The 115343-nt window shown below is 59.2% G+C and carries 90 protein-coding genes, 1 pseudogene and 1 riboswitch (2 of these 92 only partly in view); of the genes and pseudogenes, 46 read left to right on the forward strand and 45 right to left on the reverse strand.

Annotated elements, in window-relative coordinates:
- Together LGH74_RS02880 and LGH74_RS02885 are read right to left on the reverse strand one after the other, a co-directional pair.
- Positions 1–495, reverse strand: partial view of an oligosaccharide flippase family protein gene (locus LGH74_RS02880; RefSeq protein WP_226171642.1) — the 5' end (the start) only. Its footprint begins 1005 nt before the window's first position; only the first 495 of its 1500 coding nucleotides appear in the window; its start codon is at positions 493–495; its stop codon lies off the left edge, out of view.
- An 82-nt stretch (positions 496–577) separates the two neighbouring features.
- Positions 578–1366: an enoyl-CoA hydratase/isomerase family protein gene (locus tag LGH74_RS02885; RefSeq protein WP_226171644.1), complete on the reverse strand. Its 789-nt coding sequence runs from the start codon at positions 1364–1366 to the stop codon at positions 578–580.
- 222 nt (positions 1367–1588) lie between these two features.
- On the opposite strand from LGH74_RS02885, the gene mscL reads away from it, so the two are divergent.
- From mscL to LGH74_RS02905, 4 genes are all read left to right on the forward strand, one after another.
- Positions 1589–2011 carry a large conductance mechanosensitive channel protein MscL gene (gene mscL / locus LGH74_RS02890; protein WP_226171646.1) on the forward strand — a complete coding sequence of 141 codons (423 nt, stop codon included), beginning with the start codon at positions 1589–1591 and terminating at the stop codon, positions 2009–2011.
- A gap of 78 nt (positions 2012–2089) precedes the next feature.
- A complete protein-coding gene (locus LGH74_RS02895) occupies positions 2090–3070 on the forward strand; it encodes a DUF3078 domain-containing protein (RefSeq protein ID WP_226171648.1) in 981 nt (326 codons plus the stop codon).
- 107 nt (positions 3071–3177) lie between these two features.
- Complete coding sequence (locus tag LGH74_RS02900; protein ID WP_226171650.1) at positions 3178–3591, forward strand: hypothetical protein; 414 nt, start codon at positions 3178–3180, stop codon at positions 3589–3591.
- A 338-nt stretch (positions 3592–3929) separates the two neighbouring features.
- Positions 3930–4778 (forward strand): heme-binding protein, encoded by an 849-nt coding sequence (locus tag LGH74_RS02905; RefSeq protein WP_226171652.1) that lies wholly within the window; start codon positions 3930–3932, stop codon positions 4776–4778.
- A 78-nt stretch (positions 4779–4856) separates the two neighbouring features.
- On the opposite strand, the gene LGH74_RS02910 is transcribed toward LGH74_RS02905, so the two are convergent.
- The 6 genes from LGH74_RS02910 to LGH74_RS02935 all read right to left on the reverse strand — a co-directional run bounded on the left by LGH74_RS02910 (position 4857) and on the right by LGH74_RS02935 (position 18833).
- The gene (locus tag LGH74_RS02910; RefSeq protein ID WP_226171655.1) at positions 4857–5666 is read right to left on the reverse strand and encodes a hypothetical protein; all 810 of its coding nucleotides are present in this window, start codon (positions 5664–5666) and stop codon (positions 4857–4859) included.
- A 372-nt stretch (positions 5667–6038) separates the two neighbouring features.
- Complete coding sequence (gene infB / locus LGH74_RS02915) at positions 6039–9164, reverse strand: translation initiation factor IF-2 (protein WP_226171658.1); 3126 nt, start codon at positions 9162–9164, stop codon at positions 6039–6041.
- A 121-nt stretch (positions 9165–9285) separates the two neighbouring features.
- The gene (nusA, locus tag LGH74_RS02920) at positions 9286–10581 is read right to left on the reverse strand and encodes a transcription termination factor NusA (RefSeq protein WP_226171661.1); all 1296 of its coding nucleotides are present in this window, start codon (positions 10579–10581) and stop codon (positions 9286–9288) included.
- 123 nt (positions 10582–10704) lie between these two features.
- A complete protein-coding gene (gene rimP, locus LGH74_RS02925; RefSeq protein ID WP_226171664.1) occupies positions 10705–11175 on the reverse strand; it encodes a ribosome maturation factor RimP in 471 nt (156 codons plus the stop codon).
- A gap of 203 nt (positions 11176–11378) precedes the next feature.
- The gene (locus LGH74_RS02930) at positions 11379–15305 is read right to left on the reverse strand and encodes a DUF7948 domain-containing protein (RefSeq protein ID WP_226171667.1); all 3927 of its coding nucleotides are present in this window, start codon (positions 15303–15305) and stop codon (positions 11379–11381) included.
- Between the two features lie 57 nt (positions 15306–15362).
- Positions 15363–18833 carry a DUF7948 domain-containing protein gene (locus LGH74_RS02935; RefSeq protein WP_226171671.1) on the reverse strand — a complete coding sequence of 1157 codons (3471 nt, stop codon included), beginning with the start codon at positions 18831–18833 and terminating at the stop codon, positions 15363–15365.
- A gap of 122 nt (positions 18834–18955) precedes the next feature.
- Between LGH74_RS02935 and LGH74_RS02940 the strand changes: the two genes are divergently transcribed.
- The 3 genes from LGH74_RS02940 to LGH74_RS02950 all read left to right on the forward strand — a co-directional run bounded on the left by LGH74_RS02940 (position 18956) and on the right by LGH74_RS02950 (position 22869).
- Positions 18956–20101, forward strand: a complete 1146-nt coding sequence (locus LGH74_RS02940) for an endonuclease/exonuclease/phosphatase family protein (protein WP_226171674.1) — start codon at positions 18956–18958, stop codon at positions 20099–20101.
- Positions 20102–20336: 235 nt separating this feature from the next.
- Positions 20337–21851, forward strand: a complete 1515-nt coding sequence (gene cysS, locus LGH74_RS02945) for a cysteine--tRNA ligase (protein ID WP_226171677.1) — start codon at positions 20337–20339, stop codon at positions 21849–21851.
- On the forward strand, positions 21841–22869 hold the full coding sequence (locus tag LGH74_RS02950; RefSeq protein WP_226171680.1) for a M28 family peptidase: 1029 nt from the start codon (positions 21841–21843) through the stop codon (positions 22867–22869). The genes cysS and LGH74_RS02950 overlap by 11 nt, the downstream gene beginning before the upstream one ends.
- A 177-nt stretch (positions 22870–23046) precedes the next feature.
- Here the strand turns inward: LGH74_RS02950 and LGH74_RS02955 are convergent, their stop codons facing one another.
- Together LGH74_RS02955 and LGH74_RS02960 are read right to left on the reverse strand one after the other, a co-directional pair.
- Positions 23047–23568: a GNAT family N-acetyltransferase gene (locus LGH74_RS02955; RefSeq protein WP_226171682.1), complete on the reverse strand. Its 522-nt coding sequence runs from the start codon at positions 23566–23568 to the stop codon at positions 23047–23049.
- 13 nt (positions 23569–23581) lie between these two features.
- The gene (locus tag LGH74_RS02960; RefSeq protein WP_226171685.1) at positions 23582–24484 is read right to left on the reverse strand and encodes a S66 peptidase family protein; all 903 of its coding nucleotides are present in this window, start codon (positions 24482–24484) and stop codon (positions 23582–23584) included.
- Between the two features lie 182 nt (positions 24485–24666).
- Between LGH74_RS02960 and LGH74_RS02965 the strand changes: the two genes are divergently transcribed.
- On the forward strand, positions 24667–25899 hold the full coding sequence (locus LGH74_RS02965) for an alpha/beta hydrolase fold domain-containing protein (RefSeq protein WP_226171689.1): 1233 nt from the start codon (positions 24667–24669) through the stop codon (positions 25897–25899).
- Positions 25900–26224: 325 nt separating this feature from the next.
- Here the strand turns inward: LGH74_RS02965 and LGH74_RS02970 are convergent, their stop codons facing one another.
- From LGH74_RS02970 to LGH74_RS02985, 4 genes are all read right to left on the reverse strand, one after another.
- Complete coding sequence (locus tag LGH74_RS02970) at positions 26225–27514, reverse strand: homoserine dehydrogenase (RefSeq protein ID WP_226171692.1); 1290 nt, start codon at positions 27512–27514, stop codon at positions 26225–26227.
- Positions 27492–28520: a homoserine O-acetyltransferase family protein gene (locus tag LGH74_RS02975; protein ID WP_226171694.1), complete on the reverse strand. Its 1029-nt coding sequence runs from the start codon at positions 28518–28520 to the stop codon at positions 27492–27494. Before LGH74_RS02975 ends, LGH74_RS02970 begins: the two co-directional genes overlap by 23 nt.
- A 271-nt stretch (positions 28521–28791) precedes the next feature.
- A complete protein-coding gene (locus LGH74_RS02980; protein ID WP_226171696.1) occupies positions 28792–30180 on the reverse strand; it encodes an O-acetylhomoserine aminocarboxypropyltransferase/cysteine synthase family protein in 1389 nt (462 codons plus the stop codon).
- A gap of 388 nt (positions 30181–30568) precedes the next feature.
- Positions 30569–30681: riboswitch (SAM riboswitch) on the reverse strand.
- Between the two features lie 177 nt (positions 30682–30858).
- Positions 30859–31158 (reverse strand): LysM peptidoglycan-binding domain-containing protein, encoded by a 300-nt coding sequence (locus LGH74_RS02985; RefSeq protein WP_226171698.1) that lies wholly within the window; start codon positions 31156–31158, stop codon positions 30859–30861.
- Between the two features lie 218 nt (positions 31159–31376).
- Between LGH74_RS02985 and LGH74_RS02990 the strand changes: the two genes are divergently transcribed.
- The gene (locus LGH74_RS02990) at positions 31377–31793 is read left to right on the forward strand and encodes a hypothetical protein (RefSeq protein WP_226171700.1); all 417 of its coding nucleotides are present in this window, start codon (positions 31377–31379) and stop codon (positions 31791–31793) included.
- A gap of 86 nt (positions 31794–31879) precedes the next feature.
- On the opposite strand, the gene LGH74_RS02995 is transcribed toward LGH74_RS02990, so the two are convergent.
- Positions 31880–32956, reverse strand: coding sequence for a lysylphosphatidylglycerol synthase transmembrane domain-containing protein (locus LGH74_RS02995; protein WP_226171702.1), 1077 nt, complete (start codon positions 32954–32956; stop codon positions 31880–31882).
- A gap of 248 nt (positions 32957–33204) precedes the next feature.
- Between LGH74_RS02995 and LGH74_RS03000 the strand changes: the two genes are divergently transcribed.
- From LGH74_RS03000 to LGH74_RS03020, 5 genes are all read left to right on the forward strand, one after another.
- The gene (locus tag LGH74_RS03000; protein WP_226171704.1) at positions 33205–33765 is read left to right on the forward strand and encodes a hypothetical protein; all 561 of its coding nucleotides are present in this window, start codon (positions 33205–33207) and stop codon (positions 33763–33765) included.
- An 85-nt stretch (positions 33766–33850) separates the two neighbouring features.
- Positions 33851–34411, forward strand: a complete 561-nt coding sequence (locus LGH74_RS03005; protein WP_226171706.1) for a hypothetical protein — start codon at positions 33851–33853, stop codon at positions 34409–34411.
- A 231-nt stretch (positions 34412–34642) separates the two neighbouring features.
- Positions 34643–36583 carry a 1-deoxy-D-xylulose-5-phosphate synthase gene (gene dxs / locus LGH74_RS03010; protein WP_226171708.1) on the forward strand — a complete coding sequence of 647 codons (1941 nt, stop codon included), beginning with the start codon at positions 34643–34645 and terminating at the stop codon, positions 36581–36583.
- Positions 36584–36811: 228 nt separating this feature from the next.
- Positions 36812–38860, forward strand: coding sequence for an NHL repeat-containing protein (locus tag LGH74_RS03015; protein ID WP_226171713.1), 2049 nt, complete (start codon positions 36812–36814; stop codon positions 38858–38860).
- A gap of 255 nt (positions 38861–39115) precedes the next feature.
- Positions 39116–39655, forward strand: coding sequence for a YceI family protein (locus tag LGH74_RS03020; RefSeq protein ID WP_226171726.1), 540 nt, complete (start codon positions 39116–39118; stop codon positions 39653–39655).
- 46 nt (positions 39656–39701) lie between these two features.
- On the opposite strand, the gene LGH74_RS03025 is transcribed toward LGH74_RS03020, so the two are convergent.
- Entirely contained in the window at positions 39702–40718 is a 1017-nt protein-coding gene (locus LGH74_RS03025) for an SRPBCC family protein (protein WP_226171729.1), read from the reverse strand.
- Positions 40719–40810: 92 nt separating this feature from the next.
- Between LGH74_RS03025 and LGH74_RS03030 the strand changes: the two genes are divergently transcribed.
- Positions 40811–41569 carry an alpha/beta fold hydrolase gene (locus tag LGH74_RS03030; protein WP_226171732.1) on the forward strand — a complete coding sequence of 253 codons (759 nt, stop codon included), beginning with the start codon at positions 40811–40813 and terminating at the stop codon, positions 41567–41569.
- A 65-nt stretch (positions 41570–41634) separates the two neighbouring features.
- Here LGH74_RS03030 and LGH74_RS03035 read toward each other — a convergent pair whose 3' ends face one another.
- Together LGH74_RS03035 and LGH74_RS03040 are read right to left on the reverse strand one after the other, a co-directional pair.
- Positions 41635–41994 (reverse strand): energy transducer TonB, encoded by a 360-nt coding sequence (locus LGH74_RS03035; RefSeq protein ID WP_226171734.1) that lies wholly within the window; start codon positions 41992–41994, stop codon positions 41635–41637.
- A gap of 182 nt (positions 41995–42176) precedes the next feature.
- Positions 42177–43175: an aspartate-semialdehyde dehydrogenase gene (locus LGH74_RS03040; protein WP_226171745.1), complete on the reverse strand. Its 999-nt coding sequence runs from the start codon at positions 43173–43175 to the stop codon at positions 42177–42179.
- Between the two features lie 174 nt (positions 43176–43349).
- On the opposite strand from LGH74_RS03040, the gene LGH74_RS03045 reads away from it, so the two are divergent.
- The 5 genes from LGH74_RS03045 (at position 43350) to LGH74_RS03065 (ending at position 51387) form a co-directional block, all read left to right on the forward strand.
- A complete protein-coding gene (locus tag LGH74_RS03045) occupies positions 43350–46766 on the forward strand; it encodes a lamin tail domain-containing protein (RefSeq protein WP_226171747.1) in 3417 nt (1138 codons plus the stop codon).
- 249 nt (positions 46767–47015) lie between these two features.
- Positions 47016–48473: a DUF1800 domain-containing protein gene (locus tag LGH74_RS03050; protein ID WP_226171749.1), complete on the forward strand. Its 1458-nt coding sequence runs from the start codon at positions 47016–47018 to the stop codon at positions 48471–48473.
- Positions 48474–48497: 24 nt separating this feature from the next.
- The gene (locus tag LGH74_RS03055) at positions 48498–49709 is read left to right on the forward strand and encodes a DUF1501 domain-containing protein (protein WP_226171752.1); all 1212 of its coding nucleotides are present in this window, start codon (positions 48498–48500) and stop codon (positions 49707–49709) included.
- Positions 49710–50085: 376 nt separating this feature from the next.
- Positions 50086–50796, forward strand: a complete 711-nt coding sequence (locus tag LGH74_RS03060; protein ID WP_226171754.1) for a GAF domain-containing protein — start codon at positions 50086–50088, stop codon at positions 50794–50796.
- Positions 50797–50988: 192 nt separating this feature from the next.
- The gene (locus LGH74_RS03065; RefSeq protein ID WP_226171756.1) at positions 50989–51387 is read left to right on the forward strand and encodes an SPW repeat domain-containing protein; all 399 of its coding nucleotides are present in this window, start codon (positions 50989–50991) and stop codon (positions 51385–51387) included.
- A gap of 75 nt (positions 51388–51462) precedes the next feature.
- Here the strand turns inward: LGH74_RS03065 and LGH74_RS03070 are convergent, their stop codons facing one another.
- The 3 genes from LGH74_RS03070 to LGH74_RS03080 all read right to left on the reverse strand — a co-directional run bounded on the left by LGH74_RS03070 (position 51463) and on the right by LGH74_RS03080 (position 56133).
- A complete protein-coding gene (locus LGH74_RS03070; protein WP_226171758.1) occupies positions 51463–52302 on the reverse strand; it encodes a transporter in 840 nt (279 codons plus the stop codon).
- A 94-nt stretch (positions 52303–52396) separates the two neighbouring features.
- Entirely contained in the window at positions 52397–54655 is a 2259-nt protein-coding gene (locus tag LGH74_RS03075; RefSeq protein ID WP_226171760.1) for a TonB-dependent receptor, read from the reverse strand.
- 110 nt (positions 54656–54765) lie between these two features.
- Positions 54766–56133, reverse strand: coding sequence for an Nramp family divalent metal transporter (locus LGH74_RS03080; RefSeq protein WP_226171762.1), 1368 nt, complete (start codon positions 56131–56133; stop codon positions 54766–54768).
- 170 nt (positions 56134–56303) lie between these two features.
- Between LGH74_RS03080 and LGH74_RS03085 the strand changes: the two genes are divergently transcribed.
- Complete coding sequence (locus LGH74_RS03085; protein ID WP_226171765.1) at positions 56304–57290, forward strand: cation diffusion facilitator family transporter; 987 nt, start codon at positions 56304–56306, stop codon at positions 57288–57290.
- 89 nt (positions 57291–57379) lie between these two features.
- Here the strand turns inward: LGH74_RS03085 and LGH74_RS03090 are convergent, their stop codons facing one another.
- Positions 57380–59947 (reverse strand): T9SS type B sorting domain-containing protein, encoded by a 2568-nt coding sequence (locus LGH74_RS03090; protein WP_226171768.1) that lies wholly within the window; start codon positions 59945–59947, stop codon positions 57380–57382.
- Positions 59948–60254: 307 nt separating this feature from the next.
- Between LGH74_RS03090 and LGH74_RS03095 the strand changes: the two genes are divergently transcribed.
- A complete protein-coding gene (locus tag LGH74_RS03095; protein ID WP_489146032.1) occupies positions 60255–65465 on the forward strand; it encodes a fibronectin type III domain-containing protein in 5211 nt (1736 codons plus the stop codon).
- 80 nt (positions 65466–65545) lie between these two features.
- Here the strand turns inward: LGH74_RS03095 and LGH74_RS03100 are convergent, their stop codons facing one another.
- Complete coding sequence (locus tag LGH74_RS03100; RefSeq protein ID WP_226171772.1) at positions 65546–66925, reverse strand: PQQ-dependent sugar dehydrogenase; 1380 nt, start codon at positions 66923–66925, stop codon at positions 65546–65548.
- 159 nt (positions 66926–67084) lie between these two features.
- Between LGH74_RS03100 and LGH74_RS03105 the strand changes: the two genes are divergently transcribed.
- The 4 genes from LGH74_RS03105 (at position 67085) to LGH74_RS03120 (ending at position 71995) form a co-directional block, all read left to right on the forward strand.
- Positions 67085–67549: a GNAT family N-acetyltransferase gene (locus LGH74_RS03105; protein ID WP_226171774.1), complete on the forward strand. Its 465-nt coding sequence runs from the start codon at positions 67085–67087 to the stop codon at positions 67547–67549.
- Between the two features lie 65 nt (positions 67550–67614).
- A complete protein-coding gene (locus LGH74_RS03110; protein WP_226171776.1) occupies positions 67615–68265 on the forward strand; it encodes an HD domain-containing protein in 651 nt (216 codons plus the stop codon).
- 105 nt (positions 68266–68370) lie between these two features.
- Positions 68371–70833, forward strand: coding sequence for a S9 family peptidase (locus LGH74_RS03115; protein WP_226171778.1), 2463 nt, complete (start codon positions 68371–68373; stop codon positions 70831–70833).
- A gap of 256 nt (positions 70834–71089) precedes the next feature.
- Positions 71090–71995 (forward strand): hypothetical protein, encoded by a 906-nt coding sequence (locus LGH74_RS03120; protein WP_226171780.1) that lies wholly within the window; start codon positions 71090–71092, stop codon positions 71993–71995.
- Positions 71996–72088: 93 nt separating this feature from the next.
- Here LGH74_RS03120 and LGH74_RS03125 read toward each other — a convergent pair whose 3' ends face one another.
- Both LGH74_RS03125 and LGH74_RS03130 read right to left on the reverse strand, forming a co-directional pair.
- Positions 72089–72322, reverse strand: a complete 234-nt coding sequence (locus tag LGH74_RS03125) for a helix-turn-helix domain-containing protein (protein WP_226171782.1) — start codon at positions 72320–72322, stop codon at positions 72089–72091.
- 1 nt (position 72323) lies between these two features.
- Positions 72324–73022 carry a DUF2975 domain-containing protein gene (locus tag LGH74_RS03130; RefSeq protein WP_226171784.1) on the reverse strand — a complete coding sequence of 233 codons (699 nt, stop codon included), beginning with the start codon at positions 73020–73022 and terminating at the stop codon, positions 72324–72326.
- A 221-nt stretch (positions 73023–73243) separates the two neighbouring features.
- Between LGH74_RS03130 and LGH74_RS03135 the strand changes: the two genes are divergently transcribed.
- Together LGH74_RS03135 and metK are read left to right on the forward strand one after the other, a co-directional pair.
- Entirely contained in the window at positions 73244–74449 is a 1206-nt protein-coding gene (locus tag LGH74_RS03135) for a family 1 glycosylhydrolase (RefSeq protein WP_226171788.1), read from the forward strand.
- 199 nt (positions 74450–74648) lie between these two features.
- The gene (gene metK, locus LGH74_RS03140) at positions 74649–75911 is read left to right on the forward strand and encodes a methionine adenosyltransferase (RefSeq protein ID WP_226171791.1); all 1263 of its coding nucleotides are present in this window, start codon (positions 74649–74651) and stop codon (positions 75909–75911) included.
- Between the two features lie 77 nt (positions 75912–75988).
- Here metK and hpf read toward each other — a convergent pair whose 3' ends face one another.
- The 4 genes from hpf to LGH74_RS03160 form a co-directional block, all read right to left on the reverse strand.
- Entirely contained in the window at positions 75989–76288 is a 300-nt protein-coding gene (gene hpf, locus LGH74_RS03145; RefSeq protein ID WP_226171793.1) for a ribosome hibernation-promoting factor, HPF/YfiA family, read from the reverse strand.
- A 39-nt stretch (positions 76289–76327) separates the two neighbouring features.
- Entirely contained in the window at positions 76328–77215 is an 888-nt protein-coding gene (locus LGH74_RS03150; RefSeq protein WP_226171795.1) for a tyrosine-type recombinase/integrase, read from the reverse strand.
- Positions 77216–77353: 138 nt separating this feature from the next.
- Positions 77354–77548 carry a 30S ribosomal protein S21 gene (gene rpsU, locus LGH74_RS03155; protein ID WP_100337199.1) on the reverse strand — a complete coding sequence of 65 codons (195 nt, stop codon included), beginning with the start codon at positions 77546–77548 and terminating at the stop codon, positions 77354–77356.
- A 91-nt stretch (positions 77549–77639) separates the two neighbouring features.
- Positions 77640–78779 carry an acyl-CoA dehydrogenase family protein gene (locus LGH74_RS03160; RefSeq protein WP_226171801.1) on the reverse strand — a complete coding sequence of 380 codons (1140 nt, stop codon included), beginning with the start codon at positions 78777–78779 and terminating at the stop codon, positions 77640–77642.
- 233 nt (positions 78780–79012) lie between these two features.
- On the opposite strand from LGH74_RS03160, the gene LGH74_RS03165 reads away from it, so the two are divergent.
- The 11 genes from LGH74_RS03165 (at position 79013) to LGH74_RS03215 (ending at position 91404) form a co-directional block, all read left to right on the forward strand.
- Positions 79013–79966: a polysaccharide biosynthesis/export family protein gene (locus tag LGH74_RS03165; protein WP_226171804.1), complete on the forward strand. Its 954-nt coding sequence runs from the start codon at positions 79013–79015 to the stop codon at positions 79964–79966.
- Positions 79967–80041: 75 nt separating this feature from the next.
- On the forward strand, positions 80042–82507 hold the full coding sequence (locus LGH74_RS03170) for a GumC family protein (protein WP_226171806.1): 2466 nt from the start codon (positions 80042–80044) through the stop codon (positions 82505–82507).
- 20 nt (positions 82508–82527) lie between these two features.
- The gene (locus tag LGH74_RS03175; protein WP_226171808.1) at positions 82528–83295 is read left to right on the forward strand and encodes a tyrosine-protein phosphatase; all 768 of its coding nucleotides are present in this window, start codon (positions 82528–82530) and stop codon (positions 83293–83295) included.
- 54 nt (positions 83296–83349) lie between these two features.
- Positions 83350–84369 (forward strand): NAD-dependent epimerase/dehydratase family protein, encoded by a 1020-nt coding sequence (locus LGH74_RS03180; protein WP_226171810.1) that lies wholly within the window; start codon positions 83350–83352, stop codon positions 84367–84369.
- Positions 84370–84459: 90 nt separating this feature from the next.
- The gene (locus tag LGH74_RS03185; protein ID WP_226171812.1) at positions 84460–85857 is read left to right on the forward strand and encodes a tetratricopeptide repeat protein; all 1398 of its coding nucleotides are present in this window, start codon (positions 84460–84462) and stop codon (positions 85855–85857) included.
- A 207-nt stretch (positions 85858–86064) separates the two neighbouring features.
- Entirely contained in the window at positions 86065–86895 is an 831-nt protein-coding gene (locus LGH74_RS03190) for a phosphosulfolactate synthase (protein WP_226171814.1), read from the forward strand.
- 139 nt (positions 86896–87034) lie between these two features.
- Positions 87035–87469: a hypothetical protein gene (locus LGH74_RS03195; protein ID WP_226171830.1), complete on the forward strand. Its 435-nt coding sequence runs from the start codon at positions 87035–87037 to the stop codon at positions 87467–87469.
- A gap of 130 nt (positions 87470–87599) precedes the next feature.
- Positions 87600–88943 carry a PQQ-dependent sugar dehydrogenase gene (locus LGH74_RS03200; RefSeq protein ID WP_226171833.1) on the forward strand — a complete coding sequence of 448 codons (1344 nt, stop codon included), beginning with the start codon at positions 87600–87602 and terminating at the stop codon, positions 88941–88943.
- 153 nt (positions 88944–89096) lie between these two features.
- Positions 89097–89747: a hypothetical protein gene (locus tag LGH74_RS03205; protein ID WP_226171836.1), complete on the forward strand. Its 651-nt coding sequence runs from the start codon at positions 89097–89099 to the stop codon at positions 89745–89747.
- 142 nt (positions 89748–89889) lie between these two features.
- The gene (locus LGH74_RS03210; protein ID WP_226171840.1) at positions 89890–90564 is read left to right on the forward strand and encodes a DedA family protein; all 675 of its coding nucleotides are present in this window, start codon (positions 89890–89892) and stop codon (positions 90562–90564) included.
- 96 nt (positions 90565–90660) lie between these two features.
- Positions 90661–91404 carry a shikimate dehydrogenase family protein gene (locus LGH74_RS03215; RefSeq protein ID WP_226171843.1) on the forward strand — a complete coding sequence of 248 codons (744 nt, stop codon included), beginning with the start codon at positions 90661–90663 and terminating at the stop codon, positions 91402–91404.
- Between the two features lie 279 nt (positions 91405–91683).
- On the opposite strand, the gene LGH74_RS03220 is transcribed toward LGH74_RS03215, so the two are convergent.
- A complete protein-coding gene (locus LGH74_RS03220; protein WP_226171846.1) occupies positions 91684–94227 on the reverse strand; it encodes a TonB-dependent receptor in 2544 nt (847 codons plus the stop codon).
- Between the two features lie 733 nt (positions 94228–94960).
- Here LGH74_RS03220 and LGH74_RS03225 point away from each other — a divergent pair.
- The 5 genes from LGH74_RS03225 (at position 94961) to LGH74_RS03245 (ending at position 100495) form a co-directional block, all read left to right on the forward strand.
- Positions 94961–95611, forward strand: coding sequence for an RNA polymerase sigma factor (locus LGH74_RS03225; RefSeq protein ID WP_226171849.1), 651 nt, complete (start codon positions 94961–94963; stop codon positions 95609–95611).
- Entirely contained in the window at positions 95592–97274 is a 1683-nt protein-coding gene (locus tag LGH74_RS03230) for a hypothetical protein (RefSeq protein WP_226171852.1), read from the forward strand. The genes LGH74_RS03225 and LGH74_RS03230 overlap by 20 nt, the downstream gene beginning before the upstream one ends.
- A 52-nt stretch (positions 97275–97326) precedes the next feature.
- Positions 97327–97719, forward strand: a complete 393-nt coding sequence (locus LGH74_RS03235) for a DUF6970 domain-containing protein (protein WP_226171855.1) — start codon at positions 97327–97329, stop codon at positions 97717–97719.
- Positions 97720–97845: 126 nt separating this feature from the next.
- Positions 97846–99879 carry an excinuclease ABC subunit UvrB gene (uvrB, locus tag LGH74_RS03240; protein WP_226171858.1) on the forward strand — a complete coding sequence of 678 codons (2034 nt, stop codon included), beginning with the start codon at positions 97846–97848 and terminating at the stop codon, positions 99877–99879.
- A gap of 94 nt (positions 99880–99973) precedes the next feature.
- The gene (locus tag LGH74_RS03245; RefSeq protein ID WP_226173782.1) at positions 99974–100495 is read left to right on the forward strand and encodes a hypothetical protein; all 522 of its coding nucleotides are present in this window, start codon (positions 99974–99976) and stop codon (positions 100493–100495) included.
- Positions 100496–100636: 141 nt separating this feature from the next.
- Here the strand turns inward: LGH74_RS03245 and LGH74_RS25180 are convergent.
- The 4 genes and pseudogenes from LGH74_RS25180 to LGH74_RS03265 all read right to left on the reverse strand — a co-directional run.
- A pseudogene (locus LGH74_RS25180) lies at positions 100637–100816 on the reverse strand (YetF domain-containing protein); the annotation flags it as partial.
- Positions 100817–101085: 269 nt separating this feature from the next.
- Positions 101086–101412 (reverse strand): hypothetical protein, encoded by a 327-nt coding sequence (locus tag LGH74_RS03255; protein ID WP_226171861.1) that lies wholly within the window; start codon positions 101410–101412, stop codon positions 101086–101088.
- Between the two features lie 40 nt (positions 101413–101452).
- Positions 101453–102079 carry a hypothetical protein gene (locus LGH74_RS03260; RefSeq protein ID WP_226171864.1) on the reverse strand — a complete coding sequence of 209 codons (627 nt, stop codon included), beginning with the start codon at positions 102077–102079 and terminating at the stop codon, positions 101453–101455.
- Between the two features lie 39 nt (positions 102080–102118).
- Positions 102119–104575, reverse strand: a complete 2457-nt coding sequence (locus LGH74_RS03265; protein ID WP_226171867.1) for a hypothetical protein — start codon at positions 104573–104575, stop codon at positions 102119–102121.
- 653 nt (positions 104576–105228) lie between these two features.
- Here LGH74_RS03265 and LGH74_RS03270 point away from each other — a divergent pair.
- The gene (locus LGH74_RS03270; RefSeq protein ID WP_226173734.1) at positions 105229–105462 is read left to right on the forward strand and encodes a helix-turn-helix domain-containing protein; all 234 of its coding nucleotides are present in this window, start codon (positions 105229–105231) and stop codon (positions 105460–105462) included.
- Positions 105463–105548: 86 nt separating this feature from the next.
- Here LGH74_RS03270 and hemF read toward each other — a convergent pair whose 3' ends face one another.
- From hemF to ccoN, 9 genes are all read right to left on the reverse strand, one after another.
- Complete coding sequence (hemF, locus tag LGH74_RS03275) at positions 105549–106472, reverse strand: oxygen-dependent coproporphyrinogen oxidase (RefSeq protein ID WP_226171869.1); 924 nt, start codon at positions 106470–106472, stop codon at positions 105549–105551.
- 45 nt (positions 106473–106517) lie between these two features.
- Complete coding sequence (locus LGH74_RS03280; RefSeq protein WP_226171871.1) at positions 106518–107438, reverse strand: universal stress protein; 921 nt, start codon at positions 107436–107438, stop codon at positions 106518–106520.
- Between the two features lie 51 nt (positions 107439–107489).
- Entirely contained in the window at positions 107490–108221 is a 732-nt protein-coding gene (locus tag LGH74_RS03285) for a sulfite exporter TauE/SafE family protein (RefSeq protein WP_226171873.1), read from the reverse strand.
- A gap of 74 nt (positions 108222–108295) precedes the next feature.
- Positions 108296–108766 (reverse strand): FixH family protein, encoded by a 471-nt coding sequence (locus LGH74_RS03290; protein WP_226171875.1) that lies wholly within the window; start codon positions 108764–108766, stop codon positions 108296–108298.
- A 145-nt stretch (positions 108767–108911) separates the two neighbouring features.
- Positions 108912–110321, reverse strand: a complete 1410-nt coding sequence (gene ccoG, locus LGH74_RS03295; RefSeq protein ID WP_226171877.1) for a cytochrome c oxidase accessory protein CcoG — start codon at positions 110319–110321, stop codon at positions 108912–108914.
- Between the two features lie 164 nt (positions 110322–110485).
- A complete protein-coding gene (locus LGH74_RS03300) occupies positions 110486–111391 on the reverse strand; it encodes a cbb3-type cytochrome c oxidase N-terminal domain-containing protein (protein WP_226171879.1) in 906 nt (301 codons plus the stop codon).
- On the reverse strand, positions 111388–111684 hold the full coding sequence (locus tag LGH74_RS03305) for a hypothetical protein (RefSeq protein ID WP_226171881.1): 297 nt from the start codon (positions 111682–111684) through the stop codon (positions 111388–111390). Before LGH74_RS03305 ends, LGH74_RS03300 begins: the two co-directional genes overlap by 4 nt.
- Positions 111678–111887, reverse strand: a complete 210-nt coding sequence (locus LGH74_RS03310) for a hypothetical protein (RefSeq protein ID WP_226171884.1) — start codon at positions 111885–111887, stop codon at positions 111678–111680. Before LGH74_RS03310 ends, LGH74_RS03305 begins: the two co-directional genes overlap by 7 nt.
- A gap of 23 nt (positions 111888–111910) precedes the next feature.
- Positions 111911–114121: a cytochrome-c oxidase, cbb3-type subunit I gene (gene ccoN, locus LGH74_RS03315; RefSeq protein WP_226171888.1), complete on the reverse strand. Its 2211-nt coding sequence runs from the start codon at positions 114119–114121 to the stop codon at positions 111911–111913.
- A 212-nt stretch (positions 114122–114333) separates the two neighbouring features.
- Here ccoN and LGH74_RS03320 point away from each other — a divergent pair, with 212 nt between their 5' ends.
- Positions 114334–114930 (forward strand): TlpA family protein disulfide reductase, encoded by a 597-nt coding sequence (locus LGH74_RS03320; protein ID WP_226171892.1) that lies wholly within the window; start codon positions 114334–114336, stop codon positions 114928–114930.
- A gap of 106 nt (positions 114931–115036) precedes the next feature.
- Here the strand turns inward: LGH74_RS03320 and ccoS are convergent, their stop codons facing one another.
- Together ccoS and LGH74_RS03330 are read right to left on the reverse strand one after the other, a co-directional pair.
- Positions 115037–115186: a cbb3-type cytochrome oxidase assembly protein CcoS gene (gene ccoS, locus LGH74_RS03325; protein ID WP_226171910.1), complete on the reverse strand. Its 150-nt coding sequence runs from the start codon at positions 115184–115186 to the stop codon at positions 115037–115039.
- 18 nt (positions 115187–115204) lie between these two features.
- On the reverse strand, positions 115205–115343 hold the 3' portion of the coding sequence (locus LGH74_RS03330) for a heavy metal translocating P-type ATPase (RefSeq protein WP_226171913.1). It continues 2297 nt past the right edge of the window; 139 of the gene's 2436 nt are visible here — the last part of the coding sequence; the start codon falls outside the window, past its right edge; it ends in the stop codon at positions 115205–115207.

Below are 115343 nucleotides of genomic sequence, written 5' to 3' on the forward strand. Positions count from 1 at the left end.
AAACAGCGACAGTCCCACGTTCAGCAATATGTTGGTGAAGCGCACCACGGCTACCTTGCGGGCCTGGTTTTCGAGCCGTAGCCGGGCAAAGGCAATGGCCGTTATGGCATCGAGGCCCATCACCAGGGCCAGCCAGACAAAGTATTTCTCGCGGCCGGGGTAGTTGAGCAGACTGGCCAGGGCCGGCGAGGCCAGCACCAGCAGCCCGCTTAAGGCCACACTGCTAACGAGTATCAGGCTCAGTACCTTATCGTAGAGCAGGCGCTGGTCGGTGCCTTCGCGGTTGGCGAAACGGAAAAAGGCCGTTTCCATCCCGTAGGTGAACAGAATGTTCAGGAAAGCTACGTAGGCGTACAACTCCGTTACAATGCCGTATTCGGCGGCCACAAACCGGCCGGTATACAGCGACACCAGCAGAAACGACAACGCCCGCCCCGCAATGCTGCTGATACCGTACACGGCCGTTTGCCCAACCAGTTTTTTTGCTACGCTCATGTAGTCACTTACGCATGTAAGAGGGCGGAAGAATTGCGCCCGTGGCCTCAATTCTTCCGCCCTCTTTCGTTCTTACAACAACCTACTTGCCGGTGAATACGGCCGGGCGCTTCTCTAGGAACGCCGCCGTGCCTTCGCGGAAATCCTCGGAGGCGAAGCTGTGGCCGAAGGAGTTGGCCTCAGTTTGGTAGCCGTTCATTTCCTTGTCGTAGTAGGCATTCACGCAGTCGATAACCAAGCCTACGGCCAGCGGGGCCTTGCCCAGAATCTTGCCCATGAGCTGCTCGCAGAAAGGGAGCAGCTCGGCCTGGGGCACTACGTGGTTTACGAGGCCCAGGCGGTGAGCTTCGTCGGCTTTGATCTGGTCACCGGTCAGCAGCAGCTCCAGGGCTTTGCCTTTGCCTACCAGCTGCGTGAGGCGCTGCGTGCCGCCGTAGCCCGGAATCAGGCCCAGGTTGACTTCGGGCTGACCAAAGCGAGCATTTTCGGAGGCTACGCGCATGTGGCAGGCCATAGCCAGCTCGCAGCCGCCGCCCAGGGCAAACCCATTGACGGCCGCAATGACGGGCTTGGTACTTTCCTCCAGCATGCAGAAAGCTTCCTGGCCCCGCTCGGCGGCCCGCCGGCCGCTGATGTCGTTGAGGGCGGCCAGCTCCGAAATGTCGGCTCCGGCCACGAAAGCTTTTTCGCCGCTGCCCGTCAGGATGATACCCCGTACCTGCTCATCGTCGAGGGCCTGTTGGGTGGCTTCGCGGATTTCCTCAATGGTAGCCGCGTTCAGGGCGTTCAGCTTGCTGGGCCGGTTCAGGGTGATGGTCAGGATACCGGTGGCAGTATCGAGCGAGTAGAGCAGGTTTTCGAAAGTAGCCATGCGAAGGGTAGGAGAGGAAAAGGACAGACGAAGGAGTGCAAAGATAGAGTAAAAGCCGTGCCTTGGCGGCTGAGCCGCACTGTATAGTAATTACCGCCCTGTCGCTAGTGTTGAGTTCCGTGCATTGGTAAGCCAAAGTATAGATATAGTGCAGTATCGTAGAAATTTCATATTTAGCAGTGTCATTTGCCTCACTTTCACTTCTAAACCCCTTGTACGCGTATGGGCTTTGTATCCGAATTTAAGGAATTCATTTCCAAGGGAAATGTGCTGGACTTGGCCGTGGGTGTCATCATCGGCGCTGCTTTCGGTAAGATCGTGAATTCGCTTACTGATGATGTCATTATGCCCATCATCGGGTTGGCCATCGGTGGTATCGACCTGAAGGAATGGTACCTGCCGCTGGATGGAAAGAGCTACGCCAACTTTGAAGCCGCCAAGGCCGCCAAGGCGGCCACCATTAACTATGGTCTGTTTCTGAATGCCATTATCTACTTCTTCATCATTGCTTTCTGCGTTTTCCTGATCGTCAAGTTTGCTAACCGCTTCAAGAAGCCGCAGGTAGTGGTGGCCGTAGCCGACCCCGGCCCTACCAAGGACCAGCAGCTGCTGATGGAAATCCGGGATTCGCTCCGGAATCGGTAGCGTCCAGTCTGAAGTTATAGCCGGCCTTTTTCTGTAGCAGGAAAAGGCCGGTTCCTTTTCACCTTTTACCTCTACGCTATGCGTCTTGCTCTACTGCTGTCTGCCCGGGCCCGCCGGGGCCTTTTTCTGTTGCTGTTCGGGCTCACGGTGCCGGCCGCGGCGTGGGCCCAAACCTCGGAGAACAGCGCGGCCGCCCCCGACACGGTGCAGGGCTGGCGGCGCGGGGGCGTGGGCACGCTCAACTTCAGCCAGGTGAGTCTTAGCAACTGGGCCCCCGGTGGACAAAGCTCCCTGTCGTTGCTGGCCATCGGCAACACGTTTCTGCACTACCGCCGCGGCCTCAATACCTTCGATACGTCCCTGGATATTGTGTACGGCAGCCTGAAAGCGGGCAAAAGCAAGGTTCGTAAGAGCGACGACCGGCTGGAATTCAATGCTAAGTACGGCCACCAGTTTACCAAAGTGCTCTACTACGCCGTGCAGGCCAACGTCAAAACCCAGCTCACACCCACCAAGTCCATCGAGCGGCCCGATTCGCTGCTGTCCCGGTTTTTTGCGCCGGCCTTCATCCTGGCCTCCATCGGCATCGACTACAAGCCCAACGACCAGCTGTCGGTGTTTCTGTCGCCCATCACGGGCAAGTTCACGGTGGTAGCCGACCAGACGCTGGCCGATGCCGGGGCCTTCGGAGTAGATGCGGCCGAGCGGGACGCGGCGGGCCGGCCGGTGGCCGGTACCGGGCAGCAGTTACGCTCGGAGCTGGGCGCCTACCTGAATGTGAAATATCGGCGGCCAGTCTGGGAAAATGTTACATTTCAAAGTAAGTTGGATCTGTTCAGCAACTACCTGCACAACCCTGCCAATGTGGATGTGAACTGGGAAACTCTGGTCAGCCTCAAAGTCAACAAGTTTATCAGCAGCAGTATTGCTACTACGCTGGTCTACGACGACGATGTTTTGGTGCCCGTTGACCGGAATGATGATGGCGTGCCCGACAGCCGGGGCCGCCGGAATCAGTTCAAGGAAATCCTGGGTATCGGCCTGACTTATAGGTTTTAACGAAATTGAACTATATTTGTGGCCCGTCGGTTTTTCGGGCTGCACAATCGTAGTGCTGCCATTGCCGTATACGCGTCGTCCGACTGTTTCTCCCTCTTTCTCTCTGCATGAAAAAGCTGATTGCCGCTGTGCTCCTGGCCGGCACTACCTTGGTTGCTTTCGAGGCTCACGCTCAGTCAGCCGAGCCGCGGCCGGCCCGCAAATCGTCCCGGAAAGCTTCCGGCGAGGATATTGCCCGGATGCAGCGCCGCATGAGCATGAATCCCGATGAGGTAAAGCGCGACCAGCAGGTAGAAATTCTGGAAGCCCGCTCGGGCGGCACGGCCAATACCAGCTTTGGCCGCGCCAGTGGCCCGGCCCGGCAGTACGACAAAGGCAGTTCGGGCTTTATGGTGCGTAAGTTCAAAGACAAGCGTGGCACCGCCCAGCAGCAGCGCGGCCAGAGCCGCAAGGCCCCCGGAATCGATCCTAAGGGCAAGCCGCTGAAGCACAAGAAAAAGCACCGCTTTCTGTTTTTCTAGTCGCTACCTCACGAAGTAGTAATCATAAAAAAGCCCCGCAGCAACGCTGCGGGGCTTTTTGCATCCTCAACTGCTACGGGGCCACCGTTCGCCCCCGCTGCTGCTGAGGAAGTCTCTATAGGCAGCATAGTGCCAAGTACTTGCCTGCTGTTTCGAAGGATTCAAGCTCAAGCGTAGTTTTCCTTGCTTTCTTTTACATACGATGTATCTTGGCAGAGGTAACAGTTAATTGCCAGCTACTCGCCCTATCCTATCCTTACGCGCTTTTTTCGGCTTACCCCGTCGCGCTTGTAAGCACATCTATTACCGGTTTTCCATTTTTACCCAATCCTATTCTCATGGCAGATTCAAATTTTGCGGGCACTACCGGCCTGCACGTAATGCGGCTTGGTGGTTCGGCCGAGCAAACTGAAAACATCTTTGGCCCCCTGGCTGGCCTTATCGGCAGCTGGATCGGTAACAAAGGCTGGAACCTGATAGCAGTGCCCAATCAGAAAGGCGGTTTCGTGCTGCTGGTCACGCCCTACATCGAGACGCTGACGATTAGCCCGCTGGCTACGCCCACGCCCAACCGGGGTACCAAGATTATTCAGGAAGTACCCACGCTGCTCTACGAACTGAAAATCAATAGCCTCATTGATGGCAGCCTGCTGCACGCCGAAAACGGTACCTGGCTGCTGCTGCCCGACTGCCCCAGCGAATTTGGCGTGGCTCGTCAGGCTTCTGTGCCCCACGGCGACTCGCTTCTCGCGCTGGGACAGGTGAAATCAACTAGCGGTGGCCCTTCCATTCCGGATATTTCCTCTATTCCGGATATCGGCGGCCAGAGACTGGGCTACCTGGATGTCTATTCACACCCGCCGGTGCCGGGCTTCAATAAGCTCAATCCGAATGATACGCTACGGCGCGACAATGCCGCCCAAACCATCGTCCGGACCACTACCATTGCTGTGAGTACCGACAACCAGGGCGGCATCCTGAATATTCCCTTCGTGGCCCGCAATGCCGACGCCAGTAAGTTTGAAGCTACTTTCTGGCTGGAAACCGTGGCCGACAAGCAAACCGGCCGTATGTTCCAGCAACTGCAGTATTCGCAGAACACCAGCATCGACTTCCTGCCCCGGCTTGATGGCAAAGGCCTGATTAAGTGGCCTCATATCAACATTAATACGTTGATCAAACAATAGCGCCGCCCTTTGAGATTACACTACTCGGGTAAAAAGGCCGGGCCAACCATAAACGGGTGGCCCGGCTTTTTTAATGGTTCAGAACTTCGCGGTGAGGCCTACTTTGAGGTATGACATGTCGTAGCCAAGCTCCCCAAATGCGCCGATGTTATTGGTGAAGAAGTAGCGGGCTCCAGCAAATATGCCGGAGTGGGCATAGGTGCTGCTGCTGTAGTAGTCTTCCGAGGAGTCATCGTTGTCGGAGTAGGAAAAGATGCGCACCCCCAGCGTAAGGCCGGCGTAGGTGTCAAGCTTGGCATTCTGGAGGATGTTGTAGTGGTAAGTGCCGCGCAAAGCCACGTAGGTGTTGCTCCAGGTGCCACGGTAGCCAGAATATTTCCAGGTATCGGAGCGGTAGCCTACCAGGCCGCCCACGCCAATCGTACCGGGCCCCACGCCTTCGATAAGGCCATGCTCAAAGGAGGCACTCATAACGGGCGTGGAGCTGTAGTTGCTGCCGCCCAGCACCGAGTATCCGTAGCCCACCCCCAGCAAGCCGATACCCAGGTTCACCGCGTTGGTTCCTTTGCGGAACAACTCACCCGAAGCCTCACCGCTGCCAGTGCTTTTCGCACTTGCCTTAGCCGTCTCTGGTGCTGGTGCGGCGACTGGTGCCGGTGCCGCCGCCTGTGGCGCTTCTTTAACCGTCGCCGCTGGTTTGGTGGCTGGCTTGGCTGCGGGTTTGGCCGCCGGTTTTGTAGTGGTAACCTTGGCCGTAGCTGGCTTAGCTGTCGGGGTTGCTACCTGGCTGGTAGGCTTCACCGTTTTGGCTGGGGCTTTGGTTTGGGCAACGGCTGGGGTTACGGCCAACACAGCTGCCAGGAAGAGGGTAGTGGTAAGTGCTTTCATAGGTAGTAAGGAGTTGAAGAGCAGATGTAGTGTTCAGCCTGTACAATTATTTCCTGAAGTGATACAAAATTAGCGCGTGGCTATACAGGGGGCAATAACATGATGATGTGAGGCGCTGTGCGACCTTTTCTGCTGAGCTACTTTCTGCCGCACAAAGGGTGAAAAAGATGAATGCTCACATCCGCTGAAGCGCTATGCCCGGCTGCCCGCTGTTCCGAATTATCAAAAGTGTTTGCCTGGTTGCCCCCGTCATTGTACCTTTTCTTGGATTGTATTCTTATTCTGCAAGGGCACTACCCACCGAACCGGCCAAACGCAAAACGCCCCGGCTGCTTCCAGCCGGGGCGTTTTGTATGTATTCGCTTTTGCTGCTTACAGCGTCCGCTTAACTTCTTTCTCTTCGAAGCCCTCAATGTTGTCGCCTTCGCGCAGATCATTGAAGCCTTTGATCGAAATACCGCACTCGTAGCCTTGACGTACTTCCGACACATCGTCTTTGTAACGCTTCAGCGCCGAGATGTCGCCAGAGTGTACCACGATACCGTCGCGCACTAAGCGCACCTTGGTGTTGCGGGTAAAGGAGCCTTCCGTTACCATACAGCCGGCAATCGTGCCCACCTTGGTAATGTTGAACACCTGCCGCACCTCGGCATTGGCTACCACTACTTCCTGCACCGTTGGGGCCAGCATGCCTTCCATAGCATCCTTCACCTCGTTGATGGCGTTGTAGATGATAGAGTAGAGGCGAATATCGATCTGCTCGTTGTCGGCCAGCTTGCGGGCACTCTGCGAGGGCCGAACTTGGAAACCAATGATGATGGCGTCGGAAGCCGAAGCCAGCAACACATCCGATTCGGAGATAGCACCCACGCCTTTCGAGAGGATATTCACCTTCACTTCCGGCGTCGAAAGCTTCAGCAGCGAGTCGGAAAGGGCTTCTACCGAGCCGTCCACGTCACCTTTTACAATAACGTTGAGCTCCTTGAACGAGCCGATTGCCAGACGGCGACCAATCTCATCCAGGGTAATGTGCTTCTTGGTGCGCATGCTCTGCTCACGCGAGAGCTGCTGACGCTGGGTAGCCAGTTCCCGGGCTTCCCGCTCGGTTTCCATCACCTGAATCTTGTCACCTGCCTGCGGAGCACCGGTCAAGCCAAGCACCTGTACCGGCGTGGCCGGACCAGCCTGCTTCATCTTTTTGCCGCGGTGGTCGGTCATGGCCTTCACGCGGCCGTAGTGCGGACCAGCCAGCACGATGTCACCGACCTTCAGCGTACCGGTTTGCACCAGCACGGTGGTTACGTAGCCGCGGCCTTTGTCCAGCATGGCTTCGATAACGGTACCTACCGCGTTGCGGTCCGGGTTGGCCGTCAGCTCGAGCAGTTCGGCTTCCAGCAATACCTTTTCCAGCAGGTCGTCGATACCTAGACCGGTTTTAGCCGATACTTCCTGCGACTGATACTTACCACCCCAGTCTTCGACCAGAATGTTCATCTGCGACAGTTCCTCCCGGATTTTCTCCGAGTTGGCACCGGGCTTATCAATCTTGTTCATCGCAATAACGATGGGTACACCCGCCGCTTGTGCGTGGTTAATGGCTTCCCGCGTCTGGGGCATTACCGAGTCGTCGGCAGCTACCACGATGATGGCAATGTCCGTTACCTTGGCACCCCGGGCACGCATAGCTGTAAAGGCTTCGTGACCCGGCGTATCGAGGAAGGTAACGCGCTTGCCCGATTTGGTCATTACGTCGTAGGCCCCGATGTGCTGCGTGATACCGCCGGCTTCGCCTTTGGCCACGCTGGCATTCCGGATATAGTCAAGCAGCGAGGTTTTGCCGTGGTCGACGTGGCCCATGATGGTCACGATAGGAGCACGCGGCAGCAGGTCCTCGGGGTTGTCTTCGAAAGTCGTGTCGCTTTCCTCTTCCTCCGCCGACAGGAACTCTACGTCGTAGCCGAATTCATCGGCTACAACCGTAATGGCTTCCGCGTCGAGGCGCTGGTTGATGGAAACGAACATGCCCATGTTCAGGCACACTTTGATTACCTCATTCACCGATACGTCCATCAGTGAAGCCAGGTCATTGGCGGAGATGAACTCGGTTACTTTGAGCGTCTTGGCGTCCAGTTCGTTCTGAGCGCGCTGGGCCTCACGGTCCTCTGCGCCACCGGCCCGCTTGTCGCGGCGGTACTTGGCCCGGTTGTTCTGGTTGCCACCACGGCCACCGCTGAGTTTAGCCAGCGTAGCCTTGATCTGCTCCTGAATCTGTTTGTCGTTCTGCTCGGGCGTGTTGGCCACAGCCGCCGGGCGCGGGGCATTCTGACCGGGGCCACCGGGGCGTTGACCAGGGCCACCGGGCCGCTGACCTGGACCACCGGGGCGCTGGCCGGGGCCACCCGCCGGGCGGTTGCCCTGGTAGCCGCCACCTTGGCCGGTATTGGTGCCTTGGCCGCCGGCAGTGCCGGTAGTAGGAGCACCGGGAGCCGGCATGCGGGCCCGCTTCTTTTTATTGTCGGTGCCGAGGCCACTCTTGCGCACATCGGACGAGGCTACCGGGCGGGCGTTACGACCACCACGGCGCGAAGAGTCAAGGGGCAGCTCAATCTTGCCGAGTACGGTCAGACCTTTGAGCTGGTCGGCTTTGGCAACGATGGTGCCGGCCTCTTCCGTTGGCTGCTCGGCTGCGGCTGGCTCCGCTGCGGGAGCAGCAGCAACCGGTGCGGGTTGTGCTACGGGAGCAGCGGGTGTTACCGGGGCTGCTGCCACAGGCTCTAGAGCAGCAACCGGAGGTGCTGGCGTTGGAGCAGGCTGGGGTGCAGGAGCCGCTTCCACTTTGGGCTCCGGTTTGGCTTCGGCAACCGGGGCAGGCTGGGGAGCCGGGGCCGCGGGCTTCACTTCCACTACTGGAGCAGGCTCGGGGGCAGCGGGAGCAACCGGAGCTGCTGCCGGTGTAGGAGCAGGCTGTGGTGTTGCCGCAACAGGGCGCGCCGGCATTGGGCGGTTTTTCGAGTCCAGCTCGATTTTACCCAATACTTTCAGGCCGGGCACTTTGGGTGCTTCCGTTTCAGCGGGAGCGGCTGCCACTGGAGCCGGGGCCGAAACTGGAGCAACAGGCTTCACCTCAGCAACCGGAACGGGCTGAGGTGCTGGCGCGGGAGCAGCAGGCTTGGCTTCCTCAGCGGGCTTGGGCGCCGGGGCCGGAGTGGGCACGGCGGGGCTCGCCGCCTTGGGCACCACAGGTTCGGGCCGGGGAGCTGGCGCGGCTTCCTGCTCGGTCTGGCGCTTGGCCTGACTGAGCTTGGTAGCCTCCATTTTGTCTTGCGCCGAGGACGCAAACTCCTTCTCCAGCAAGCCTACCTGTTCGGCAGTCAGCTTCGTGGTAGGTTTATTTTCTACCTGATGTCCTTTCTTGGCCAAAGTCTCGACGACTGTGCCCATTCCAATATTCAGGTCTTTGGCTGCCTGCTGGAGCCGTTTAGGTGCTGCTTCCGCCATTCTATGCTCGCGAACGATACTCGTATTCAGATGCAAAGGTACTACATTAAATCTTGCCAGCCGACGTCAAATCAGCCAACTGGCTTGATTTAACGTCCTTGCTGTACCGGCCGCCGCGCATTCATTGCGCGTCGCCGGAGTTTGGTGCTTCTTCTTCTGTTTCGGTCTGGTCTTCGTTGTCGTCGAATTCGTTGCGGATGATGCGGAAAACGTCCTCTACAGTTACATCTTCCAGCTCCGTGCGCCGCACGATATCTTCTTTACTAACGGCCAATACGGCCCGGCCGGTGTCGAGGCCGATTTTCTTAAGCTCATCGATAACCCAGCCTTCGATTTCGTCCTTGAACTCGTCGAGGGCAATATCTTCGTCATAATCACCGGCTTCCCGGAATACGTCGATTTCCATACCTACCAACCGCGAGGCCAGCTTGATGTTGGCGCCGCCCCGGCCGATGGCCAAACTAACTTGGTCCGGCTTCAAGAACACCGAAACCCGGCCGGTTTGTTCATTGATGCGCATTGAGCCAATCTTGGCCGGCGACAAGGCCCGCTGGATATACAGCTCAAGGTTATCGGTGTAGTTGATAACGTCGATGTTCTCGTTTTCCAGTTCCCGCACTACGGCGTGAATCCGCGAGCCTTTCATGCCCACGCAGGCACCCACGGGGTCAATCCGGTCGTCGTAGCTTTCGACGGCTACTTTGGCCCGCTCGCCGGGCTCACGCACAATGTTCTTGATGGTGATGAGGCCATCGTAGATTTCGGGCACTTCCAACTCGAACAACCGCTCCAGGAAAGCCGGGGCAGCGCGCGAAAGGATGATTTTGGGCGTCCCGTTGATGATTTCAACGCGGTGCACTACGGCCCGCACGGTGTCGCCCTTGCGGTAGCGGTCCTTCGGAATCTGCTCGCCTTTGGGCAGCACCAGTTCGTTTTCTTCCTTGTCCAGAATCAACGCCTCGCGGCTCCACACCTGGTACACTTCCCCGGTCACGATTTCGCCTACCTGATCTTTGTACTGCTGGTAGAGGTTGTCGCGCTCCAGGTCCTTCACGCGCTGAATCAGCGTTTGGCGGGCCATGAGCACGGCGCGACGGCCGAAATCCTCGAGCTTTACTTCTTCAGCTACCTGCTCACCTACTTCAAAGTCGGCCTCGATTTTCTGGGCCTCGGCCAGTGGAATCTTGTCGAAATCCCAGATGTCTTCGGAGTCATCATCCACGATTTCGCGGTTGCGCCAGATTTCCAGGTCGCCTTTGTCCACGTTGAGAATTACGTCGAAGTTCTCATCGGTGGTGTATTTCTTCCGGATCATCGTGCGAAACACGTCCTCGAGGATACTCATCATCGTGGGACGGTCGATGTTCTTGGAGCGGGCGAACTCGGCGAACGATTCTATCAGGACGTTGCTGTTCATGGGGTTGAGCTAGTAGCGGGTGGTGTTGCGGGTGAGGGTGGTCAGGGCCGGGAACGAACCGCTTACGGTTAAGATTAAATTCTGAACGAAAGTCAGCAGCCGAAGCCGGTGACTAACAGCTTATTATTTGAAAGAAATGACGACCCGGGCTTCCTTGATGTCGGTGAAGGGCACGAAGGCCACGGGCAATACTTTCTTTTTGTTTTTCTCCTTGATTTCTTCCGCCAGCTGAATGCCTTCAGCCTCCACGGCTTCAAACAGACCGGTTTTCTCGGTGCCATCCTGCAGCTTCAGGCTCAGGGTACGGCCCACGTGGCGGGTGTACTGGCGCTGGTCGACGAAGGGCTGGTCGGCCCCGGGCGAGGTAACTTCCAGGGTGTAGCTGGCTTCTTCGCCGTAGGTTTCATCCATACGACGGGCCAACCGCCGGCTTACCTTGGCGCACTCATCAATACCGAAGCCCTGCTCGCTGTCGAGAATGACCGTAATCTTGGGCCGGATGGCGTCGGAAACGGTCAGGGCGACGACGAACAGCTCGGGGCCGGGAAGGCTATCCTGGAGCATTTCGGCAATTTGGTCGCGGTCAAATTTCATCGGATGGACTGGGGGACAAAAGAAAGAGGGGACTGTGTGTCCCCTCTTCATAGTCAGTTTGCTGGTGCAAAGATACGGCGAAAAAATGCTGAAAGCAAGCCAGCCGCCGAGGTGTGCCGGGAGGGCGCGGGAAAACGCAAATTTCCGGACCAGGTACGACTGCGTCCCGCCAGGGCTGTGATAATCATGTATTTCAATGGGCATCAGCGGTTGATTTCCACCCAGCCTTTGATGATGACACCATCAGTCTGTTCCAGGCGGTAGTAATACACACCGTTGGGCAAGTTCTCGCCGCCCCAGTCGTTGCGGTAGCTGGCGGCTTCGTATACTTTGGTGCCCCAGCGCGAGAATATCTGGAGCCGGGCCGGACAGCCGTTGGTAGCCACGAAGTAGTCGTTTTTGTAGTCGGCGTTGGGCGTGATGATGTTGGGTATCTCGTGGCCGGGCTGCACCTCAATTTCCGGTAGGCTCAGTTGCACACTGCACAACCCGTTATTATAAGAGCGGATGATGCGGGGCGTGTAGCGGCCGGGCTGCTGGTAAACGTGGGTGGTGTTATTGCCCGTGCCCTGGCTACCATCGCCAAAGTCCCAACGGACGCCGGAGAAATTGTTGAGCGGATCGGCAAAACGGACGGTGAGCGGAGCCTGCCGGGTTTCGGCGCACAACTCGGCTGTCCAGGTAGCGGCATAGAGTGGAGCAGCAGCCACCGTTACCTGTCGGGTAGCAGTGCTGGTGCACGGGCCATTGACAACGGTATAGGTAAGCCGGGCCGAGCCGGTGAAATTGGCCGGCGGCGTAAATATGCCCGCACTGCTGACGTTGGGCCCCGACCAGACACCGCCGGCCGGAGAAGCCCGCAGCCGGAATGGCTGCGTCGAGCCCGGGCACAGCAGCGTATCGGCGGGCGTACTGATGGGAGCCGGCGCGGCGACGGTGACAGATACAGTGCCCGTAGCATCACAGAGGCCGTAACCGGTGCGGTAGTTGAGCAGGAATGTGCCGGCACCCGCCAAATAAGGAGTAAAAGTGTAGCTCTGGAAGCCTGACTGCACACCTGGGCCACTCCAAATGGCGCCGGTCGGCAGGGCAGTGGGCGTAGTGGTGCTGGTGCAGTAAGTGGGCAAAACGGGTGGGGTAAAAGTGTTGCCCTGCTGTACCGTAACGAACAGCGACGCGGTACTGGTGCACCCTTCCGCGCCCGTCACGGTATAAGTAATGAAGCGAGAGCCAACCAGTGCAGCTGTGGGGGTAAACACAAAACCCGCCGCCACCGACCCCGACACGCCAGGCCCACTCCAGGTGCCACCCGCCGGCAAGCCACCCTTGAGAGCGGTTGGCGCAGCATTAGAACAAGTAGTAAGGTTGCTACTGCCAGCCGAGGCCCGAATAACGGTTACCGTTCGGCTGGCCTGCAGGATACAGCCGCCGGTAACCACATTGTATACCAGCGTATGCGTGCCGGGGCCGGCCACGTTCGGATTGAAAAAATTGTTGATAACGCCCGGCCCCGAAAAGGTGCCCCCGGCCGGCGTAGCGGAGAGTGGAACCGTAGGAACTGAAGTAGTGCCCAAGCAGAAAGAAGACGGAACAGACGCGTTGAAAGTCGCTGGTGGCGGAGAAGTGACTACCGTGAGACGCAGCGTGGCCACGCCCCCGCAGGGCCCGGTGCCTGTTACGGTATAGGTCAGCGTATTCAGGCCGAGTAGGGCCTGAGTGGGGGTGAAAACAAAGCCCGTAGCTACGGAGCCCGATACGCCGGGGCCCGTCCAGACGCCCCCGGCCGGCGAGCCGGCGAGAGGCTGCGCCGCGGCGGCTACGCACACGACTTGGTCGTTGCCCGCTACCACGTTCACGGTTTCGAAGTTAAATTTGAAGGCCGCGTTGTTGCAGCCGGGTGCTATACCTATTCGGGTCGCGTACGTGTTGGCCCCGGGCGGTACCGGGAAGCCACCACTACCCATATAATTACAGGAGCAGACGGCTTGGTAGACGAAGCCGCGCGGATCGAAGCGGGACGTGCCGCCATCGACATGGTCGCCGAAGTCGCCACTCTGGCCAAAAAACGTGGCATAATCGAGGCGGGTGGCGTCGGGAGCCAGCTGCATCAGGTAGAAGTCGGCTCCGTCGGTGGTGCGCTGCACGGCATTGGCCGTGGTAGGCATATTAAAGGTGGTGCCATTGGTGAAAGGAAAGATGTTATTCTCCCCGCCGCCCCAGCCACTGAGGTAGATGCGGTTGCACTGATCAACCAGAAAGGCGGTGGGAGAAATGTCAATAGTGCCGCGGCTACTGCCGAATACCGTAGAAAACTCCGTGGCCGTCAGGTCGGCGTTGAGCTTGTGGATAAACTGCTTGCTGCCCGCATTCTGGTAGCGCCCGGCCGTGACGGGGTAGCTGCCCGCCGATTGGCCCAGCACATATACAGCCCCGCTGCCATCGAGCTGCAGAAAATAGGCTTGGTCGTAGAGGCTGGTGCCCAGGTAAGTGGCTTTCTGGAGCACGTTGCCGGCGCTGCTGAGGCGGGCCACGAAGCCATCGACCGAGCCCCGGGCCGTGGGGTGAAGGGCATCGGGCGTGGCCGGGAAGTTGGGACTGGTGGTGCCGCCGCTCACGTACACGCTGCCGTTGGCAGCGAGCTGCAAGGAGTAAGCCGCATCGGCCCCGGTGCCGCCCACAAAGCTGCTCCAGAGCAAGGAGCTGGCCGTGGCATCGAGCTTGCAAACCACTGCATCGTGGGTGCCGCCCCGGTAGGTGCCGCCCAATCCGTTGACGTTCGGAAAGTTGGTAGAAGTGGTATTGGAAGCCAGGTAAATATTATCGTCGGCATCCAGCAGAATATCTCCCCGGAAACCATCACCATAGTTATGCAGCAGTGGGCTGGCGCCTGCGGGCAGCATGCCATCATTGCCGCTGCCACCCAGATAGGTGGAGCCAACCAGCCGGCTGCCGTCGGCGGCCAGGCGCGTCACCACGATATCGGAGCCGGAAAGAAAGTTGGTTGGGCCGTAGCCAAACGGGTCGATGCCCGTGCCGCCGTTGTAGGTGCGGTCGTAGGCCAGGGCCGACGTTGGGTAGTCGACGGAGGAGGTAGTGCCCAGCAAGAACAGCTCGCCGCGGCTGCCTACGACTAAGCTGTGGGGAAAATCGGCCTGAGTACCGCCCAGGTAAGTAGCCCATACCCGGGCCGCCGGGCCGTTGGCTGAAGTCTTGTACTTGATGAGGCCAATATCGATGAGTCCCCCAATAGCGGCCGAAAATGCCCCCACGGTAGTAGGGTAGCCAGCCCCGTAGACAATGCCGCCGGAGTACATATTGCCTTCCGGGTCGTAGGTGGCCGTGAAGCCCCAGTTGTCGGCAGTAGAGCCGGTGTAGCTGGAAAAAACGACAGTCGGGTCAATAGTCAGCGGCCGGTGCTGGTCGTAGGAGCCCAGCCGGAACGATACCACATTGCCCTGCAGCACATAGGCGCAGGGTATGGGGCGGCGTTTGCCGTTAGCGTCGGTCTGCCAGGCCTGCGGTGCCAGCTCGCGCAGTACTCCCACCGAGGTGCGCACTTCCAGACTACCCTCGGCGGTCAGGGCCAGCGCGTCGGCGCCGTTGTAGCGCAGGACAATAGCCTCGGGCCGGGCTTCGGCGGCCAGCTCAAAATCGTATTCGAGCTGCTGCTGTTGGTTTTCGTAGAAGTGCGCCCCGATACCGGGCCAGATATCCGCGTAGCGCACCTCCCGGAAACCGGGCACGTTGCTGGCCCAGCCGCTGGGGTCGTTGCCGCGCAGGTAGTTGCGGACTTCGGCAGTTTGGGTCTCGGCCTTTAGCGCAGGCTGGAGGGAGCCGCCGGCAAACGAAACCCGCAGGCTATGGGCTTTGACGGCGCCAGTGGCGGACTGCTTATCGTTGGCGGCCGGCCGGTGATGCGGTATGCCGGCCAGCAGTGAGTAGGTGAGGCCGCCGGGCTCCAGAAACAGCCTGCCGCCCGGAATATCAGCCTGGTAGCGCACCGGGGCTGGCCACTGGCCGCGGTTTTCAACAAACTCCAGGCTGGCAAGATGTGTCGAAACCGATTGAGCGTAGCTACTCAAGGGGCAGGCACTGAAAAGGGCCGCCAGGCACAGTGATTTTTGCCACATAGAATGCGGAGTTGAACAATAAAGAAGTAAGGAATGTGAATAGCAGGCCGGGAAAGGCTACCGCTTTATTTCTACCCAGCCTTTGGCAGTGCGGCCAGCCTGGTCGCGCAGCAGGTAATAGTACACGCCGTCGGGTAGGTTTTCGCCGCGCCAATCGTTGCGGTAGGCGCTGGTTTCGTAGAGCTTGGCGCCCCAGCGGTTAAAAATCTGCAGGGAGGCGGGCTGGCAGCTGAAGCGCGGCACAAACCGTTCATTCAGGTGCCGGTCGTCGTCGTTGGGCGTAATGATGTTGGGAATGAACACGTCGCCAACGGAAACCGGGGCAAACTGCGTAACGACCACGCAGTCGGAATAGTAGGCGGTAAGCTGCACTTTATACTCGCCGGCCTTTTGGTACACGTGTGAGGGGTTGGCCTCGGTGGAGGTGGTACTGTCGCCGAAGCTCCACAGGTAGGCGCCGCCGGGCAAAATGGGCTCGAACGTGCAGGTGAAGGGGGCCAGGCCCGAGTACTGCGGCGCGGCCTCGCAGGCGGGCACGTTCAGCGAAACGTTGCTTTGGGGCGCGGGAGCCAGCACCACGGTACGGGTGGCGCTATTGACGCAACCATTGCTGGAAACCGAATACGTCAGGGTGAGAATAGCCCCGCGGTTGTTGGTATTGGGAGGCGTAAAGAGGCCGGTGGGCGTCACGCCGGGGCCGCTCCAGGTGCCACCAGCCGGGGTGGCCCCGGTAAGCTGTATCGGGTCCAGCTCGTAGGAGCACCGGGTGATGTTGGGGCCGGCACTTACCGGGGGCAGCTGATTGACAACTACCGTTTGGGTAATGGCGCCGCAGCGGATGGTGTCGTTGGGAAAGGAATAAGTGAGCGTGTGGGTGCCGACTTTTGCCACGGCCGGATTGAACGTAGTGCCGCTCACGCCCGGCCCGCTGAATGTGCCGCCCGCCGGCGCTGCCGTGAGCGAAACAGGTACGGTGCTGCTCACGCACTGTGCTGGAATGGGCGAAAAGAGGGGCGTAACTTCGGGCATCACGGTCATGCGTAGCGTGCGGGTACTGATGCACACGCCGGTAGAGGCCACCGAATACGTCAGGGTATTGACGCCGGTGAGGGCCGCGGAAGGCGTAAACTGGTAGCCGCCCGTACCTATAGCCGTAACGCCGGGGCCCGTCCAGATGCCGCCGCTGGGGTTGCCGCTGAGCACTACCGGCCCGGCGCTGGCGCACACGTAGCGGTTAGGTCCCACATCGGCTAGGCGCACCCCAAAGTCAATCTTGAATGCCGCGTTGTTGCAGTTGTCGTTGTTGTTGCTGGCCGAGAAGCGGCCGGTAGGCAGCGTAGGAAAGCCGGAAGTGCCGCCGCAGCCCCCGCAAACGGATTGGTATACCAGCCCGCGCTTGTCGAAGCGGGAGGTGCCGCCATCGACATGCTCGCCCCGGCCGCCCTTTTCGCCGAAAAACGTGGCATACTCCAGGGCCTTCATGCCGGGCGTAAACTGCGCAATGTAAAAGTCGGAGCCGTCGGTAGTGCCCTGAAGGCTGCCCGGCGTAACGGGCAGGCCCAAGGTTGTGCCCCCACTAAAGCCATTATTGGTGGCCCCACCCCAGCCGCAGATGTAGATCCGCTCACACTCATCAACCAGGAAAGCGGTGAGGGAAAGGTTGGAGTCGAAGTTGAAGCTGGTGCCGCCAAACTGAGTGGAATACAGGCTTTGCCTGAGCGTAGGGTCGAGTTTATGAATAAACTGCCGGCCCGCTACGGTGGCATACAGCCCCGTGGTGAGCGGATAGCTGCCATCGGTTTGCCCGAGCACATACACATTAGAAGCAGCATCAAGCTGCACGAAATAGGCTTGGTCATACACCGACGTGCCGAGGTAGGTTGCCTGTTCGAGCCGGGTGCCCGCGCTGTTGAGGTGTGCCACGAAGCCATCGGCGTCGCTGCTGCCGTGCTGGGTTTTGTAGCTGCCGGCCGTCACCGGAAAGTTGGTGCTGTTGGTGCCGCCGCTCACGTACACGTCGCGCCCCGGACCGAGCTGAATGGAGTAGGCGGCGTCGAAGCCCGTTCCGCCCAGATACGTACTCCAGATCACCGATTTCAGGTCGGCACTGAGCTTGCTCACCACGGCATCGGTAGCGCCGGCGTTGCGGTTCTGAATAATGGTGGTAGCGCCCAAGGGATAATTAGTGCTGCTCGTAACCGAAGCCAGGTACACGTCGCCACTGGCATCGGTGATGACGTCGCCGCGGAACTGGTCGCCGTAGTTGTGGGCCAATAAGCTGGGGGACGAGCCATTCAGCACCAGGCCATCGGTGCCGTTGCCGCCCAGAAAGGTAGAGGCCGTCAGGATGGTGCCATTGGCGTTGAGCTTGCTGATGAACAGGTCGCTGCCGTTGGAATAGCGCAGGCCGTTGACGTTGGAAATGCGGTTGCCGCCATTAAACGAGACGTCGTAGGCGCCCTGCGTGACGGGGTAGTTGCGGGAGCTGGTCGAGCCCATTATCACCAGCTCGCCGGCGGCATTCACCACCAAGCTGTGGGGCGCTTCGGTAGAGTCGCCGCCGAGGTAGGTAGCATACACGCGGGAGGCCGTGCCGGTCGTAGCCGTGTTGTATTTGATGATACCAATATCCCATAGGCCGTTGAAGGAAACATCGTAGGCGCCAGTGCTGGTAGGGTAGCCCATGCTTTTCACGATGCCACCGGAGTACATGTTGCCCTGCTGGTCGTAGGTGGCCGTGAAGCCCCAGTTGTCGGCCACCGAGCCGGTGAAGGTGGAAAACAGTACCGTGGGGTCAATAACCAGCGGCTGCTGCGGGTTGTACTTGCCCAGCCGAAACGACACCACATTGCCCTGCAGCACGTACTCGCAACTGATGGGTACGCGCTGGCCGCCCTGCTGCTGCCAGGCCTGGGGTGCCTGCTCGGTAATGCTACCCACCGAGGTCTGAATGCGGAGCTGCCCATCGTGCAAACTCAGCTTTTCGGCCCCGGTGTAGCGCAGCCGGATGCTGCCGGGCTTGGCGCCGGCGGCCAGCAGAAAGTCGTATTCAAGGTTGGCGCCCTGGTTTTCGTAGAGCTGGGCGCTGATGCCGGGGTAGATATTCTCGTAGCGCACCTGCCGAAAAGCCCGCACGTTGCTGGCCCAGTGGCGCGGGTCGTGGCCCAGAAAGTAATTGCGCCGGTCGGCAGTGGCCTCCGTAGCGGCAAAGCCGGGTTTGGCGCTGCCGCCCTCAAACGTAACCGAGTAGGCGTGCATCCGCAGCCGGCTGGGGGCGTTGGGCTCGTGCCGCTCCCGGGCCAGGGTTTTGGGGTCGGCAAAGGTGTAAGTGAAGCCCCGGTTTTCGAGGTAGAGGCGGCCGCCGGGCAGTTCGGCTTGGTAGCGCACCCGGCTGTTCCACTGGCCCTGGTTTTCCACGAACTCCAGGGTGCGGGCCGGACCCTCATTCACGGGGCGGGCCACACTCCGGCCGCTGATTGTAAGGGCCGCCAACAGCAGTATAGCGGGAAGAGTAGATAGTCGAAACATAGATAGAAATTGCATTCCGAAAGATACGCGCAAAAGCCAGTGCTTTTCCAGCTTTGGCGCAGCTTTCGTGCCAGTCTGGCCGTAAGCTATACCTTTGCTTTACCCGTTCAGGGTTTTCGATTGTGCGCCGTTCCTTTGCCTTCAAATGTACTCTGCTGGTTGTCGCGTGGCTGCTACTGGCCATTGCCTGCGTCCAGGTTCCATCCCGCGTGTTCTGGCCCGCGTCCTTTGCCGCCCTCACGCTGCCGGCAGCCCTGGCCCTGAATCTGGCGGCTGTAGGCTACTGGCTGCTGCGCAACTGGCGGGTGGCGGCGCTGCCTGCGCTGGTAGCTTTCCTGACTTGGCCGCACTTTCAGCGGGGACTGGCGGTGCATCCGTTGCACGTGTCGCCGACTGCCGCAGCCAGCGGACAGCCCGTGCGGCTGCTCAGTGCCAATGTGCGCATCTTCAACGTGTATCCGCAGCTGCGCGACCAAGACCTGGGCTCGTCGCGCAAATTCATTCAGTGGTTGGCCGAAAATCCGGCTGATATCGTGTGCCTGCAGGAGTTCTACAACGAGCCGGCTACCGCCAAAACTTCAGATGGCAAGGTGTTCCGGAGCGTCGAGCAGATTGGGCGGCAGGCCGGGCGCGAGGCTTTCGTGTCGAAAACCCTGACCAATCGGGCCGGCTCCGAGTTCGGTATGGCCATTTTCTCCCGCTTCCCCATCGTAAAGCGCGGCACTATTTCTTTCGACCGCCTCACCCAGAACCACGCCATGTTCGTGGATCTGCGCTTGCCCGCCGGCGACACGATTCGCGTGTATAATTTCCACCTGCAAAGTATGAGCATGGATGAGAAGGACATCGTGGACAGCTATTCGAGCAAGGAAGGGCTGAAGAAAAAGGGCCTGGGTTTGATGCGCCGCTTCAAGCGCGGCCTGGTGGCCCGCAGCGTGCAGGTCGATACGCTGGTGCAGCGCTTCGAACGATGCCGCTACCCCATGCTGCTCTGTGCCGACCTCAACGACGTGCCCTACAGCTACGCCTACGACCAGCTGGCCGACCGATTTCAGAACGGCTGGGCCACGGTGGGCACCGGCGTGGGTGCTACCTACAACGGCCGCCTGCCCTTCGTACGCATCGACAATCAGTTTGCTAGCCCACAGTGGCTCGTTGGTGATTTCCGGGTACACTACGAAATTCCTTACTCCGACCATTTCCCGACTTCAGCTACTTACTGGCTGAGCAGCGTGAAACCAGCAGCGGCTGCCAAAACTGCCAACTGAGTCTTGTACTGGAAATGGAACCCGTTGTACCGGCAGATGAACTTTTTGTACTGCCAAAGCGAGTTTATGTACTTGTCTTGTACTGAATCCGAGACTTATGGCGGATTATTGGCAGTTCTCAAATTCAGTGGCCAGACAAACAGATGCGCCGTCGTTTGTTTACTGGCCGGAATCAGCCCGATAATCACAGGTAATTCAACTCGGGCTGACCGCCAAAACTTTCTACTTTTGCCAGATGCAGCACCCGCTCTCCCTTTATAATACCCTTACCCGCCGCAAGGACCAGTTCGAGCCCGTCAATTCGCCCTTCGTGGGGGTATACCTCTGCGGCCCTACCGTGTATAGCGAGGCCCACCTGGGCAACGCCCGCGGCCCGGTGGTATTCGACGTGCTGACGCGCTACCTGCGCCACCTGGGCTACACCGTGCGCTACGTGCGCAACGTAACCGACGTGGGCCACCTAGAAAGTGACGCCGACGAAGGTGAGGACAAAATGGCCAAGGCCGCCCGCGCCCAGCGCCAGGAGCCCATGCAGATTGCCCAGCACTTCGTGAACCTCTACCGCCAGAATATGCTGGCCCTGGGCTGCCTGCCGCCCGATATTGAGCCCCAGGCCAGCGGCCACATCACCGAGCAGATCAGCATGATTGAGGAAATCATGGCCAATGGATTTGCGTACGAAGTGAATGGTAGCGTGTACTTCGACGTGCCCCGCTACAATGCCGAGCGGGAACGGTACGGCAAGCTCTCCAACCGCAGCATCGACGACCAGCTGGCTGGCACCCGCGACACGCTGGCCGGGCAGGATGAAAAGCGCAGTCCGCTGGATTTTGCCCTGTGGAAAAAGGCTTCGCCCGAGCACATCATGCGCTGGCCTTCGCCGTTTGGCGAGGCACCCGGCGAGGGTTTCCCGGGCTGGCACCTCGAGTGCTCGGCCATGAGCCGCAAGTACCTCGGCAACCTCTCCGACATTCACGGCGGCGGCCTGGACCTGATGTTTCCGCACCACGAGTGCGAAATAGCGCAGTGCCAGGGTAGCCACACCCACACCGATGAGTCGCGCTTCTGGGTGCACAACAACATGATAACCGTGGACGGCACCAAGATGAGCAAGAGCCTGGGCAACTTCGTGCTGCTCGGCGACATGTTCAAGGGACCCACCGCCACGCTCACCCAGGCCTACTCGCCGATGGTGGTGCGCTTTTTCCTGTTGCAGGCCCACTACCGTAGCCCCGTCGATGTATCGGATGAGGCTATGCAGGCGGCCCGCAAAGGCTACCGCAAGCTGATGAACGGCCTGCGTCTGCTGGAAAAGCTCCGGCTGCCCGAAGGCACTGAGCGCGCCGCCGACACCAGTGCCGCCGATGCCGAGCTGCGCAAGCTGGTGGCCGATATCTTCGTGGGCCTCAACGACGATTTGAACACGGCCCGCGCCATTGCCAGCCTATTTAATCTGGTGCGCAAGTTCAACGGCTTTTTTGCTAACCTCACCACCCTGAGTGCCGTGAGCGAAGCCGCGCTGGAGGAAGCTACCGAGGCCTACCGCACCGTGGTAACCCAAGTGCTGGGCCTCGTGGATGAGCCTCGGGCCAACGCTGAGCAGTTGCTGGAGCTCACGCTGAGCTTTTACCAGGAAGCCAAAACGGCCAAGGCTTACGACAAGGTCGACCAGATCCGGGCGGCGCTGAAAGGCCAGGGTATCGTAATCAAAGACTTAAAAACCGGTGTTGACTGGGCATATGAAGAATAACCGAATTGGACTGGCGCTGGCCGCGGCGGCCGGCTTGTTGGTAGCCAGCTGCACCCCGGACAACAACAAAGCCACCGAAACCACTACCGCCCCCGAAGCAACCAAAACCGTGGCCGCGCCCAGCTTCAACGCCGATTCGGCCTATGCATTCACGGCTAAGCAGGTGGCGTTTGGGCCGCGCGTACCCAACACTAAGGCCCACGTTGCCACCGGCGACTGGCTGGTGAAGCAGTTTAAAGCCTACGGCCTCACGGTAAAGGAGCAGCCGTTCGAGGCTATGGCTTTCGATGGCAAGATGCTGCGCTCCCGCAACATCATCGCGCAGTTCCAGCCCACGGCGGCCCGGCGCATTGCCGTGTTTGCCCACTGGGACACCCGCCCGTTTGCCGATAAGGACAAGGAAAAGAAGAACGCGCCGCTCGATGGGGCCAGCGACGGCGCCAGTGGCGTGGCTATTGCCCTGGAAATGGCGCGGGTGCTCAGCCAGCAGCCGGCCGCCCAGCAGCCCGGCGTCGGCGTCGACTTCATCCTCTTCGATTCCGAGGATTACGGCTACGACTCGTCCACGCAGGGTGACCTGAAAGACCAGCTCGCCTTGCAGGGGAAGGACAGCTGGTGCCTGGGCTCCCAGTACTGGTCGCGCAACCTGGTGCCGGCCGGCTACAAGCCCAGCTACGGCATTTTGCTGGATATGGTAGGTGCCAAAAATGCCAAGTTCAGTCGCGAGGAAACGTCCCGGCAGTACGCCCGCGACGTGGTAGACAAAGTGTGGAACACCGGCGCCCAGCTCGGCTACTCCGACTTCTTCCTGTTTCAGGACAGCCCCGGCATCGATGACGACCATGTGTACACCAACCAGGCCGGCGTCCGCACCATCGACATCATCGACCACCTACCCGTCGGCGACGATTATTTCCCGGCCTACCACCACACTACCCAGGACAATATGAGCGTCATCGACAAGCGCACCCTGAAAGCCGTGGGCCAGACCGTGCTGCAGACGATTTATAACGAGTAGCAGCCCGGCAGTAAATGCAAAAAGGCCCGATAACGCGAGTTATCGGGCCTTTTTGCTGTCTTTATACTAAAAGAACGTCATGCTGAGCGAAGTCGAAGCATCTCTACTGCTTCGTTGCAATGCCAGTCGTCTACCACTGCGGTAGAGATGCTTCGGCAAGCTCAGCATGACGTTCTTTTAGCCCAGCAGCTTGTAGTAAATCACCGTGGCGTGCAGCTCGCCGGAGGTGCTGCGGGCGAAATCCGGGATGACGCCGCCCACCGTGTAGCCCGCGCCCTGGTAGAGCTGCTCCGAGGGGTCGTGCTGGCGGGTATCGAGGATGAGCGTGGTGCGCTGGTGCTGGCGGGCGTGGTCGTCAATAGCCTCCATCAGCCGGCGGCCGATGCCTTGTCGCCGGGCGTCGCGGTGCACCATCACCTTGCAGACTTCAGCCCGGTGCAGGCCGTTGTTTTTCGTGGCCAGGTCCAGCTGCGCGGTGCCCAGCAGCCGGTCATCCGCTTCGGCCACCAGCAACACCCGGTTGCCTTCAGCCAGTGTCTGTACCACCTCTTGCCAGTAGGCCTGCAACTCGCCGGGGGCCACGGGTAGCATAAAGCCCAGCGCGGCCCCCGATTCCAGCGCGTCTTGGAATAAATCAGTTAAAGCGGAGGTTTTAGCCGCTGCTTCGGTAGCAGTAAGTGCTCGGATGACTATCGACATAAGAAATCAGGAGTTAGAGGTAAGACAGCTCAGTGCCAGCCGCCGTGACGGAAAACTGCGCGTTTCGGCCACAGATCAAAGCCATATTCCGGGGTTCGTGGCCCACCGGAAACCCGTAGGCCACCGGAAACTGGTACTTGGCCGCGTAACTAGCAATGATTTCGTAGGACGTCTGCCCGAAAGGTATGGCGTTGTCTTGCGGGTCGGTGAAGTGGCCCACAAGCAGCCCGGCTAGGTTGCGCAGCTTGCCGGTCCGGTCGAGGTGCACCATCATGCGGTCCACGTTCATCAGGTATTCGGCCACGTCTTCCAGAAACAGGATGCGGCCATCGGTAGGGCAGTCGGAGGCGGTGCCGGTCAGGTTCTGGAGCAAACTCAGATTGCCGCCCACCAGCTCGCCGGCGGCCGTGCCGGGCCGGTTGAGCGGGTGAGCCGACACGGAGTAGGCAATAGGCTCCCCGAACAGCGCCCGGCGCAGACTCTCCAACGAGTCTTCGCCGCCGGTCTGGTTGAAAATAAAGGCCATAACTCCGTGGATACTTTCGTAGCCCATGCGCAGCAAGTGGCAGTTCAGGGCCGTAATGTCGCTGAAGCCGGCAATCCACTTGGGGTGCTGCACAAAGCCCGAGAAGTCGAGTTGGTCGATGATGCGGGTGGTGCCGTAGCCGCCCCGGGCGCAGATGATGGCCCGAATTTCGGGCGCATCAAGCTGCCGCTGGAAGTCGCGGCGGCGCAGCTCGTCGGAGCCGGCAAACTGGTGGTGCTCGGCCGTAATAGATTCGCCCAAAACCACTCGCAGGCCCCAGCGCGTCAGGATTTCCACGGCCGGAGCCATTTCTTCGGCCGTAACCTTGCGGGCAGTGCCCACAATAGCGACCTGGTCGCCGGCACGGAGCAGGGGAGGAGTAACGGGCATAAATAGCGGGTCCAGATGGAGCCGGTAAACCTACGCAACCGGAGCGGGTAGGCCAAATGCGGGTGTAGCGCAAAGCTGTTTTAGAAAGTAAAAACAGCATGGTCGACATGACGTTCCCGCGCCGCCAGCAACCTTGCGCCCCTTACCTTCGTCCTACCACTTCGCCTTTATCAACTATCCGCATGAAAAGACTTTTCCTCGCCTTGCTGCTGCTCTCGTCGGTGCTGACGATGCCGCTGGCCCGGGCCCAGGCCCTGATAGACACCACCCGGGGCCGCTACCATCAGCCCATTTTCCCGGCCATCACTACCCGCACCGACGTCGTTTTCGGTTCGGCTACTACGTATTCGGGCTCAACCCAGACGCTGCGCATGAACATCTACGAGCCCACCGGCGACACCGTGCGGCGCCGGCCCTTGCTGGTGTTTGCCCACGGCGGCGGCTTCGTGTCGGGCTCCAAAACCGACCAGGACGTGACCGAGCTGTGCCAGCGCTACGCCCGTCTCGGCTACGTTACAGCCAGTATCGACTACCGCGTGCTGTTCTTCCCCTTCGACACCGTGAATATTGCTCGGGCCGCCATTCGGGCTACCCAGGATATGCGGGCCGCCGTGCGCTTCTTCCGCCAGGATGCGGCCACCAGCAAAACTTACCGGATTCACCCCGGCTATATTTTCGCCAGCGGCAGTTCGGCCGGCGCGTTTATGGCCCTGCAGTTGGCTTATCTGAACAAAGACAGTGAAGTGCCGGCCTATTTAGAAATTGCCCAGCTCGGCGGCCTGGAAGGCAACAGCGGCAACCCCGGCTACTCCAGCGCTGTACGGGGTGTGGTAAACCTGTGCGGGGCTTTGGGCCGGCCCAACTGGGTGGAACCCGGCGACATTCCGCTGGTGAGCATGCACGGCACCGCCGATGGCACCGTGCCCTACGGCAAAGGCACCGTGGGCAGCGGCCTGCCGGCCCAGCTCGTATACGGCAGTGGCGCCATCAAGCTCCGCGCCGATGCCGTGGGTGTTTCCAACCCGCTCTACACCTTTAAAGGGGCGGGCCATGTGCCCTACAGCGGCACCACCGCCCGCGCCCAGGCCTACATGGATACCACCTTCCGCTACGTGCGCGACTTCCTGCGCCCCGTGCTGCGCCAGCCCGGCACCATCACCGGCACCCGCCCGGCCGCTGAGCTGACCGCCCTGCAGCTCTACCCACTGCCCGCCACCGAAGCCGTGCAGCTCACGGCCGCTGCCGGCACCACTTTTCAGCCCCGCACTCTGGAATTGCTCGATGCTACCGGCCGCGTGGTGCGCCGCTTCCGCTGGGAGCAGCGCGAGCAGCAAGTTCGACGCGAGCAGCTGAAGCCCGGAATATATTTGCTCCGCGGTGCCGGTATGGCTACGCAGCGCATTGTGTTCGAATAAGCAGTAGAAGCAGTTGCACAATACGGAATCGGACCAGAGCTGTCCGATGCTCCTGCAAGGGTGACCTACGACGCTTCAAGGGTGTCCGATAGAGCTTCGAAGGTGTCCTACATCGTTTCAAGGGTGGCCGATGCTCTTTCGAAGGTGTCCTACAACGTTTCAAGGGCGGCCGATACTCTTCCAAGGGTGACTTACAACGTTTCTAAGGCGGCCGATACTCTTCCAAGGGTGGCCGATGACGTTTCGAAGTACAACGGCTAGAAATTGAAAACCCTCCTGCCGTGCTGGTAGGAGGGTTTTTGTTGCGGAATAGGGCGTGGTAAAGTTATTCGGCCTCGGCTAGTTCCAGCGCGTCGGTGGCGTGGGTGGCGGGGCGCACGTTGCCGGTGCGGGCAACGAAGGCCCCGGCTTTGCGCAGCCGGTCGCGGTGCTGCAGCAGTGCATCGAGCGGCACGAAGCCCACGATATAGCCGTCCTCATCGGCTTCCTCCGTAATGTCGGTGAAGCCCAACTGGTCGAGAATCAGCTCATCATCTGTGCGCAGGTAGATTTCGATTTCCAGGTCGGTGGTGTAAGCCAGCGTGGGTGCAGCCAGCTTAGGGTAGGCGTAGCGGAAGCTGCTGCGCAGCGCCGCCAGGTCGGCCAGCACGGCCGAGCCGGTAGGGTGCCCGCCGGCGCCCCGGCCCCGTAGAAACTGCGTACCAGCGTATTCAGCCTCGATAACCACGCCGTTGAACTCGTCGTCGACGGTGTAGAGCGGCGACTTGCGGTCCACAAACTGGGGCGTCACAAACACCGTCAGCTGGTTGTCGGGTAGCAGGTAGAGGCCGGCTACGACCTTTATTTTCTGGTTGGCCACGGCCGCGTAGCCAATATCGGTGGCACTCACGTTTTCGATGCCCAGATTCAGCACCTGCTCGGGCTGCAACAGCACTCCGTAGGCATGGGCCGCCAGAATCACAGCCTTGGAGCGCGGGTCGAAAGCGGCCATATCCAGCGTGGGGTCGGTTTCGGCGAAGCCCTTATGCTGCGCCTCGACCAGTGCGCCGGCATATTCCGAGCCGTCCTCGCCCATGCGCGTCAGCACGTAGTTAGACGAGCCGTTGAAAATACCGCTCACGCTACGCAACGGCTCTTGCCCGAAATAGGCGTCCAAGGTCCGGATAACCGGAATGCTGCCGCACACGGCGGCTTCGTAGAGCAGCGTACCGCCAAACTCGCGCTGCAATGCTACCAGCTCGGGCAGGTGCTGCGACACCATGGCTTTGTTGGCCGTAACTACCTGCCGGCCCTGGCACAAGGCCGCACTCACCAGCCGGAAAGCTTCAGCCGCATCGTCGATTACCTCCACCAGCACGTCCAGCTCCCGATCCTGCAGCAACTCATCGGCATGAAAACTGAAGGCTTCCTTGGGCAGAGAACGGGGTTTGTCGGGGTTTTTTACCGCAATGCGGCGCACCTCAGCCCCGAAGCCGGGCAAGTGCTGTAGTATATCATAAAGGCCCTGGCCCACGCAGCCAAAGCCGATGAGGCCAATGCGCAGGGGTGCGGCCGGAGTAACCAGAGAAGCCGCAATAGCCGATACGGCCAGGTTAGTGGACGAAGGTCGAGACATAAAATCGTTCGAGAAGCTGCGTGATTTGGGCGGTTTCAATCAGGAAACCGTCGTGGCCGAACTGGGAGTCCATTTCGGCGTAGGTAGCACCCGGAATGTGCCGGGCCAGAAACTGCTGCTCCACGGGCGGAAACAGCACGTCGGAGCTGATGCTGAGCACCAGCGTGCGGGCCCGGATGCCAGCCAGGGCCTCGGCGGCACTGGCTCGGCCCCGGCCCACGTTGTGGGTGTCCATCGTGCGCGACAAAGCCACGTAGCTGTAGGCATTGAAGCGGGCCACGAGCTTGTCACCCTGGTGCTGCTGGTAGGAGCTGGCCCGGAAATCGTCGAGCCGGTCGGGGTCGGCTTCGGCTTGGGTGCGGCCGTAGGCGTCGTAGCTGCGGTAGCTGAGCAGGGCCGTGGCTCGGGCTGCTTTCAGGCCCTGCTGCCCGCCAGTGGGCGTGCCCTGGTGGTAGGTGGCATCGGCGAAAATGGCCAGCCGCTGCGCCTCGTTGAAGGCAATGCCCCAGGGGGAGTGCAGCGCGTTGGTAGCCAATACTACCAGGTGCACAAACACCTCGGGCCGCAGAATAGCCCATTCCAGGGCCTGCTGCCCGCCCAGCGAGCCGCCAATTAGCGTATGAATCTTGGTCAGCTCCAATTCCTGCCGCAGCGCCTCGTGAGCCGCCACCATATCCCGAATCGTGACCAGCGGAAACTGGTGGTACAGCGGTGCCTGGTTGTCGGCGGCCGTCAGCGGGCCGGTGCTGCCGTAGCACGAGCCCACGATGTTGGCGCACACGATAAACCAGTCGGCCGGGTCGAAATAGTCGCCGGAGCCAAACAGGCCGGCCCACCAGCTGAGCACGTCGGCATTGGCCGTTAGGGCGTGGCACACCCACACCACATTGTCGCGGGCGGCATTCAGGGTGCCAAAGGTTTTATAGGCTATCTGCACCGGGGCCAGCGTCGCGCCGTTTTCAAGCGCGAGTCCCGCCGGGAGGCTCAAAAGCCGTAAATCAGTCATTCCTCTAAAGGTTATTTCCGCTGGTCAGCCGCGTTTGAGGCTGCCAGGCTTTGATATCAATACAATAGCACGCGGGCTGAGCCGGTTTGCCGGCCCTCTACATCAGTCCCACCCAATGAAGTTTGGTGGCTGGCGCCGGCCCAACCCGGGCTATTGCGGAATGGTCAGGATGATTCCTCTCTCACAACTCCTCACCCTGCCATTCTCAGTGCTGCCGTGGCTGGAGCTGATTGGCAACCATACGGGCTGCCAACCGAGTCTCCTCTCTACTTTAGACCTCCAGCGGGGCAGCGTGTTCTACTTCTGGCTGGGGCGCCGTTTCGTTCTCGTCATCAGCCGAACTCAGCGGAGCCGCGTTGCGCACGGCATCAAAAGCCTGGGCCAGATCCGCACGGATATCGTCGAAATGTTCAATGCCTACCGACAGGCGCAGCGAGGTGGGCGTAACACCGGCGGCGCGCTGCTCCTCTTCCGACAACTGCTGGTGCGTGGTAGCCGAGGGCTGAATAATCAGCGTTTTGGCGTCGCCCACGTTGGCCAAATGGCTTACCAGCTTCAGGTTGTCGATAAACTGAGTAGCCGTTTCCTTGCTTCCCTTGATGCTGAAAGTCAGTACGCCGCCGAAGCCGCGCTTGAGGTATTTCTGGGCCAGCGCGTTATAGGGGCTGCTCTTCAGACCCGGATAATTTACACTTTCCACCTGTGGATGCTGCTCAAGCCAAGTAGCCACGCGCAGGGCGTTTTCCACGGTGCGGTCTACGCGCAGGCTCAGGGTTTCGAGGCCGATGAGCAGCTGCCAGGAGTTGAAGGGGCTGATGGAAGGACCGAAGTCGCGCAGGCCTTCTACCCGGGCCCGGATGATGAAGGCAATGTTGCCAAACGGGCCGTCTTTGCCGAATACGTCGTTGAAAATCAGGCCGTGGTAGCCTTCGGAAGGCTCCGTAAACTGCGGAAACTTGCCGTTGCCGAAGTCGTACTTGCCGCCGTCCACAATCACGCCGCCGATGCTGGTGCCGTGGCCGCCAATCCACTTCGTGGCCGATTCCACCACGATGTGGGCACCGTGCTCCAAAGGGCGGAACAGGTAGCCGCCCGCCCCGAAAGTATTGTCGACTACCAGCGGCAAATCGTGCTTTTCGGCAATGGCGGCAATCTTTTCGAAGTCCGGCACGCTGAAGCTCGGGTTGCCGATGGTTTCAAGGTACAGGGCTTTGGTTTTTTCGTCAATCAGCGCTTCGAAGCTGGCCGGATTGTCGCTGTCGGCAAAGCGTACTTCGATGCCCAGGCGCTTGAAAGCCACTTTAAACTGGTTGTAAGTGCCACCGTACAAGTGCGAGCCGCTCACGAAATTGTCGCCGGCCTGCAGAATGTTGTTCAACGCAATGAACTGCGCTGCCTGCCCCGAGCCCGTAGCCAGAGCCGCTACGCCGCCTTCCAGAGCCGCCACGCGCTGCTCAAACACGTCGGTAGTTGGGTTCATCAGCCGGGTGTAGATGTTGCCAAACTCCTTCAGCGCAAATAGGTTGGCCCCGTGTTCGGCATTCTTGAACACGTAGGAAGTAGTTTGGTACAGCGGCACGGCGCGGGCACCGGTGGTAGGGTCGGGCTGCTGGCCGGCGTGGAGTTGCAGGGTCTCGAATTGCAGGGCTTGCGTGGACATGATGAAGCTGGATTAGGAAGTTTCTTGGAATGAAGTTTCAGGTTTTCAGTGGGTTGCGTTGCAGAGGATTGCAGCCCGGGCGGCTTCCGGAGCTTGCGTAAAGCTGCGTCGGAGCCAGGCTAAACCCTGCGACGAAACGTGCCAACGAGTGGCCGCAGACGGTGGCGTAGCCGGAAAAAAGAAGGAGGGATGGGGAGAAGCTAGGCGCCTAGCGGGCTAGCAACAGCAACAACACTGTTTCCAACAGCACATTCGCATTCGCTGGGCTGGCAAAGCAGCGGCCCAAACGGCAGAAACACGAAAACCCATCGGCAATTCAGCCGGCGCGAAGGCGGCTGAAGCGGATGGGGCAAACAAGACGGAAGAAGGTGCGTTTTCCATGGTACTCGACTTATAGCTCCCGCCGGACCAATGCCGGGCGGGCAGGAATTGGCACCTTTCATTGGATGAAGGTTGCCAGCGGGTCAGGGAGCCTGTTCTCTCGCCGCTTCTGTATAAATTCTTTCAAACTGCCCCACCGTTAATGGGAGAGTACCGGATTGGTGACTGCAAATGTACAGCTGGAATTGAAAAGACCAAATCCAGGACAATGTTTTTTATGATTTCTGGAAAAAGGCCAAGAAAAAACGCCGCCCGAAGCTCGGACGGCGTTTCCAACCTTTTTCTGCAAAAAAGGACCTAAATAGTAGGTAACGTTAACTGCTGACCCACTTCGATATGGTCAGGATTGCTGCCGATAATGGCTTTGTTAGCTTCGTAAATCTGGTGCCACTTGGAGGCGTCACCGTAGTGGTGCTTGGCAATTTTGGAGAGCGAATCGCCACTTACCACAGTATAAGAGTCGCCTTTTGCGGCAGTAGGTTGCGCGGTGGTGGGAGCATTGTTACCAAAAAAATCGGTGCCACCGGCGGCGGGCTTCGCGGCTGGCTCTACTGGTTTTTCTTCGCCTTTATTGCTGAGGAAATCGAACAGTCCCATGATTGTGTGTCGGTTAAGGTGGGGAGTGGAAAGTACCGCATGTGCCTGATGGCCACGGTATATGGGCTTCTTACGCCTTGGCGGTAAATAGGTTGTAGCGCCCAAAGCTCAGCCGCAATTACCTTAACTCTTTAGCCCAAGGCGCGTAAGAACCGCAGCGCTGGCCGCTATTTGGCCCATGCGCTGTTTTTGTTCTCCCTCCAAAACCCTTCTTTCCTATGAAAAATCTCCCCACTTCCTTCCGTCTGCTGGCTAGCCTGATGACGCTCGTAGTCCTGTTTTTGTCTGCCTGCGGCAGCAAGGAAGGCAAAGTTGAAGGCGTCAATATGCTCTACGGCACCGAGAGCAAAGTCTGGAAAACCGACAAAGAGCTGAGCTCTGCCGGCGACAAAGTGAAGCAAACGGATACCCAGGAAGATGAGCGTATCACGTTTTTCGCCAACGGCCAGTACAACATGGCTTCACCCGCCGGTACTGTAAACGGTAAGTATAGCTTCGACCAGGCCGGTAAGAAAATCGCGCTGACGCCCGACGGAGCCGCCACCAGCAACAGCTTCGACGTGGTAACGCTCACCGATGATAAACTCACCCTGAAAAGCGCCGATGGTGCCGAGCTGCGCCTCGAGAAGGAGTAACTCTTACCCGGTTTCTCTCATAAAAAAAAGCCCTTGCGCACTGAGCGCAAAGGCTTTTTTTTATGGGTAAAAAATACTGCCTGCAGCTAGTGGGAAGCTGGGGACTGGGGTTTGCTAAACACCCGGGCCACCCAGCGCGGCAGAAAGAACGCGCCCAACACCAAATAGAGGTAATACGTGACGATGCGGTAAAGTAGGACCACGAAGTTGGTCATGGTGGGGGTGCCGATAAACTTGCCGAAAAAAGTAGGGAAAGCGCCTTCGGCAATGCCCGCGCCGCCGGGCGTAATGGCTAGCAGCAGGATAACCTTGTAGGTAAGGTTGCGACCGAAAATCAGCAGAAACTCGTCCCAGCTTACGTGTACAAATGCCGCAATAATGCAGCCGATAACCAGGTAGCGGGCCGTCCAGACGAAGAACGTGGAGCCGATGGCGCGCAGCCAGTAGCCGATTCCGTTGCCGCGCAGCTGGGCCGAGGCCCACACCATTTCGTTGCCGTGCTGGTAGGCTTTGGGCCGCCAGCGCCGCAGCCCCCGGATAGAGAAGAGCCGCACCAGCAGCCGCTTCACCGACTCAGGGTTGACGAAAATGGCATACAGCATGAGTAGCGCATACAGCGTAACGAGCACGTAGCTGACCACAAACGTTACTTTCAGCGTTGTCACCAAGCCGCCCTGCAACGCCTCGTGCGGATAGAGTGCGTCGCCAGCCAGCCATACTACCAGCGGCACCGTCACTACATAGTAGAGGTTGTCGAGCAGGGCCGTAACCATCACGTAGGCCAGCGACTTGCCCAGCGAAATGCCCTCTTTATTCAGAATGAACGACGCTACGGCCGTACCGCCCACGGCTGAGGGTAGCACGCAGGAGGCAAATTCCCAGATCATAATCACGTCCAGGCTTTGGCGCCAGCTCAGCACCCGCTCCGAAATGTGGCGGATGCGGTAGATGTAGCCCAGGTCGCGGGCTACGAGCACGGCCAGCGTGATAAGCAGCCAGTGCAGCTGGGCATTAGCCAGCGGGGCCAGGTCGCCGGGGCGGTAGCTGCGCCAGAACATGAACCCCACCACGCTCAGGCCAATGAGAACCGGCAGCACGATGCGCGAGGGTTTGAGCTTGTCGAGCAGCTGCTGTTCCTGGTTGTTCTGCTGGGTAAGCGGCATGGGCGTGCGAGAGGGTGGTAGACAAAAATAGACATTCTTATGGCTACCAACAGCCGGGCCGCAAGGTTGGGCCACCCACCGCCCAAGTTGATACCGGCAATTCCCCGATTGGTGTATTATTTTTTCAGGCCGGTCTGACTTTTTACACTTTTAATCAACCAATCCGACAACAACCTTACTTATAAGGATTTACTGCCGGAGAAGTCAATTGTAGAATCGTTTAATCATCCATATTAACTGCCATTGTTATGCTCAACTCCATTAAAACCTTAGCCCTGCTGGGGCTGGTATTTGCCGCCCTGAGCTGTGAGGAAACAGCCATTCAGCCGGCTCCCGTGGCCACCCAGCCCGTTGGGGCAGCCATCAAGTACGGCGACCCTATTATCAATCCGGTGCCGGGCAATCTGCAGAGGCCCGGATTCGGTTTGGGCATGGCCTTCGGCCGCGGCTCCGACTGTCACGGTGGCGGCGTGTGTTACGTGAAGATCCGCTTGACGTTCAGCCGGATTATGGAGTTTCCGGTGGCCGGGCAGGGCACGGGCTTCTTCAGCGCTCCGGTGAACATCAACCCTGAAACCAATGTCGGTACCATGCGCATCATCTTTACCAGTGAGCAGAAAAATATCGATACCACTGATGAGTTTGAGCTGCCCGAGGGTGGCACGGTGCTGAGCCTCGAAAAGGCCGGTATGTTGGGTGATGAGTACGCTCAGTATACCCTCTTGCAGGGCGTCTACAAGATTATTCACGGCGACGGTACCGACCAGAACCCCTACGGCTACGTGGACGTGCCCGTACTCTGCGAGTAGCTCTGAATATACATTCTGTTGATTCTATACATTCTGACTTTCTCTTATTTATCAATCCTCAATCATCTACCTAACTCTCATTATTATGCGTAATTCAGTTAAGTTTCTCGCCATGGTCGGTCTGGTATTCACGGCTATGAGCTGCGAAAACAGCCCAGTACAGCCCAACGGTTTGGCCGCTAAGCCCGTCAGCAGCAACATCAAGGATGGGCAGCCCATCATCAACCCGGTGCCCGGCACTGAATTGCGGTGGGGCATCACCTTCGAAATGCACTTTGGCCGGGGTACGGGCTGTGGCGGCCGGGGTATTTGCTCCATCAAGTTTGGCTTCGACCCCTCGAAGATTGCGCAGTATCCGGTAGCGGGCCAGGGCACGGGCTTCCTGAGCGCTCCGGTGAAAGTAGACCCCGAAACCCACATCGGCACGATGCGCATCATTTTTACCAGTGAGCAGAAAAACATCAACGAAGGCGACGATTTCGACCTGACCGATGGGGGCACGGTTATCACGCAGGAAAAAGGCGGGTTGATAGCCGACGAATACAAGCAACTGACCCTGCTGGATGGCGTCTACAAGATCATCCACGGCGACGGTACCGACCAGAACCCTTACGGCTACGTGGACGTGCCCGTACTCTGCGAATAAGCTGTTCTGCTGCTATTTTGCCCTGCCCCGTGCTGCCATTATTGGTAGCACGGGGCAGCGGCATTTCCGGCCGGAGGAGCTCTGGAATGACCACCGCCTTGGGCTACAACCGCAAGCAGTGAAAAGTCGTACCTTTGCGTGTTACAGGTAGTGAACAATCTGAATGGGTTAACCTTTAGGCTCCTCTGTCTGTTGCCTTGCTGAACCTCTCCTCCTTGCCCCTCTTCGAAGATGATTGTCGAACCCGGTGAATTGCTGGCGGCTATAAACTCGCCCGACGACCTAAAAAAGCTCAGTGAAGACCAACTGGTGCAAGTCAGCCAGGAGCTTCGACAGTTCATTATCGATTCCGTTTCCATCTACGGCGGCCATTTCGGGGCCTCGCTGGGCGTAGTGGAACTCACGGTAGCCCTGCATTACGTCTTCAACACCCCCTACGACCAACTGGTGTGGGATGTGGGCCACCAGGCTTACGGGCATAAGATTCTGACCGGCCGGCGCGACCGGTTCCCCACAAACCGGCGCTATGGCGGCATGTCGGGTTTCCCTAAGCGCAAGGAGAGTGAGTACGATGCTTTCGGCGTAGGCCACAGCAGCACCAGCATCGGTGCGGCCCTGGGTATGGCCGTGGCTTCCGACTACAAGGGCGAAAAGGACCGGCAGCACATTGCCGTAATCGGCGACGGAGCCATGACGGCCGGTATGGCCTTCGAGGCCCTCAACCACGCCGGGGTGGCTAACTCCAACCTGCTGGTTATCCTCAACGACAACTGCATGAGCATCGACCCCAACGTGGGCGCGCTTAAAGAATACCTGACCGACATTACCACCTCCCGCACCTACAACAAGGTGCGCGACGAGCTGTGGAACGTGCTGGGCAAACTCAGCAAGTTTGGTCCCAACCCCCAGCAGATTGCCCGCAAGGTAGAATCGGCCATGAAGGCCACGCTCATGAAGCAGAGCAACCTGTTCGAGGCCTTGAACTTCCGCTATTTCGGCCCCGTGGATGGGCATGATGTGCAGCACTTGGCCACGATACTGGAGGATCTGAAGCACATTCCTGGCCCCAAAATTCTGCACTGCGTAACGACCAAGGGCAAAGGCTATGCGCTGGCCGAAAAAGACCAGACGCTGTGGCACGCACCCGGTTTGTTCGACAAGATTACGGGCGAGATTCACAAGAAAACCTACGACCAGCCGCAGCCGCCCAAGTACCAGGACGTATTCGGCCACACGATGGTGGAGCTGGCCAAGGAAAACGACAAGGTGATAGGCGTGACGCCCGCCATGCCGTCGGGCTGCTCGCTGAACATCATGATGAAGGCTATGCCCGATAGGGCCTTCGACGTGGGCATTGCCGAGCAGCACGCGGTGGTTTTCTCGGCTGGCCTCGCTACCCAGGGCCTGGTGCCGTTCTGCAACATCTACTCGTCGTTCATGCAGCGGGCCTACGACCAGGTGCTGCACGATGTGGCTCTGCAGAACCTGAACGTGGTATTCTGCCTCGACCGGGCCGGTTTTGCCGGTGCCGACGGCCCCACCCACCACGGCTGCTACGATATTGCCTTCATGCGCTGCATTCCGAACATGGTGGTATCGGCCCCCATGAACGAAGAAGAATTGCGCAACCTGATGTATACCGCCCAGCTGCCCGATATGGGGCCGTTCAGCATCCGCTACCCGCGCGGCGAAGGTGTAATGCCCGAGTGGCGCATGCCGTTCAAGAAAATTGCCGTGGGTACCGGCCGCGTGGTGCGCGAAGGCGAGGGTGTGGCTATTCTCAGCATCGGCCACATCGGCAATTACGCCGTGAAGGCTACCGCGCAGCTGGCCGCCGAAGGCCTGAGCGTGGGCCACTTCGATATGCGCTTTGCCAAGCCCCTCGATGAGGAAATGCTGGCCGCCGCCCTGAGCAAGTACAAAGCCATTGTAACCGTGGAAGACGGCTGCCTGCAGGGCGGCTTCGGCGCGGCCATCCTGGAATTTATGGCCGACCACGGCTACTCGGTACCCATGAAGCGCCTCGGCATTCCGGACCGTGTAGTAGAGCACGGCACCCAAGATGAACTCTACAAAGAGTGCGGCTTCGATGCCGCCGGTATTGCCGCCGCCGTGCGCGAAATGCACGGCAAAGTAGCTGCCAAGGCTACGGTGCAATCGGTGATTTTGTAGAAAGGTTTTAGCATAGAGAAAGCCCCGCTGGATTCGTCCGGCGGGGCTTTTTGTTGTTATGGCTTTGGCCAAGTCCGAGGTAAGCCGCCACTGCCGGTAGCCGGCTTATACCAAGCAAGGGGCACTGGTAAACAGAAGCGCGAGGCAGTAGGTATCCGGGGTAATATTTCTTTATTTAATGCTCGTACCCGGCTGTATCCAGTCATTATTCCTGCCTTATTCTATCCAATGACTCCGTTAACCCCACTTTCTGCGGCAGCTTCTGCTGCCACCTTCGCCTCCGGGGCTTCGTCTGGCCCGCACCACGTCGCCGTATCGGGGCCCAAACCGCTGCTGCCCGAGCTGGGAGCCGGCAACTCGGTGCCCCCGCCCTCGGCGGCCACTCCGCCCGGCATTGCCCTGAGCAGCGGCGTCGGCACTCCGTTTACCGGGGTAATAGGACTTGATTTAGAGCTGATGTCGGTGGCGGCCGATGGAACGCTCTGGCTGGTAAACCAGACGGATAGCGGCGGGCGTCAGATCCTGACCTACAACTTCGCGGCCGCCACTCTGCAGCCCGTCTATACTACCCCCGATACGGTAGTGAGTGTAGCGGCCGTATCGGCCGACGCGCTTTACGTAATCGTGGCCGGCTCCGCTACCTGGATTGGCTGCCTTAGTGCCCAGGGCGCGGTGGAGCAGCTGCCGGCGCTGCCCGATGGAGCAACGCCCGCTCAGGTAACGGCTGCGGTAGATGGCACCCTGTGGGCGTTGGATAGCAACGGGCTTACTTACGCATATTCTGCCACCGATTCGCAGTTTGCCGCCGTACCTGCCCCCGGGCTGAAGTTCAACAGTATTTCGGTGGGCTCCGCCGGGCTGATTGTCGGGTTGGCCTCGCTGAACGGGCAGCCGCCCATGGCTTACACCTGGACTGCCGCCACCGGGTGGACGCCGCTGCCCAGTCTGGCCGGCACCACGGGGCAATGGCTGGCCGCCTGCGCCGACGGCACCCTGTGGTTTCTGACCAGCACTGCCCTGGCGGTGCTGCTGGCCGATGGCACGGTCAAAGTTATGGATGTGTCGTCGGTGGTAGGGGCTTCCTCCTGGACGGCGGCCTCGCGCATGAGTGCTTACGTGGCGGGGCTGAGCGGTACGCAAATCGGCATCTTTCCGGTGGCTTTGGGCATTCTCGATTTGCCTGCCGTGCCCTGGCCCGCCTTTACGCCCGACCAGCAGACGGCTTACAACGATATTTCCACGGCGCTGAGCATTACCACGCCGGGGGGCATTAGGGCGCAGTATAGCAACGGTATAGCGACGCTATCCAGCTGGCAGCTGACCGTGGCTACCATGGCCGCCCCCACGAATGTATCGGCCGCCGACTGGCAGATGGTTAAAACCCAGATTATGACGGAGCTGACGTACGTGCAGGCCGTCAACAACCTGTATACGCAGCTGGGTAAGATGACGGGGTTATTATCTACGATGCAGTCGGACCAGCTGCAGGGCGTAGCGGCGGCCGTCGGACTCACGGTGCAGGCCCAGGGGCCTTCGAAGGTGACGGTGGTACTCGATTCGCTCTTCTCGACCCTAGTGACGCGAATCGGCAGCCTGTTTCCGCCGCCCTACGGCCTGGTCGTTTCCCTGATTGGCTCGGGCCTGATGGCGGCGTCAACGTATACCCAGCAGAAATATAGCCCCAACGGTGCGCAGGGCGCCCTGACAGTGGCTTACTCCAACCTGGCTACGGCCCTGGCTTATGCTATTGCCGAAACGACCAAGGCCCAGGGCGACGAGCAAACCGTCATCGTGCAGGACTGGGGCAAGCTCAGCGCGGCCGGGCAGGCCATAGCCCAGGGCATCTGGACCTGGCCCGACAACATGACCGGCCAAACCCTGGAAGGGCTGGCTCCCGTGATGCAGCTTTACCTGTACCAAGCCCTGATGCCCGCCGCCTGGCAGCTTCTGCAGGGCGAAATCCTGTTTACGGCCCGGCCCCCGGTAGCCGCCAAGCCTCATGCGCCAAGCTCGGCCATGATGGTAAAATACGTGGTCGACAGCAGCTACGACCAGTTGGTGTGGTACTACATCTGCTGCGCGGCCGGCTCACCAGCCGATATCGTGGGCAATACCGGTCCGTACCCGAGCCCCACCCTCTTGCAGAACATCTTTACGCTGGGCGTGCAGCCCCAGGATCTGTTCGGCGGCCAGAACGGCTGGGCCCTGCCCACCGTGCAAAGCCCCGGCTGGACTGCTCCCGACCCGTCTATCAACTGGCAGCCTTACGCGAGGTAGTTGGGAGACTGCCAAGGCCCGCACGCTACGTTATGTTGGACTATAGGGCGTTGCTGTGGGTCTGCACGGCTTGTAGTAACAGCCGCTTGCGAGAGGGAAGTGAACCAAATAAAAATAAATGATGTAGGTACATATGTTGTATGTACACAAGTTGTATATTTGCAGCACCAAGTAGCCCAAAGAAGCTTAGCTTCATAGGCGGCTCCGGTACCCGCAGCACTTCTCAATCATCACATAACCTCATTTCCCTTCATCATGGCCACTACCAAATGGGTGCTTGACCCAACCCACTCCGAAGTTCAGTTCAAGGTAAAACACCTCGTTATTTCGACCGTTACGGGCTCGTTCAAGAAGTTCGAAGGTGAAGCCGAAACCGACGGTGAGTCGTTCGAAAACGCCAAAGTGCGCTTCTCGGCCGACATCAACAGCATCGACACCAACCAGGAGCAGCGCGACGAGCACCTGAAAAGCGCCGACTTTTTCGATGCCGCGACTTACCCGCAGCTGACTTTCGTATCGACGTCGTTCGAGAAAGTAGGCGGTTCAGACTACAAGCTGACCGGCGACCTGACCCTGCACGGCGTGACCAAGCCCGTAACCTTCGACGTGGAGTATGGCGGCAACGCCGGCGACTTCTACGGCAACACCAAGGCCGGCTTTGAAGTGACGGGCAAAATCAACCGCAAAGACTTCGGTCTGACCTGGAGCGGCGTAACCGAAGCCGGTTCCATCGTGGTGAGCGAAGATGTGAAGCTCTCGGCCAGCATCCAGTTCAGCAAGCCCGCCCAGGCGTAAGTAAGCCCCGTTCGGAGGCCTTGGTCAGCGGATCTGCCCCGTTGGCTTAGTGCTCCTCCGCTGCTATAGAAGCCGAAGTAGCTCTTGCTGCTTCGGCTTCACTGCGTTTGGCCACCACCCGCAAAATTCGGCTCTGGATTTCGCTCATTACGAAGTCAGTCCACAGGCCGGCGTAAGGGTTGAGGCGGGTGCTCAGGCGCTGTTGGCTGTAGAGCACGAGGCGGGTGCGGCCGGGGCCGGCGGGGCGCAGTTCGTAGGTACCGCGCAGCACGTCGAAAAACCGGCCACCAACCGTGACGTGCTCGTCGAAGGTAGTGGGCGGAATGGTGGCCGTGTTGGGTACGATGCTGAAGGAGATGCGCCGTAGCGGCTCCCACACGTCCACGGTTTCGATGAACTCGACGCCCCGCTCGAAAGTGGCGTGCCGCACCCCGCCCACACCCTCAAACGAGAGCGTAGCCTCCACCGGGCGTGGAAAGCCTATTTTATCGACGAGGCTCGGACCCAAATCCTGGGCGGAAATAGGCGGCACCCGGATGATATTGTGCCATACGGCTTCCACCGGGGCATTGATGAGAATTGTGTTTTCGACGCGGCGGAAGTCGTCGGGGGCGGCAAACTGGCTTTCCACGGGCGCGGCCAGGAAGGGTAGGAGGGCAAAGCCAGCCACGACGAGGGTTTTGTGGTTGCCGGAGTTGCGGTTGCGCGTCAGCAGCCGGTACAAGACGCCTCCAACGGCAGCCAGAACCATAAACAGCGGTCCGATGATGATTAGGCAGATGATGCCTTCCAGATTAAATATAAAGGCTGTGAAGAGGAACAGCAGCACCGCGCCCCACGACCGGAATATAAAGCTCCACGAATCGGAGGGTTGAGCGGGAGAGAAATGCTCGGTAATGGCTCCCAGGCCCGTTGGTATCAACACCAAAAAGCCCAGCATGAGCAGTCCGCCGGCACCCGACAGGGCATTGTTGGCAAAAGCGAAGCGGCCGAGCAGGGCAAACGTCAGCCCGCATACTATGGAAGTGATATAGTGCGTGTGACGACGTTCGAATAAAGCCATGAGTAGGGCAGGAATGAAATGGAGCGGGGTAAAAGTGCGTAATTGTGCCCATTCCAACGCTACGCCGCCCCTGCGCGCTAGAATTCTGCTGTATGTCTGCTGCCCAACCCACCCTCGTATTCCTCCACGGCTTTGCCGAAAGCCGCGAAATCTGGTCCGACTTCATCCGCGACTTTCCCGCCGACTACCGCATCATCAGCCTGAACCTGCTGGGACACGGCACCAACATCCGCGACGTGCGCGACTACTCGATGGAAGCCCAGGCCCGCTACATTGCCGACAAGCTGCAGGCGGCCGGAGTAGAAAAGGCGCTGCTGGTGGGCCACAGCATGGGCGGCTACGCGGCTTTGGCCTTTGCCGAGCGGTGGCCCGAGCGGGTGGCGGGGTTATGCCTGCTCAACTCCTCGGCCTACGCCGACAGTGAGGAAAAGAAAGCCAACCGCGAAAAGAACGTGGCTTTCGTGGAGCGCCACGGGGTGGAGAAGTTTATGGAGTCGTTTATCCGGCCGCTGTTTGCGCCCGTGCACCGCGAGGCCATGAGCACCCAGCGGGAGTTTCTGGAGGAAATCGGCAAAGCCACGCCGGCAGAAACCATAGTGGGTGGCATGCGGGCCATGGCCGCCCGCCCCGACCGGACCAAGGTGCTACGCACGGCCAAGTTTCCGGTGCTGCTCATTGCTGGCAAAGAAGATGTGGCCGTGCCCCTGGAGCAGTCGGTGGCCCAGGCCCACCTGGCGGCCGTAAGCTACGCGCTGTTTCTGACCGATGTGGGCCACCTGGCTTACTACGAAAAGCCCAAGCTGACTCGCCGCGCCGTGCTGGATTTCGCGGCGGCGGTGTTTGAGCTGTAAAATAAAATAGGGCTCCGAATTATTCGGAGCCCTATACTTACTTATGGCCAATAAAGTGGATTATCTCACTTTGATGCCGGATTAGTGTCAGCCTTGGCTGCTTTGGCCCGCTCTGCCAAAACTTGCTCCACATTGGCCGGCAGTCGAAACCCAATTGGCAGGGTAAAAGCCACTGGCACAAAGCGTCCGTTTTGCCGGCCCGGCTGCCACGCCGGCAGGTTGCCAACAGCCCGAACTGCCTCCGCATCGAGCAAAGGATGAGCGCTCTTACTGACCTTTATCTGCTGCACGCTACCGGAAGTGCCAACGACGAAACTGACAAAAACTCTTCCTTCGAGCCGCTGCTGCAATGCCTCAGTTGGATAAGAGATATTCTGACCAATCATCTGAAAAAGCGCCGACTGTCCACCCGGAAATGCAGGCATCTGCTCAACGTAAGTCATTACCTTGTCGCCTACTCTGACCGTGTCGGAATACGCTTGCGGTGAGGTTTGGCCCCAAGCCGCGTCTAGGGTCAGAAGGCTAGTCCCGATGGTCAAAATAAGGCAATACTTCACGATGAGCGGATGATGGATAATTAGAAAGAAAGGATACTAAACGGTTTCTTCTACGCCTTCAACAAGCCCAGCTGAATCATGTGCTCGGCAATCTGCACGGCGTTGGTGGCGGCTCCTTTGCGCAGGTTGTCGGCTACCACCCACATGTTCAGGGTGCGGGGCTGGCTTTCGTCGCGGCGCAGGCGGCCCACCAACACGGCGTCTTTGCCGTGGGCGTCCTTAGGCATTGGGTAGCTATTCTTCGCCACGTCGTCTACCACTTCCACGCCGTCGGTGGCGCGCAGGATGCGGTATACTTCTTCCAGCTCGTATTCCTTTTCAAATTCCACATTAACAGCTTCCGAGTGGCCGCCCATTACGGGAATGCGCACCGCGGTGGCCGTTACCTGAATCGTGTCGTCGCCGAGAATTTTCTTGGTTTCCTTCACCATCTTCATTTCCTCCTTCGTGTAACCGTTGTCTTCAAACACGTCGATGTGGGGCAGCACATTCAGGTCGATGCGGTGGGGGTAGGCGGGGTTGCTGGCCGTTTGGCCGGCGCGCTCCTCCAACATCTGGTCCACGGCTTTCTTGCCGGTGCCCGTCACGCTCTGGTAGGTGCTCACCACGATACGCTTGATCTTGAAGGCCTCGTGCAGCGAGTGCAGGGCCAGCACCATCTGGATGGTAGAGCAGTTGGGGTTGGCAATGATTTTATCGTCGGCCGTCAGCTCCTTGGCGTTAATTTCGGGCACTACCAGCTTTTTGGTGGGGTCCATGCGCCAGGCCGAAGAGTTGTCAATCACCACGGTGCCGACTGCGGCGAAGCGCGGGGCCTGCTCCTTGGAGGTGCTGCCACCGGCCGAGAAGATGGCTACGTCGGGGCGGGCCGCAATGGCGTCGTCCATGCTGATGACGTGGTAGGTTTTGCCCTGAAACTCGATGGGCAGACCCACGGATTTCTCCGAGGCTACGGGCAATAATTCGGTGACCGGGAAATTACGCTCGGCCAATACTTTCAACATTTCGCCCCCGACCAGACCGGTGGCACCTACTACGGCTACTTTCATGGCAATACAGAGAAAAAAGCGGCGGCCGAAGTGGCTGCGCGCGTGGCAAATGTCGCAAAAAGCAAGTTACTTAGGCAGTTGGTGCGCCCCGCAGAATGCGGCCTGCCCCGGCTTTTTTACAAACCTACTATGCAGAGAACTTCTACCGCAAAAAGTGCCCTACTAAATCTGCATGTGCGAAGCCGGCTGCTGATGCTGATTATGGCCGTAATTGGGCTGAGTAGTAGCTCGGCGCGGGCCCAGCTCGCCGAAACCTTCACCGACGGCGACTTTACCCAAAACCCGGCCTGGAGCGGCGGTACCGCCGATTTTCAGATCAACGCGGCCCTGCAGTTGCAAAGCAACGGCCCGGCCGTGACGCCCAGCAACACCCAGCTCGTAACGGCCAGCACGTCGGTTACGGGCACCGTGTGGGAGTTCTGGGCCAACCTGCGCCTGGCCACATCGGGTTCCAACTACGCCGACGTGTGGCTGGTATCGGATTTGGCCGACCTGCGGGCCACAGCCAACAAAGGCTACTTCGTGCGCCTGGGCGGCACCGACGACGAGGTGTCGCTGTTCCGCAAAAACGCCGGTGCCACGGCCACCGCCATCATCGACGGGCAGAACACCACGCTTAGCTCCACGACTAACAACCTGGTGCGGGTGCGCGTGACGCGCTCCACCCTGAACGTCTGGACCCTGGAGCGCGACCTGACCGGCGGCACCAACTACGTTTCGGAGGGCACCGTAACCGACGCCACGCACCAGCGCAGCAACTATTGCGGCGTGAGCCTCACGTATTCGGCCACCAACAACCGCAGCTTCTACTTCGACGATTTCCGCATTACCGACCGTACCGCGCCCGTCTTGCAAAGCGCCAGCATCATCGGTGCCCGGCAGGTGGATGTGCTGTTTAATGAGCCGATATTCCTTCCCAGGCCTACCGACTTTCAGCTCAATACGGGTACTCCTGCCATCCTCGATGCCGTGCGCGACGCCACCGACCAGGGCCTGGTACACCTCACGCTGGCAGCCGACCTGCTGCCGGGGACCAACACGCTGACGGTAGTAAGAGTAGCAGATGAAGGGGGATTTAGTGGCGGCCCGTTCACGACCACGCTCACCTTCACGCCGCCGGCCGTAGTTCCGGGTTTCTACCAGCTGCTCATCACCGAAATATACGCCGACGAGTCGCCCGTGGTGGGGCTGCCGGCTTCAGAGTTTATCGAAATCCATAATCCTTCGGCCACCCAAACGCTGGATCTGGGTGGCGTGCGGCTGCTGCGCACTACCAGCACCACTACGCCGGCCGTGTTTGCGGCCGGGGCCCAGCTGCTGCCGGGCGAATATGCGGTAGTGTGCGGCAGTACCCGCGTGGCGCAGTTTGCGGCCTACGGCAAAGTATTTGGCCTGAGCAATTTCCCGGCATTGACTAACGCCGGCGACGAAATACTACTGCGCGGCCGCGACGGGCGCACCATTTTCGAAGTGCGCTATACCGATGCCTGGTACCGCGACGCGGCCAAAAAGGACGGCGGCTGGACCCTGGAAATGATTGACACGGCCAACCCCTGTGGCGGGGCCGCCAACTGGACGGCCAGCACCGACCCCAGCGGCGGCACGCCCGGCCGGGCCAACTCCGTACGCGCCGCCAACCCCGACCGCACGGCCCCGCTGCTGCGCCGTGCCACCGTAATTAGCGCCACCACCATCCGGCTGGAATTCGACGAAAAGCTCGACAGCGTGACGGCCGCCAACCCGGCGCTGTACAGCATTCAGCCGGCCCTTACCATTCAGCGCGTCACGCCCGTTCCGTTCGATTTTCGGGCCGTGGAATTGACGCTGACTACTGCGCTGGCCCCGGCCGTGGTGTACACCGCCACCGTGCAGCGCGCCACCGACTGCGTTGGCAATGCTACCGGCGCGGCGGCTTCGGTCACGTTTGGATTGCCCTCGGTGCCTACGGCGGGCCAGGTTATTATCACCGAAATATTTGCCGATGAAACGCCGGTCATTGGTTTGCCAGCCTCCGAATACCTGGAAATCTACAACCCGACCACCCGCATTCTGGACTTGGGCGGCGTGCGGCTGCTCAAGCCGGGCAGCAGCTCGGCGGCCGTGTTTCCGGATACCACGCGCCTGCAGCCGGGCCAGTACGCGGTGGTGTGCAGCAGCACCCGCACGGCCCTGTTTGCCCGCTACGGCACCGTGTTTGGCGTGAGCAACTTCCCGAGTCTCTCCAACGACGGTGACCAGCTGGTGCTGCGCGCCCGCGACGGCCGCACACTGTTCGAGGTAGCCTATTCGAGCACCTGGTACAAGGATGGCGCAAAGAAAGACGGCGGCTGGGCCCTGGAAATGGTGGATACCGGCAACTTCTGCGGCGGCATCGAAAACTGGACGGCCAGCACCGACGTGAGCGGTGGCACGCCCGGCCGGGCCAACTCAGTGCGGGCCACCAACCCCGACCGCACGGCCCCGGCCTTGCTGCGGGCCGTGGCTATTTCGCCCACGCTAGTCCGGCTGTTTTTCGGCGAAAAGCTGGATAGCCTGGCCTCGGCCAACCCCGCCCTGTACAGCTTCAGTACCACTACGGCCGTCACCAAGGCAGCCCCCGCTTCTCCCGACTTCCGGGCCGTGGACCTGACGCTGGGCTCAGCTTTGGCGGCCAGCCAGCCTATTACCGTGAGCGTGCAGCGCGCCACCGACTGCGTGGGCAATGCTACCGGCGCGGTGGCTACGGCTACCTTTGGCCTGCCCTCGGCCCCAGTGGCAAACGATGTGGTCATCAACGAAATTCTGTTCAATCCGCGCACCGGTGGGGTTGATTTCGTGGAGCTGCTCAACCGCTCTGGCAAATACCTCGATTTGCAGGGCTGGCAGCTAGGTAATATTTCGGCCAGTAACGTGCTCGACGATGAGCTCATCAGCAGCGGCCCCTACGTGCTGGCGCCCGGCCAGCTGGTGGCCCTCACGACCCGGCCCGATATTATCCAGAGCCAGTACCCGAGCAGTGACCCCGCCGCTTTCCTGACGATGCCGGCGTTGCCCACTTTCCCCGATGATGCCGGCACCGTGGTGGTATTCGACTCGCAGAACCGGGCCCTGGACCGCTACGCCTACAACGCCTCCCAGCATCTGGCCCTGCTCGACTCGAAGGATGGCGTGTCGCTGGAACGCATCCGGACCGATGGGCCCAGCACCGCCGGCAACTTCCACTCGGCGGCCAGCACCGTGGGCTACGCCACGCCAGGCCGCCGCAACTCGCAGTACCAGGACGACCCCGGCGGAGACAAGCTGTTCCGCCTCGACCCCGAGGTTTTCACGCCCGATGCTGATGGAATGCAGGATTTTACCACCCTCAACTACACCCTCGACGCGCCCGGCTATGCAGCCAGTATTACAGTGTATGATGCGCAGGGCCGCCTGTCCCGGCGCCTAGTGCGCAACGAAACGATGGCTACGAGCGGCTTTTTTCAGTGGGACGGCCTCAACGACCAAGGCCGGAAAGTGCCCATCGGCTACTACATTCTGCACATCGAGCTGACGCAGCCCAGCGGCGACAAAAAGGAATACAAGAAGACGGTAGTCGTCGGGGCACGTTTTTAGAAGGTCGCTGTTTAACTGTCATCCTGAGCTTGTAAAGGAACTGCCTCACCTGAGTAGTAAGCCTGATTTAACTCACGAAAGCCCTTTGCCGCACTGGTGGTAAAGGGCTTTTTTATATTGCTATAAACCGCGGTGGGATAAGTGAGGAAGGTCCTTCACTCCACTGGGTTTCATTTAGGATGACAGACGAAGGGTAGCCATCTTCCGCCAACCTATTAAACCTCACCCAGCAAACTGCGTCCAACGACCATGACGAACCAACAGCAGCTGCAGCATTTGTACTGGCGGGCGGGCTTCGGGCCGCGGGCCGCCGATATTGCCGCGAACCTGACCCCGCGCAAGGCGCTGCGGCAATTGCTGCGCGACTCGGAAACAGTGCAGCCCCTGGAAGGGGTCAAGATTCAGGCGGCGGAAATGACGGCCATGACACCCGTACCCACCCCCGACCTGCGCCAGGACCCGCAGGCTCCGGCCCTGAAGAAAGGTGAGCTGACGCCGGCCCAGCGCAAGGAGCAGAACCGCCAGATCCGGGAGGCCTTCTACACGATGAATACCGGCTGGCTGGAGCGCATGGCCACCTCGCCGGCCCAGCTGCGCGAGAAAATGACCTTCTTCTGGCACGGCCATTTTGCCTGCCGCGTGCGCCGGCCCGATGCGGCCCTGCAGCTCAACAATACGCTGCGGCGGCTGGCTCTGGGCAAGTTCGGCGACCTGCTGCTGGCCGTGAGCAAGGAGCCGGCCATGCTGCAGTTTCTCAACAACCAGCAGAACCGCAAGCAGCGGCCCAACGAGAACTTCGCCCGCGAGGTGATGGAGCTCTTTACCATCGGGCGCGGGCATTATTCGGAGCAGGACGTGAAGGAAGCGGCCCGGGCCTTCACCGGCTGGAGCTACGACGCGCAGGGCCAGTTTGCTTTCCGGGAGCGGCAGCACGACGACGGCCCGAAAACCTTTCTGGGCCGCACCGGCAACTTCGGCGGCGAAGACGTGCTGAAAATCATCCTGGAGCAGCCCCAGACCGCCGAGTTCATTACCACGAAGCTCTACCGGTTTTTCGTAAATGACGTGCCCAATCCGGCCCATATTCGACCTCTGGCCCAGGCCTTTTTCCAGAGCGGCTACGATATCGGCGACCTGATGGAGCGCCTGTTCTCGGCCGACTGGTTTTACGAGGCGGCCAACGTGGGCACCCGCATTAAGTCGCCGATTGAGTTGCTGGCCGGCATCAAGCGCACGATAGGGGTGGAGCTGCAGGATAAGCGCCCGTTGATTGTGTTCCAAAAGGCGCTGGGTCAAACTCTGTTTGAGCCGCCAAACGTGGCCGGCTGGCCTGGCGGCCGCAACTGGATTGACAGCTCGACTCTTCTATTTCGGCTGCAACTGCCGCAGGTGCTGCTCAAAAACGCTGAAATCAGCATTGCGCTGAAGGAAGACGAAAACGACATCGACCCGCAGCAAACCCGCGCCGACCGCACCTTCCGGCAGCAGGTGCAGGCTAAGGCCAAGCTGGCGCCGCTGGGCCTGCTGCTCGCCAAAACACCCGAAACCCAGCAGCCCGCCGAGCTGAGCCGGTTTCTGCTGCAAGCCCCCATTCGGCCCGACAACCTGCTGCTGGTGCAGCAAACGGCTCAGAAAGCCCCCGCCGAAGGCCGCCTGCGCACGATGGTAACCAGCCTGCTCAGCTTGCCGGAATACCAGTTGATGTAAGCTCTCAATTCTAAGTTCTCTATCATGCCTACTTCCCGCCGCGACTTTCTGAAAACTTCGGTGCTGGCCAGCTCTCTGCTGTTCGTGCCCAAATTTCTGCACGCCCTCGACGCCCAGGGTGTGCCGCAACTGCGCAATTCTAACGGCAAGCGGCTGGTGGTAGTGCAGCTCGGCGGCGGCAACGACGGCCTGAACATGGTGGTGCCCTTCCGCAATGACCTGTATTATAAGGCCCGCCCCACGCTGGCCCTGCGCGAGCAAAGCGGCCTGCTGACGCTCGACAAGGACCTGGCGTTCAACCCCAATATGACGCCCCTTAAAGGCCTCTACGACCAGGGGCTGGTGGGCGTGCTCAACAGCGTGGGCTACCCCAACCCCGACCGGTCGCACTTTCGCTCGATGGATATCTGGCAGAGCGGCTCGGCGTCGGACCAATACGTAACCACGGGCTGGCTGGGCCGCTACCTCGACTCGAACTGCCCCGCCTGCCAGGTGCCCTACAACGGGCTGGAAGTAGACGATACGCTGAGCCTAGCCATGAAAGGCGAGCTGCGCAAAGGCCTGGCGCTGAAGAATCCGGAGAAGTTTCATCAAGTAACGCAGAACCGCTTTATCAGTAAGGTGAGCAGCGAAAAAGCGGGCGGCAGCGGCTCCGAGCTGGATTATCTGTACAAGACGTTGGCCGAAACTACCTCCTCAGCCGACTACCTCTACCAGACCTCCAAAGTATACAAATCGGCCATTAACTACCCCAATACCGACTTCGGTAAGAGCCTCAAAACCACCGCCGAACTGATTAATTCCGGTATCGAGTCGCGGGTGTTCTACGTTTCGCTCACCGGCTTCGATACTCACGTGCGGCAACAGGAGCAGCAGGGCAAGCTACTCGGCGACCTGTCGGGCGGGCTCGGGGCTTTCGTGGAAGATCTGCAGAAAAGCGGGCAGCTCAACGACACGCTCATCCTGGTTTTCTCCGAATTCGGCCGCCGCGTAACCCAGAATGCCAGCAACGGCACCGACCACGGCACGGCCAACAACGTGCTGCTGCTCGGCGGTGGCCTGCGCCGCAAAGGAATCCTCAACGACGCCCCCGATCTGCTCAACCTCGACCAGGGCGACCTGAAGTACCAGCTCGATTTCCGCAGCATCTACGCCACCATCCTCCGCGACTGGCTCGAGGCCGACGATAAAGCCGTGCTGGGCAGTGAGTTCAGTCGGCTCTCGGGGCTGGTGTAGCTCGGGAACACGTGGAATGGGCGCTTCGCACTCCGATGCGCCCATTCCACTTTTTGGAGCGTAGTCTGTAAAGTGGACTGCCAGGCAGATGCGTTGGGGAAGATATGTTTTTGTGTATAAGCAAGTTAATGAGCGGGGATAAAGCTGGCATACCCCTGGCTTCGTAGCAGGGCGGCTCTGCGTGTAGTAGAACCAAGAAACCGGCTAAGCTGGCGACTGGCAAATGTTGCTTCGGCCCAAAGCCGGAGCAATCAGGCAGTTCCGGGCCGCTGGGTTCTTTAACGGGCGTTGAGCTGTTGCTCCAGCTTTGGCCCGGGCCCGCAGTGCCTGTATTCAGCCTAGTCCACTTTGCTCACCTAACTCTCTGCCCTATTGTATGTACACTACTCCATCTCACCCATTGACCGTTGATGAGCCCGAGCGTTTGCGGAGCTTACGTGCCTATCATGTGCTGCTTTCTATGCGCGAGCCGGTGTTCAACGAGTTTGTTGCCCTCACGGCCCGCATTTTTAGCTTACCCATTTCGCTCATTGCCCTCGTGGAGGCCGATGAGGTGCATTATCCGGCCAACTTCGGCATGCCGGGAGTAGCACCGATGGCGCGTGTCGGGACGCTGTGCGCTACCGCTATTCTACACAATCAGGCCGTGGTGTATGAAGACCTCGGGGGGGAGCATCCGCATCTGTCCCCACAAGTGGCGCGCGCCGCTTACGACCAGCAGATCCGGTTTTATGCCGGAGCGCCCCTACGCACGCCCGACCAGCGCAACATGGGCACCCTGTGCGTACTCGATCATGAGTCCCGCGTATTCAGCGTACCCGAGCAACGGCTACTCGAAAAGCTGGCGACTTTGGTAAGCAAAACAGTGGCTATCCGCTATACCTGCATGGAGTTTCTGGGAGAAGGAGAGATGCGGTGGAAACGCATCTGCCTACAACTCAAGGACGAAGTTCTGGCCCTGACGGCCCTGATACGCTACCTGTTTACCCGCTACGGAGTCCAGATTCCGGTTTCTGCCGAGCTGCTGAGCCAGGTAGAACGCCGCTTTCACGCCTTGCATAATGTGCTCAACGAATGCGAGGATTAGGAATACTCGGTGATAAGGCGGGGCCAGGGGCCAACCAACCTGGCAGAGCCCTGGGGCAGATTCGCAGAAGAGCCCAGACAAGGTAAGCTCGGCGGTGAAGTGCAAAAAATAGTAGCTCAGCAATATCCTTTCGTTTTAAGGGGCGTAAAAAAGCGCAGTTAGTACCACCTACAACCCTTAAAACCTGACACAATGAAAGTTATATCACCTCGGGTCCACGGTATGATGGACTACGCCACCGTGCTGCTGTTTGCCCTGGCCCCCACGCTGTTTAACCTCGGCGGCACCTACGCTACCGTCTGCTACGTGCTGGCGGCCGGCTACCTGGTCATCACGCTACTGACCGACTTCCAGATGGGTATTGCCCACCTCATTTCCTTCCCCATGCACGGCTGGTTGGAGCTGATTAGCGGTATTGCCCTGCTGGCGTCGCCCTTCCTGTTCGGCTTTGCCGACGACAGCGAAACGGCCCGTAACTTCTTCATGGCCATGGGCGTGCTCTTTATCGGTACCTGGCTGCTGACCGACTGGCGGGCCGATACCCACACCCAAACCCACGGCCACGGCACGATGATGCCTAACCACCACTAGGACAGGCTTCGGCTTATGTCAATAAAAAGGCCCGGCTTCAATTCTGAAGTTGGGCCTTTTTATTGGCACTTAAAATTACCGCCGGAAGCTGACGCCCAGAAAATACTCTTGGTCAGTGTTTTTGGTCAGCGCTAGGTGGGTACCAAAGTCCACAATCAGGTTATCGCTCAGGTGCAGCTGTGGGCCTACGTTGAACGACGCCTGCCAGGCCGCGTGGCGCGTGTTCCACATGCCTACCACCTCAGCAAAGGCCGAGAGGAACTTCGAAAACTCGTAGTCGATGGCGGTGCTAGGAGCAAGCAGCACGTAGCGCTGTTCAGCGTCGGTATCGTAGTCCCAGTCGCCGCGCACTTGAAACTGGAGGTTGAATTCCTTGCTGAAATCGTGGCTGTAGGGAATCAGTAGGCCGTATTCCGTGACGCTGTTGCCCACTGAGCGGCCCACCGGCAGGCGCACAAAGCCAATAACGGCTAAGGCATCAGGTTTGCCATCCTGGCCCAGCAGCGTATGTTTGAGGCGCAGCGTCAGGTCGCCGAAGCCCTGGTTGCGCTCCGGTTCCTGGTCGTCGTCCCACTCCTTCTCAATCGAGTACATATCGACCTCCGCCTGGATATCGGTGTGCGTGGTGAGGCCCAGCTTTAGCAGTGCGTGGTTGAGGTAAAAGGTACGCTCGTGATGGGCATTTTCGCCTTTGTTCAGCAGGCGTAGCAAGTCACTCTCGATCTGAAAATGGCCCGGATCAACTGTGAACGGGCTTTCTGAGTAGCCGGGCCGATCGGGGCGTAGCTCCCGCAACAAGTTACGCGGCGTCGGCTTGAACAACGTGTAGCCCGCATTGGCCGTGAGTGAATCGTTGTTCTGGGCGGCCAGGGCAAAAGGCAAAAGTGTGGTTAGCAGCAGGAAAATGTGTTTCATGGGAGCGGAGAAATTGCACTATTCAGCCCGCATACGTAGAAGGCTGGCTTCAGATGCAGTTTTTTTAGAATCCAGCTCCCAACCCCAACGCTAGCTACAGTGAGTAGCGCAGCCCCAGAAACGTGCGCCGGCCCTGCACCGGGGCATAGTTGTACTCAGTGTCAAACGAATACCCGTTGGGGTTGTCTTGGCCCACATATTTGTCGAAGGGGTCGAAGGCCCGAATCAGTACGTGGCGGGGCAGGAAATCAAGCAGATTCTTCAGGCCACCGTAGATTTCCAGATGCTCGCCCATGCGCTTGGTCAGCTGCACGTTTTGCAAAGAGTACCACGGTGAGCGGCTCGGGCGGTAGTCGTTGGGCTGCACCGGCAGCTGCATCGGCCCGTTTACCTGCCCGGTATAATCCACCACCACGCCCAGCCGGGCCAGGGTGTAGCTCACGGCGTAAGTACCCGAAAAGACGGGCGCGTGCAGCTGCGTGACGCGCTGCAGCGCCCCGCCGCCCACTGGCCGTTCCTGCCGGAAAACGTCCATCAGCGTGATGCCGGCAATGATTTTCAACGGCCGCGAAAAGGTCAGATCTGTGTTCAGCGTGAAGCCCCGCGACACGGCGTAGCCGTCCAGGTTGCGGTACACAATCTGGTTGACGTCGGTGGTATAGTCGGGGCTGATTTTGTTGGTGAAGTAGGTGTAAAACGCGCTGGCGTCCACCGTCAGTAGGCCCGCAGCCGTGGTGAAAAAGCGCTGGTAGTTCACATTGGCATTCCAGCTTCGCTCGGGCCGTAGCGCCTCGGGCACTACCACTTGGCGCGCCCCGGTGAGGGCAGCGTGGTCTTCCGTAAACAGATTCACCACCCGGTAACCGTTGCCGATACCCACGCGCACCACCTGACTGTTGTCGGGCTTGCTCCACTTGTAGTTGAGGCGCGGCGACAGAATACTGCCGTGTACCGAGTTGTAGTCGTAGCGCAGGCCGGCCAGCAGCGTGGCGTTTTCGGTTACGCGCCACTCATCCTGGGCAAAAATGCCGGGCAGGCTGGTTACGTCGGGCCGGGTGGCCTGCTCGCCGTCGGGGCTGGCCGTGGCGGGCGTGTTATCGTCGTACCAGGTGTAGCGGTAGGTAGCGCCCAGCAGCAGATTATGCCGGATGTTCAGCTCCCGCGCCCACGTCAGCTGCCCGAAGCCCACGCGCTGGGTGGCCCGGTAAAGCGTGGTACCGTAGGCCGAGTTCTGCCGGTGTTGGTTAAACGAGCCGCTCAGCATCAGCTTCTGGCCCGCCACCGGCAGCTGATATTGCCCCAGCAGTTCGTAGCGGCTCGTGTACACACTCTCCCCGTAGATACTGTCGCCGCCCCGGAATTCGGGCGTCCAGCCGAGTTGCCCCCCAAATCGGTCTTCGTAGTAATAGCGCCCCGCCAGGTTGGCAATCCGCTCCTGGGGCCGCTGAAACGACCATTTGTTGAATACCGAAGCCCGGTGCTGCGTGGGCAGGTCGGTGAAGCCGTCGTCATTCACGTCGCGCCGCTGGTTGTAGCCAAACAGGTTGGTGCTGAGTAGGGTAGTGGCATTGCGTACCTTGGCGGCGGTGCCCAGGTCCAGGTTCATTTCGCCGTGGGAAGTGCCGAAAGCATCGGCCGAGAAGCGCGGCGCCTTTGCCGGGTTTTTGGTGATGACATTTATCAGGCCGCCCACCGCTTCGGAGCCGTAGAGCGTGGAGGCCGGCCCCTTCACCACCTCAATCCGCTCCACCATACTATTCGGAATGCCGCTCAGGCCATACACCGTGGACAGGGAGCTGACGATGGGCATACCATCAATGAGCACCATCGTGTAAGGGCCTTCCAGCCCGTTGATGTGAATGTCGCCGGTGTTGCAGATGTTGCAATTGAGCTGGGGCCGCACGCCGTTTACCATCGTCAGGTTTTCGAACAGGCAGGCGCTGGGGTTTTTCTGGAAGTAGCGCGGCGTATAAATTTCCACTGCCACCGGCGACTGACTTTTCACCACCTCGCTCAGCGTGCCGCTTACCACCACGCCGCCCAGCTCGTTGCTGGTGCCACTCAGGGCAAAATTCACGGTGGCCGTTTGCCCACTCGTTACTGCAACAGTGCGCTCGGTAGGTAGAAACCCTACTGCACTGACCACCACCCGCTGCAGCCCAGAAGGGACTTTGCCGAATGTGAAGCTGCCATTTTCATCGGCGGTGGTGCCCTGCGTGGTGCCTCTGAGCCCAATACTGGCAAACGGCACAGCTTTGCCTTCGGCTCGCACTGTGCCTTTTATGCTACCTGTTTGGGCCGAAACGGAAACGGTAGCCAGCAGAAAGAACGTAAAGAGGAAAAGTGCTTTCATAAGGTTGAGGAGAAAAATTAATTTAGAAAGCGCTGCTATTTTTATTTAGACCAGTCTAAAACTGTTTTCACAAAAAAGGCGCAGAGCTGCGGTAGCCCTGCGCCCGAATGCTACTTGAAAAAGGTGGTGAACAGCAGGTAGAGGTTGAGCACGATGATGATGCCCGACACCACCCAGGCCAGCAGCTGCACACCCGGCCGGTTGGCAAACACGCCCATCTTAGCCTTGCTGCCGGTAAAGAGCACCAGCGGCACCACCGCGAAACTGAGCTGCAGCGACAAAATTACCTGGCTCAGCACCAGCAAGTCGGCCGTGCCTTTCTCGCCGTAGAGTATCGTCACAATCAGGGCCGGGACAACCGCTATACCGCGCGTAATGAGACGGCGCAGCCAGGGTTTGAGCCGCAGATTAAGAAAGCCTTCCATCACAATCTGGCCAGCCAGCGTACCGGTTAAGGTCGAGTTCTGACCCGACGCCAGCAGGGCAATGGCAAACACGGCACTGGCTGCTCCGGCCCCGAGCACCGGGGCCAGCAGCTTGTGGGCGTCGGTAATGTCGGCTACGTGAAACAGGCCGTTGCTGTGGAAGGCCGCGGCGGCCGTCACCAAAATGGCGGCATTGACGAAGAAAGCCAGAAACAGCGCCACCGTTGAGTCGATGGTGGCAAACTTGATGGCCATGCGCTTGCCGCTTTCCGTTTGCTCGATCTGGCGCGTCTGCACGATGCTGGAGTGCAGGTACAGGTTATGGGGCATCACGGTAGCACCCAAAATGCCAATGGCAATGTAGAGCATACCGGGGTTGGTAATTACCTCTTTCTGGGGCACAAGGCCCTTGGCAATGCCCAGATAATCGGGGTGGGAAACCAGGATTTCGTAGAGAAAACAGCCGAAGATGACCACGATAAGACCCGCCACGATGCTCTCAATAACCCGGAAGCCCTTGTTCTGGAAAAACAGTACCACTAGCACGTCCAGAATGGTAAGTACCACGCCCCAGGGCAGCGGCATACCAAACAGCAGGTTCAGAGCAATGGCCGAGCCGATGACTTCGGCCAGGTCGCAGGCGGCAATGGCCACTTCGCACAGCACCCACAGCACCATAGCCACGGGCTTGGAGTAATGGTCGCGGCAGGCCTGGGCCAGGTCGCGGCCCGTTACGATGCCGAGCTTGGCGGCCAGGTGCTGGAGCAGCATGGCAAACAGGTTGGAAATCAGGATGACCGACAGCAGCGTGTAGCCGTAGCGCGAGCCGCCGGCAATGTCGGTAGCCCAGTTGCCGGGGTCCATGTAGCCCACGGCCACCATCAGGCCCGGGCCCCAGAACGCCATCAGCTTCCGCCAGAACGAGGCATTAGCCGCCGGCACCTTGATGCTGGCATATACTTCGCTCAAGGAAGGAGCCTTGCGTTCCTGCCGCCAGCCGGAGTTATCTTCTGTAAGCGGGGGAGTAGGCGACGGTTGTACGAGTGGAGGCATAAAGGATAGAGAATCAGTAAGCTCTACAAAGAAACGAATTTTTAGATTAGCCTAAACTATTTTTTAAGGCACCTTAAATACTCGTTTGGCCGAAAAAGGTTACGATTCGTATGGAAGTGGGGTTTTTGCCGGACCTTTGCAGGCCCTTTTCCTGCCTTTCCCGATTTGCCATGATCTTAACCCAACCCAAGCATCAGCTTGGCGCATTGTCGCTCGTTGTCAGCATCGGACTGGTGGCCATCAAGTTCTACGCCTACTTCCTGACCCGCTCTCAGGCCGTCCTCACCGACGCGCTGGAATCCATTATCAATGTGGTTACCAGTGGTTTCGCCCTGTATAGCCTGTACCTCTCGGACTTGCCCAAGGACGAAAACCACCCCTACGGCCACGGTAAGATTGAGTACCTGTCGGTGGGCTTCGAAGGAGCGCTGATTCTGTTTGCCGGGGTCTACATCTTCTATAGCGCCGTAATGGCCATCATGCACCCGCATACGGTAGCCCGCCCCGATATGGGCATGCTGCTGCTGGCCGTGACGGCCCTCGTGAACCTGGGGGTGGGCTTTCTGCTAGTCAGCTCGGGCAAAAAGCTGAACTCGGTGGCCCTGGTCGGCGACGGACAACACCTATATATAGATGCTCTGAGTACGTTGGTGTCTTGCGTGGCGCTGGTGCTGGTCATCTTTACCGGTAATGCCCTCTTCGATGCCGGCGCCGCTTTGTTGCTGGGCGTGTTTATCGTGGTGAATGGCTACCGCATGGTGCGTCGCTCGGTATCGGCCCTGATGGATGAGTCGGACGTGACGACTGTGGAGCAGGTTATTGCCGAGCTGCAGCGCCACCGCCTGCCCGCCTGGATTGACGTGCACAACCTACGCGTGCTGCGCTACGGTGCTAATCTGCACATCGACTGCCACATGCAGATGCCTTACTATTTCAGTCTGGAAGAAACCCACAACGAGCTAAACCGCATTGAGGCTCTCATCAAGCAGCGCTTCGATGTGGAGGTGGAAATGTTTGTGCACGCCGACCCCTGCACTTTCGCGGCCTGCTCGCTGTGCCAGATGGCCGAGTGCCCAGTGCGCCAGCACGCCTTTGCCCACGAAGTAACCTGGACGCTGGCCAACGCCGTGAAAAACGAACGGCACCGCCTGCACTAACTGGCCGGATATCTACGAGTTAACCATAAAAAAAGGCGCTGCGGGATTCCGCAGCGCCTTTTTTTATGGTTGACAAAGCTTTGTTGGTACTAGCGCACCAGCTCAACCCAGCCTTTGTTCGTTACGCCGTTCACATCCGTGAGCATGTAGTAGTACACGCCGGCGGGCTGGGCGTCGCCGCTCCAGTCGTTGCGGTAGCTGTTGGTGCTGAATACCTGCTTACCCCACCGGTTGAAGATCTGAATCTTGCTGTTAACGGCTTCAGTCGAAATTACGAAGGCATCGTTGACGCCGTCACCGTTGGGGGTGAAGATGTTCGGTACCGGCGCGTCAGGCACCCGCACGTTTACATCGGCTACGGTGCTTTCGCAGGGCGAGCTGGTCTGGTTGCCGATAATAATGGCCGCCCGCAGACGGATTTTGTAGATGCCGGCTACTGCGAGCTGCTGGGTAGCCGTAGTGCTAGATGTCGAGAAAGTTTCTTCCGGCTCCGTTACGGGCTGGCCTTTGCCATTGAAGATGCGCTGATACGACCATTTGTACGTGGCGCTGGTGTTGGGCTGGGTGCTCAGTCTCGACTGGTTCGTGAAGGTGAAGGTGATAGGCGGCTGCTTGATGCTGCGACCTGCCACGGCGGCCGAGTCAACCTTGAAGGCCGGAGCCACCGGCGCGGCCACCCGTACCAATACAGAGGTAGTGTCGGAGCCGCACACGGCAATGTTGGAACTGGCAATACGCAGCTTGTAGCGCGTCGTCACGGTCGGCTTCACCGTAATGGTTGGCTTGGTGGCATCGGCGGGCGTCAGGCCGTTGGCAGCCGTCCACTGGTAAGTGAAGGTTTCCGAGGCTGTACCGCCGGGCCGGGTGGCGGTAGAGGTAATAGTAGCCGAGTTACCCGAGCACACCAGCGGCTGGTTGGTAGCAGCCGTGGCTTTTACTGCCTGCTGCACTCGTACCAGTACCGAGGCGGTATCGGAGCAAGTGCCTTCGCGGAAATCCAGGCCTAGAATACGCACTTTGTAGCGCGTCGTCACGGTCGGGTTTACCGTCACGTTCTGGTTGTTGAGCTGGGCCGTCGTGAGGCCGGCGGCAGCTTCCCACCGGTAACCATAGCGGGCGGGGCTGCCAGCTACGGAGTCGGGGCGGAAAGGCGTGGCCGAGAGGGCCACCGAGCTGCCGGCGCATACCTCGGGGCTAGCCGAAGACGCTACTACTTTAGCGAAGTTGCCTTTCTCAATCTTCAGAACCACAGTACGGTACTGAATGCCTTTGAATGGGCAGCCGTTATCCTCAATCTTAAGCGGAATACGGTAGGTTTTACCCAAAAAGGCTATATCGGGCTGAATGCGCAGAATACCGGCGGGGGCTTTCGTGCCATTGCCCAGCAGCTCAAACGTGGCTACGTCGGAAGGCAGGTACGTAGGCTTCAGCAGCGTTGGCGTCGGCGGGTCCAGCTCGGGGTAGCTTACCGTCAGGATGTCGCCTGGATTCGGGTCGTTGAAGCGGAAACGAACCTCAGTGTAGTTACAGGTGTAGGCCGTAATGAAGGTAGAGTCGCGGGAGTTCACGATTTTAACCCCCGATTTGTCGAAGCCGCTACCAATAGGCGGGCCGGGCTGGTTGTTGTTGTTGCAGTCGATAACGACTACCAGCATATCACGCCGTACCTGGCCTACTTTATAGTATACCCGCTGGCCGTTGGCATTCTGAATGCGGCGGTACTCGGTTACCTGACCTACTACAACATACTTGTTTTCGGCTGAGTTGATGGCCGGGTTGAAGAACGAAGGCGTGAAGGTGAAGCTACCCTGCGCCGCGTTGAAGTTGAAGGCCTGCGTTGCGGTTTTTAGCGGGCAGGTGCCACTGATGTTGAACGACGGAATGGGGTAGGTGGGTGAATAAGTACCCTGGTTGGTCGTGATGTAAGCCGCGCAGGGGGCACCGTTGGGGGGCGTCAGGTCGATGAAGCGGCCTACCGTGGTGTACGATTTGTACGTGTTGGGGTCGTTGCAGCCCACCAAAGGGTTTGCCAGGGTATACACCAGTGAGTCGCCATCGGGCTCGGTAGCAGAAAAGCTAACGGTGCGCTCCTGCTGGTAGCATACGAAGGGAATCGGGATGTCCAGCGCCTGGTACTGAGGCGAAGTATTCTCGATAGGCATACCATTGGCCAGCAGGTTGTTCAAGCGGGCTTCATAATAGAGGTTGCCGCTGCCCAGGTTAAGGTTAGCTACCGTGGGGCGGGCATTGAGCGTGACACTCAGAATCCACTCGGCTGCTGGGGGCAGCGTAACAGTGGCTTCGAAGACGCCTCGCTCGTAGTTGGTTCGTAGGCCGCTGCCGCATTGGCTGGGGCCGCCAGGGGTGTTAGCACAATAAGGAGTGCCGGGCTCGGGCAGGCCCACCAGCGTCATGGGCACCTCGGTGCCGCCGGCACAGCCGGTGGAGCGGTACACCAGTTCGGGGTCGATGCTGCTGAACGAGGCCCCGCCGCAGTCGCGGAATACCGTCAGGGAAACTTTGTACCGGTTGTTTCCCAAAGCTGCGTACGTCAGCTGTCCCCCTTGGATGTGAGTGGCCCATGCGCTCGACATTCCCGTCAGCGACAGACACCAGGCAGCTACTAATATGTAGGTGGCGTGTAAAAGTTTCTTCATGTACTAAAGAAGAGTTAGAAAATGTGACAAAGGAGGCGGGGGTGGGAAAAACGTCGCCGTAAGATAGAAGTAATTTGTTTTACCAATACAAAAAAGTACTGTGGAGATATAGTAAATGTTCTAATTGAACAAAAAAAGGATATTAGAAAGCTAATTTGATATGACAGTTTCACTATTTGAAAACTCTGTCTTAGATTTAGGACATTCGAGGAGTGTGTTTATTGGCCTAGCTTAGCCCTTCTCGGCTTGTGTGCGAACCCACCTGTTTTACAGTTTTTCTCTTTTCACCCCATCTACTTATTTGATGATGAAAAAACCTTTACGCCAATTGGCGAGTCGCGTAACTGCTTATACTGCACGGTGTAGTAAGCAGTGGCGAGGAGCCGCCCTCTTTCTCCTGAGCCTGTGGCTGGGACTAGCCGGCCCGGCCAGCGCGCAGGTCGACACCTATACCCTTGCTGCGTCGCAGGGTACGTTTACTCCTATTAGTGGAGGCACAGTAGTAGCCGGCATGGCTGCCGATAGTTACCTGTCGGGAGCTATTCCATTAGGATTTAGCTTCGTTTTTGATGGCAGCACTTACACGCAGGTTAAAGCTTCTTCTAACGGCTACCTGAGCTTTAACACGGCTGGCACGGCCAACCACTCTGGTGCGCTGGCCACCGCAGGAGCCACTACCCGGCCGCTGGTAGCGCCCCTGCTTGACGACCTGGACGGCAACCCTACCGGGGCCACTGCCACCGGTACCTACATCACCACCGGCACAGCGCCCAACCGGGTATTTACCTTCGAATGGCTGAACTGGGAATGGCGCTGGGATGCCAGTGCTCCGGTTCTTTCCTTCCAGGTGAAGCTGTACGAAGGCACCAACCGCGTAGAATTTATCTACCGTCAGGAGTCGGGTGCGACGACGGCTACTGCCACGTCAGGTGCTTCCATCGGATTGTCAGGCGTTGGTACGGGCAGTGGTTCCTACCTCTCGCTGAGCAATGCTACGGCCAGCCCCACGGCCAGCTCTACCACGGAGAATACCAACATCAACACAAAGCCGGCCACCGGTCAGATCTACGCTTTCACGCCTCCGGCTCAGGCAGCCTGTCCGCAGCCCCGCAACCTGAGCGTGGCCTCCCTAACCAACACCACCGCCACCGTAACGTGGTCGGCAGTTGGCAGCGGCACGTTTAGCATTCAGTATGGCCCCACGGGCTTTACGCCGGGCTCGGCCCAAGCTACAACCGTTACCTCCACTACTTCTTCCGTTACACTCACGGGCCTGACAGCCAGCACTGGCTACGACTTCTATGTAACCCAGGTGTGTGGCGGAGCCAATGGCAACAGCGCAATCAGCGCGGTAGCTTCCTTCACGACCCGGGCCGTAGCGCCTCCGGGCAATGATGCCTGCGCCAACGCCGTCACGCTGACCCCAACGGCGGCCAACACCGCCTGCACGGCTGCCACTAGCGGCACGCTTGAAGGAGCTTCGGCCACTGCAGGCCTGGCCACGCCAGTCGGCACGGCCGACGACGACGTGTGGTACAAATTCACGGCTACCTCGGCGGTGCATACCGTAACGTTGGCGGGCACTGGCGACTATGTGCAGGAATTGCTTTCGGGCAGCTGTGCTACGCTCACCTCCGTTGCTTTCTCCGACCCTAGCATTAAAGTTTACACGGGCCTGACAATTGGCTCCACGTATTATGTGCGGGTATACTCCTATGGGTCTGCGCTGCCTTCGGCGGCGGCGGCGGCGTTTACCATCTGCGTTACTACGTCCACCCCTCCGGCTAATGATGCTTGCTCCGATGCGGTAACCCTGACCCCAACGGCGGCTAACACTGCCTGCACGGCGGCCACCAGCGGTACGGTAGAAGGTGCTGGTGCCACCACGGGCCTAGCTACGCCAGTTGGTACGGCCGACGACGATGTATGGTACAAATTTACCGCTACTGCTGCCACGCACACCGTGACGCTGGTAGGCGGCGACCTGGTACAGGAACTGCTGTCGGGTACCTGCGGAAACTTTACCTCGGTTGCTTTCTCTGACCCCAACGTGAAGACCTACACGGGTCTGACGCCCGGTACCACGTATTTTGTGCGGGTATACTCCTACAGTTCTACGGCTCTTTCCGGCACTGGTGCTGCCTTCACCATTTGCGTTACCACCTCGACAGCCCCGGCCAACGACGCCTGCGCCAGTGCAGTAACCCTGACGCCGGAAGCTCTGAATGCGGCTTGCTCAGCCGCTACCAGCGGCACGGTCGAAGGCGCTACGGCCACTACGGGCCTGGCTACGCCGGTTGGCACGGCTGACGATGATGTATGGTACAAGTTCACGGCCACTGGCACCTCGCACACCGTTACCCTAACCGGTACCGGTGACTATGTGCAGGAAGTACTGTCGGGCAGCTGCGGCGCTTTGACGTCCTTCGGTTTCTCCGACCCCAATGCCAAAACGTACAACGGTCTGACGGTGGGCGCCACGTACTATGTGCGTGTGTATTCCTATAGTGCCACGGCTCAGATAGCCCCGGCGGCCAACTTCACTATCTGCGTAACGACGCCGACGGCCATTCTACCCCCGGCCAACGACGCTTGTGCCAGTGCGGTAACCCTGACGCCGGAAGCCCTGAATGTAGCCTGCACAACAGCTACTACGGGTACGCTGGAAGGCGCTACGGCCACTACGGGCCTGGCCACGCCGGTTGGCACAGCTGATGATGATGTATGGTACAAGTTCACGGCTACCGGCACCACCCATACCGTTACCCTGACCGGTAGCGGAGACTACGTGCAGGAAGTATTGTCGGGCAGCTGTGCTACGCTGGCTTCGGTTGGCTTCTCGGACCCCAACGTCAAAATCTATAACGGTCTGACGGTAGGTGCCACGTACTATGTACGCGTGTACTCCTATAGTGCTACTACGCCTACGGCAGCGGCTGCGGCCTTCACTATCTGCGTAACAACGCCGACGCCGATTGTACCCCCGGCCAACGACGCCTGTGCCGACGCCGTAACGCTGACGCCGAGCACTACCTCGTCCTGCGCTACCGCCACCAGCGGTACGCTGGAAGGCGCGGGTGCTACTGCAGGCCTGGCTGCCCCGGTCGGCACGGCCGACGACGACGTCTGGTACAAGTTCACGGCTACTGCTACCGCCCACATCGTGACGCTGACCGGTACCGGCGACTACGTGCAGCAACTGCTGTCGGGTAGCTGCGCCGCGCTAACGTCGGTTGCTTACTCGGATCCTAATGAGAAGACCTATACCGGTCTGACGGTGGGCAACACGTACTATGTGCGCGTGTACTCTTATAGCGCTACCACGCCTACGGCTGCGGCTGCGGCCTTCACCATCTGCGTGGCCACACCTCCGGTCAACGACGACCCTTGCGGCGCTATTACGGTGGCTCTTGCGGCCGGTTGTGCTTCGCCTACGCAGGGCTCTAACGTAGCTGCAACGACGACGACGCCAAGTGGTTACACCAACCCCGGTTGCGGCATTGCGGCTACTCCTATTGACGTGTGGTTCAAGTTTACGACTGCGGCTTCGGGCAGCAGCAGCACCGGCGTTAGCATTATCACCAATGGCGCACCTGCCGGTCAGATTCGGGTATTCTCGGCAGCTGCCTGCACAGGTCCATTCACGCAGGTTGGTTGCAAAGCCAGTGCTACTGGCGGGGCCGGCACGCTGGACCTGAGCGGTCTGACTGCCAATACAACCTACTACGTGAGCATTTCGGGTTACGGCTCGGGTGACGCTACAGGTGCATTTACCATTTGCGTAACGCCGCCGGCTACCTGCGCAGCGCCTTCGGGCCTGGCCGCTTCAGCCGTCACCCAGAACTCTGCCACCTTGGGCTGGACGGTTTCGGCCGGTACGGGTCCATTCACGGTTGAGTACGGCGTTTTCGGCTTCATCCCCGGTTCCGCGCAGGGCACGGTGGTAACGACTACTACCAACTCGCTGAACCTGACCACCCTGACCCCCGGTACCAGATATCAGTTCTATGTAACCCAGAACTGTGGCGGTGCCAACGGCAGCAGTGTACGTTCTGGCCCCGCTGCCTTCACCACGTTGTCGCCGCCTCCGGCTAATGACGAGTGTGCTACGGCTACTGCCGTTACCGTACAGCTTGGTAACAACTGCATCGGCCGCCTGGTGGGCTCCAACGCTGGTGCTACTAGCTCAGTAGGCGCTCCGGCTCCCGGCTGCTCCAGCTACCTCGGTGGCGACGTATGGTACAGCGTAGTAGTGCCCGCCACGGGCAGCATCATTGCCTCTACCGACTCGGTTGCTGGCAGTGCCATTGATGACACCGGTATGGCCATCTACTCGGGTACCTGCGGCGCGCTGACGCTGATAGACTGCAGCGACGATGAAGGCCGTGACCTGTTCTCCATGCTGGAGGTATCGGGCCGTACGCCTGGTGAAGTTCTCTACATCCGCGTATTTGAGTACGGCAACGATGATTTTGGCCGATTCAAGCTGTGCGTACGCACCAACACGCTGTGCCCCGCCCCGATTGGCCTAAACGCCTCGAACGTGGCCACTACCAGCGCCCGTCTCAACTGGTCGGTGACGAACCCGATTGCAGGCGCTACTTTCAACGTGGAGTACGGTCTGCAAGGCTTCGTGCCCGGTTCGTCGGGCGGCACCCGCCTCACGGGTCTCACCGGCACCTTTACGGATGTTTCGGGCCTGCTGGCTAATACTGAATATTGCTACTACGTAAGCCAGAACTGCGGCACGAGCGGCGTAACGGCCGGCCTCAGTGCACCCGCTGGCCCAGTTTGCTTCACGACTCTGTCGCCGGTACCGGCCAACAACGACGTGTGTGGTGCCATCAACCTGCCGGTTGGTATTAACAGCTGCGCGGCGGTTAGCGCCACCAACTTCGGGGCTACTACTACTGCTCCGAGCGGTTACGTAAACCCCGGCTGCACCACTTCGAACGCGCCGAAAGACGTGTGGTTCACCATGACTACGCCGCCAACTACGGCCGGCGTGCAGATTACGACCACCGGCAACCCGGCCGGCCAGGTACGGATCTTCACCGCTGCTTCGTGCTCCACGGCCCTTGCCTCGGTAATCTGCCGCGCCAGTGCTGGCAACAACCAGACGGTTGGTACGTTCTCGGTAGCTCTGGCCCCAAACACCCGCTACTACGTGATGGTAGCCGGCTACGGCTCCAACGATGCCACGGGTGCCTTCACCATCTGCGCCCAGCAGAACGTGCTGAGCAATACCAAGGAGCTGCCCGGCGGTGAGGTAAGCGTATTCCCCAACCCGAGCAACACGGGCGCCATCACGCTGCGCATCCGCGGTGCCGAGCAAACTAAAACCGTGCAGGCCACGCTGCTAAACGCGCTGGGTCAGCAGGTGCTCAACCAGTCGTTGGCCGTGCAGGCTGGTGCCGTTGAGGCGCCGCTGCAGGTGAAAGGAATGGCTACCGGCATCTATACCCTGCGGGTGAAGGTCGGTGACTATACCATCACCCGGAAAGTGGTGCTGGAGTAGGCCTACAGCCTTACCAGATAAGCCATAAAAAAGGTGCTGCGGATTCCGCAGCACCTTTTTTTGTTGTAGGTCGGTTGTGGTTACTTCACTACCAGCTGCTGCGTGTAGTAGGCCGCTCCGGTTTGGGCCTGCACCGTGTAAAGGCCGGGGGTGAGGCCGGCCACGTTCAGCTGCAAATCGGTCTGTCCGGTGGCGAAGCGGGTGGCGTAGGCTACGCGTCCCAGAGCATCAACCACCGTAGCTTGTACTGGGGCGGCCGAGGCCGTAGGGAGCCGCAGCGTTACGGTGCCCTGGGCCGGGTTGGGCCAGAGGCTCAGGCGGGCGCTGCTACCAGCCTTCGTCGAGTTGGGGGTATAAGCCCGGTTTTCGAGCACGTACAGCCCGTCGTTGTTGCCGTTGCTGGTCGAGATGAACACCCGCCCCTGCGGCGACACGCAGATGGCCCGGAGCCGGCCGATGTTCGTTACGTAAGTGTTTTCGGTGCTGATAGCCTCGCCCGCGGCATTCAGGGGCAAATGCACCAGCCGAGTACCTTTCAGAGCCATCATTAGCAGGCTGTTGTTCCACTCCGGAATGGCTGGGTGATTGTAATAGGTAATGCCGGCGGTGGCAATAGTTGGCGTCCAGACGCGCAGGGGCTCCCGCACGTTGTTGGCGGTGCAGAAGGTTTGTTCGGAGGGCAGGTTGCAGAAGCCTTCCACATTGGGCCAGCCGTAGTTGCGGCCCGGCTCAATCAGGTTCACCTCGTCGTCGTTGTTGGGGCCGTGCTCCGAGCTGTAGATTTTGCCGCTGGGTGCCTGCACCAGCCCCTGCGGATTGCGGTGGCCCAGGGTATACACCAGGCTGCCGGGCGTGGGGTTGTTGGCCGGAACGGTGCCGTCCAGGTTCAGGCGCAGAATCTTGCCGTTGAGGGAGCCTGCATTCTGGGCTTCGGGTTGCAGCTGGGCATCCCCGGTAGTCATGAGCAGCGTCCGGTCCGGCAGAATCAGCAGGCGCGAGCCGCTGTGCGTGGTAGTAGCCGTGATATTGCCCAGGAGAGTGAGCGGACTGGTAAGCGTATTGGCCGTGGCGGAGTAGGTGTAGCGCACCAGCTTCTCCTTCAAATCACCCCCGGCAGTATAGTTATACACGATGTAGACGTAGGGGTTGGTGGCAAAATCGGGGTGCAGGGCCATGCCCAGCAGGCCGCTTTCCCCGGTTTGGGTTACGTCGGCCACCGTAAGCAAAGGCAGCACCTGGCCCGTTGCCGGATTGACGCGGCTAATGCGCCCGCCCCGCTCCGTCATCCAGATATAATTGTCGGGGCCCCACACCAGCTCCCAGGGTATGGACAGATTGGTGGCCAGCGGCGTCATCGAAACCGTGGTGGCGCCCACCTGGAAAGTAGTGGTCTGGGCCTGGGCAGTACTGCCGCCCGCAACCAGCGCGGCCAATAGCGTAGCAGAGAAAAAACGTTTCATCGGCAACTAATTGAGAGTGAAGAATAGACGTAAGTATATACTAACGGAATAGAGCCGGAGAAGGATTAGCTTGCGTGTGACCCGGGAGCCGGTAGATTTGCAGTTGACCCGAATTGGCTTCGGGACCAGTAAATCAAGGCTTAACCCGCCCGCCCGCATATGACTTTCGTCGAGCACCAGCACCCGCAGCGCTTCACCATCAGCACCGACCCGGCCCGCCTCGACGTGGCCGCTATTCACCGCTACCTGGCTCAGGAGTCGTACTGGGCCGCGAATATTCCGCTGGCTACCGTGGAGCGGGCTATTGCTCATTCGCTCAACTTCGGCCTCTATGCTCCCGATGGCCGCCTGGCCGGCTTTGCCCGCGTCGTGACGGACTATGCCACCTTTGCCTGGCTCTGCGACGTATTCGTGCTAGCAGAGTTCCGGGGCCAGGGCTTGTCGAAGTGGCTGATGAGTAGCGTGTGGGCGCACCCGGAGCTGCAGGGCCTGCGCCGCAAAATGCTGGCTACGCTCGATGCGCACGGCCTGTATACCCAGTTTGGTTTCGGGCCGCTGCCCACGCCCGAGCGTTTCCTGGAAATTCGCAACCCCAATCCGTACGGCGCGCCCACGGCCAATTAGCGCCCTGCTACATCTATTCCGCTACTGATATCGTTCGTAAAGCCTACCCTATTTCTACCAAACCTATGACTCCGACTACTCTGGAAGCCCGCTGGCAGCAGCTTACCGCTAAGCTCGGCGTAGCTGATGCCCTGCGCACGGCCACGTTCCGCCAGCTCACGGCCGCCTACGAGGGCTCGGGGCGGCACTACCACAGCCTGGCCCACATTCGCACCCTGCTCGAAACCGTGGAACAGCACCAGGCGCAGGTGCAGGAGCTGCCGTTGGTGCAGCTGGCCGTCTGGTTTCATGATGCGGTATACAACCCCATGCGCGACGACAACGAAGCCCGCAGTGCCACTCTGGCCCAGGAGTTTATGGCCAAAACCAGCTTGACGCCCGCCCAGCGCCAACGGGTGGCGTTCCTCATTGAGCGCACCAAAGACCATACCCAGCCTCAGCCCGCCGCCGATACCGACCTACACCTTTTTCTCGACGCCGACCTGCAGATACTGGGTGCGCCCGAGGCCGACTACTGGCAGTACGCGCGGCAGGTGCGGCAGGAATACCGCCTCGTGCCGGATATTCTCTACCGGCGGGGGCGGCGGCAGGTGCTCGAAAAGCTGCTGAACTCCCCGGTGCTCTACCAGACGCCCGAGTTTCGGCAGAAGCTGGATGCCGCCGCCCGCCGCAACCTGCAGGCCGAGCTGCGGCAGTGGGAAAAAGGCGGGCTGTAGGCCCAGGTTTAGATTCGGCGGGACTGTTGCAACGTGGCTTGGCGCGGTAGTGTCCTTGCCGGAGGCTTGCGTATTTTGCGGGCTCCACTCGTTTTTTCGCTGCCCATGCGCTCCACTTCTATCCTGCCAATCCTGGTCTGGCTGCTGCCCACGGGCGCCGTACTGGCCCAGACTACGCCACCCACCGCTTCGCTTACCACCCTGACGGTAGAGAAAATAATGCGCGACCCGGCCCAGTGGATCGGTAGTGCGCCTTCCAACGTTGGCTGGAGCGAAGACGGCAAGCGGATTTACTTCAACTGGAACCCCGAAAAAGCCCGCCGCGACTCGCTCTACACCGTGGCGCCGGGCGGGGGTGCCATCCGCAAAGTGAGCCTGGCCGACCAGCGTGCCCTGCCCACCACCAACGGCGAATACGACCAACAATACGCCCGCAAGGTGTACGAAAAAGACGGTGACATTTTTCTGCTGGAGTTGAAATCGGGCAAAACGCGCCGCGTGACGCGCACCACCGAGCGGGAAACCGACCCGGCCTTTGCCCTCCAGGGCAAGCTCATCAGCTACACCCGCGCCTCCAACCTCTACACCTGGGACCCGGCCACCGGTGAAACCACGCAGCGTACCGATTTCCGGCGCGGCAACAAGCCCGGTAGTGGTACTTCCGATAAGTCCGACAAGTTTCTGCGAGCCCAGCAGCTGGCACTGTTCGACGTTATCCGGCAGCGCGACCAGGACCAGAAAGCCCGGCAGCGGCTGCAGAAAGCCGTGGCTCGGCTTAGCCCCAAGGCTATATGGCTAGGCACCAATACGCTAGAAAACCTGCAGCTCAGCCCCAATGGCCGTTTCGTCACCTACCGGCTGGCCCAAGAGCCCTCGGCCGAGAAAGTAGCCATTGTGCCCAGCTTCGTGACGGCCTCGGGCTTCACCGAAGACCTTTCGACCCGCACCAAAGTAGGTGCGCCGCAAACTGCCTACGAGTTGGGTATCTACGATATCGGGCGCGACACGACCTTTGTGCTGGGCTACAGGGAGCTGAAAGGTCTCGACGAGCAGCCGGCCTACCGCAAGGAATACACGCTGCGGGCCAAAGCTCCCGTAGCCGCCGATTCAGCTAAAAATGCTTCGGCCAAAAAGAAGGACAAGCCCGCCACCGAGCTGCGCCGCGTGGTACCCTACGGCCCGTATTGGTCCGACAACGGGCAGCACGCCTTTCTGGTCATCCGCTCCAGCGACAATAAGGACCGCTGGATTGTGAGCCTGGACCCGGCCACTCAGAAAATCGGGTTGCTCGACCGGCAGCGCGACGAAGCCTGGATCAACGGGCCCGGCATCGGCTACGGCGCGGGCAGTGTAGGCTGGCTCGATAATCAGCGGGTGTGGTTTCAGAGCGAAGAAAGTGGCTACTCCCACCTCTATACCGTGGACGTAGCCAGCAGCCAGAAAAAGGCCTTGACCAGTGGCAACTTCGAGGTACAAAAAGTGCAGCTCAGCCGCGACAAAAAGCTGTGGTACCTCACGGCCAACAAAACCCACCCCGGCGAGCAGCACTTCTACCGTATGCCCGTAAATGGCGGTGCCCTGACGCAGATTACGACGATGCCGGGCGCCAGTGAAGTCACCATGTCGCCGGACGAAAAGACCCTGGCCGTGCGCTACAGCTACACCAACAAGCCCTGGGAGCTGTATGTGATGCCCAATAAGCCCGGCGCCAAAGCCCGGCAGATTACCAATTCTCTCACCGAAGAGTTCAAGAGTTACCCCTGGCGCGACCCGGAAGTTATTGCCATCAAGGCCCGCGACGGGGCCGATGTCTATGCCCGCCTCTACCGGCCGGCCAAAGCTGAAGCCCAGGGTCCGGCCGTTATTTTCGTGCACGGGGCCGGCTACCTGCAAAACGCCCACAAGTGGTGGAGCCAGTACTCGCGCGAGTACATGTTTCACAACCTGCTGGTCGATAAAGGCTACACGGTACTCGATATTGACTACCGCGGCTCGGCCGGCTACGGCCAGGCCGTGCGCACGGGCATCTACCGCTACATGGGCGGCAAAGACCTCACCGACCAGGTGGACGGGGCCAAACTGCTGGCCGAAAAGTACGGCGTGAGCCCGCAGCGCATCGGCATCTACGGCGGCTCTTACGGCGGCTTCATCACGCTCATGGCCATGTTTACCCAGCCCGAGGTGTTCAAGGCCGGGGCCGCTCTGCGCTCCGTCACCGACTGGGCGCACTACAACCACGGCTACACCGACAACATCCTCAACGAGCCCTACAACGACAGCATCGCCTACGCCCGCTCGTCGCCTATCTACTACGCCGATGGTCTGAAGGGCGCCCTGCTCATGTGCCACGGCATGGTCGATACCAACGTGCATTTCCAGGACATCGTGCGCCTGAGCCAGCGCCTGATTGAGCTGCACAAGGAAAACTGGGAACTGGCCGTGTACCCCGTCGAAGACCACGGCTTTGTGGAGCCCGCTTCCTGGACCGACGAGTACAAGCGCATCCTCAAGCTCTTCGAAACCAACCTACGCCCCGGCGCCGCCGTCTCCGGCAGCGGCGGTAATTAGACTCCCAGGAAAAACAAAAAGCCCGGTTCCGTAAGGAATCGGGCTTTTTCATGCCTAAACGCGCCGTGTTGCCCAGCTGAATTGGCGGTAGGATAAGGCAGGTGTTTGCTCGTTGGTGCGTAGCGGTCTGGGCAGAATAGCTGGGGGCCACGGTTAAAATAATATAATAACATTTCAATATTTACATTGGTGTTTCCACGAAGTCTTCTCTTCTTTGTCGTTCCTCCTTTCTCTATCCTTTTCTCCTTTCCTGTTTATGAGCGTGTATTACAAACCTTCCGGGCGAATAACCGTCGGCGGTATTCTGGGCTTTGTGGTGGTGGGCCTGGTGGCGGCCGTTGTGCTGGCTTTTGCCTACGTGTATGCCACCTGGTACATTCCCTTCATCTACATCAACGTGCTGCTCACGCTGGGCTTCGGCGCCGTACTGGGCTATGTGCTCAACCGGATGACGACCGTGGGCAAGCTGCGCAACCCGGCCCTGGTGGGCTGGCTGGCCCTTGCCATAGGCTTGTGGGCGTGGTACGTTCAGTGGGCTGTGTACCTGACGCTGCTCAACGGCGCCGGGGAAACCGAGTATGCCGGCCGCCGGTTTTCCATCACCCACACTTCCTTCGAACTCGATACGTTTCTGGGCATTATTGCCCGGCCCGACCTCGTGCTGAGTATGCTGCCCCGCATTGCCGAAGACGGCATGTGGAGCATCTTCACGGTAAAGGTCAGCGGGTTTGTGCTGTACTTAGTCTGGTTTGCCGAGCTGGTTATTCTGCTGGCTTTTCCCTGGATTGTGTCCCACTCCGAGGCTGGCGCGCCCTTCTCGGAGCGGGCCGGACAGTGGGCCGAAAAGCTCACCTTTCCGCAGCCCGCCGCCGCCTTCCCCGATACCGAAGCAACCAAGGCCGCCCTCGAAGCGGCCCGCTGGGACCATCTACAGCCCCTGACCGGCGAGGAAACGACCAACCCCTACGGCCGCCTCATCCTGCACACCGCCCCCAACGACGAAGACTGCTGCTATCTGTCGCTCGAAAACGTGACCATCGAAGTTGACGACAAAGGCAAATCCAGCGAGAAAACGGTTGATGTGCTGCAATACCTGCAGGTGTCGCCCCAAGTCTGCCGCGACCTGCACGCCCGTTTCGGTGCCGCCGCCGTGCCGGCGTAAGGTTCTACACTTACTGAAGTCCAAAAAGAAAGCCTGCTACTACTAGCAGGCTTTCTTTTTGAGATTCATTCACTCACTCACTCACTCACTCACTCACTCACTCACGGGTGAGAGGTCGGCAGGGTCGGGGCGGTGTTCGAGCAGGTCGCCGGGCTGGCACTCCAGCACCTGGCAAATGGCGGCCAGCGTGCTGAACCGTACGGCTTTGGCTTTGCCGCTTTTCAGAATCGAGAGGTTGGCCAGCGTGATGTTGACGGCGGCGGCCAGGGTGCTGAGCGACATTTTGCGCCGGGCCAGCATCACGTCCAGGTTTACGATAATCGGCATATCAAACGGTCAGTTCGGCTTCCTGCGCCATGATGACGCCTCGTTTGTACACGGCCGCAATGACCAGCAAAACTAAGCCGAATTTCCAGGCCCCGATTTCCGGCCCCACATCCAGTAGCACGTACTGGGCCATGCTACCATTGTGGCCCGGCATCGGCACGGGCGGTACCAGTCTGGCCAGAAGTATCCGGGCCAGATACTGGTAGAGGTCAACTCCTATCATCAGCAGGCCCAGCCAGCGGATGCGCCGGGCATTCTTCTCCGTGAAGGGTGACTCAATCTGCATCTCATTCAGGATCCGGTATAGCAGCATGCCTGTGAGCATCGAGTACACCATTAGCGGCAGCGAGTCGCGCCCCGCAGCTGTGGAGTTTATTACGCCCAACAACTCTAGTATAAGCTTTTTGACCCGGTTCTGCTCTATGTATTTCAACCTTATTCGCTCACTAAGTGACACTAGCCGGTAAGCATTTGGCTGCTTGCTGACCATCAGTGAGTCGCGGCCTGGCTTGCCGAGCTGCCCTTGCTGCGGGGCCTGTACCTGCAGCGTTACGGAAGCCGTGCTGTAGCCGCTGCGCAGCGTCGAGAAGCTAAAGCTCAGGTAAAGGATGATGCCCAAAGCCGAAAGGGTGTACTGGGCCGCCGCCAGCCACCGAACCAGGCGCAGGAAGGGCGGAAGAGAAGTATAGGTAGAAGGCATAAAGGATTGATTAGAGGTTGCTCAAAAAAAGAAATATTATTATTGATAAACAATAAATAATAGCCGATTTGCAGAAATAAACTATCGATAAGCACTGATATGAGAGTTGGCGTAAACAAGACTGCTTGGGCCGCTTCATCCAACCTCCATCCGCTGTTTGTTGCTTGCTTGCGTAAAAACTTCCCGCTGCTTAGCTCCCTGCCAATCCTAAACGCCCGCCTATGCCCGCCAATAAATTCATGTTTGCCACCGGCATCGAGAATAGCTACCCCACCATTCTGCTGCCCAATGGCCAGGAAAAGCGCGTGGATGAACTGGAAAAGGCCAAGCACTACGAAAACTGGCGGCGCGACTTCGAATTGGTGCAGGAAATGGGCATCGAGTTTCTGCGCTACGGCCCACCTTACTACAAAACCCACCTCGGCCCCGACCAATACGACTGGGAATTCACCGACCTGACTTTCGGGGCCCTGCGCGAGATGAACATTACGCCCATCGTGGATTTGTGCCACTTCGGAGTGCCCGACTGGATTGGCAACTTCCAGAACCCCGATTTCCCGCGCCTGTTTGCCGACTATTGCCGCGCTTTTGCCCAGCGCTTTCCTTACATCCAGTTCTACACCCCCATCAACGAAATCTACATTGCGGCCTTTTTCTCGGCGCAGATGGGTTGGTGGAACGAACGCAAATCCTCGGACCGCGACTTTGTAACGACCCTCAAAAACCTCTGCAAAGCCAACGTAATGGGCATGCAGGCTATTCTGGAAGTGCAGCCCGAGGCCACCTTCATCCAGAGTGAAAGCTCGGAATACTACCACCCCGAGTGCCCGGAGATGTTCGGGAAAGCCCAATTCCTGAACGAGAAGCGGTTTTTATCGCTCGACCTAACTTACGGCTACCCCGTTTCGGTCACGATGTATGAGTACCTGCTCGACAACGGTATGACCCGCGACGAATACCACTGGTTTGGAAGTTCCGACATCAAGGCCCGCTGCATCATGGGCAACGACTACTACGAAACCAATGAGCACCTCGTCAAACTCGACGGCAGCATCGTGCCCAGCGGCGACATTTTCGGCTACTACGTCGTCACCAAGCAATACTTCGACCGGTACCACCTGCCCGTGATGCACACCGAAACCAACATTCGGGAGCCGCTGGCCGTGAACTGGCTGTGGCGGCAGTGGGCCAACGCCCACCGGCTCAAGCAGGATGGCGTGCCGCTGGTGGGCTTCACCTGGTATTCTCTCATCGACCAGGTCGACTGGGATACGGCCCTGCGCGAAGACAACAACCGCGTCAATCCGTTGGGATTATACGACATGGAGCGCAACATTCGCCCCGTGGGCAAAGCCTACAAAAAGTTGATTTCGCAGTGGAAAGATGTACTGGAGAAAGAGAGCTACGGTATTCATCTGAATTACTAAAAACAGCTTTAGTCCTCTCCAGACAAAGAAATAATCAAGGTTTAGCCGCCATACTAGCCGGCGGCTTGCTTTCTGTTGAGAACCGCCGGTATATTCACCCTCGCTACCTTCACCTTTTTAGTTAGCTTTGCGGCCCGCGCCCTGCGCATAGGCAGGTAGCGGGCCTTATTCTCGACCCCAGTCGCTAGATCGAACTCTGATGCCGTATCTATTCACCTCCGAATCCGTTTCGGAAGGCCACCCCGATAAAGTAGCCGACCAAATTTCTGACGCCATCCTCGACGAATACCTGCGCCAGGATCCAGCTTCTAAAGTTGCCTGCGAAACACTCGTCACCACCGATTTTGCGTTGGTAGCCGGCGAAATTAAGTCTACGGCCCACGTCGATGCCGAGCCAATTGTGCGGGGCGTTATCAGCCGTATTGGCTATAACAAGCCTGAGTACCTGTTCAATGCCGATACCTGCGAGGTGATGAACCGCCTGCACGAGCAGTCGCCCGACATCAATCAGGGTGTGGAGCGCGCCAGCGACGAAGAGCAGGGTGCCGGCGACCAGGGTATGATGTTCGGCTACGCCACCAAGGAAACGGCCAACTACATGCCCCTGGCCCTCGACCTCTCGCATCGTCTGCTCGATGAGCTGGCCAAAATCCGCAAGGCAGGCCAGGAAATGACCTACCTGCGGCCCGATGCCAAAAGCCAGGTCACGATTCGCTACGCCGACGACAACACGCCCGAGGCCATCGACACCATCGTGGTAAGTACCCAGCACGACGAATTCGACGAGTCAGAAGAGAAAATGCTGGCTCAGATTTCGGAAGACATCCGCCACATTCTGGTGCCCCGGGTAAAAGCCGGCCTCGATGCCGCCACCCAAAGCCTCTTCACCGACCAGATTACCTACCACATCAACCCCACCGGCAAGTTCGTCATCGGTGGCCCCCACGGCGACTCGGGCCTCACCGGCCGCAAGATCATCGTGGATACTTACGGTGGTAAAGGTGCCCACGGCGGCGGCGCCTTCTCTGGCAAGGACTCTTCTAAAGTAGACCGTTCGGCTGCCTATGCCACGCGCCATATTGCCAAAAACCTGGTAGCCGCCGGCGTAGCCGACCAGGCCTTGGTGCAGGTTGCCTACGCCATCGGTGTAGCCCAGCCCGTGGGCCTCTACGTAACTACCTACGGTACCACCAAGGCCAAAGCCACTAACGGCCAGCTGCTCACCGATGGCGAAATTGCCGAGAAGGTCAGCAAGCTGTTCGATATGCGCCCTTACGCCATTGTACAGCGCTTCGGCCTGCGCAACCCCATCTTCGCCGAAACGGCGGCTTACGGCCACATGGGCCGCCCGCCGGGCACCAAGGAAGTGAAAATGGCTTCCGGCGAAACCAAAACCTTCGAAACCTTCACTTGGGAAAAGCTCGACTACGTCGACCGGATCAAGGCTGAGTTTGGTCTGTAGCCGAAACTCTGAGTAACAACAAAAAGCCCCGCCAGATTCGTCTGGCGGGGCTTTTTGTTGCGGCTAATCCACGAGAATTAGTGGCTGGTTACTTTCTCTTTGTGTTTGGTAATCTGGCGGCGCAGGCTCTCAGTAGCGGCATCGGCAGCAGCTTCGAAGGAGGCGGCATCTTCCTGACTGAAGAGGATGGTGCCCGGAATAAGCAATTTGATTTCGACGGTTTTGTTGTCAATGCCGTCTTTATTGTTGAGTTTCAGAATTACCTCACCTTCCGTAACACGGTCATAAAAGGTTTCGAGCTTGTCGAGGCGTTTCTGGATGAAATCGAGCAGTTTCTGGTCGGCGTCGAAGTGTACCGAATGCATCTGTACTTTCATCGGTCGTAGGGGTTTGGGGTAGAAAAAAAGGGAAACAACTTAGGCCTTCGGATGGGCCTTCTCAAATACTGACTTGAGCTTATCAATCGATAAGTGCGTGTAGACCTGCGTTGCGGCCAGATTGGCGTGCCCAAGCAGCTCCTTAATAGCGTTCAGGTCAGCGCCTTTGCTGAGCAGATGGGTGGCAAAGGAGTGCCGCAGCACGTGCGGGTGCTGCTGGGAAGAGGCAGTCGTTATCTGGCTTAAATAGTGCTTCACGGTCCGATACACGAGCTTTTCATAGAGTGGCTCCAGCTTATCCGTAACGAGGAGGGGCCCGCGGGCGTTGTCGGCAGCACCAAATTGAACCTGCTTTTGCGCTATATAGCGCTCTAGCACTATAAGCAGGGTGGGGTTCAGCGGTACGATGCGCTGCTTGTTGCCTTTACCCGTCACGCGCACCGTTTTGCCGCTCAGGCTCAAGTCTTCGTGCTTGATACCGATGAGCTCGGAAAGCCGGATGCCAGTGCCGTAGAGCAGTTCCAGAATCAGTTGGTCGCGGGAGCCGACGAAGGTGAGCGGAAACTCGAAAGAGTTCAGCAAGCCGTTGAGCGAGTCTTCGGGCACGAAGTCGGGCAGCTTCTTGGCTACTTTCGGCGACTTGATGCGCAGCATCGGGTTTTTGCTGACCTCGCCGGTGCGCAGCAAAAACTTGTAGTAGGAGCGCAGGCAGGCAATCTTGCGGTTCACGGTGCGCGGGTCCAACTGCTGCTGCATCAGCGTCACTACCCAGGACCGAATCAGGGTGTGGTCGGCCTGCGCAGGGTTTTCCAGCTCGTAAGTGGCTTTCAGATAGTCCGTAAACTGCCGCAGGTCCGTTTGGTACGACAGCACGGTATGCGGGCTGTAGCGTCGTTCGAACCGCAGAAAATCAAAAAATAATTCCATACTACCGGGTGCCGTACCGCTAAGGCCGGATACCCAATGTATGGAATTATCTTGGAAAGTACGAACGCGAAAAAACCGCCTGATTCGCTTCGAAAAGCAAATCAGGCGGTTAAATCGTAGCTAGCAGCTAACTGCTTCCTAGTAGTTGTCGGTGGCGTACATCGTCTGCTTGTACACAGCCTTTTCCTTCTGCTTACGCTTGGTAACCGAAGGCTTCTGGAAGAAGGTGCGACGACGCAGCTCTTTCAGAACGCCGGTGCGCTCAAACTTTTTCTTAAAACGCTTCAAGGCACGGTCAACAGACTCGTTATCCTTAATCTGGACGATGATCATATGCTCAGTTGGAATGAAAAACTTCTTCTTTAGGGGTCGCAAAGATAACAGGCTCTTTCTTACTGTGCAAGCCCTTGTCAAGTTGCTTTGATTACTTCAGCAAAGTACGGGCAATAACGAGCTTCTGAATCTCGGAAGTGCCCTCGCCAATGGTGCAGAGCTTAGCGTCGCGGTAGTATTTCTCGGCGGGGTAGTCTTTGGTATAGCCGTAGCCCCCAAAAATCTGTACGCCTTCGTTGGCGCAACGCACGCACACTTCCGAGGCGTAAAGCTTGGCCATTGCCGACTCCTGGTTCACGTTCAGGCCCCGGTCTTTCATATCGGCGGCGCGGTAGGTGAGCAGCGAAGCCGCCTCAATTTCGGTAGCCATGTCGGCCAGCTTGAAAGAAATACCCTGGAAGTTGGAAATCGGCTGGTTGAACTGGTGGCGCTCCTGTGAATACTGCAACGCCGCCTCGAAAGCCCCCTGCGCGATGCCCAATGACAAAGCCGCAATAGAAATCCGGCCGCCGTCAAGCACCTTCATCGACTGAATGAAGCCTTCGCCGACTTTGCCCAAAATGTTGGCTTTCGGTACGCGGCAGTCGGTGAAGATCAGCTCGGTGGTTTCGGAGGCGCGCATGCCCAGCTTGTCGGCTTTCAGGCCGTGGGTAAAGCCTTCGGTAGGTTTCTCGATAACGAAGGCCGTCATGCCGTGCGAGTCGCCGACTTCACCGGTGCGGGCAATAACGACGGCAATGCTGCTGCTTTTGCCGTGGGTAATGAAGTTTTTGGCGCCGTTCAGGATGTAGTCGTCGCCGTCTTCCACGGCTACGGTGCGCATGTTGCCGGCGTCCGAGCCGGTATTGGGCTCGGTGAGGCCCCAGGCGCCAATCCACTCGGCCGAGGCCAGCTTGGGCAGCCACTTGCGCTTCTGCTCTTCCGAGCCGAACTGCAGGATGTGGCCCGTGCAGAGCGAGTTATGAGCCGCCATGCTCAGGCCGATGCTGCCGTCAATCTTGGACAGCTCGGCAATGGCCGTCACGTATTCCACGTAGCCGAAGCCTGACCCGCCGTATTCCTGGGGAACGAGCACGCCCATCAGCCCCAACTCACCCAGCTTTTTAAAAATTTCGATGGGAAACTCCTGGCTTTCGTCCCACTTCATCATGTCGGGTTTGATGTGGGTTGCGCCAAAGTCGCGCACCATCTGGGCAATCATTGTTTGATTTTCGGTGGCTACAAGTTCCATGAAGAAAGCAGTTGGGTGGGAGAGGTAGGGAATAACCGGTGAGGCCCGGTTTTGGGTTTGCGAAAGTACGATTTTAGCCGCAGAGAAGCCAGCTAGTTTCCGGCCCGGCCCGGCCCGATTTTGAAAGGGCGTGCCAATTCGGTTACTTTGAAGGTTTTTTAGGAGGAAATGCACTTGCGTAAACAGGTCGTTCCCATTGCTTTCGAACTAGATTTTCGGCTTACCCAGCCTGCATGCAACAAACCGCTTTATCCCGCCTTTTGCGCCTCTGGCTGCTGTGCGCGCCCTTCGCCGTCCTGTTTTCGTCCTGCACCACTGGCAGGTACTACCGGCAAAACGTCATGTTCAGTACTCCTACCGGAGAAGGTGTTGATACAATGAAGCTGCGGACGCTGGTTGGCCGCACCACTCGCAACTACGTCATTCAGCCCAATGATTATCTGGATGTGCGAGTTTATACCAACAAAGGGGAGCGGATTCTGGATCCGAATGGTGAGCTGCAATTTGGCGCGCCCGGAGGAGGCATGAATACTACCAGCGGCAGCACCAGCCGGCTGGGCCAGACTTCGGGAGCCAATCGTAATGGGGGCGGAGCCAATCGGGGGGCGCAAACTGGGCAAGCTCCCGGCAACAGCGAGTTTCTGGTGCAGGCCAGCGGCTTTGTGAATCTGCCGATGGTAAACATGGTGAAGGTAAGCGGCCTGACCCTGCTCGAAGCCGACAGCCTGCTCAAAACCAAGTACGACGTGTTCTACAAGGACTCGTACGTGGCTACCCGGGTTACCAACAACAGAATTATCGTGTTGGGCGCACCCGGCGGGCAGGTTATTCCGATGTATAACGATAACATGAACTTGCTCGAAGTAATAGCCTCGGCAGGTGGTTTGGAGGGCAACAATGTTGGCGGTGGCGGTGGGGCCAATGGCATCGGTGGCGGTCGTTCTTATAACATCCGGCTGATTCGGGGTGATTTGCGTAATCCGCAGGTCCAGGTGATTGACTTGTCCACCATCGAGGGAATGCGCCGGGCTAACCTGCAGGTGGAGCCTAATGATGTGGTCTACATCGAATCGGTGCGCCGGCCCTTCTTTGCGGCACTTTCTGATGCAGGGTCAGTGTTTGGCCTGATTGGAGGCGTAGCAGGTCTGCTGACAACCTACATCTTGGTAAAAGATCTTATTAAATAGGTAGTAAGCAGTCGGGTCGGATGCGTAGAAGGCACCGGGTCCGATCAGGCGCTGATACTAACTTGTAACCACGGAATGGCAGTAAACGAAAACGCTGAGCTGGAAGAACTTATTCGCAGTGCTGGCGGCGCCGAACCTAATGCGGCGGAAGACGAAGATGGCGGTCTGGATATTGCCACTTTACTGCTGGTTGCCCGCCGGAGTCTGCTCTGGATTGTTCTGTTGATTGCCCTGGGCCTGTCGGCTTCCTGGCTGTTGCTGCGCTACACCAAACCGGTATACAAATCCACGTCGCTGCTCAAGATTGATGAGAAGACAGAAGCCGGCGCGCTTGGGCTCGACGGCCCGCTGGGCCAGGCTGTAGGAGCCAGCAGCCTCAATAAGCTGTCGGGCGAAGTGGAGCTGATCAAGTCCAATATTATCTATGAGCGGCTTAAAGATTCGCTGGAGCTCAACGTAAATTATTACGTGGAAGGCACCGTGCTCGAAACCGAGCTGTATGGCGTATCACCCTTCAAGGTAGACTATAAAATCAAGGATCCGGGGTTTTTCAACACCAAATTCACGCTCAATTTCACCGGACCGCAGCAGTTTCGTCTTTCCTACCTGAGTATGGGTCAGGAAAAAGCGGCCGAATACACGTTGGGGCAGCCAGTGGTGATGCCTGGCGCGGAGCTGGTAATAACGGCCACTCCCCAGCTGAACGACGAGAGCCGGGATAAAAACTACCATTTCATTATCAACGATGATGGAGCGGTAAACAACTACCTCAATACCAATCTGAGCGTTGATATCGTCAATCCGGACGCTAACACCATTCAGATTGCCTTCACGGACTTTAACCCGGCCAAAGCCCGGGATATTGTCAATAAGATTGATACTGTTTACCTGCAGGAAAAGCTCGCCAAGAAGCAGGAAGCCACGGCGCAAACGCTGCAGTTTTTGGACAAGACGCTGGCCGAAAACCAGGAGCGGCTGCAGGGAGCGGAAGAAAATCTGCAGGCTTTCGTGCGGCAAAACAAAACCTACGACGTCAAAGGCGAGGTAGCTGCTATTACCGAAAAGCTGGCGGAGCAGGAGAAAGAGCGTTTGGAGCTGATTGAGAAGGCCCAGCTGCTCGGTGAAATTACCGCCCTGGTGGAGCAAGGCCGCCTGACGCAGAGCGAGGACGCCACGTTGGCCCAAAGCATTCCGGGCATTGCTGAAATCGAGGATAGCCAGCTTACCCAGCAGCTGGAAGAGCTGAATAGCCTGCAATGGAACCTGAGCCGGCTGCTGCGCTCCTACAAAGAGACGACGGAAGCTGTGAAGCAGCAGCAAGCGGCGCTGAGCTACGTCAAGAACAACATCCGGCGCTTGTTGCAACAGCACCGGCAGCTGCTGGAAAAGCAGATTGCGGCCATGAACCGGCAGCGCGACCAGTTTAACGCCCAGCTGCAGACCTTGCCCCAGAAGGAAACCGAACTGGCTCGTCTGAAGCGCCCATTTGAGCTCTACGAGAAGTCTTACCTGATGCTGATGGACAAGAAAGTCGAGTTCAGCATCGCTAAAGCCGGTACCACGCCTGACTTCCAGATTTTGTCGCCGGCCAGCATGCCGGGCGCGCCCATCTCGCCGGTGCGGATGATGATTTATGCCGTTGGCCTAGCCGGTGGCATTGCGCTGGGCCTGGCTCTGGTGGCGGTGCGCTACTTTATGCACAACACCGTGAGCAACGTGCGCGAATTGGAACGCTCTACTTCCGCTTCGGTGCTGGGCGTAATTCCGACCTACGACAAGGAAAAAATGATGGTGTCGAAGCTGGTGGTGGACAAAAACCCCAAATCGGCTATTTCCGAGTCTATCCGCTCGATTCGAACCAACCTAGACTTTATCAGCTCGGCCAAGAAGAAGCGGCTGATTTCGGTAACGTCCACTATTTCCGGGGAAGGCAAAACCTTCGTGACGGTAAACCTGGGTGGTATTATTGCCCTTTCTGAGCAGCGCGTGGTCATTCTGGACCTGGATATGCGCAAGCCGAAGGTAAACCTGGCCTTCGGGGCCGAAAACGTGAAGGGTGTCAGCACCATCCTGATTGAAAAGCACACGATTCTGGAGTGCATTCAGCATACCAGCATCCCAACGCTGGACTTCATTTCGGCCGGCCCTACGCCGCCCAACCCCTCAGAACTGATTCTGAGCGCCAAGTTCGACGAGATGCTGGAAGAGCTCTACCAGCACTACGACGTGATTCTGATTGACACGCCGCCGGTAGGGCTGGTGACGGATGGTATCCTGATTATGCGCAAAGCCGATATTCCGATTTATATCGTGCGGGCCAATTACTCGAAGAAAACCTTCCTCAAGAATATCAACAAGCTGATTCGGGCCAACAACTTCACCCGCCTCTGCGCCATTCTGAACGACTCGACGGCCAGCGGTATGTACGGCTACGGGTATGGCTACGGCTACGGGTATGGCTACGGCTACGGCCAAGGCTATTACGAAGACACCAAGCCAGCCCTCGGTATGTTCTCCCGTTTGCGCAAGCGCTTCTCCTAACGCCGGCTTACTTCCTTCGCATGGCGTCTTTCTTCGACCGGTTTTTTGGCAGCTCTTCGGCCCCGGCTACTCCTGTGGCCGCCCTGGCCGGGCTCGAAGTAGATATGCACTCCCACCTGCTGCCCGGCCTCGATGATGGTGCCGATACGGTGGCCGAGTCGGTGGAGCTGCTGCGGGCCCTGCGCGCCCTGGGCTACCGCAAGCTCATTATGACGCCCCATATCATGGGCGACTTCTACAAAAACACCCCGGCCGGGGTGCGGGCGGCGCTTAAGCTGCTGCAGGATGCGGCTACGGCCGCCGGAATTACGGATGTGGCACTGGAGTGCGCGGCCGAGTATTACCTCGACGAGTGGCTGCAGCAGAAGATTGACGGCCCCGAGCCGCTGCTCAGCTTCGGCGGCGACAAAAAGTACGTGCTCTTCGAAACCTCCTACATCAACGAGCCTTTCAACTTCGAGGAAACGGTCTTCAACCTGAAGTCGGCGGGCTACCAGCCGGTGCTGGCCCACCCGGAGCGCTACACGTACTTCTACGGTCGTTTCCCGGCTCTCGAAAAAGTGCGCGAAAACGGGGTATTGCTGCAGGTAAACCTGAATTCTCTGGCCGGCTACTACTCGTCGGGAGCCAAGCGCGTGGCCGAAAAGCTCATCGACGCCGGCATGGTGGATATGCTCGGTACCGATGCCCACAACCTGAAGCACACCGATACGCTGCTGCAGAAAGTAGTGCCCAGCCCTTACCTGAAAAAGGTGCTGACGCAGCCCCTGCTCAATAATTCCTTGTAACCCAAGCGGCGAATTCCGTTGTTGAGGACCATTGTCTGAACTGATTCCGGGAATATGATTTTCGTCACTGGTGGCAGCGGCCTGATTGGCAGCTTTCTGATTCCGGCACTGCTGGCGCAGGGGCACAAGGTGCGGGCATTGTACCGCCAGCACATTCCTTCCGTTTCCAATGCTGAAGCAGTGGAATGGGTAGAAGGGGACGTGCTCGATGCCTTGGCCATCCGTCGGGCACTGGAAGGCGTGACCCACGTATTCCACTGCGCTGGCCTAGTGTCGTACGCGCCCCAGGATGAGGCGGCCCTGCAGCAGATCAACGTGGAAGGCACGGCCAACATAGTCGATGCCTGCCTCGACCGGCCGGGTATCCGGCTTTGTCACGTGTCGTCGGTGGCGGCGCTGGGCGGAGGAGCTGCGGCGGCCGAGCAGCACCCCGGCACCACCCAACTACTGACCGAGGACGCCAAATGGGACTTGGGCGCGGCCCACGCAGCTTACGCGGCCTCCAAGTACCTGGGCGAGCTGGAAGTGTGGCGCGGCGTGGCTGAAGGTCTGCAGGCCGTGATGGTAAACCCTTCGGTAGTGCTGGGCCCGGCCGACTGGGAGCGGAGCAGCACGCGGCTGTTTCGGTATGCCTACAACCAGCACGCCTTTTATACGCCCGGGAATATTAATTTTGTGGACGTGCGCGACGTGGTAGCTGCCATGCTGCGCCTGACGCTGGAGACCAGCATTGCCGGGGAGCGGTTTATTCTGAGTGCCGGGGCCGTGCCGCTGCACGACTTTCTAACCCAGGCCGCCGCCTGCTTTGGCCGCAAAGCCCCCCGCATTGCCGTGCCCGACTGGGCGGCCGAAGTAATCTGGCGGGCCGAATACGCCCGCTCGGTGCTCACCGGGGCCCGGCCCCTGATTACGAAGGATACGGCCCGGGCCGGCCGCAAGCCGGTGGTGTACCAGAGCCAAAAGGTGCAGCAGGCTACGGGACTGGCGTTCCGGCCCCTGAGTGAAACGATTCAGTGGTGCTGCCAGGGCCTGCAGCCGAACTCCCTTGGGTCCGGTGTGGTTGTTGTATATTAGGCTGATGGGCCGCCGCGAGGAGCGGTCTGAAAAAATAATCGTGGAGTCTGCCTTTCTGGCATTTTTTACGTTGCTTGTAGTAGAATGAGAATGAACGAGAATTTTGAGGACCAGGAGCAAGTGCTGGACACCGTACGCCGGTTTGAGCGGATGGTAGCCGACAACGAGCCCGTGTTTTTTGACCTGGCCGATTTTGAGAGTATTATCGACCACTATACTTCCACTACGCACTACGATAAGGCCTTACAGGCGTGTGAGGCAGCTATTGCCCAGTACCCTTTCTCTACCGAGCTGCTGATTGACCGCGCCCAGGTGCTGGCCATGAAGGGTGAATACCTGCCGGCTGCCGAGCAGATTGAAGCCGTAGCCCAGTTGGACCCTACCAACCCTGATGTGGCCGTGACGCGCGGCATTATTGCCACCCAGAAGGGCGACTTTGCCCAGGCCGTCGACTTCTTCCGCGACGCTTCCGAGCGGGCCCCCGACCGGGATGATATCTATTTCAACCTGGGCCTGGCCTACCAGAGCTGGCAGAAATTCAAAAGTGCGGCCAAGTACTATAAGATGAGCCTGCGCCTAAACCCCGACAACGATATTGCGGTGCAGGAGCTGCTCTATTGCCTCGAAATTTCGGAGCGGCTGGAGAAGAACCTGGAGTTTTTCCGCCGCTTTACCGACGAAGACCCATATTCGGCTATTGCCTGGTACAACCTGGGGCAGGCCTATTTCCGGTCCGGCGCTTTCGACGAGGCCGTGGCCGCCTTTGAGTACGCCATCCTGATTGATGGCAAATTCTACGATGCCCACGGCTTTCTGGCCAGCACCTACGTGGGCCAGGAAAAGTACCGCGAGGCTATTGCTGAGTTTCACCTCAGCTACGAGAAAGACGAGCCTACGCCCGAGGCGCTCTGCAACATCGGGGAGTGCCACGAGAAGCTGGGCGAATGGGACCTGGCCCGCCGCAACTACCAGCACGCCATCGACCTGGATCAGACGATGGACGAGGCTTGGTTTGGTATCGGTATCGTGCTCAACGCGCAGGAACGATGGTTTGAAGCCATCCACTTCTTCCGCAAGGCCGTGGCTTTGTACGAAGACAGCGTGGAATACTGGCTGGCCCTGGCTGCTGCCGAATACCAAATAGGAGCGGTAGTAAGTGCCCTGGAATGCTACGACAAAGCCACTCAGGTAGCGCCCGACAGTAAGGATGCCTGGCTGAACTGGAGCATCATTCTCTACGAGCAGGGCAACTTTGACGGGGCCATCGACCTGATGCGCAACGCGGTGGAAATTCAGCCCGCCGAGGCTGAACTGCATTACCGGCTGTGTGCTTACCTGCTGGCCGCCGGCCGCTACCGCGAGGCCTATGAAAACCTGGAAAACGCGCTGGTACTGGATTTCGACAAGCACCGGCTGCTGTTTGAGTACTTCCCCGAACTAGAGTCGCAGCGGGCCCTGGCCCGCCTGATTGACCAGTACCGGAAGTAACAAGCCCATACCGGCCTTTCGGGGTTCTGAATATTGTCCGTTATTCTGACGCCTTGCGTCGGGGCACCGAGCAATATTCAGAACCCCGATTTCATTTCCGGCCATTATAGAATTCGGGCGTACTTTTGCCCCGGTGCTCAGCGGACTATCGGTATCTGCAGGCCGCCAGGCGCCCAAGAACCTTGCATTCTAAACAAGATCCAACGAATGAATTACAGCCTCAACAACCTCCCCGAACGCACCAGCAAGCCGCGCGAACAAGGCTACACGATGGTAATGGACAAGGGCCTGAGCATCCGGGAAGTAGAAAACTTTCTGGAAGTAGGTGCCGAGTATACCGATATCGTCAAGCTGGGCTGGGCCACTTCCTACGTTGTACCCAATCTGAAAAAGAAGCTGGAAGTGTACAAGGAAGCCGGTATTCCGGTGTATTTCGGCGGTACGCTGTTTGAAGCCTTTATCATCCGCAACCAGTTCGACGACTACCGCCGCCTGCTCGCCGATTTCGGCATGGAGTACGCCGAGGTGTCCGACGGCTCGATTGACCTGAAGCACGACCGGAAGCTGGAATACATTCGCACCCTGGCCCAGGAGGTGAAGGTGCTGAGCGAAGTAGGCTCGAAGGATGCGGAAAAGATTATTCCGCCCTACAAGTGGATTTCGCAGATGAAAACCGAGCTCGAAGCCGGAGCCATCAAGGTAATCGGGGAGGCCCGCGAGGCTGGCAACGTGGGCTTGTTCCGCAGTACTGGTGAAGTTCGCTCAGGCCTGGTGGAGGAAATTCTAACCCAAATTCCGTTCGAGAAAATCCTGTGGGAAGCCCCGCAGAAAGCTCAGCAAGTGTGGTTTATTAAGCTGCTCGGGGCCAACGTGAACCTGGGCAACATTGCGCCCAACGAAGTGGTGTCACTTGAAACTATCCGTCTGGGTTTGCGCGGCGACACGTTCACGCAGTTCCTGGACATGGAGGCCGTCGACGACGACTTCAAGCCCGAGAAGCCGAGCGGCAAGCCCGGCACGTCGATGCCCCGCGGGTAAGGACCGAAGGCTACCACCGGCTACAGCCCGGCGCTACGAGTAGCGCCGGGCTTTCTTTTTGAGCCTGGGGCAGCTCCCTGTGACAACCGGATTTTATCCACTAGTTTCGGCTTTCTTCGGCCCTTCATTCCCTCCTGATTTGCTACAAAAACTACTTCTGACTGTTGCGCTGCTTGCCTTTGGTGGCGCGGCGCAGGCCCAGCAAGCCTCGCCTGCTGCGTGCCGTACCGTGCGCACGGGCCATTTTCGGGTGCCGAGCGATGATAAAGTATCCCAGGATTCCTTTGTGGAGCGTGGCCCCGATTCCCAGATTGAAACCGCCGAAGCGGGCAAGCTCAAGCTGCTGTACTCAGTAAAATGGCTGGACGACTGCACTTATGAGCTGCGGTTCGTGAAAACTCTGAAAGGTAGCCGCGAATATGAGCTGCCCCCCGATGCCGTGCTGACCGTGCATATTCTGGAAGTGACCGACAAAGCCTACACCTCCTCCGTTACATCCTCTTTCAGCGACATGAAGCTTGACCTGAAGATGGATATTCTGCCCGGTAAGCCCATTGCTACTCCAAGCCGCTAAGAGACAAAACGAGCAATTTGCGCAGCATCCGCACAACAAACTTGTCTGGATGAAGTAGGAAAGAACCGGCCCGACTGAGCAGTACGCCAGCGGAGCCGGTTTTTTGTTGTTCTTATTTCCTTGAGCCGTAATGAGCAAGTATATTTCCCCATTATCACTGCTGGCACTGCTGGTAGCCTGCGGCGGTCCGTCGAAACAGGAAAAAGCCCAAGCCCAGGCCGATACGCCCGCCGATACCGTAGCCACGGCCGCCGCTCCCGTCGATTTGCCCGCGCCCTACGCCACCAAGTCGGTGACGAAGCGCAGCAAGGTCATTGGCTGGCCGGCGGGCCGCACGCCCACGGTGCCGGCCGGCTTTACTATCAGCCAGTATGCGGCCAATTTTAATAGTCCGCGCTGGATATACGTGACGCCCAATGGCGACGTGCTGGTAGCCGAGTCTAACACGGTGCCAACCGATACTAAGAAGAAAATTGCCGCCGCTCTGGACCTCGACCCGTCCAAATCGTTGAAGCCAACCAGCGCCAACCGCATTACGCTGCTCCGCGACACCAACCAGGATGGCAAGCCCGACGTGCGCGAAACCTTCCTCAGCGGCCTCAACCAGCCGCTGGGTATGCTGGTGCTAGGTAACTACTTCTACGTGGCCAACACCGACGGTGTGCTGCGCTACGCCTACACGCCGGGCCAGACGAAAATCACCGGCCCCGGCCAGAAAATACTAGATTTGCCCGCCGGTGGCTACAACAACCACTGGACCCGCAATCTGCTGGCGTCGGCTGACGGCGCCAAAATCTATATTTCCGTGGGCTCGGGCTCTAATGTGGGCGAAAACGGCATGGATAAAGAAGTGCGCCGGGCTAACGTGCTGGAAATTAATCCTGACGGCACCGGCGAGAAAATATACGCTGCCGGCTTGCGCAACCCCGTGGGCATGGCCTGGGCGCCCGGCACCAACACGCTCTGGACGGCTGTGAACGAGCGCGACGAGCTGGGCGACGAGTTAGTGCCCGACTACCTGACCAGCGTGCAGCCCGGCGCGTTCTACGGCTGGCCCTACGCTTACTTCGGCACCCACGAAGACCCGCGCCGCAAGGGCGAAGCGCCTGATCTGGTAAAGAAAACCGTAGTGCCGGATGTGGCGCTGGGCCCCCACACGGCCTCGCTGGGCCTGGCCTTCTACGACCAGCAGCGCTTCCCGGCGCGGTACCGCAGCGGGGCCTTCATCGGGCAGCACGGCTCCTGGAATCGGTCGAGCTTCTCGGGGTATAAGGTCGTGTTCGTGCCTTTTGCGAAGGGAAAGCCGGCTGGAAAAATGGAAGACTTCGTCACGGGCTTTGTTGCCGATGAAGCCACGAAAGAGGTGTATGGCCGGCCTGTGGGCGTTACCGTGTTGCCCGATGGCGCTATGCTGGTGGCTGATGATGCTGGCAACACCGTGTGGCGGGTAAGCGCGACGGGAACCGGCAGCTAGCGTAAGTGCATAGAAATAAGCGGGAGAAAAAGTTGGATATAATATCACAATGATTATATTTGATTGAACTAAACAAAGCGCATGGCTGGCCGCAGTGCTAATGCCTTTGTTTGAACTCAATCCTGTGTAGTCATTTATCCAACCCTGCTTCCTATGCACACACTCGCACGCCCCGCACTGCCAGAGCAGACTCGTAATCTGGCCAAATCGTTGATGAACCGGTATCTGCGCGACGTGATTGTGCGCAACTGGGAACAGGACGGCCGCCCGCTGCCGCCGCCTCACCAGGTGAAGCAAACAGTTATTGCCGAGTACCAGCGCCGCTTCAACTGCCCGATTCTGGTGGAAACCGGCACTTTCCGCGGCGACATGATTGAGGCCCAGCTGAAGAACTTCGACCGGCTGATTTCCATTGAGCTAAGCCAAGAGCTGTATGAAAAGGCTTGCTACCGGTTCCGCAAGTCGCCCCAGGTTACCATTTATCAGGGCGACAGTGGAGCCGTGCTGCCCCGCATCATGCGGGTGCTCGACCGGCCGGCCGTGTTCTGGCTCGATGGGCACTACTCGGCCGGCGACACGGCCCAGGGCAGCAAAGAGTGCCCGATTTATGAGGAGCTGGAGGCCATCTTCGCCCAGGGCCCGCGCTTTGCTCACGTACTGCTGATTGATGATGCCCGCTGCTTCGTGGGTCAGGGCGACTACCCGACCATTGCCGCCCTCACCGAGTTCATTCAGGCCCACGACCCACGCTACCTCGTGGAAGTGCAGGACGATATCATCCGGGCCGTGGTGAAGGGCCGGTAGCACTGCCGCCTACGCCAAGGCTCTTGGCGGGAATAAATCAACTCAAATTACCCTGACAGGCTGCCACTTTCCCGGCAGCCTGTTTTCTTTGTGGGATATTTGCCGGCTACAGTCCAGTCATTTCTCTCACCTACCTTCCTCAATGGAGCTGATTAAGCATTTTCTCGACATTATCCTGCACCTCGACGTGCATCTTAAGCTGCTCGTGGGTGAGTATGGCAACCTGATTTACCTGATCCTGTTCCTGATCATCTTCACCGAAACCGGCGTAATTGTGCTGCCCTTCCTGCCCGGCGACTCGCTGCTGTTTGTGGCCGGCACCCTGGCCGCCCAGCCCGTAGCCGCCGGCTCGCCCGATACGCTGCTCAACATCGTTTACTTGATTCCACTGCTGATTGCGGCGGCTTTTCTGGGCGACAACCTCAACTACTTCGTGGGCGACTACCTGGGGCCGCGCGTGTTCCGGGAAGATTTCCGGTTTCTGAAGCGTAAGTACCTGGAGCAAACCCAGGCCTTTTACGCCAAACACGGCGGCAAAACCATCATCATGGCCCGCTTTATTCCCATTGTGCGCACGTTTGCGCCGTTCGTGGCGGGCGTGGGCACCATGAAATACAGCTTCTTCATTGGCTACAGCATTGCTGGGGCGCTGCTCTGGGTGTTTTCGCTCACGCTGGCGGGCTTCTTTCTGGGCAACATTCCGTGGGTGCAGCACAACTTCACGTACGTGATTTACGGCATCATCCTGTTCTCAATTCTGCCCCCGGCTTTTCAATTCCTGAAGGAGAAGCTAAGCGGCAATTCGGCTGCGGCATAAGCTGGTAGTTGCATTTATTTTTTCAAAAACCGCCCCGATGCTCAGGCTTTGGGGCGGTTTTTTTGTTTTTTCGGGACGCTATTCCTTGTCATTCTTATGCGGCAGTTTGGACTTATCGGGCTGAAGCTCGAACACTCTTTCTCTCAGGCCTACTTCACCCAGAAATTTGAAACGCTGGGGCTCGACGACTGCACCTACAGCCTGTTTGAGCTGCCCAGCATCCGGGAGCTGACCGCGCTGATGGAGAGTACTCCGGAACTGCGCGGGCTCAACGTCACGATTCCGTTCAAGGAGCAGGTGTGGCCTTATCTGGATGAAGTAGCGCCGTCGGCCGCCCGTATTGGGGCCGTCAACGTCATCGAGTTTACGGCCGACAACCGCCGCGTGGGCCACAACACCGACTACATCGGCTTCCGGGAGTCGCTGCGGCGGTTTTATCCGCTGCGCGGCGCCGAGGCCGGAGCCCTGGTGCTGGGTACGGGCGGCTCGTCGAAGGCGGTGGAAGCGGCCCTACGCGAGCTGGGTATCCGCTACTGGCTGGTGTCGCGCAACCCAATGGGCCACGGCCTCACCTACGACGACCTGACGCCGGCCATCATGTCGGCTCATTCCCTGATTATCAATACCACACCGCTGGGCACCTTCCCAAATATGGACGAGTGCCCCCCAATTCCGTACCAGCACCTCTCAGCCCAGCACTATCTCTACGACTTGATTTATAACCCGAGCGAGACCTTGTTCATGGCCAAAGGCCTGGAGCAGGGCGCACAAGCCAAAAACGGCTTCGAAATGCTCGGCCTCCAAGCAGAAGCCTCCTGGGAAATCTGGAACCGGAGGTAATGTGGGTTAATGTGCTAAAATTAATGTGGTTGAATGTGAGCAATGTGAGCAATGTGTCATTGCGAGCTGGCGAAGCAATCCGTCCTCTGCGCAGGTAGTCATGCCCTTTGACCAGAAAGCCCTTTTCCGTTGCTACGGAAAAGGGCTTTTCAGTTAAGAATACTTAGCACATTTCAGAGGACGGATGGCTTCGTCGTGCCTCCTCGCAAGGACACATTCCTCACATTCAACCACATTAATTTTAACACATCAGCACATTAAGCATTAGCGCATTAAAAACTACTGCTGCCCCTGGTTACTCTCACCTTGCTTAGTGTCGTCGTTCTGAATGCCTCGGCGGCGCTTCGGGGGCTGGGTCGAGACTTTGCCAAAGCGGTAGTTGAAGGCCAGGCGCACGCCGCGCATGTAGATGTAGTTGTTGGTTTCCTGACGGAACTGGTCGGTATCGAGCGTAGAGCTCAGATTGCGGGTGGCTTGCAGGAAGTTGTCAGCATTCAGGGTCAGATCGGCTTTGTCCTTGAGCAGGTTTTTGCGCAGCCCCACCGAATAGAACGTCCAGGCGGCCTGCTGGCCCTGCAGCTGGATGCGGGGCGAATTCAGGCCGCCGAAGAACTGCAGGCTCAGGCCTTTTTCAAATTTGTAGCCCGAGTTCAGGTTCAGGCTGTACATCAGCCCCGAGTTGCTGAGCTCCAGAGAGGGGCTTTTCAACGACACATAGTACACGTTGACGGTGCCACTCACGTCCCACTTCGGCACGGGCTTCACCGAGCCGAAGATGCTCGTGCCATAGGTGGCGTTGCGCCCGATGTTGAGGAAAGTTTGTTTGTTCACGCCGTTGACCACCTCCCGGTAGGTTTCAATGGCGTTGCCGGTGCGGCGGGCGTAGGCCGAAATGTTCAGCACTGAGCCCTTGATGAAGGTGGTAAAGTTCAGCTCGTAGCTGTCCGTCAGCTCGGGCTCCAAGTCGGGGTTGCCCCGGCTGGTGTTGAGCGAGTCAGTAGCGTTGAGGAATGGGTTCAGGTAGAAAATCTGGGGGCGCTGAATGCGGCGGGAGTAAGCCGCCCGCAGCGACTGGCCGGGCTTCTTGGGGTTGCCGGGCTGGTAGCTCACGCTCAGGTTGGGCAGCAGGTTGATATAGTCCTGCGCCACGCCCCGTTCATCGCCCTGCTGAAAGCTGCCGTCAATGTTGGTCCTCTCGACGCGGGCTCCCAGCTTGGTGCTTACCTTTTTGCTGATATTGAAACCATAGGAGCCGTAGGCCGCCAGCACGTCCTGGTCGTAGCGAAAGGCATTGGAGCGGGCCGCGTTGTACGTCAGTATGCTTTGGCCGGTCGGGTCGGTCTGGATGGTATAGTTGCTGCTTACGCGGCGTAGAATGGCCTTGGCTCCGGTTTCGAGGGTCGTGGTTTCCGAAAATGGATGCACGTAATCGGTCTGCAGCGTGGTTTCGAGGTTGCGGGCCAGGTTAAGGCTTTCCTCCCGGTAGTCACGCTCGGCGGCCGGACCCACACCGTCGCCGGGGTATTGGTCGAGGCTGTAGTTCTGGTTGTTGCGGTTGCGCGTATGCTGGCCCAGCACGCTCCACTCGCGGCGCTTCTGGGCAAAGGTGCGGGTATAGCTGCCACTCACGTCGTAGCTCTGGGTGCGGAATCGGCGCTCCGAGTCGCGGGTAAAGTCCCGGGCCGGGGTTAGCGGAAAAAGACTGTTGTAGTGGATGTTGTTGTAGAGCTCATTGTCGCCGCTGTTGCGAAACATGCTGCCCTGCACGCTCAGCGTGAGGCTGTGGTATTGGGCAGGGTCGTAGTCGAGGCCGAGGCGCCCGAAGCCGCCGCCGCCGAGGGTGTTGCCGCTGCCACGCTGCTCCAGGGAAAGGGCGTCGCTGCCATTGGCATTTTTCGTGAAGCGCTGCAGGTCGTTGCGGTTGGGGCTGTAGAAAGCAAAGCCGCTGGCCGAGCTGGTCAGCCCGATTTTGCCTTTGCGGTAGTTCAGCGCGGCATTGCCGTTGGAGCTGCGCGTACCGGCGGCCAGGCCCACGCTGCCGTTGGTGCCTTGCAGGTTGTTTTTCTTCAGAATGATGTTGATGATACCACCCGAGCCTTCGGCGTCGTACTTGGCCGAGGGCGAGGTAATAACTTCCACACTCTTGATCTGGTCGGCCGGAATTTGCTTCATGGCATCGGCCACCGAGCTGGCCACGATGCCCGAGGGCTTATTGTTGATGAGTACCCGCACGTTGCTGGTGCCGCGCAGCTCCACGTTGCCATCGGGGTCCACGTTTACCAGCGGCACTTTACGCAGCACATCAGCCGCCGTACCGCCCGAGTTGGTGATGTCCTTTTCGGCGTTGTAAACGATACGGTCAGGCTTGGTTTCGATGACGTCCCGCTCCCCGGTTACGGTTACTTCCCCCAACTTCTGGGCCGTCGAGGCTAGCGGCAGCGTGCCCAGGTCGGTGGGCCCGTCGGTGATGGTCACGGTTTCGGTGCGGGCCGTGTAGCCAATAAAGCTGATCTGGAGCCGATAGGTACCCGCCGCTAGGCTTTTGAGCACAAACCGGCCTTTCTCGTCGCACACGGTACCGTCGATGGGGGTAGTGCCAGTGGCGGGCAGCAGGGCTACGGTGGCAAACTCCACCGGCTTTTTGGTAGCGGCATCGAGTACGGTACCGGTCAGGCGGCCGGTGCCTTTGGGCGCGGCCGGCATAGCCAGTGGCTTGGGTACCGCCGAGATGCCGGTGGACGGCTGTGCGGCCGGGGGCGTAGTTTGAGCCCAGGCTGGCGCATTCAGCAAACCCGTGACCAAAAGGGGTATATATCGTTTCATATCAGCAAAAGGGAAAAACAGAGAATAGCCCAGGCCGCAGCCGGTTAGCAGCAATGGTAGGTGGTAAGGTAGATGCCGCCTTCAGGGTCGACTAACCAGTGGGGGAGGTTGCACTGCGCCGGGCAATAGCAGGTAAATTCGGCAGTATATGAATCGTGGTAGCGGCCCGGACATTACAGCCGGGCCGTAATTTATTTGGTGGCGGCCAACTCTTAAGCAAACCTACTCAGCGCCTTGCACTTTAACCAACTTATTTTGTGGCTCTGGCAAAGGCCGGCCCACCTTGTCGGGGAGTAGTAGCACCGCAGCGGGCAAAAAAAAGCAGCCACCTCATACTAGAAGTGACTGCCGAGTTGCAGTAAGTGCGCAGGGAAATATCTGCCCAATGTAGCAATATCTTTCTAATGAGCCCAGCCGTGGAAGCCCTTGCGCGGAGTAGTGCAAGGCTTTTGAATTTGCCACTTGCTCTGGAATTAGCGAATTGAATATCAGGCTATTCAAAAAGATTTATGGATTTTTGCTCCGGCTATGCAACCGGTGCCGACAATGGCGGCTCTTCCAGATACAACACCACATTTAGGGTAGTGTCACCTTTCAGATTCTATCGGCTCATTATGGCAATATTGGTTACTTACATCTGCTGGTCTGGCCCCTCGCGGAATAGGCTGGTGCTTAACGTAGGCTCGGGGAGCCAGCTGCGCTGATGGGAGCATTGTCGTCTGCTTTTGGAACCGTGAGCGGGCTACGCAGCCTGCTTCCGGAAGGGGCTTCGGCCTCCAAGCCGGCTGCTGCGCCGGTGCCTGTGCGCCACCTCACCCCGCCTTCCTCCATGACCGAGGCCGAGATAATAGATGGCTGCCTGGCCGGTAGTCGACTCATGCAAAAGCACCTCTACGAGCGGTTTGCGGGTAAAATGATGGCCGTATGCCTACGCTATGCCCAAACAACCTTCGAAGCCGAAGACGTGCTGCAGGAAGGCTTTATAACCGTATTCAACAACCTGCGTAATTTCCGCCGCGAGTGCCCGCTGGAGTTCTGGATTCGCCGCATCATGGTGAATGCTGCCCTGCGCCAGCACCGCCGCAACGCCCCGTTGGTAGCCGTGAGCGAGGGTGAGTACCCCGAGGAGCTGGCTGGTGAGGAGTTTACCCTCTCCAACTACGCTTTCGAAGAAATGCTGGCCATGGTGCAGGAGCTGGCACCCCGCTACCGGATGGTGTTCAACCTGTTTGCCATCGAAGGCTACGGCCACAAGGAAATCGGAGAATTAATGGGCATCTCCGAAGGCACCAGTAAATCACAGTACGCCCGGGCCCGGGCCATTTTGAAGACCAAACTAGAGCGCCTCGACGCGTATCGTTCCAATGGTACCTACCGCAAATAATAATACGCCTACGCCGGAGCCTACCGGCGACTTGGAGCAGCTGTTTCGGCAGAAGCTGGGCGAAGCTGAGGTAGCGCCGCGCATGCATCTGTGGGAGCAGATTGACCACGAGCTGCTGGTGCAGCAAAACGAAACCTACCGCCGCCGGCTGGTGTGGCACCGCTGGGTAGCGGCAGCCTGCATTCTGCTGTTTCTGGGTGCCGGCAGCTGGTTTACGGTGCAGCGCACCGGCCTCACCGGTGCCTCAGCCCCGTTAGCTGGCCGTACTACCACGGCCGGCCAGACCCAGACCACCGGTAGTGGCAACGCTGCTGGAGTTGGCCTAGCGGCTGCTGGCCTTACGGCGGAATCTTTTGAAGGCCAGCCCGGCGCAACGGCCAGCACTAGCAATGAATTTGTAGCCGCCGCAGCAACGGCCACTGAAGCCGATGCCTTGGCAAATAATTTGGCTGCTGCCACTCACAGTTCGGCCCGTTTGGCTTCACTGAATGGAGTTGCACCGTCGGTGGCGGAAGCAACAGCTGTTTCGGCCGGCGCCGGCAGCTTCTTTACCAGTAGCCAAGTCCAGGCCGGCCGTGCTAGCTCGTCGTCGGTGGCGTATGGTACGGCTGCCACTGGCAGCACCGGCTCGCTGTTTGACTTGGTTATGAATGCGGGCAACAGTTCGTATGCTGCTTCTGCCACGGGCAAGACCTCGGCTGCCAGCTGGCTGACGGCCTTGAGCAGCCACCCCGTTTCGTTGCCTGGCTTGCTCCACATTGGCCGTCCCGATACGCTAAAAGCTGCGTTGCCCAGCGCCCCGGCTATGTCGCTGGCCCAGGCGGCTCCAAAGGCTTCGGAGGAAAAAGAGCGCGAAACCATAGCTCCCCGGCCCCGCAAATGGCGCCTAATGGGCTCCTACGCGGCTTCGGCTTACAACCCGAACATGGCTTTTGCCTCGGCTGCCGGAGCCACTGCTGCCGCGCCAAGTGTTTCTAACGGCTTCAGCGCTTCCCGCAATACAACGAATACTTACGATCTGGCCGCTCGGGAATACCGGCAGAACCTGCGCCCCGGCTTTGCCCAGCGTGTGGCCCTTACGGTAAGCTACGTGGCTACCAAGCACTGGACGATAAGCGCCGGACTGCAGGCTGCTGAGCAGCAGGCTACTTCCCAAACGTCTTATTCCTTTTTGGATGGCAAGCTGCCTTTGCAATCGGCTATAAGTAGTGCCGATAAAAACAACTCGTTGACGCCTCCGCGTCCTGCCCAACTGCGCACGGCCCAATACCGCTACCGCACGGCCGGCGTGCCGGTGAGTGTGCGCTACGGCTCGTCGCGCAATGGGGTGTCGCTCTACGCCAAAGTAGGCGCGGCCGTCAACGTGCTCTTCAACAGTCAGTCGGAGTTGGTGGGCGTACCGGAAGCTACTACTACCTACTCGCTCAGCTCTGTAGGCTCGCCCTACCGCAAGGTGCAGGGCTCGGTAAATGGTGGCGCGGGAGTGCGCTATAAGCCGGCCTCCGCGCAGTGGAGCCTGGCGGTGGGGCCCACGGCCGAAGCTGGCCTTTCGACCCTGAATGCCAACGCCGCTCAGTCGTCGTACCAGGCCCGGCCCTACGCCATCGGCATGGAAGCCAGTGTGGAGTTTGGCGGCAGCCGTGCGGCTACCGTTTTGCATTAATTTCTGAGCCGGGAAAAGCCTGGCTGCTTCACCTTAAAACAATGTGTATGCTATGAAAACGCTACTCGTACTCGTGGGTTTCTGGGGCTGCCTGGGCATGGTGCAGTGCCAAAAGGATTCGGTAAGCCCCGATAAGCAAGCCGACTGTGACCTGCCGCTGGCTTGCTCCGACACCCGCGCCCAGCCGCTGATTGATGAGTTGCTACGCACGCCTAAGGCCAACCCAGCCGGCGAGGTGTGGCTCTATACCTGGCAGGGCCAGCCGGCATATCTGGTCAAGTCCTTCCGGCCCGATGATTTTGTTAAAGTGTATAATCTGAATAACAATCAGCTGCGCTACGTGGGCGCACCCAGCGGTGGTATTTCGGGCAAAGGTGACGGCAAGTGCCCATCCTTTACGTCGGAGGCTACCGGGGGCTGCCTGCTGTGGCGCGACCCGCGCTAAGCTTATCCGTTATGCAAGCAAAAAACCTGTTCGATTCGTCCGGACAGGTTTTTTCGTTTCCGAAGAAACCTACCTTGCAGCAATGGAGTTATCCTAGGCTGTCTTAGCTGCCACATTTTTGCCTGAATGGACTATCAACTAACCTCCGAATTCAAACCCACCGGCGACCAGCCCAAGGCCATTGCCCAGCTCGTAGCGGGCGTCGAAAGCGGTGAGCCGGCCCAGGTGCTGCTGGGTGCCACGGGTACCGGCAAAACCTTTACGGTGGCCAACGTGGTGGCCCAAACCGGCCGGCCCACGCTGGTACTCTGCCACAACAAAACCCTGGCCGCCCAGCTCTACGGCGAGTTTAAGTCGTTTTTTCCCAACAATGCCGTCGAGTACTACATCAGCTACTACGACTACTACCAGCCCGAGGCCTACATTGCCAGCACCGACGTCTTCATCGAGAAGGACTTGGCCATCAACGAGGAAATCGAGAAGTTGCGGCTGCACTGCACGGCTACACTGCTCTCGGGCCGCCGCGACATTATTGTGGTGGCGTCCGTGTCGTGCATCTATGGCATCGGCAACCCCGAGGAGTTCAGCAAAAACGTCATTTACCTGGCGCCCGGCCTGAAATATTCGCGCAACAACCTGCTCTACCAGTTCGTGCAGATTCTGTACTCGCGTACCGAGGTGGAATTTACGCGCGGCTCGTTCCGGGTGAAGGGCGACACCGTGGACATCTTCCCGGCCTACGCCGACTTTGCCTACCGCATCTTCTTCTTCGGCGAGGAAATCGAGGCCATCCAGAAAATTGACCCGGTGAGCGGCAAAAAGCTCAGCGACGAGGACAGCATGACGCTCTACCCGGCCAACCTCTTCGTAACGGGCAAAGACACGCTCAACCAGGCCATCAAGGAAATTCAGTTCGATGTGGTGCAGCAGCACGCTTACTTCGAGAAGGAAGGCCGCGACTCGGAAGCCAAGCGCATCATGGAGCGCACTGAGTTTGACCTGGAAATGATTCGGGAGCTGGGCTACTGCTCGGGCATCGAGAACTACTCGCGCTACTTCGACGGCCGCCAGCCCGGCTCCCGACCCTTCTGTCTGCTCGACTACTTCCCCGACGATTACCTACTCGTTATCGACGAAAGCCACGCCACCATTCCGCAGGTGCGGGCCATGTGGGGCGGCGACCGGAGCCGCAAAACAGCCCTCGTAGAGTACGGCTTTCGCCTGCCGAGCGCCATGGACAACCGCCCGCTCACCTTCAACGAGTTTGAGAGTATGTACCGGCAGGCCATCTACGTGTCGGCCACGCCATCGGACTACGAACTGGCTCAGGCCAACGGCGTTATCATCGAGCAGATTATCCGGCCCACCGGCCTGCTCGACCCCGAAATTGACGTGCGGCCCAGCGTGAATCAGATTGACGATTTGCTGGACGAGGTGGACAACCGGGTGAAAATGGGTGACCGGGTGCTCGTTACCACGCTCACTAAGCGTATGGCCGAGGAGCTGCAGAAGTACATGGAGCGCTTGGGCATTAAGTCGCAGTACGTGCACTCCGATGTGAAAAGCCTCGACCGGGTGGAGATTCTGCGCCAGTTGCGCCTGGGTGTTATCGACGTGCTTATTGGCGTGAACCTCTTGCGCGAAGGCCTCGATTTGCCTGAAGTAAGCCTGGTGTGTATTCTGGATGCCGACAAGGAAGGGTTCCTGCGCGACCAGCGCAGTCTGATTCAGACGATGGGCCGCGCCGCCCGGAATGATAAGGGTAAGGTCATTATGTACGCCGACCGGATGACGGGCTCCATGCAGCGCGCCATCGACGAGACGAACCGCCGCCGCTCCGTGCAGCAGGCCTACAACGAGGAGCACGGCATTACGCCGCGCACGGTGAAGAAGTCGCACGACGAGATTATGGGGCAAACTTCGCTGTCGGACAAGCGCCGCATCGAGCCGGCCGCCTACGCCGGCCCCGAAACCGATACGCTGACTCTAGCCGCCGAGCCCGTCATTGCCATGATGGCACGGCCCGACTTGGAAAAGCTCATCAAAACGACCGAAAAGCAGATGGAGGCCGCCGCCAAAGACCTCGACTTCCTGCAGGCCGCTAAGTTCCGCGACGAGCTGGCCCAGCTGCGGCAGCTGCTCAAAACCAAGCGGGACTAGCCGGTTGGCATGAAAGTGGAACAAGTGTGGCCGGCCGGCTCCCGATTAGTAGGGGGCCGGCCAGCCATTTCTTTTACTCGCTATGCCTTTCGCTATGCCACACCGCTTACTCGCCTATCTGCTGCCCGCCGCGTTGCTGTTGGCCGCCCCGGCAGTTGCCCAGTCTCCGGAGCCTACTGCGCCGCCACGGGGCGCATCGTTTCCTAAGCTGCCCGAAACCGCCTTTCAGGCCACTACCAGTAGCACCTTGCTGCCCGCCACACCCGGTGTGCGCTACCAATACCAGCTGGTGCACCTCTACGACGACGAGCAGATATACCTGGCACCGGCTTGGCGCGGGCAAACCGTGCTGAAGCCGGTGAAAGTCAAAAGCGGGCTGTTTACCTACGAAAATACCCTGGGCGAGCTGGACGGACTGCTGATGACGACCCTGAACGAGTTGGCCGCCGACGGCTGGGAACTGCTCGAAATTCAGAACTCGGCGCAGCCCACCAGCGCCACACAGCAGGTAGAAACCAGCCTGCGGTTCAACGACCCACAACGGCCCATCCAGACGGGTACCACCAGCATCAGCACCCTGACCCAGACGCGCTACCTGTTCCGCAAGGCCCGGTAAGAGCATTTGGATAGGGCCTCCAGCCGGCCAGGAAAGGACTGTTATAACTGAATAGCCCAGGCAGTTCGCCGGTATGGGTGTGCTCCGAGTGTTCCTTTCGGGCTTTGCGCTTCTCCACGCTGATGGGGCGTTGCGCTCCAGGTACACCCGCTCGATGCCGGCCAAAGAAAATTGGTGTCCGTTGTGGCGCAGTCCATCCAGCAGATCGTTGTGGGTATTGCTAACCCTACGCATGTTTTGCTCGCAAAACTGCCCGTCTTTTACCAGCAGTAGTGGTTTGCCCTGCAGTAGTTTACCTGCAAAAGAACTGCGGTAGGCCACAAAAGCCAGTAGCCGGTAGCATACCGCTTTATCGTGAAGTAAAGGCTGTTTTTCTGGAGCCTACAATCATCTATATACCAGTGGGTGTGTTCCTGCACATGCAGGAACACACCCGTTTTTTGTGTGGCCGGCCGGTTAGCTGCCCCGCTGTAGTCACGCAGGTACCGGGTTTTCAAGTTGCCGGCCTGGTTCCTGGCTTAGGGCCTCGGTATATACAAACAAAGAAAAAGACACCTAAAAGATGTCTTTTTCTTCGGCTTTAGGAAAAACTACGGGTGGTGAGCAAACTGAGTCACTACGCCTACTCGGTACCCCGTCGTACCGCCAGCCGCCGTTTGGACCAGGTTGATATGCCAGCGGCCACCCAGGTAGTCGACGGTAATATGCGGGGTATTGTCGTTGTTGTCCTGGTGAATGCCCTTGACTACAGCAACTTCGGCGCTCTGCGCATTCACAACGGTCAGGGCTTCCAGAAGTCCTGCATCACCGGTGCCAGTGTTATCGGCGGTGCTGAGAATTGTTAATATCTGTGGCGCCGTCGCGCCGTTATTATTGGCTGGTTGCTGGTCCCAGCCAGCGGTGAAAGTAATGGGCATACTCTTCCTGGATAAAGGTGAACAGATGAAGCCGGAGCCCTTAAGCCGGCTGGTTGGGAGTAGTATCGTTCAGGACGGCGGTAATATTTGCTATAACATCCTCCTTCGCATTGATTAGGGCATCCAGCAAGTCAACCAGCGCCTGACCTTCGGGATGGGCCGCCAGTTTTTCCTTCAGAGATGCGCTAAGCAACCCCATGGCGCCGGCGAGTATATCAAATCCCGCTTCGAAATACGGAAGGTCCGCAGGAGCGGGCGTGTTTGGGTCCGGCCACTGGTCCACAACCGGCGGCTCCACAACGATCAGCGTGTCATTCTGTATGTAGGCTCTGAATGCCACGGTAATGTCGTGCAAGGCTGTATTGAGGCCAAAAAGCGCGGCTACCAAATCCTGCTTCAGATTCGGGTTGGAAATGGGAATCTTGCCATTCTCAATGAGGCCGTAAAGAGCAGTTGCCAGCCCATTCAGAATCACGAGCCCATCGTCCCACATTTCCCAAGGCTTCTTGGGGTCAGGATCGGTCGGCGCCGGGTCGGGGCTCATCGTGGTGCTAGTAGCGCTTGCTCCTGTTCCAACACTGTACACATTGGTCGTGTTGTCGTAGTTGAGCACCGGCTTCCAAACTGGATTGCCGTCTGTTGGGGTTGGGTTGACTGGAGAATTCATGGTGTTTCTTTAGTACGGTTAAGGATGAGAAAGCAGTATTTAGGCGGAAAGAGAATGGTATAAGGCTATGGTGCTTGCACCGGTTGTGGCATCCAGAAACTGATTGCTAACCGGCGCGGAGGGCGTGCCGTCTGCGGTTGGGAACGTATAGGAAACGCTATCCTGCAGCTGCAGCTGTAAGGTCTGCAGGGCGGTGCTCACGGCAGCGGAAGACTTTTGTAGCTGTGCCTCCATGGCTGCCCCCAGCACGTTGCTGGCTGCCTGCGCCGCCGTCGTCATGGCCGAAAGCGGCAGGAATTTGTTGAAGCCGGCATCAATGAGCGACTGCACAGCGGAAGCGGAGGAGGTAGCAGTCGAAACCGCTGAGTGAACGACTACTTGCAGCACCCCGCTTGCTGCGGTTTTCATCGGCGTACCGGTGCAGTTAAGTATGTTCACGATGAGCGTCAGTGGATTGATCAACGAATGAATGACCGATACCAGCTTGGTGACTTGGTCAGCGGTAGCCTGCCCTTGCTGCGACATCAGCTGGCCGTGGGTTGCTATTTCCAGCAGCGCATTGGCATAGCTTACCAGCTGGTCATCCAGTGCTTTGGTTTGCGTGTTCACGTCGCTAGCACACTGCGCAATGGTCTGCAACGTCCCCGTTAGGGCAGCACAGCGGGCATTGAGCTGCGCCTGCTTGGCATCCAGATCCGGCCCCGAGGTAGCTGTTTGCTTCACCGTTCTGGCCTGGTCGATGGAGCGGGCGAGCATCTCGGCCCCTTTGGCCCAGCCCGTCATCTTCGCAGCCGATGCCGTGAGCAGTGTTGGCGCCGGGGCCGCCGCCCCAGCCGTCTTGACTGCCGGTGCTACCGTACCGATTGCCCCATTGAGGGCCACAACGGCTTTGGTGCCAGCATCACAGAGGGAAAGCTGATCATTTAAGGCAGCGGCAAGCGGCGTCAGAACACTGCCCAGCAGCGGAAATGTATCGATTAACTTAATTAGCGCGGCGGCGGTCTGTAGCAGTATCGTAATATCACCGATTTGGTCGCCGAGTGCGCTGGCTAGTGGGGTAGTATCAGCAAACACGGCGTATTTAGCATTCAGCTGCGTTATGGCTGGGCGCACTGTGGCCATGGCTGCGTTTGTTGGATCTACGGCGGCGGCCATTGTAACCACGGGCGCCCATTGCGGCCCCAGCGGCCCCAAAGCCGGCTCGGCGACTTGTGCAAGGGCAGTGAAGCGAGCCACTGCTGCCAGGGGCAGCGGCGCAGCGAGAGCCTGCAGCTGCTGATGTATAGAAGTAAACTGCGCCGCATAAGCGGAGGGCTTTGGTGCTGGAGCAACCGGCGGTACGTAGTTTTTTGGCGGCAAAGGCCAGTTAGGTACTATGCCGACGTCGCTGCCTGCGGGAGCCGCGGCAATGGCCGCCACAAAGTCCTTGATGGCCTGGTCGCGCGCCTGATCCTGATTGACCGAATACTTGCCGAGGGCGGTTTTTATCTGTTGCCAACCACCGAGAAACGTGCTGGCGGCGCTGCCAGCGTCGTTTTTGATAACCGTGGCAAATGTGTCCAGATCCTGAATCGACACCGCATCTTCAATGTCATTGAGGATGGCGCTGATACCGAGGGCATCGGCCAGCTTTTTCCCGATTCCATCTACCAAGCTTTGGAGCCCGGTTGCCTCTAGCACTTCATTGATAACGGGCGAGAGTACCTTGTTGAAAATGCAGCTCACAGCGTCCAAAGCCCATTTTACCGGGGCTATTGCATTTTCCACCGTATCCAGCGCCGATTTAATCGGGTCCAGAATTCCCGTTACGGTTCCCAGGCTGCTGATGGCTGACGCGACATTCCCGGCATACCCAACCGTCGTCTCGATAGGTCCCGCAACGGCATCGAGTGCATCGCTAATAGGCTGGGTAACGCTTTTAACGGTCGTGATACCCGCTTCTACATCCTGCCGCAGAGTGTCGTAGGTGGTGCGTAAGCTCGTCAGCCGGGTAGCCAGGTCGGAGCCTGCCAGGGCCGTGATGAGGTTTTCTGCAATGCTGTCCAGGGCTTGCAGAATAGCCAGGGTGTTGGTGAAGATCGGGACGTAATCTGCTATGTCATCCAGGGCCTTGTCGACGTCGGCAACGCCGGCTTTGATGTCGGTAATTACGCCGTTGGCAGGAGAAACCGTATCCTGGACAAAGTCGTTGATTTGCTTAATAGCATTGCCAACCGTATCGTTGATGGTCGTACAGGCATCGGCTACGGCATCGGCAAGCTCCCCCACAATAGGTACCGGGCTGAGCCCCAGGCACACCTCCTGCACGTCAGAAATGTCCGAAGTGGCAGCATTCAAATCACTGCTAAGGGTGCTTATCTGATTCAGAAAATTGCTGACTGAGTCCAGGTCAGCGCTTATTTTGTCTACCTTTTGAGTCAGCGGCGCAGTCAAGGCGGCCAGGTTATTGGCGTCGTCGATTACAGACTGAAACGTATTACTGTCGTTGGCTGCCATTGTCATTCAGGGGATAAGCGTGTAGAAAAGGAGTGCCAGTCACTCGCCATTCACCGCCGGGGCAGTGGAGATATGGCGAAGGCGCTGGGGGTAGTGAAATAGAGTGGGCTCTTACTTGGTCGTTCGGCTGCCTGCAATGTCGTCTCTGCAGAATTCGTCGGCCCTACCTTGCATCCCGATGGTAGATGTTATGCTGTGACAAAGGAAGCGCCCGCAGCTCGGCAGCAACAGCGTAGAAAAACTGGATTTTGAAAAGCAGGTGTTTCTACCTGTGGCAGCTCGTGCAGTGGCCCGGCAGCCGCCCGCTACGAATTAGGGCAGTGGCCGCTCTACACGAAAAAGCCCCTGACCATCGGGTCAAGGGCTTTTTTGAAGTCCAGCTGGTCGTCCTGGAGCTTTTCGCGCTGACGCCTGAGGGAGCCTGGCTTCAGCTCTGCCTGAGTGCGGGCCTCTCGTTCAGCCATCGTGCCGATGCGCGTTTCAACCCGTTTTTTTGTGGTTCTGGCTGGTCAGGATTCAGTACTGGTCAGCTACATTTTGGCGGCGCCGGACTTACTATAGCCATCGTGCTTCACCAGCCCAGGGTGCGCGTTTGATTCGTGCTTTCGGCCGGCAAGCCCCTGCTGAAAAACGCGTAGGACTTTGCCGACCAGCTGACCGTTGACGTCAACCGCCTGAACCGGGCGGTGAAGGAAGTGACCGGCAAGCCCACTACGGCCCACAGTGCCGAGCGCCTCACCAGCGAAGCCAAGCTGCTACTGCACCACACCCACTGGAGCGTGGGCAACATTGCCGACCGCTTCGGCTTCGAGTATGACACCTGTTTTCACCGCTCTTTTAAGCAGCATACCGGCACCACGCCGCTCGGTTTTCGCCAGGCCGCGTGAAAAGCTAGCTTTGTTTATAAGCCAAAAACACCGCAGGCGCACCATCTGGTACGCCTGCGGTGTTTTTGGCTTGTGCCTAATGTATCCTAAACCCAGTCGATGCCCTGGCGCAGCCACTGCTGGGTAGCTGCTTCGGGCGAGTCGGGCGTGGGTACCAGGTTGTAGTGCCATTCGGCCTGGGGCGGTAGGCTCATCAGAATGCTTTCGGTGCGGCCGCCGGTTTCGAGGCCAAACTTGGTGCCCCGGTCGAAAGCCAGATTGAATTCAGCGTAGCGGCCCCGGCGCACCAGCTGCCACCGCTTTTCGCGCTCGGTGTAGGGCAGGCTGGCATTCTGGCGCATAATGGTGGCGTAGGTGCGGCCGTAGATTTCGCCCACGTCCTGCACGAAGGCAAACAGCTCCTCAAACGAGCCGTCTTTGCCTACCGTGAGCCTATCGAAGAAGATGCCGCCCACCCCCCGGGTTTCCTGGCGGTGGGGCAGGTAGAAGTACTCATCGGCCCATTGCTTGAAGCGCGGGTAGTAGCTGCCATCGTAGCGTTGGCACACGTCCTTAATCTGCGTGTGAAACCAGCGGGCCTGCACTTCGTCCACGTAAATTGGAGTCAGATCGAGGCCGCCGCCGAACCAGGCCTCGCCGTTGCCGGCCTCGAAGTAGCGCACATTCATGTGCGAAATCGGGACCATAGGGCTGCGCGGGTGCTGCACTACCGATACGCCGGTGGCGAAATACTGCGGGCTGGGCATGAGTAATTGCCGGGCGGCCTGTTCACTCATTTCGCCCCACACGGCCGAGAAGGCCACGCCGCCTTTTTCCAGCACGGCCCCGTTCTGCAGCACGCGCGTAGCACCACCGCCACCGCCTTCGTGCTGCCACGCATCTTCCTGAAACCGCACGCCGCCGCCGTCGGCCGCTTCGAGCCGATGGCAGAGCCAGTCCTGAAACTGGCGCATCCAGGATTCAACCAACAGGCGGGGGGGAGCAATAGCAGGGGCAGCGACGGTAGTCATGGTAAAAGGAAAATAAAAGCTGTTATGGAATATTCGGCTTGGAAATCAGCCCCAATGCACGGCGTGGTAATCGGGCAGCACAGCGCGTTTCTGCTCTTTCTCGAGCCGTTCGGCGCACCGGTCGCAGCAGGCTACCTGGGCCTGGCGCTCCACGGCCCGCAGTACCAGCACCGGAATTTGGGTGTGGTAGGCGCGGGTGGTGGTGTAGCACGAGTCGAAGTAGCGTAGCAGCTGGGCCTCGCTGGCGGGGGCAATGATGAGCAGCTGGGCCTGATGACGGGCACAAAACTCACTGATGCCTTCGAGTGGGGCATCGTCTTCGAGCAAATGCGTGATAATAGTGGGCCAGGTAAGCTGGGCAGCGGCCCGACCTACGGCCTGTTTCAGCGGGCGCCGCCGGGGCCGCTCAGCAGGTGAATAGAACTGCACCAACTCCAGCGGACCAGGAAAAGCGCCTTCCAGCGCCGATAAGCGGGGTAACGTGCTGCCGTTTAGCGTTGTAAAATCGGCAGTGAAAACCAAGCGGGAAGGCAGGGAGCGGCGGCCCGGCGGCACCACCAGTACGGGGCATATTACCAGCCCGGTGATGGTAGCAGCGTGGTTGCCGGGCGCGGCCTGCTGGCCGCAGTCAATGTGTTCGAGGCCCATTACTACCAAGTCGGCAGCGCAGCGGGCAGCTTCGGCTGCTGCGTGGTCGTGGAGGCAGCCGCTCAGAACACGGTAGCGGTACTGAATTCGTCGGCCATCCTGGCGGGTGAGCTGCTGGTAGCGCAGCCGCTCTACCAGGCTCCGCAGCCGCAGCTCTTGCTCGGCCAGCGCTGCTGCTTTTGCCGGCGCGCCGTCTAGCTCGGGATGGCAGTAGAGCAGCACCACTTCGGCCGGCCAGCGCACGGCCAACTTGTTGGCGTAAGCCAGCGTGTGTTCAGCCCCGGCAGTGTGGTCAATGGGAACAAGAATGGTTTTCATGAAGAGGAGCTTAACAAAGGGAAAGGGCGACAGAAAACGGCTAATTGGCTGCTACCGGCAATAATGCACCGACTGGGGCTGGTGGGCCGTGGTTTTCTCCGGCGCGTTGGAAAGCTGCGGACTCAGATAGGGAATGCCCAGCCCCAGGCCGCGCACGATAAAGAGCACGGCCAGCACCGAGGCCGCGTAGGGCACGGCCTGCCGCATGCGGGTGCGCCACACCAGCGGCACGAGGCGCCCGGTCAGGGAAAGGCCCCACATGAGCGGCAGTGTGCCCAGGCCGAAGCTGGTCATGTAGGCCGCCGCGCCCAGCACGCCCGGCGCGCTTAGGGCACCGGCCAATGCCAGGTATACCAGGCCGCAGGGCAGCAGTCCGTTCAGCACGCCCGTGAGGTACAACGCCCGCCACGAATACTGTTGAAACAGCCCGGCCAGCGTGTTTTTGACCCAGGCCAGCGGCCGGCGCAAACCAAGCAGGCCAGCCACTTGGTCGGCGTAGCGCGGGGGCAGGCCCACGAGCAGCAGAATCAGCAGGCCCGAGGCAATGGAAAGGCTTTGCTGCAGCCCGGCCAGGCGCAGGCTCTGGCCCAGCAGGCCGGCCGCCGCGCCCAGCGTGGCGTAAGTCGTGACGCGGCCCAGGTTATAGAGCAGCCGACCGCCCACGTAGCGCGCCGAAGGGGAGGCGGCATCGGCGCGGCCGGGCAGGGCCAGGGCAATAGCCCCGCACATGCCCACGCAGTGGAAGCTACCCAACAACCCAAAAACAAACCCGGCCCAGAGCATTGGCAGTAGAGAAATAACGTATCAGATTCGGCCGGCAAGTTCCGCCGCCCGGGCCGGGGCCCACATGACGAAAGTCAGTTGGCCAGAGTGATATTTCTCTCCACAAAATACGCCTGCCCGCCGGCGGTAAAGTCGAGGCGTACGCGCCAGTAGCCGGCTTGCATCTGGGCAGTGTTGATTTGCTGCATACCATTTACAGGCTGCAAAGGCAATGTGAAATCCAGCTTTTGGTCGGAGGGCCGGAAGAAGTGCAGTTGGCCCTGCACGGCCTGGCTGGCCAGTGCGGCGGGCAGCTGCAGCGTGAGGTGGCGCCGGGCGGCATCGTGCTCCAGCTGCACTGGGGCGGGCAGCGCGGCCGTGCGGGCTACGGTTTCCATGCGCTGCTGATAGCGTAGCTCCTGCTGGTAGTAGTCGGGGCTCACCAAATCGACGCTGGTGCGCATGGCCTGCTGCACCATGTAGCCGATGTAGCCGGCAAACAGCACGAAGGTCAGGATGATGGCATAGGGCCAGATGCTGCGGGTTTTGGAAGAGGAAGTTGCCATGGGAGGAGATTTTGTCGTGCGTAATCTGGCGTCCGCGCAGCCGAAGTGTCCCGCGTACTGATGTCGTCACAATAGGTTGATTACCAATGCACGCGAGATGTCTCGCGCTGCTCGACAGGACGTTCTATTTGTGATATTCTATCAGTTACTGTACCGGCCCCAGAAACTTGGTGCTGGTTTCGGCAATCAGCTCGTGGCCCGAATACAGGCCAATGCGGATTTTCTGGTTGGTGCGCCGCAGGGCGCGGCGGGGCAGCTCGGCGAAGAACACGCCTTCGGTCATGCCCTGGGCCGGCAGCGTCAGGCTGGCCGTGCCTACCAGAGCAATAGTGCCCTGAGCCGGCTCCAGCACCCGCAGCGTGAGCGGGTAGGCATGGTTGGTTTTGTTGATAACCGAGATGTTGTAAAGGTTGGTAATGGTGCCGTGGTCGGTTTTCTGAAACAGCTGCCCCGGCGTGCGCAGCACGGTAGCCGCCACGTTGGCGCGGGATACCAGCAGCCCCGTGAGGACCACCAGCAGTACGGCCAGCACCCCCGACAATACCTTCATGCGGGTCGTAAACCGGGGCTTGGTGCCGGCCGCAATGTCGTTTTCGGAGGCGTGGCGGATCAGGCCCTCGGGCAGATTCACCAGGTTCATTATCGTGTTGCAGGCGTCGATGCAGGCCGTGCAGTTGGTGCATTCCATCTGCTGAGCCCCGTTGCGAATGTCGATGCCGGTGGGGCACACCTGCACGCACTGGTTACAGTCGATACAGTCGCCGGCGGTGCGTTCTTGGTTTTTGCGCCGTTTTTCGCGCGGCTCGCCCCGCTTGTAGTCGTAGGCTACTACGAGGCTGTTTTTGTCGAGCAATACGCCCTGCAAACGGCCATACGGGCAGGCAATGGTGCAGACCTGCTCCCGAAACCGGGCAAACACGGCGTAGAACACGCCCGTGAACAAAACCATCGACGCCAGGCCGCCCAAGTGCTCGGCGGGCCGGTCCGTTACGATTTGCAGCAGCTCGTCGGTGCCGATTATGTAGGCCAGAAACGTGTTGGCAATCAAAAAGGACAACACCAGAAACAGTGCGTGCTTGGTGGTTTTGCGCCAGGTTTTGTTCCAGTCCCAGGGTGCCCGGTCGAGGGCCTTCTGCTGGGGTGCGTCGCCTTCGAGCCAGTACTCGATACGCCGAAACACCATTTCCAGAAAGATGGTCTGGGGGCAGACCCAGCCGCAGAACACGCGCCCGTAGACCACCGTGAAGATGATGATGAACAGCACGAAGGTGAGCGAGGCCAGCAGCAGGATAAAGAAATCCTGGGGCCAGAAGATCTGACCGAGGATGATAAAGCGCCGGGCCGGCAGGTTCAGCAGCAGCAAGGGCAAGCCATTGATGCGCAGCCAGGGGCCGGCAAAGAGCAGCGTCAGCAGGCCGTAGCTCAGCCACTTGCGGTAGTTATACAGCCGTCCGCCGGGCTTTTTGGGGTAGAGCCACACCCGCTTGCCGGCCGCATCCACCGTGGCAATGGTGTCGCGGAAAGACGCGGCGGGCTGGGGTTGGGTAGTGGGCATGAGTTCTGACGTGCGCCTCACCCCCTCGGCTCCCTCTCCGAAAGAGGAGAGGGGGAGCCACGGAGGCGCAGGCAATTACTTACTGGTTGTCAAAAGAGAATGGGATTTTTGTCGTCCGGCTCCCCTCTCCTTTTTCGGAGAGGGGAGCCGGGGGTGAGGCGACGTTACAGCTTAGCCATGGGCTGGCCGGGGGCTTCCTTCTCGCCCTGGGGCTCTTTGGCGCCGGCGGGCTTGGTGCCCTGCAGGCTGAGCAGGTAGGAGCTGACCTGCAGAATCTGCTTGCCGGAGAGCTTGCCTTTCCAGGCCACCATGCCTTTGCCCTGCACCCCAAACTTGATGGTCTTGTAGACGTGGTTGACCTCGCCGCCGTGCAGCCAGTACTCGTCGGTCAGGTTGGGGCCTACTTTGCCTTCGGCGTTGGCACCGTGGCAGGGCGCGCAGTTGGTCGTAAACAGGCTCTTGCCGCTGCTCAAGTCACCGGCGGCCGTCAGGGGCTGGTAGGTGGTGAGCTTGTTGGGGTCGTCGGCCTCGGCCGATACGAACAGGGCAGCCTGCTGCATTTCGGCGGCATACTCGGCGCCCTGCAATTGCCCGGCGCCGGCCAGGTGGTAGTAGCTCAGGTAGCTGATGGCAAAGACGATGGTGGCGTAGAAGCTGTACTTCCACCACGGCGGCAGGTCGTTGTCGAATTCGTGGATACCGTCGTAGTCGTGGTCCAGGATTTCGTCGCGCACCTCGCCCCGCACCAGGGTCGAGTCGCCCACGAGCAGGCCCAGCACCCGGCCGCTCCAGGTGGGGCGCACGGTGGGCAGCTCGTAGAGGCGGCGCAGCTGAGGCCGCAGGCGCACTACCAGCATAGTAGCCAGCAGCAGAATAAGCAAGATGACCAGCGCCAGAGTGCCCAGCAGAAACCAAAGCAGCAGCGTCTGCGCTTCGGAGGCGGCTGCGGGAGCGGCTGAAGCCGTTGGAATTGCTGCTTCGGCCGCCTGGGCCAGGCTGGGGCGGGCGGCCAGCAGAGCCAGAGCGACTCCTAGGCCGGCTACGCGCAAAAGTTGGGAAAGGCGGCTCATGCGGCAATGCGCTGCTGGGTTGCCGGGGTGGCGTCCATCGAGGAAGCGGCCGGCACTTCGGCCGCGGCCGTATCGTTCTGGGTAGCGTCGTGCTGCACGGCATCGGCGGCTACGGCGGCCAGGGAGGCGGCCGTCATTACCCCGAAAAGCAGCACCACGGCGGCCACGCCCCAGGCCAGCAAGCTAAGCAGGGAAGCGGGGGTGGGGCCGGTAGTAGCGGTGGTTTGGGCCGAAGCCAGATAGCTGGTGAGCAGGGCAGGAATGGTCAGCAGCAGGGTGCGTTTGGTTAGCATAGCACGTCGGAGTTAAGATGATAATTCGGGGTTTCGTCGGTGGGGTTGTCGGCCAGGGGGAGCTGGCTCATGGCATTGATGTGCTGGCGGCTGGCCACGGCCACGTAGACCAGCAAAGCCAGGAAAAACAGGAAGAAGATGGCCAGGGAAATGAGCGGATAAATCTCAATGCCCGCTATGGCTTGCAACACGTTCTTGTGCATGGTCTTGGGGAGGCTGTGAGTTGCTATTGAGCAGCTACTGCAGCTTGCTCGGGCTTTACTTTGATATCGGTGCCCAGGCGCTGGAGGTAGGCAATGAGGGCCACGATTTCCTTGTCGGTCTTTATTTCGATTTCCTCCTTTTTCAGCTCGGCCACGATGCCCTGGGCCTGGCGGCGGGCATCGGCCACGGCCTGCTGCTCGAAACCGGCGGGGTAAGGCGTGCCCAGGTCGCGGAGCACCGTAATCTTGCGCGGCAGCGTGCTGTAGTCAATGTCGTTGTCGAAAAGCCAGGGGTAGGCGGGCATAATGGAGCCGGGCGACATGCTGGTGGGGTCGAGCATGTGGTTGTAGTGCCAGGAGTGCGGGTATTTCTGGCCTACGCGGTGCAAATCGGGGCCGGTGCGCTTCGAGCCCCAGAGGAAGGGCCGGTCGTACACAAACTCGCCGGCCTTGCTGTACTCGCCGTACCGCTCGGTTTCGGAGCGGAAAGGGCGCACCATCTGGGTGTGGCAGTTGGAGCAGCCTTCCTTGATGTAGATGTCGCGGCCCTGCAATTCGAGCGAGGTGTAAGGCTTCACCGAGGCAATGGTGGGCACGTTGCTTTTCACCAAAAAGGTCGGAATCATCTCGATGGCGCCACCGATAAGAATGGCCACGGTGGCTCCCACGGCCAGCTGAAACGGCCGCCGCTCTACCCAGCGGTGCCAGTGGCCGCCCTGGGCGTGCGGGTCCTGGGCTTCGGGCACCAGGGGCGCGGCCTGGGCTTTTTCATCGGCCAGCAGGGAGCCGGCTTTGGCCGTGCGGTAGAGGTTGAACATCATCACGAACACGCCACTGAGGTAAAGCACCCCGCCGATACCGCGCAGGTAGTACATGGGCACCAGCTGAATCACGGTTTCGAGGAAGTTGGGGTATTGCAGCATGCCCTCGGCGTTGAACTGCTTCCACATTAAACCCTGGGTGAAGCCGGCCCAGTACATGGGCAGGGCGTAGAACAGGATGCCCAGCGTGCCGAGCCAGAAGTGGGTATTCGCCAATTTCTTGGAGTGCAGCGGCGTGCGGTAGAGGCGGGGCCACAGCCAATAGAGCATGCCGAAGGTCAGGAAGCCGTTCCAGCCCAGAGCCCCCACGTGCACGTGAGCCACAATCCAGTCGGTGAAGTGGGCAATGGCGTTTACGTTCTTCAGGCTGAGCATGGGCCCCTCGAAGGTGGCCATGCCGTAGGCCGTCACGGCCACCACGAAGAACTTGAGCACGGGCTCCTCGCGCACTTTGTCCCAGGCCCCGCGCAGCGTCAGCAGCCCGTTGATCATGCCGCCCCAGCTCGGGGCAATGAGCATGATGCTGAAGGCCACGCCCAGGCTTTGGGCCCAGTCGGGTAGGGCGGTGTAGAGCAAGTGGTGCGGCCCGGCCCAGATGTAGATGAAAATCAGGGACCAGAAGTGAATGATGCTCAGGCGGTAGGAATACACGGGCCGCTCGGCCGCCTTGGGCAGGAAGTAATACATCAGGCCCAGGTAGGGCGTGGTCAGGAAGAAGGCTACGGCGTTGTGGCCGTACCACCACTGCACGAGGGCATCCTGCACGCCGGCGTACAGGGAGTAGCTTTTCATGAAGCTTACCGGCACGGCCATCGAGTTGACGATGTGCAGCACGGCTACCGTGAGGAAGGTGGCAATGTAGAACCAGATGCCCACGTAAAGGTGCCGCTCGCGCCGCTTGGCAATGGTGCCGAACATATTCCAGCCAAAGACCACCCACACCAGCGTAATGGCAATGTCGATGGGCCATTCCAGCTCGGCGTATTCCTTGCTGGTAGTGAAGCCCATAGGCAGCGTGGCCACGGCCGAGAGAATAATCAGCTGCCAGCCCCAGAAGTGAATTTTGCTGAGCTTGTCGGAGAACATCCGGGCTTTGCACAGGCGCTGCAGCGAGTAATACACGCCGGTGAAGATGCCGTTGCCGACGAAGGCGAAAATGACGGCGTTGGTGTGCAGCGGGCGGATGCGGCCGAAGGTGGTGTAGGCCGTGCCCATGTTCAGCTCGGGGCGGGCCAGCTGAAAAGCCGCCAGCACGCCCACCAGCATGCCGATAATGCCCCAGATAACGGTGGCAATACCGAAGTCCCGGACGATTTTGTTGTCGTAAAAGAAAGTGTCAACGGCCCGGGCGGGAGTAGCGGGCACCAGGGGCGGGTGGGGCGCCGCCAGCGGTGGCAGTGGTTCGACTTGCATAGCCTTCAGAAGTAATTGTTTTACCTGCTCAAAGGTCCTGCGGGGCGGTTTTGGAAAAGATGACGAATGTCAGCCCCGGGCTTGATTGATGTCAGCCGCGTGGGCCAGTGACGCGGGCTCACCAGGCACTGCGTGGGCGGCTTCCGAAACCGCCGTACCTTAGTTCCTCAAGTTCACCTCTGCCCTCCGACTCCTGTTTTCACCCGCCGCCCATGAACCGTAAGTACTTATTTCAGTGGCTGCCATTCGCGCTTCTGGCCGTAGTTATGCTCACCGACCTGCGTACTCCGGTGCTGGGCACGCTGCAGCGCGGACTACTGGCCACCGGCCTCTGGCAGGCCGATGCGCCGATGCTGCCTGCCCCCGCGCCGGTAGTAGCCACGACCAATGCCGCTTACCCCCACAGCCTGCCGCTGCTGACCCTGGAGGGCAAAAGCGTGAACCTGAGCGCGCTCAAAGGCAAGGTGGTATTCGTGAATTTGTGGGCCAGCTGGTGCCCGCCCTGCGTGGCCGAAATGCCCGGCATTCATGCCCTGTATAAGAAGCTGGATCCGGCCAAAGTGGCTTTCGTCATGATTTCGCTCGACGAGAATCCGGCCAAAGCCCGCACCCTGCTCAAGCGCCGGGGCTACACGTTTCCGGTATATTTCCCCGCCGGGCCACTGCCGGCACCCTTCGATTCCAACTCCATTCCCTCCACCGTTATCCTGGGCCCCGACGGGCAGGTAGCCGCCCGCCACGACGGCATGGCCGACTACGACACTCCCGAGTTTAAAGCCGCCCTGGAAAAGCTGGCCATTGGTCAGTAGCGCGAACTTTGTAGTTCGCGTGAACCGCGCCGTTTGAATCGTTCTGCCACGCGAACTACAAAGTTCGCGCTACTGCCAGTCGGCCGCTCACTAGTTAAGAGCCAGGCTATTCCTCCGGCTCGTCGTCGAAGAGCATGCGCACCGAGGGCGTGTAGTCGTCCTCGTACTGGCCCGAGCGCACGGCCCACAGAAAGCCGCCCAGAAATGTAAGTGCCACGAGCAGGCTGATGCCGATTAACAGAAAGATGATGGTCATGGCGGAGAATAATGAAGGTTAAAGCCCGCGCCGATGGGCGGCCAGGCGTACCAGCAGCGTGGCAAATACCATGACGCTCAGGGAGCTGATGGGCATCAGAATGGCCGATACGATGGGTGTGAACTTGCCCTGCACCGCCAGCCCCAGCCCGATGCCG

The organism is Hymenobacter lucidus, assembly GCF_020447265.1.
Lineage (GTDB): Bacteria > Bacteroidota > Bacteroidia > Cytophagales > Hymenobacteraceae > Hymenobacter > Hymenobacter lucidus.

Excerpts from the sequence above, each read along its gene's own strand:
- LGH74_RS03065 (WP_226171756.1), top strand. The coding sequence starts at position 50,989 with ATGAAAGTTATATCACCTCGGGTCCACGGTATGATGGACTACGCCACC.
- LGH74_RS03025 (WP_226171729.1), bottom strand. The coding sequence starts at position 40,718 with ATGGCTTTATTCGAACGTCGTCACACGCACTATATCACTTCCATAGTA.
- ccoG (WP_226171877.1), bottom strand. The coding sequence starts at position 110,321 with ATGCCCACTACCCAACCCCAGCCCGCCGCGTCTTTCCGCGACACCATT.
- dxs (WP_226171708.1), top strand. The coding sequence starts at position 34,643 with ATGATTGTCGAACCCGGTGAATTGCTGGCGGCTATAAACTCGCCCGAC.
- LGH74_RS03030 (WP_226171732.1), top strand. The coding sequence starts at position 40,811 with ATGTCTGCTGCCCAACCCACCCTCGTATTCCTCCACGGCTTTGCCGAA.
- LGH74_RS02990 (WP_226171700.1), top strand. The coding sequence starts at position 31,377 with ATGAAAAATCTCCCCACTTCCTTCCGTCTGCTGGCTAGCCTGATGACG.
- LGH74_RS03015 (WP_226171713.1), top strand. The coding sequence starts at position 36,812 with ATGACTCCGTTAACCCCACTTTCTGCGGCAGCTTCTGCTGCCACCTTC.
- LGH74_RS03255 (WP_226171861.1), bottom strand. The coding sequence starts at position 101,412 with ATGCCCATTACTTTCACCGCTGGCTGGGACCAGCAACCAGCCAATAAT.
- LGH74_RS03230 (WP_226171852.1), top strand. The coding sequence starts at position 95,592 with ATGGTACCTACCGCAAATAATAATACGCCTACGCCGGAGCCTACCGGC.
- LGH74_RS02905 (WP_226171652.1), top strand. The coding sequence starts at position 3,930 with ATGGCAGATTCAAATTTTGCGGGCACTACCGGCCTGCACGTAATGCGG.
- LGH74_RS03265 (WP_226171867.1), bottom strand. The coding sequence starts at position 104,575 with ATGGCAGCCAACGACAGTAATACGTTTCAGTCTGTAATCGACGACGCC.
- LGH74_RS03170 (WP_226171806.1), top strand. The coding sequence starts at position 80,042 with ATGGCAGTAAACGAAAACGCTGAGCTGGAAGAACTTATTCGCAGTGCT.
- LGH74_RS03320 (WP_226171892.1), top strand. The coding sequence starts at position 114,334 with ATGAACCGTAAGTACTTATTTCAGTGGCTGCCATTCGCGCTTCTGGCC.
- LGH74_RS03175 (WP_226171808.1), top strand. The coding sequence starts at position 82,528 with ATGGCGTCTTTCTTCGACCGGTTTTTTGGCAGCTCTTCGGCCCCGGCT.
- cysS (WP_226171677.1), top strand. The coding sequence starts at position 20,337 with ATGCAGCACCCGCTCTCCCTTTATAATACCCTTACCCGCCGCAAGGAC.
- LGH74_RS03115 (WP_226171778.1), top strand. The coding sequence starts at position 68,371 with ATGCGCTCCACTTCTATCCTGCCAATCCTGGTCTGGCTGCTGCCCACG.
- hemF (WP_226171869.1), bottom strand. The coding sequence starts at position 106,472 with ATGACTACCGTCGCTGCCCCTGCTATTGCTCCCCCCCGCCTGTTGGTT.
- ccoN (WP_226171888.1), bottom strand. The coding sequence starts at position 114,121 with ATGCAAGTCGAACCACTGCCACCGCTGGCGGCGCCCCACCCGCCCCTG.
- LGH74_RS02975 (WP_226171694.1), bottom strand. The coding sequence starts at position 28,520 with ATGACTGATTTACGGCTTTTGAGCCTCCCGGCGGGACTCGCGCTTGAA.
- mscL (WP_226171646.1), top strand. The coding sequence starts at position 1,589 with ATGGGCTTTGTATCCGAATTTAAGGAATTCATTTCCAAGGGAAATGTG.
- hpf (WP_226171793.1), bottom strand. The coding sequence starts at position 76,288 with ATGAAAGTACAGATGCATTCGGTACACTTCGACGCCGACCAGAAACTG.
- LGH74_RS02960 (WP_226171685.1), bottom strand. The coding sequence starts at position 24,484 with ATGCCCGTTACTCCTCCCCTGCTCCGTGCCGGCGACCAGGTCGCTATT.
- LGH74_RS03235 (WP_226171855.1), top strand. The coding sequence starts at position 97,327 with ATGAAAACGCTACTCGTACTCGTGGGTTTCTGGGGCTGCCTGGGCATG.
- LGH74_RS03130 (WP_226171784.1), bottom strand. The coding sequence starts at position 73,022 with ATGCCTTCTACCTATACTTCTCTTCCGCCCTTCCTGCGCCTGGTTCGG.
- LGH74_RS02965 (WP_226171689.1), top strand. The coding sequence starts at position 24,667 with ATGAAAAGACTTTTCCTCGCCTTGCTGCTGCTCTCGTCGGTGCTGACG.
- LGH74_RS03210 (WP_226171840.1), top strand. The coding sequence starts at position 89,890 with ATGGAGCTGATTAAGCATTTTCTCGACATTATCCTGCACCTCGACGTG.
- LGH74_RS02970 (WP_226171692.1), bottom strand. The coding sequence starts at position 27,514 with ATGTCTCGACCTTCGTCCACTAACCTGGCCGTATCGGCTATTGCGGCT.
- ccoS (WP_226171910.1), bottom strand. The coding sequence starts at position 115,186 with ATGACCATCATCTTTCTGTTAATCGGCATCAGCCTGCTCGTGGCACTT.
- LGH74_RS03290 (WP_226171875.1), bottom strand. The coding sequence starts at position 108,766 with ATGGCAACTTCCTCTTCCAAAACCCGCAGCATCTGGCCCTATGCCATC.
- LGH74_RS03110 (WP_226171776.1), top strand. The coding sequence starts at position 67,615 with ATGACTCCGACTACTCTGGAAGCCCGCTGGCAGCAGCTTACCGCTAAG.
- LGH74_RS03090 (WP_226171768.1), bottom strand. The coding sequence starts at position 59,947 with ATGAAGAAACTTTTACACGCCACCTACATATTAGTAGCTGCCTGGTGT.
- LGH74_RS03260 (WP_226171864.1), bottom strand. The coding sequence starts at position 102,079 with ATGAATTCTCCAGTCAACCCAACCCCAACAGACGGCAATCCAGTTTGG.
- LGH74_RS03180 (WP_226171810.1), top strand. The coding sequence starts at position 83,350 with ATGATTTTCGTCACTGGTGGCAGCGGCCTGATTGGCAGCTTTCTGATT.
- LGH74_RS03000 (WP_226171704.1), top strand. The coding sequence starts at position 33,205 with ATGCTCAACTCCATTAAAACCTTAGCCCTGCTGGGGCTGGTATTTGCC.
- LGH74_RS03200 (WP_226171833.1), top strand. The coding sequence starts at position 87,600 with ATGAGCAAGTATATTTCCCCATTATCACTGCTGGCACTGCTGGTAGCC.
- LGH74_RS02935 (WP_226171671.1), bottom strand. The coding sequence starts at position 18,833 with ATGTTTCGACTATCTACTCTTCCCGCTATACTGCTGTTGGCGGCCCTT.
- LGH74_RS03075 (WP_226171760.1), bottom strand. The coding sequence starts at position 54,655 with ATGAAAGCACTTTTCCTCTTTACGTTCTTTCTGCTGGCTACCGTTTCC.
- LGH74_RS03150 (WP_226171795.1), bottom strand. The coding sequence starts at position 77,215 with ATGGAATTATTTTTTGATTTTCTGCGGTTCGAACGACGCTACAGCCCG.
- LGH74_RS03020 (WP_226171726.1), top strand. The coding sequence starts at position 39,116 with ATGGCCACTACCAAATGGGTGCTTGACCCAACCCACTCCGAAGTTCAG.
- LGH74_RS03280 (WP_226171871.1), bottom strand. The coding sequence starts at position 107,438 with ATGAAAACCATTCTTGTTCCCATTGACCACACTGCCGGGGCTGAACAC.
- LGH74_RS03085 (WP_226171765.1), top strand. The coding sequence starts at position 56,304 with ATGATCTTAACCCAACCCAAGCATCAGCTTGGCGCATTGTCGCTCGTT.
- LGH74_RS03060 (WP_226171754.1), top strand. The coding sequence starts at position 50,086 with ATGTACACTACTCCATCTCACCCATTGACCGTTGATGAGCCCGAGCGT.
- LGH74_RS03160 (WP_226171801.1), bottom strand. The coding sequence starts at position 78,779 with ATGGAACTTGTAGCCACCGAAAATCAAACAATGATTGCCCAGATGGTG.
- LGH74_RS02995 (WP_226171702.1), bottom strand. The coding sequence starts at position 32,956 with ATGCCGCTTACCCAGCAGAACAACCAGGAACAGCAGCTGCTCGACAAG.
- LGH74_RS02930 (WP_226171667.1), bottom strand. The coding sequence starts at position 15,305 with ATGTGGCAAAAATCACTGTGCCTGGCGGCCCTTTTCAGTGCCTGCCCC.
- LGH74_RS03190 (WP_226171814.1), top strand. The coding sequence starts at position 86,065 with ATGAATTACAGCCTCAACAACCTCCCCGAACGCACCAGCAAGCCGCGC.
- rimP (WP_226171664.1), bottom strand. The coding sequence starts at position 11,175 with ATGAAATTTGACCGCGACCAAATTGCCGAAATGCTCCAGGATAGCCTT.
- LGH74_RS03285 (WP_226171873.1), bottom strand. The coding sequence starts at position 108,221 with ATGCTCTGGGCCGGGTTTGTTTTTGGGTTGTTGGGTAGCTTCCACTGC.
- LGH74_RS03220 (WP_226171846.1), bottom strand. The coding sequence starts at position 94,227 with ATGAAACGATATATACCCCTTTTGGTCACGGGTTTGCTGAATGCGCCA.
- LGH74_RS03185 (WP_226171812.1), top strand. The coding sequence starts at position 84,460 with ATGAACGAGAATTTTGAGGACCAGGAGCAAGTGCTGGACACCGTACGC.
- LGH74_RS03055 (WP_226171752.1), top strand. The coding sequence starts at position 48,498 with ATGCCTACTTCCCGCCGCGACTTTCTGAAAACTTCGGTGCTGGCCAGC.
- LGH74_RS03100 (WP_226171772.1), bottom strand. The coding sequence starts at position 66,925 with ATGAAACGTTTTTTCTCTGCTACGCTATTGGCCGCGCTGGTTGCGGGC.
- LGH74_RS02885 (WP_226171644.1), bottom strand. The coding sequence starts at position 1,366 with ATGGCTACTTTCGAAAACCTGCTCTACTCGCTCGATACTGCCACCGGT.
- rpsU (WP_100337199.1), bottom strand. The coding sequence starts at position 77,548 with ATGATCATCGTCCAGATTAAGGATAACGAGTCTGTTGACCGTGCCTTG.
- uvrB (WP_226171858.1), top strand. The coding sequence starts at position 97,846 with ATGGACTATCAACTAACCTCCGAATTCAAACCCACCGGCGACCAGCCC.
- LGH74_RS02950 (WP_226171680.1), top strand. The coding sequence starts at position 21,841 with ATGAAGAATAACCGAATTGGACTGGCGCTGGCCGCGGCGGCCGGCTTG.
- LGH74_RS03095 (WP_489146032.1), top strand. The coding sequence starts at position 60,255 with ATGAAAAAACCTTTACGCCAATTGGCGAGTCGCGTAACTGCTTATACT.
- LGH74_RS03080 (WP_226171762.1), bottom strand. The coding sequence starts at position 56,133 with ATGCCTCCACTCGTACAACCGTCGCCTACTCCCCCGCTTACAGAAGAT.
- LGH74_RS03125 (WP_226171782.1), bottom strand. The coding sequence starts at position 72,322 with ATGCCGATTATCGTAAACCTGGACGTGATGCTGGCCCGGCGCAAAATG.
- LGH74_RS03135 (WP_226171788.1), top strand. The coding sequence starts at position 73,244 with ATGCCCGCCAATAAATTCATGTTTGCCACCGGCATCGAGAATAGCTAC.
- LGH74_RS02895 (WP_226171648.1), top strand. The coding sequence starts at position 2,090 with ATGCGTCTTGCTCTACTGCTGTCTGCCCGGGCCCGCCGGGGCCTTTTT.
- LGH74_RS03070 (WP_226171758.1), bottom strand. The coding sequence starts at position 52,302 with ATGAAACACATTTTCCTGCTGCTAACCACACTTTTGCCTTTTGCCCTG.
- LGH74_RS03035 (WP_226171734.1), bottom strand. The coding sequence starts at position 41,994 with ATGCCTGCATTTCCGGGTGGACAGTCGGCGCTTTTTCAGATGATTGGT.
- LGH74_RS02910 (WP_226171655.1), bottom strand. The coding sequence starts at position 5,666 with ATGAAAGCACTTACCACTACCCTCTTCCTGGCAGCTGTGTTGGCCGTA.
- LGH74_RS03245 (WP_226173782.1), top strand. The coding sequence starts at position 99,974 with ATGCCACACCGCTTACTCGCCTATCTGCTGCCCGCCGCGTTGCTGTTG.
- LGH74_RS03300 (WP_226171879.1), bottom strand. The coding sequence starts at position 111,391 with ATGAGCCGCCTTTCCCAACTTTTGCGCGTAGCCGGCCTAGGAGTCGCT.
- LGH74_RS02985 (WP_226171698.1), bottom strand. The coding sequence starts at position 31,158 with ATGGGACTGTTCGATTTCCTCAGCAATAAAGGCGAAGAAAAACCAGTA.
- LGH74_RS02980 (WP_226171696.1), bottom strand. The coding sequence starts at position 30,180 with ATGTCCACGCAAGCCCTGCAATTCGAGACCCTGCAACTCCACGCCGGC.
- nusA (WP_226171661.1), bottom strand. The coding sequence starts at position 10,581 with ATGAACAGCAACGTCCTGATAGAATCGTTCGCCGAGTTCGCCCGCTCC.
- LGH74_RS03040 (WP_226171745.1), bottom strand. The coding sequence starts at position 43,175 with ATGAAAGTAGCCGTAGTAGGTGCCACCGGTCTGGTCGGGGGCGAAATG.
- LGH74_RS03005 (WP_226171706.1), top strand. The coding sequence starts at position 33,851 with ATGCGTAATTCAGTTAAGTTTCTCGCCATGGTCGGTCTGGTATTCACG.
- LGH74_RS03205 (WP_226171836.1), top strand. The coding sequence starts at position 89,097 with ATGCACACACTCGCACGCCCCGCACTGCCAGAGCAGACTCGTAATCTG.
- LGH74_RS03310 (WP_226171884.1), bottom strand. The coding sequence starts at position 111,887 with ATGCACAAGAACGTGTTGCAAGCCATAGCGGGCATTGAGATTTATCCG.
- metK (WP_226171791.1), top strand. The coding sequence starts at position 74,649 with ATGCCGTATCTATTCACCTCCGAATCCGTTTCGGAAGGCCACCCCGAT.
- LGH74_RS03050 (WP_226171749.1), top strand. The coding sequence starts at position 47,016 with ATGACGAACCAACAGCAGCTGCAGCATTTGTACTGGCGGGCGGGCTTC.
- LGH74_RS03165 (WP_226171804.1), top strand. The coding sequence starts at position 79,013 with ATGCAACAAACCGCTTTATCCCGCCTTTTGCGCCTCTGGCTGCTGTGC.
- LGH74_RS03105 (WP_226171774.1), top strand. The coding sequence starts at position 67,085 with ATGACTTTCGTCGAGCACCAGCACCCGCAGCGCTTCACCATCAGCACC.
- LGH74_RS03305 (WP_226171881.1), bottom strand. The coding sequence starts at position 111,684 with ATGCTAACCAAACGCACCCTGCTGCTGACCATTCCTGCCCTGCTCACC.
- infB (WP_226171658.1), bottom strand. The coding sequence starts at position 9,164 with ATGGCGGAAGCAGCACCTAAACGGCTCCAGCAGGCAGCCAAAGACCTG.
- LGH74_RS02955 (WP_226171682.1), bottom strand. The coding sequence starts at position 23,568 with ATGTCGATAGTCATCCGAGCACTTACTGCTACCGAAGCAGCGGCTAAA.
- LGH74_RS02900 (WP_226171650.1), top strand. The coding sequence starts at position 3,178 with ATGAAAAAGCTGATTGCCGCTGTGCTCCTGGCCGGCACTACCTTGGTT.
- LGH74_RS03215 (WP_226171843.1), top strand. The coding sequence starts at position 90,661 with ATGCGGCAGTTTGGACTTATCGGGCTGAAGCTCGAACACTCTTTCTCT.
- LGH74_RS03120 (WP_226171780.1), top strand. The coding sequence starts at position 71,090 with ATGAGCGTGTATTACAAACCTTCCGGGCGAATAACCGTCGGCGGTATT.